Here is a 115,343-nt window from a genome sequence, read left to right on the forward strand (position 1 = left end):
GCTTATTGCTTATTGCTTATTGCTTATTGCTTATTGCTTATTGCTTATTGCTTATTGCTTATTGCTTATTGCTTATTGCTTATTGCTTATTGCTTATTGCTTATTGCTTATTGCTTATGCAAAGTTAAAATAAAAAAAACTAATGCAATAATGTTGCGTTAATATTTTTTTTTTACATTAAATTCAAATATATTAATATTCTTTCTTTACTCCTCCAATCTAAATATTGCTTTTATTGGATCAGGTGCAAAAGTTGGGGGGGAGCATAAACGTACATCAATGCAGCTTCTCTTTGACGCAAAGTTCTATTTTTATTATGCTTGATTTTAAGTGAGCCAAGAATGAATCGATTAGAAATCGATTTTGATGAAGCTAACTTTTTATATCGCTTATTCAGCGACAAAGCCGCCTTTCTTTGCTTTTCTTAAAAATAGAGCATCCGAATGATTATTCCTTTGCGTGAAATAAAAGGTTATTTCCATCCTATTTTCAAGTCAAATATAAAAATTACATATTTTATACATAGATTTTTGAATGTCATCCAAACAAGAAGTTTTAGATTTAACCCAATTTGCTTAGTCCCAAAGTTTATAACCTGATCCATTTTATTACATCAACTGCTTATACCAGAGGGAATGAAAAAATCCCGAAGAAGTCTCCGGGATTTAACAGCTAAATGTATAGTGTCAGTTTATTATTTTTGTTTTGATTTTAATTCTTCTTTATCCTTGTCTGATGGATTCCAAACTTTCACTTCTGAATCTTTTGTAATATTGGATCCAGGAAGAACCTGAACGTTAATTCCGTCACTTGCTCCAAGTTTTAAGTAGGTCTTTTTAAACTTTCCGTCTTTTTGCTTTACTTCTACAAAAGGAACATCTTTCCCTTGTTTCTTTTCATACTGAACTAAAGATTCGTCCAATAGCAAAGCGTTTTTCTGAGAGCTTAATACAATTTCTCCGTTAGCAGAGAAACCGGCTCTGATGTATTCATTATTAGGATTTGTTACATCTCCTTCTACCGGAAATTTAATAGTTCCTGCATTATCTTTTCCTTTGGGAGCAATCATGGTCAGCTTTCCTGGAAATGTTTTATTCTGTAATGCACCGATTACGATATTCATATCCATTCCTTCTTTTAGTTTTCCTGCCTGAGCTTCGTCAATTTCCCCTTTAAAGATCAGAGAGTTCAAATCTGCTACAGAACAGATAGTTGTTCCTGCATTAAAGTTATTGGCTTCAATTACCTGGCTTCCTACTTTTACAGGAACCTCAAGAACAGTTCCTGAAGTTTTGGAACGGATCTGCGTCGTAGCCAATCCTTGTCCCTGAAGTTCAGGGGTAGCACCCGTTTTGGCAATCTGCAGTCTTTTTTGAGCGGTATTAAGCTGTTGTTGAGCATTTTTAAGAGACTGCTGCTGAGAAAACAACTGCTGCTGGGAATTAAGATATTCCTGCTTGGAAGCGACTCCTTGTTTATACAGTTTCTCCTGCATATCAAATTGCTTCTGCATATTACTTACATTCAGCTGAGAGTTACCGATCTGAAGCTGTGCATTCTGAACTTCCTGCTGTGCTGCATTCACTTCAGAAATACTAGGAACAATTCTCACGGTAGCAATTAACTGCCCTGCTTCTACTTTATCTCCTTCTTTCACTAAAATTTTATCGATAATCCCGGCAATATTGGGCTTAATTTCAACTTCTTCTTTTGGAGTAATTTTTCCGGTAGCCATCACTTTATCATCCATATTCTGGACAGAAGGTTTACGGGTCAGAAAGGCCTCACTCTCTTTAGAGTTTGATTTTACAAGATAGCCAATCCCAGAGAACAATGCCACTGCAAATAAAAGCCCTAACACAATATAAATGGCTTTTTTCCAAGTGAATTTCTTTTTCATATGTATAGTTTATTTTTTACTTTAAAATTGAATGATTTAGAAATTAAAAGATGGATCCTGTATGCTTATGGTCGGATTACTGCAATTTCAAATCTTCAAATTATTTATTTTTCTAATTATTTTATTATTCTGATCGTAATGCTTCAATTGGTCTTATCTTTACCGCTCTCTGTGCCGGTATCATTCCGATAATCAATCCTAAAATTACCATGACTGCCATGGCTGCAAATACATTTCCGTAATTTACCGTTGGGTTATAGAAAGGAAAAGAATCCTGTCCTTGTGTAACCGCATTTAAAATCATCAGCACAAAGATCCCAAACATAAAACCTAGAAGCCCGGACGAGAGTGTAATCACAACACTTTCCAGCAAAATCTGATTCCTTACTTCAGCGGGCTTTGCTCCTAACGCTCTTCTGATCCCTATCTCTTTTGTTCTTTCTTTTACCGTGATCAGCAGGATATTTGAAATGGCAATTACCCCGGCAAGAATCGTCAATGTTCCCACGATAATTGTTAAAAGCTGCATTCCTGTAAGAAAGCCTGTTAGTTTTTTAAATTCCTTTCCTAAGTTGAAACTTCCAAAAGCATTGGTATCTTCAGGAGAAACTTTATTCTTGGATTTTAAAACCTGCTTTGCATGTTCCTCCACGTCATTTACGTTTGCATTGGGCTTACTGACAATAGCGAACATATCAATCTGTTCTCCGGCATTATACATTTTGGTATAAGTAGAAAGTGGAATAAAAGCCGTTTGATCATTTTCAAAACCTCCTCCTTTTTTCACTCTGAAAACACCTATTACATTAAAGAATATTCCTTTTATATTAATGGATTTTCCAATCGGGTTTTCTTTCTTCTTAGCCTCAAAAAAATTTTTATAGATTTCTTCTCCGATAACCACTACATTTTTATTTCCTGAAACGTCTGCATCATTGATATATCTTCCGAAAATAAGCTTCTTCTCTGAAATTTTATTCCCTACAGAATAATCTCCGGTAAGAGAGTACGTACTGCTTTTACCATTTCTCGACATCGACTCTCCGGGCGTTCCGGTAAAGCTCCCTCGGGAATTCTGAGGTGATATATAATCAATCTCTGTGAGTTTTCTTTTCAGCATATCCATATCGGATAAATTGAGATGTACCTCTCTTCCCTTAGGAAATCCCTCATAAGGAATAGACGTTTTCTGCGCCCACAGAAAAATAGAGTTGGTAGCAAACCCTGAAAATAATTTATCAAAACCATTCTCCATTCCTTTGGCTGCTCCAAGAAGACTTACATACAAAAACATCCCCCATCCTACTCCAATCATGGTAAGAAATGTCCGAAGCTTATTATTCCTCAATGAATAATAGATCTCCTGCCAAGTGTCTTTTTTAAATATGATATTCACTTCTTCTTAGTTATAAATTATTACTATTTGTAAAAGGGTAAAAGGTACAACCGTTCATCATTACCCTATTTCAAATTGCTGTTATTCTGTTCTTAATGCTTCTATCGGTTTAATCCTTGAAGCTCTGTATGCAGGAACAAATCCGGCAATCAATCCGGAAAAGACCAATGCTACAAATGCCATTACTATCGTTCCCCATCCTACACTCGGACTTTTGATAAAGAACTCTTCAAGGCTGTCTCCAAGCAGGTTTAACGTCAAAACACCTACTGCCACTCCTACAAAACCTGAAACCACTGTAATAACAACGCTTTCCTGTACAATCAACCCGACAATACCTCCAGGCTTGGCACCAATGGCTTTCCGCACGCCTATTTCTTTAGTTCTCTCTTTTACGATGTACACCATGATATTACTGATCCCGATAATTCCCGCCAGTAAGGTTCCCATCCCGATAAATCCTACAATAGCCGTAAGAACCGCCATAAATGTGAATGTATCATTCATATTCTTGGCATTATTCCAGATACGGACTCCGTTTTCATCATCAGGAGAGACATTTTTTCTCGATTTTAATTTATCTTTCAGTTCATCTCCATATTTAATAGCCTGCTCGGGAGTGAGCTTATCACTATAGGTAATAAAGGCTGTATTTACAGTATCAGAACCTTTTTTCATTTGTTGCAGGGTTGTTATTGGCACAGTGATGTGTCTTTCATCCCGGTCTCCTCCATCATCGGAAAAAACACCCACTACTTTAAACATGGTTCCATTAATATCCAGCTCTTTTCCTACTGAGCTTCCATTTTTAATTAAATCTCTTTGAACCATTCTTCCAATGACTGCTACATTCTGTTTTCTTTGAAGGTCAAAGGAATTAATATAGCGACCATCGATAATCTTTCTGTTTTCAATAATCTGTTCTCCGGGTTCTGCCCCATGTATCTGATAAAGTCCGCTTTCCTTCCCATATTTTACCATTAAATTGGCTGCATATCTGGCTGTGGAAGCACCTACTTTTTCCTTATCTGTATTGATTAGAAAATCATAGTCGTCATTATTCATGGTAACGTTCCTGTCCGACTGTAATCCCTTATAGGCTAAAGTGGTTTTTCCTGTATAAATCGTAATCAGGTTTTTGGCATCTCCTGCAAACCCTTCAGAGAAAGCGTTTTGAAGTCCTTTCCCGATTCCAAACAATACAATGAAAATAAATAACCCCAAGGCCACAGTAAATCCGGAAAGTACCGTCCGAAGTACGTTACTGCGGATAGAACTGAATATTTCCTGCCAACGATCTAGATCAAACATTTTTTATTAGTATTAAAAGATTGAAAATTTATGATTTTTAAACTTTCAAATTATCTCATTTTCAAATTCTCAAATTAACTTATCTACAGTACAAGCTGCTTAATAAATTCATCACTTTCAATAATACCATCCTTCAGTATTACGTTTCGTTTCGTTTGGGCAGCCACATCAGGTTCATGGGTCACCACAATGATTGTCTTTCCTTCATTGTTAATATCCTGAAGAAGCTTCATAATATCATGAGTAGTCTTTGAATCCAATGCTCCCGTAGGTTCATCCGCCAATACTACTTTGGGATTTGTAATAAGGGCTCTGGCAATAGCAACTCTCTGTTTCTGTCCTCCTGAAAGTTCATTGGGAAGGTGATTGGCCCACTGCGCCAACCCTACTTTCTCCAAATACTCCATTGCTTTCTGATTACGCTCTTTTCTGGGTACATTCTGATAATACAAAGGAAGAGCTACATTCTCCAAAGCAGTCTTATAACTGATCAAATTGAAGGACTGGAAAACAAAACCCAAGAATTTACTTCTGTATTCGGCCGCTTTTATTTCAGATAAATGCTCAATGGGTACTCCATCAAGATCATATATTCCTGAATCCTTTTCATCCAGAATACCAATAATATTAAGAAGTGTAGATTTTCCGGAACCGGAACTTCCCATAATAGATACAAACTCACCTTCTGAAATATTCAGATTGATCCCTTTAAGGACATGAAGCTTGCTTTTTCCTGTATCGTATGACTTATGTAAATCCTGAATTACTAACATTAAGTGATGTATGTTTTATATCCAATAAGTAGATGATAATTTCAAATTGTTACAAGAATAAAAATTTATTCAAATATTTTTTTGTTTAACAAAATACACCTTTATTAAAAGCACTTTACAACAAATTGTTTAATCGTAACTTTAGTTTTCCATCCATTTATCCTCAATATTGCTGCTTAGCCTATTATCCGTGCTGGTTTCATGTAAATGTGGAAAACTTTTACAGCTAAAAGTCAGTCAATTAGTATTTACCCCTTTCAAAATCAGTTCTTTTTTTCGAACTTTGTAGTTAGATTCTGATCAGAAACACAAACATAGTTTGTGAATAAGTTTAATTCACAAACAACACATAAACAAAAAGTTAAATGTTTTCTGAACGTTATCCACATACATCTGAATTATTTAATTATAAAGATATTTAATATGGGAATTTTTGATAAAAGAGTAAGTTATAAGCCATTTGAATACCCTGAGGTTCTTCAATTTGTAGAAGCTATCAACAAATCGTTCTGGGTACATTCGGAAGTGGATTTTACTGCAGATGTTCAGGATTTTCATTCGCAGTTGGAACCCAATGAAAAGCATGCTGTAAAAAATGCGCTTTTAGCCATTGCACAGATCGAGGTGTCTGTAAAGACATTCTGGGGAAACCTATACAACCACATGCCAAAACCGGAACTGAATGGTTTGGGAGCTACTTTTGCAGAATGCGAATTTCGCCATTCCGAAGCATATTCCCGTTTATTGGAGGTGTTAGGATATAATGAAGAATTTTCAACGGTAATAGAAATTCCTGCCGTGAAAAAGAGAATTGATTTCTTATCAAATGTTCTTAAGCATGCCAATTCTACAACACCAAAAGAATATGTTTCTTCTCTTTTATTATTCAGTATTTTAATTGAAAATGTATCCCTTTTTTCTCAGTTTGCCATCATCCTTTCTTTCACAAGGTTCAAAGGGTACATGAAAAATGTATCTAATATCATTGCCTGGACTTCAGTAGATGAGCAGATTCATGCCAATGCAGGAATTTATCTGATCAATAAGATCCGTGAGGAACAACCTAATCTATTGACTGATTCTGACATTGAAGACATCTACACCCTGGTAGACCAATCCATAGAACTGGAAGGTGAAATCCTGGACTGGATCTTTGAATTAGGAGAGCTGACAGTTTTCTCAAGAGAAGACCTTCTGAACTTTATGAAATATCGTGTTGATGACAGTTTAAAGAAAATCAATATGGAAACCCGTTATAATATTTCTCCAGAGCAATACCGCCCTATGAAATGGTTTGAAGAAGAGGTTTTTGCTAACTCTATGGATGATTTCTTTGCCAAGAGGCCTGTAGATTATACAAAACACGATAAGAGTATTACAGCAAACGATTTGTTTTAAATGATATAAAGCGCGAGCGAAGCGAGCGCCAAAGCAGATCCTATTAGAATAAATTATTTATTTCAATTACAGCCAATTAATTCAACAAGCACAAATATAAAAGATGATTAACGTAATAGTAAGTTACACGGTAAAATCTGAATTTGTTCCTACAAATAAAGCTAATATTCAAAAGTTTTTGAATGATTTTAAAAATCTGGATCAGTCAACCTTTGAATATAAGGTATTTGTAAAAGAAGACGGTGTTACTTTTTTACATTATTCAAACTACATCAATGAGGAAGTACAGCATGAAGTTTTGAATATACCTTCTTTTAAAGAGTTTCAGAAATTAAGAGATGAGAGCGGGCTGAATGGTTCCCACAAAGTAGAAATTTTACAATCAATAATATAAATACAACAAAATTCCGGAGTGATTACCACACTTCGGAATTCGAAAATATAACATCTATGGAAGAACAAAATTCAAATATATGGTGGCTCAATGAAGAGTCTGAGCAAATGCTGAACAGAGGATATCTGTTGAAAGGAGAAACAGTAGATGGAGCCATCGACAGAATCACCACTGCTGCTGCAAAAAAATTATATAAGCCGGAACTACAGCCTGCTTTTAAGGAAATGATCACCAAAGGATGGATCAGCTTCTCTTCCCCGGTATGGGCTAATATGGGAACACAGAGAGGTCTTCCTATCTCATGTTTCAATGTTCATATCCCGGATAGTATTGAAGGGATTACTCACAAAATGGGTGAGGTCATTATGCAGACAAAAATTGGAGGTGGAACTTCCGGATATTTTGGAGAACTTCGTAACAGAGGTACTGCAGTAACAGATAATGGAAAGTCTTCAGGAGCCGTTTCTTTCATGAAATTGTTTGATACCGCAATGGATGTTGTTTCTCAGGGAGGCGTAAGAAGAGGTGCTTTTGCAGCTTATCTGGACATCGACCATGGAGATATTGAAGAATTTTTATCCATTAAAGATATCGGAAGCCCTATTCAGAATTTATTTACCGGAGTTTGTGTACCTGACTACTGGATGCAGGATATGATTGACGGTGATATGGAAAAACGTAAAGTTTGGGCAAGAGTATTAGAAAGCCGCCAGCAGAAAGGTCTTCCTTATATTTTCTTTACAGATAACGTAAACAGAAACAAACCTCAGGTTTACAAAGATCAGGGAATGACCGTTAATGCAAGTAATCTTTGTTCGGAAATTATGCTTCCATCTACAAGAGAAGAATCATTCATCTGCTGTTTATCATCAATGAATCTGGAGCTGTATGATGAATGGAAAGATACTGATGCTGTAAAGCTGGCTGTCTATTTCCTTGATGCTGTTTTATCAGAATTCATCGAAAAAACTGAAGGAAATTATTACCTGCAGGGAGCAAGAAACTTCGCATTGCGTCATAGAGCACTTGGATTAGGGGTATTAGGATACCACTCTTATTTACAGAAAAACATGATTCCGTTTGAAAGTTTTGAGGCCACTCAATTCAATGCAAGAGCTTTCAAACATATCAAAGAACAGGCTGAGCAGGCTTCAAGAGAACTGGCCAATATTTATGGTGAACCGGAATTATTGAAAGGATACGGACTGAGAAATACCACTACAATGGCCATTGCTCCTACCACTTCAAGTTCGGCCATCTTAGGACAAACATCTCCGGGAATTGAGCCTTTTGCTTCTAACTATTATAAAGCAGGTCTGGCTAAAGGAAACTTTATGCGTAAGAACAAATATCTTGCTAAATTATTGGAAGAAAAAGGACTGGACAATGAAGAAACCTGGAGAACAATCATGCTGAACCATGGTTCTGTACAGCATTTATCTGAATTAACTGACGAAGAAAAAGCTGTATTCAAAACATTCAAGGAAATTTCTCCTATGGAAATTATTTCTCAGGCTGCACAGAGACAACAATATATCGACCAGGCACAATCATTGAATCTTCAGATTCCTTCCACAATGCCTGTAAAAGACGTTAACTATCTGTATATAGAAGCATGGAAGAAAGGAGTGAAAACACTTTACTACCAAAGAAGTTCTTCTGTTTCAAAAGAAATGATGGTTAATTTCGTAACGTGCTCTGCTTGTGAAGCATAAATCCAAATAATAAACACGTCATATCAACGAAAGCACGCCAAAGGGCGTGCTTTTATATTTTCTGGCATCACAGTATTTATAAGTGATTTTTATATTGCATAAGTCACGATGATTAATTTCAACAGAAAAAAAGCGTAGGGATTCTAAAAAAATATTGGATATTGCTATAAAAAAAACCATGAAAAATAATGTATACCTCAATGCTATAAAAAATTATGTTTTAATCCTTTTGTGTATATATTGTATTTCCTGCCAAGGCCAGGAATATGATAAGGATATTCTGAACTTAAAAAAGATTGACCTGGGATTAAATGCTGAGCGTTTTTATAAGAACTCCATGAAGAGAGAAAATATTAAGCTTTTAAGCGGAAAACAATATGTTGAAAAAGATACCATTACCGAATATGACAACACATGGAATGGGGACCGGAATAAAATTTTTGCGATACAATATCGCGTAGTGGGGTATTCTCCTGAAGATGTTGTTGCCCAATTTGACAACATCCATTTTTCAAGACTAGAATCACTTGTTGATGATAAAGGAAATCTCATGCTCATCAATGCCGTTACGCAGGCTTCCAAAGATGACATCCTTAAATTCATTGCTGCCCTGAAAAAAGAATATCAGGATCCCGAACTAACAGAAGACTCATCCGGATATACCCATAGTCAGGTTTTTACCTGGAGAGATAAAGACAGAATCATTAAATTATCAACCAATAGCCGTTTAGATTTTTCCAATCCTCACCATATCGTAAGTGAAGCTGACAAAAAAGAAATTGAAGAAATAGAAAAGAGCAGACTTTCAGAATCTACACTTTTTATCTGCAATTCAACTTATGAGAAAAAGCTTTTAGGGAATCTTCATTCCGGAAACTGGATGAATTTTAAATAGATCCGACAGGCATAGATATTTTTCTATACAAAAGAATAATATCATATTTATTTTTTAAATTTATTAAAATTGTTAATAAAATCACATCTAAAAAATCAAATTTAGCATATAAATAATAAAAACACATTAAAAAATACTAATAATCAATCTATTGAAAAAGGGCTATTTTAGCAGCCACATGAATGGATAGTCATAAAATCTAATACCATTAAAAACTCAATTATGAAAAAAATATTATTTACTTTATTAGTAAGCTGTTTTTCTGTGGCTTACACTCAGACACTCAACTTTTCTGATGTAAAATTCAAAGCCCTTCTTCTAAGTGCTAATTCTACCAATCAGATAGCAAAAGATTTCAATGGAAACGCTATCGCAGTAGACCAAAATGGAGATGGGGAAATTCAGCTTTCGGAAGCCCAGCGGGTAAAAATCCTGGATATAAAAGTAGATGCTGAGCAGATGTATATTGATCCTGCCGGAGACCGATATGATCCTAACAATATAAACTCTGCCTATTACAACAGCCATCTTCCTGACGGTATTTCAGATGCCTTACTTTTCTCCAATCTTGAAGAACTTTACTTTTGGAATACCAAAACCGCCGATATCAGCTTTATCAATAACACCAAAATAAAAAAAGTACAGGGAAGACCTTTCTACTATGACCTCTCCCAATCCGGACAATATACAGCTGCTCCCATTAATCTTTCATTCGACAGCTGCCCGGGCATCAACAATATTACAGATGTCATTGCCTACCAGGCTACAGGTAATCCGTGGTATTCTCCTGAAAACAGTTTAACCCTAAAAAACTGTCAACAGATCAACAGCAATGCGATTATTGATTCTGCCGAGCTTATGGAACTTCATATTCAGAACTCAAGTATTACCAGCTTAACTTTTAATTCGTGTAAGTTTTTATCAAAAATTTCGGTTCCTAATCTAAATACTCTAACAAAGATATCTGTATTGGGTGATAACGGAACATTTTCCTCCGGTAACAGTCAGGATATCGAACTGATTGCCAACAACTGTACTAATTTGCAGGAAATCATAGCAGACACCGATCATTATTCTTCAACCGGAGCCTATTTTTCTGCAGTAAACCTGAATGGCAGTACTTCGTTAAAAAAAATAAAAGGACTGAATGCTCCCACTATTAATTTTAGTACAGCAGGGCTTGTTAATCTGGAAGAATTAGATTGCTCTTTCTACAACAGATACGGATACAATACTACATCTGGTATTTATTTTGGGAATGTAAATGCATTGAACCTTGCAGGTCTTCCAAAACTTAAAATACTAAAGGCTTTTAATCAGAAAATATCCAATAATGTCAACTTCAGTGCTGCACAAGCTTTGGAAAATATTGACATCACCAACTCATGTGGCTATATGAATACCGTGAATGTTAGTAATCTTGCAAATCTTACCACTTTAAAAACCGGCAGAACCGAGACAGTAAATACTCAAGGTAACGATGATCTACAAAAAATTACTGCTAAAAATTGTACCTCATTAGCCAATTTCATTTTTAATGGCAACAGTCATTTAAAAGAATTGGATATACAGAACTGTACTGCTATACAAAAAATAGCGATCGGTTATTACGTAATAGAAAGAGATGGTGTTTTTCCTGAATTAAATTCAATTAATTTATTACAGTGTACTGGTATTAAAGAAATTACTATTCACAATACACAAATAAATACCTTCAATACATCACAATGCTCTGCTTTAAAAACATTAGAGCTTAAAGAAGACAACTTACTATCTTCTATTGATATTTCTAACAATTTTAACTTGGAATCCATTACTTTACAGTCATTAGCTTTAATTTCACAAGTGAATACTTTAAATAATATTAAGCTAAAAACTGCATTTATCAGCAATAGCCCTCAAATAACACAACTGAATTTTTCTACTGCAACAAATTTCGAAGGACTTTCACTTTGGAATATGCCAAACCTCACTTATGTTAATATAAGAAATGGATCTATAGAGGAATTTCATGATTACAATGGCTATAACATTAATCTCCAGATGTGTGTCGACGATGCCCAATTAAGCGATCTGCAGTCAATGTATCCTGATATTACGTTTACAGCAAACTGTGGAAGCTTTCTTCAAAACAGAAATGTAAAAACTAATATAAAATCTTTCAAAGTTTTCCCAAATCCTGTAAAAGATATCCTGCAGGTTAATTCTGACTCTGTTATAAAAAATATAAAAATAATTGATACTCAGTCAAGGATTATCTTCAACCAGGATTTTAATCAGAAACTTATAAAAATTGATCTTTCAAGCTATCCTAGCTCTGTTTATATCATGAAAATAACTACTGATAAAGGGCAAGTAACGGAGAAGATTATAAAAAGATAATCTTCTTCAAAACACATATTCTTTACCAAAAATCATAGAACGTTCTATGATTTTTTTGATTTATATTTGTGTATATTGTTTAATACCATAAAACGAGATATATGAAATTCGGACAAGTAGAAGACCCTTCAAAAATAGATTTTACCCTTCCCAAAGATCATTCTAAAACTAAAGAAATTTTAAATCTTAATAAAAAAGGGTTTGAAAACCTATCTATTGGATGCGCCAAATGGAATAAGACCGACCTTAAAGGGTTTTATCCTAAAGGAACAAAGGATGAGCTGACCTATTATGCCACTCAATTTAATTCTATTGAACTGAATGCTACATTTTACGGAATGCCTACTCCGGATCAGGTGAAAACATGGAAAGAAAAAACACCTGAAAATTTTAAGTTCTTTCCTAAAATCACCAATACAGTTTCCCACTTCCGAAGACTTATCGACGTGACGGATCCTGTAACTCATTTCGCTTCTGCCGTCATGAATTTTGATGAAAAATTAGGAATGGCTTTTCTTCAGCTTCATGATAATTTTAAACCTAAAGATTATGACAGGCTGGAAAAATTTGTAAAAGAATGGCCAAAAGAAGTTCCTCTGGCTATAGAGCTTAGAAATACGGAATGGTTTACTGACGAAGAGATCCTCAATACTACCTGTGAGCTCTTTGAAGCCCATAACATCACCAACATCATTGTAGACACTGCGGGAAGAAGAGATATGCTCCATATGCGCCTTACTACTCCCAATGCATTTATCCGTTATGTAGGAGCCAACGCAGAGAGTGATTATGAAAGATTGGACGATTGGTTACAGCATCTGACAAAATGGAAAAAAGAAGGCTTACAAAATCTTTATTTCTTTGTACATCAAAATATAGAAAAAGCTTCTCCCCTGCTGTCTGCTTACTTCATTAAAAAAATCAATGAAGAATGGAAAACTGATATTCATATTCCTCAGATGGCCACTGAAAATACGGGAACATTATTTTAATCCGAACAGATTACTGTCAAATAATAATATACTCATTCACAAAAGCTTATACAGAACAATTCCAATTTATCACTTAAAATTCAATTCCTGGTGATAAAAGTCTTTTCGTATCATAAATTTTTATACTTTAGTGAACTAATATATTTCACACAATAGTGTAAACTTAAAAAAACGAGATAATGGAAAAGGAAATCTGTAGAATCAACATCACTACCAACTGGTTGGGTGATGAATATATTTTTTATGAAAATGGTACCATAAAAAGAATATATGATAACCATAGCATGAGCTCAAATGTTACCGAATGGCTGGAGCCCGGACAAATAAGCAAGCTGAGCAAAGATAGATTAGTCAAAAGCTGCCCCGAAGAACTCAAAGAGCAGGTGATGCATATTCTGGATTATCCTTAATATAAAGTATAAAAAATGAGTAATAACCGGCTATTACTCATTTTTTTATTTAGTGTGATTTATTTTTTCTCAGGAGCAATACCAGGTTAAGGAATAAAAGCAGAAAATCTAATGAGATCCAGATTCCCAGTTTGGTATTTTCATAGTTGTAGGCATCCACCTGCTTTTTTGCAGCTTCGGAAAGCTTTACACTTTGATTGATATAATTTTGTACCTCTACAATCTGATCAATATTCTTATTGGGAACGGAATGCTGAGAAAAGTAAACCAAGTTCTTTTTTCCCAAATATCCTACAATCCAATATTCATCAGATTTATCCATTTTAAGATATTCTATCCTGTAGTATTCCGGGCGGATTTTTCCAATGTGCTTGGGTTCCAGCAGTATGTTTGACTGTTCCTTACTGACATTGATCAGGTAAAAATCCAGGGCCTGGGGAAGCTTATTAACAACCTGAAGTCCCACTGAATTGTCTACAAATGCCACAGCACTTTTTTTGATAAACCAATAGGCAAAAAAAGAAATTGAAAAAACAACGGTGAGAATACGGAACAGCTTTGCCCATTTTGCCACCTTTCCTGATTTTACTTTATAAAAAACCAAAGAAAGCACACAAGCCCAAAAGATAACAAAAATGATAAATTCCATACTGCAAAGATACTGATTTCATAATTTTCAGGAGAATCTTAATCTACATTCCATTCTTTATAGAACTGGTCAAGGAAGTTCAGCATATAACTATGCCTTTCTTCAGCCAGTTTTTTCCCGGTCTCCGTATTCATCAACTCTTTCAGAAGCAATAATTTTTCATAAAAATGATTAATGGTTGTACCATTTGATTTTTTATACTCTTCTTTGGACATATGTAAGCTAGGCTTAATCTCAGGATCATACATCAGATTATTTTTGAACCCGCCGAAGTTAAATGTTCTGGCAATCCCAATAGCTCCAATAGCATCGATACGGTCTGCATCCTGAACTATTTTAAGCTCTATGGAAGGATCTACAGGGGCATTACCCTTATTTTTAAATGATATATGCTCAATAACAAAAAGAACCTTTCCTATCGTCTCCTCAGAAACATTTTGCCCTGTAAGAAATTCTCTGGATATTTTAGGAGCTATCGTCTCATCTCCATTATGAAATTTGGGATCTGCAATATCATGAAGAAGTGCCGAAAGCTCTACCACTTCCTGATCACAGGTTTCTGTTTCTGCAATCTTTCTGGACAGCTTCCAAACTCTTTCAATATGGAACCAGTCGTGTCCGGCTTCTGCCCCGATTAATTTTTCTTTTACAAATTCTACGGTCTTGTCAATTGTACTTTTCATTTATCTATCAGTTCATTTAAAATAATATCCCAAAGTTTTTTATTATAATTTCTAAAAAAATTAACATGCCCTATTTCTTTTTTATCAGATTCGGAAGTTTTTACAAGTCTATAGGTGGGTGTAAGGTTAGGATAAGTATCATTTAATAAACTTAATACTCCTTTCTCGGTTAACCATATATCATCTTCCGCCCTGACTACGAATACTTTCTGTTTTAAATTTTTAGAATAGTCATCAATTTTTTCCAACAGCTTGTTGGTTGATTTCTTGTTTAAAATTAAGGTTCTCCAGTCATATGCACAATCTTTTGGCAGACTTTCTCCAAGCCCAAACCAATGTGCCGGAAAATACCCTAACACTGAGGTGGTTAAGGGCTGAACAATTCCAAAGCCAAGATAAGCTTCAATTTTTGTTCTTTTTTTAAGGTTTCCCACAAAAGCATTTTGAGTTCCCACAAAAATAAATTCTTCAAAAATCTCAGAATCTTTATTCATCCCCAGAATTAATGCCCCTACAGAATGTCCCAGACAGTATTTTCTGTATTCAGAGAATTTCACCTTGATATAACGGGTGAGCTCTTGGTAGTCCTTTGAGCCCCAAAGCCTCATAGAGCCATGAAAACCTCTCATATTCTCCGGTTTGGAAAGCCCTATCCCCCTGTAATCATAAGTGATAACCGTGAATCCCTGCTCGGAAAAATATTGGGCAAATGAAAAGTATACCTGTTGTTTAACCCCTGTTGCAGAATTAATAAGCAGTAATTTTCCATTGCTTTTTTCAGGTTTAAAAAGGTGTGCCGTTAAAGAAACATGATCCTCTGTGGTAAGTATTAGTTTTTCCATAGTATAAAAGAAAAAATCCACTATAAAAGTGGACATTTTCATTATATTTTTATGTTAAGTTTTTAAGTTTTGATATGCCTTAAATAATTTTAAGAAAAGAATTCCGACATCTTAGGTAATCCTGTCTGTGAACCTTTACCCCCTGAGACTCTTGCTGAAACCTCATTTCCAAATTTCACGCAGTCTTCAATAGTATTCCCGTGGCACAATGCTATCGCAAACCCTGAAGTAAATGCATCTCCCATTCCCATCTTATAAACAGTCTTATCTTTATCATTCCTGAAATATTTCATCTCCGTACCGTCGAAATAAATAGTAGAATTCGTATCATCTCTTACAAATACTTTATTGAAGTATTTTTTAAGGACTTCTTCCCTTTTCTCTTCGCCAAAAATAATATAAAGTTCATTGCTTTTTGCTACAATAAAGTCGACATTTTCAATAATCGCTTCATTTACAGGCATAGCAGGAGAAGCATAAAGCCCTACTTTTTTGCCATATTTTTTCGCTTTTTTTACTGTGTACTCTACAACTTCTATAGAAACTTCAAGCTGCACAAGAACAAGATCAGCACTGTGGAAATACCGGTCTGCTTCATCAATATGGGCTTTATTAAGATATTTATTGGCTGCCGGAACCACTACAATAGCAGCATTTCCGTTACAGGTTGTTACATAAGCTGTCCCTGTGGATTCTTTGTCTGTCTCATGAACAAAACCTACATTCACATTTTCACTCACAAGGTTTCTCATGATTTGCTGACCCAGTGGATCCATTCCTACACAACCTATAAAATAAACACTTGCTCCAAGCCTCGCTGTTCCTACTGCCTGGTTGGCTCCTTTCCCTCCAAAATAGCTGTCTGAATTAACGGCTAAAACGGTTTCATTAGGTAAAGGAAGCTTTTCGGTTTCTAAAACCAAATCTATTGATGAGCTGCCTACAACAATAATTCTGGGTTGTTCTGAGGAGAATTTCATTGTGCTTTATATTAGTTTTAACATTTATATCTGGTGAAAATCAGTGATCCAAAAGTAACTATTTTTATTAACTTATTTCAATAAATTCAGTAATTATCTTTACGGGCTGCTGATCTTTATCATAAGCAATATAACTGGCATAAAAACCTTCACCATATCCGGTTTCAAAGGCAAATATAGTTCCAGGATGTTCATCGGACGGCTTTAAGAAAGCATACTGGTCTATCGCGCCGTTCTCATCAAAGAAATAATCATGGAAAAATTCTTCATAGATTCCCATAAAGTCTCCACCTTTCTTCTGATATAGCTTTTGTTCCAAATCATTAAGACTTGCCTGGGTATCCACATCCATCAGACAACCCATTCCACTTTCTACAGGATATCCAAAAACCTCTCCTTCTGCAAGATCCTTGATATTCTGTCCTGCTGTAGTAGCCAGTTTCCAATCTGCAATAGCAGAATTACTGAATATGATTTCAGCATACGCTACACAATTACTCTCTCTTTCTTTGTGCAACATCACTGAGAAATTTCCTTTGGGAAATTCTGTGGTAAAAGGAAGCATATCATTTGTGATTAGGGGATCACAAGCTATCAGTTTTCCACTGGAAAGGTAAATTTTTCCAACTTCAAAACTTTCCAACAAAGGACTTTCTACAAAGTCTTTTGAGAATAGTTTCTGTATGTTTTCTATATGTTTCATGTTATTTATTACTTGTTTTCAATGTGTAGCTGAGTGAAACCGAAAATAATTCATTCAACTGATCCAATGGTCATTGGTAATGCTTCTTTTTCTTTCTACTCTAGCCTTCCATTTGCTTTTAAGGGCAACTGCCTGATTTCTATCATTAATACATAAAAGAAGACGAGATTAACTGGTCTTCTTTTATCGGTATAGCTTTCAGGGAATTTCCTTGATTACTTACAAACTTTTCAGTTTCTCTTCCAAAATGGCAATTTTATCCTGAGCGTCTTTTTGTTTTTTACGCTCAACTTCTACCACTTCCGGTTTGGCATTAGCTACAAACTTTTCATTGGAAAGTTTCTTTTCAACTGAAATTAAAAACCCTTTTAAATATTTTACTTCTTCTTCGGTTTTAGCTTTTTCTTCTCCCAGATCTAAGTTTTCACTTAAAGGAATAGACACTTCTGTCGCTCCTACCAGGAAGGTAAAACTTGGCTTATCTGTTTTCAACCCAAAATGGATCTCCGAAATATTAGCTAATTTTTTTACCACATTATCATTTACAAATTCAGAAGCATTTGTAAATATTTCAACTTCTTCTCTTGGAGAAATCCCTTTAGTCTGACGATAATTTCTAACTCCTGAAATCAGTTCTTTTGCAATTTCAAAGTTTCTGATTATTTCTTCATTAAAGATATCTGCATTTTTCTGCTGAGCAATAACAAGAGCTTCTTCCATACTTCTTTCCGAAATCAACTGCCAGATTTCTTCTGACTGGAAAGGCATGAACGGATGAAGCAACTTCATTAATTCTTCAAAGAAAACAATTGTTCTGTCATATACTTCTTTAGAAATCCCTTCTCCATAGTTAGGCTTAATAGCTTCAAGATACCATCCGCAAAAATCATCCCAAATTAATTTATAGATCAAATGCAGGGCATCAGAGATCCTGAATTTATCAAACTGATCATTAATTTCAACAATTGTTTTGTTTAATTTGTTTTCAAACCATTCAATAGCCTGGTGATCTGTAGCTATTGCTGGCTTATCTTCATGCTTCCATCCCTGAATCAAACGGAAGGCACTCCATATTTTTGTCATGAAATTTCTTCCCTGAAGCATTAAATCTTCGTCGAAAAGAAGGTCATTTCCTGCTGCTGAGCTCAATAGGATTCCTACACGAACACCATCAGCACCATATTTATCCATGAGTTCAAGTGGATCCGGAGAGTTTCCTAAAGATTTTGACATCTTTCTTCTCTGCTTATCTCTTACAATTCCTGTGAAATAAACATTTTTAAAAGGAACTTCTTTTCTGTACTCCAACCCAGCCATGATCATTCTTGCCACCCAGAAGAAAATAATATCCGGACCGGTAACCAGATCAGATGTCGGGTAATAATAATTAATATCTTTATTGTCAGGATCAATCAATCCATCGAATACAGATATCGGCCACAGCCATGATGAGAACCAGGTATCTAATGCATCATCATCCTGCTTAAGGCTTTCTGCGGTCAGCTCCTGATTTCCTGTTTTTTGTTTTGCCAGTTCTAAGGCTTCTTCTTTAGTTTCAGCGACTACAAAATCTTCATCTCCTGTACCATAATAATAAGCAGGGATCTGCTGTCCCCACCAAAGCTGACGGGAGATGTTCCAGTCACGGATGTTTTCCATCCAGTGTTTATAGGTGTTTTTAAACTTTTCAGGATAAAATTTCACCTCATCATCCATTACTACATCCAAAGCAGGTTTAGCGATGTCAGACATTTTAAGGAACCACTGTACTGAAATTTTAGGCTCAATAACAGCCCCTGTTCTTTCTGATGTTCCTACTTTATTCACATAATCTTCTGCTTTTAACAAAAGATCCTTTTCTTCTAATTCCTTGGCGATCTGCTTTCTTACTTCAAATCTGTTTTTCCCCGCATAATGAAGACCGTGCTCATTAAGATTTCCGTCATCATCCAGAGCATCAATCATTTTCAGCTGATGTTTCTGACCGATCTCATAGTCATTGGTATCGTGTGCAGGCGTAATTTTTAATGCTCCCGTACCGAATTCAATATCTACATATTCATCTTCAATAATCGGAACGACGCGATTTACAATCGGAACAATTACATTTTTACCTTTCAGATGAGCGTATCTCTCATCATTAGGGTTAATACATACAGCAGTATCTCCGAAAATAGTTTCAGGACGGGTGGTAGCTACTGAAAGAAATTCTTCAGAGCCTTCGATTTTATATTTAAGGAAATAAAGCTTCCCGTTCTGTTCTTTAAATATGACCTCTTCATCTGAAATATTGGTTTTTGCTTCCGGATCCCAGTTTACCATTCTGTAGCCTCTGTAGATTAATCCTTTATTATAAAGATCTACAAAGCTTTTAATCACCTGTTGTGAAAGTTTGTCTTCCAGGGTAAAACGGGTTCTGTCCCAATCGCATGAACATCCTAATTTTTTTAGCTGCTCAAGGATGGTTCCTCCATATTTATTCGTCCATTCCCAGGCATGCTCCAGGAATTGTTCACGGGTAATATCTGACTTACTGATTCCTTCAGACTTCAGTTTAGCAACAACTTTAGCTTCGGTAGCAATGGAAGCGTGGTCTGTTCCCGGAATCCAACAAGCATTAAATCCACGCATTCTTGCACGACGGACCAGAACATCTTGAATGGTATTGTTCAGCATATGTCCCATGTGTAATATCCCCGTAACGTTTGGCGGAGGTATTACCACAGTATATGGAGGTTTCTCATTAGGTTCTGAGTGGAAATACTTATTTTCCAACCAGTAATTGTACCATTTTTGTTCTGTTTCCTGTGGATTGTACTTTTCTGAAATCTGCATAAATTCTATTTCTTTGGCTTGCAATTTGCAAAAATAGTCTAAAGAAAAAAATTTTTAAGCATGAATTAAAATAATTTTTAACTTTGTTTCACAAAATTTATCTAACAAACATATTAACATTCAAGAATATGAAGAAATTAATTGCAGGAATTGCTTTATTCGGAACATTTGCTCTGGCATCTGCACAAACTATTACATTTGATAAAACTACTTTCGACTACGGTACTATTAAGCCTAATGCTGATGGGACAAGGTTTTTTACAGTAACAAACACTGGGGATAAGCCTTTGATCATTTCAAATGTAAAACCTTCTTGCGGGTGTACAACTCCGGAATTCAGCCAGGATCCTATCATGCCAGGAAAATCTGCTAAGATCAAAGTTGGATACAACACAGCTCTTAACGGAGGATTCAACAAAATGATTGAAGTTTTCTCTAATGACCCTGCCAACAGCAGAAGTGTAATTTACATTAAAGGTAATGTAGATGCTAACGCCCCTGAAGCAAAAGTATTAACTCCTGCTGAGCAGAAAGAAGCTGCAAAAGCTGAGAAAAAAGCTGCAAAACTAGCTAAGAAAGCTGCAGTGAAGTAAATTCTACTTAAAAAATAAAAGAACCGTCTCCCTGGAGGCGGTTTTTTTATTACATTTATATTTAATGGCTGATGGCTGATGGCTGATGGCTGATGGCTGATGGCTGATGGCTAGCAAAGATCTTTTAATCTTTTAATCTTTTAATCTTTTAATCTTTTAATCTTTTAATCTTTTAATCTTTTAATCTTTTAATCTTTTAATCTTTTAATCTTTTAATCTTTTAATCTTTTAATCTTTATAATATATGGACACCAATTTCTCAGATGACTTTCAGGTAAAGGGCACATTCTCAATAAAAAAAACACCAACATCTTATAAGGGAAAACTTACCAAAGAAGAAGGGGCGCAATTGTTAATTAAAGAAAAAGAAAAGCTTCGCGAACTGCAGGAAAAGCTATATGCAGATGGCAGCCAGTCTCTGCTTGTTGTATTGCAGGCAATGGATGCTGCCGGGAAAGACAGTATGATAGAACATGTTTTTGGAGGCGTAAACCCGCAAGGCTGTAATGTAACCAGTTTTAAAACGCCAAGTTCCCGGGAATATTCCCATGATTTTTTATGGAGGCATTATCTGGCTCTACCTCAGAAAGGAATGATTGGAATTTTCAACCGTTCACATTATGAAAGTGTCCTGGTATGTAAAGTACATCCTGAATATAACCTAAGTGAGAAAACCTGGTCTTCGGTAAAAGATTTTGATACTAAGTTCTGGGAAAACCGATATGAAAGCATCAGAAATTTCGAAAAGCATCTTTCGCAAAACGGAACAACCATTATTAAGATCTTTCTGAATGTGTCTAAAGATGAGCAGAAGAAAAGGTTACTGGACAGAATTAATGAACAGGAAAAAAACTGGAAATTTTCTGCCGGAGACCTTCCGGAAAGAGTGCTATTTGATCAGTATATGGAAGCTTACGAGACAGCCATCAATGAAACTTCTAAGGATCACGCTCCATGGTATGTACTTCCTGCCGACAATAAATGGTTTGCCAGAGTGGCCGCTATACAGATCATCATTGATACTCTTGAAAAGATGAATTTGAAATATCCGGAACTTTCTGAAAAAAACAAGCAGAGTCTTATAGATTCTAAAAACATTCTTGAGAACGAATAATTATTTAATAAAATCAATTATTTTATTAAATAATTTTAATATAAATACATAATAATGTGAATAATTTTCTATTTATATTATTTTTTTATATTCATTATTATAATTTTGCACCTATATCATTAAAACTTAACTATGAAAAAACAGTTCTTGCCATCAGCCTTCCTAAAATAAGTCGGTTTTCTGTCAACTTATTTTAGGAAGGGACAAAACTAAAAAAATAAGCGGAGAAAAATCTCCGCTTATTTTTTTATACTATAAGTATCTTCAATATAAGAAAAATACGAGAAAATCTATAAGCCGGATTTTGTGCTTCCGAAGAAGTGCCTGTTATTTATCTACGTCTTACATTACTGCAAGACTTGAGCTGATTACCCCTCGGCTTTCAGGACGAGCCGCCCCTATTTCCATTACTGAAAAGAACCGATATACTTACCATTGCACCGCAAAGAGTTTACCTGGTTTCACTACAGCCGAACTGTACCTGCTTTCTGTTGCACTTGTCCTACCCTCACGGGTGACGGATGTTATCCGCTTTGCTGCTCTATGGTGTCCGGACTTTCCTACCCTTGCCGAAACAAGAATCAACAAGCCGATTTTCTCGCGGATGCAAAGATACATAAATTTAAGGAAGGCTGAAAAACTGAATAGATAAATAAGTTAATCGCCTTTTTTAAGTATTTGCTCAATATAATTCTTCATCTATTAACACATTATTATTATCTTCGTGGCATTATACATCTATGAATTCCAGGGAAAAAGAATTTGCGCAGCTTATTAAAGATAATCAGGGTCTGATTATTAAGGTATCTCGCTTATACACCAATTCTCTTGAAGATGAAGAAGATCTTTTCCAGGAAATCGTCTTACAGCTTTGGAGAAGTTATGATTCTTTTAAAGGAAATTCCAAAATTTCGACTTGGATGTATCGTGTAGCGCTTAATACAGCCATTACTCTTTTCAGAAAAAAAAGCAAAAGCCTTCCAACCAATGAACTGGACATCAACCACAGGGACTTTGTGGAAGATGATGATGAAAAGCAACAACAGATTTCGCTTTTGTATACTGTAATCAAGACTCTTCCTAATATAGAAAGAGCCATTGTCATGATGTATCTTGACGATCTGCCTTACAAGGATATTGCAGAAAACCTCGGGATTACCGAAGTCAATGCACGTGTGAAAATGAACAGATTAAAGAAAACCCTTAAAGAACAGATGGAAAAATATGCCTGAATTTGATTTAGATAGCTTTAAGAAAACATGGCAGGAACAGCCTGTGCAGCCAAAATATGACAACACTGAAATCCTTCAGATGTTGAATAGAAAATCACGCAATTATATAAAGTATATTTTCTGGATCAGTGTTGTAGAATTCCTGTTTTTCTCTGTCTTAGGTCTGTTTTATTTCTTTCAGGAAGAAGAATCAGACAGCTTCCGTAATGTATTGGAAAGACTGGGCGCACAGGGAGCACCTGAAGTAGAAGATAATTTTGGCCACGTTTATTTAGCTATAAAGATTTTAAGCCTGCTCATCACTGCATATTTTGTATTGAAATTCTATCAGAACTACCGTAAAATAAAGATTGAAGAAAATCTTAAAGGACTTATTACGAAAATTATTAAATTCAAGAAAACTGTGAATGCATTTATTCTTATCAGTATTGTTCTTCTGGTAGCTTTTACCTTTGTATTAATTGCTTTTATATTTTATACTTTAAACTCTCAGAATATACAGCCTACCAATTCTAATCTCACCATCATTATCGTTGGAATTGTAGTGAGTACACTTCTTGCCGTATCAATGATCTGGTTTTATTACAAATTGGTGTATGGAAGTATCATTAAAAAGCTAGACAAAAATCTGGACCAGCTGAAAAGAATAGATTCCGAGGAAAATTAATACGGCCAGCCCATAGTTAAAGATATATTTGTTAAATTTATTTAACCAAATCTTATACTATGCCATTATCTTATGTCTACGGAGCTTCTGAAATTCCGTTATTAGGACAAACTATCGGAGGAAATCTTAAAAATACAGTTGAAAAATACCCCAATCAGGAAGCATTAGTCTGTGTTCATCAGAATTACAGAGCCACTTATCAGGAATTTTATAATCAGACAACCGCCATTGCAAAAGCCCTATTATTTTTAGGAGCAAAATCCGGAGACCGGATCGGGATATGGTCTGCTAATAGATATGAATGGGTACTTTTACAATATGCTACTGCCAGGATAGGAACCATTTTAGTCAACATCAACCCTGCCTATAGAACCCATGAACTTACCTATGTTCTCAACCAGTCTGAGGTTCGCTTTATTTTTTCTTCATTAAGCTTTAAGTCCAGTAATTATAAGGAAATGGTAGAGTATGCAAAAGAAGTATGCCCCAGCCTTGAACATGAAATTTTCTTTGACGAAAACTGGGATGATTTTGTGAATAACGGACAGGATATTTCAGATGAGGTCCTTCACAGCTTTGAGGAACATGTACAGTTTGACGATCCTGCTAATATTCAGTATACCTCAGGTACTACGGGATTTCCGAAAGGAGTGACGTTATCCCACCATAATATTTTAAATAATGGATACTTTATTGGAATAAGGTTGAGATACACAGAAAAAGACCGGGTCTGTATTCCCGTTCCTTTCTATCACTGTTTTGGAATGGTTATCGGAAACATATGCTGTACTGTCCACGGAGCCTGTATGGTTATTCCTAATGACAGTTTTGATCCCGATAAGACCTTAAAAACGGTTTCTGATGAAAAATGTACCTCATTATATGGTGTCCCTACTATGTTTATTGCAGAACTGGCTGTTAAAGATTTTGATACTTATGATTTTTCAAGTTTAAGAACGGGTGTTATGGCAGGATCTGTCTGTCCGCCGGAAATCATGAAAAAAGTTGAAAACCTTATGAACATCAAAGAAATGAGCATTTGTTACGGAATGACGGAAACTTCTCCTGTTTCCACCCAGACGCTGATAGGAACTCCTTTGGAAAAGCAGGTCAGCACAGTAGGAACAGTGCAGGATCATTTGGAAATAAAAATCGTTGATGAAAATGGAAGAATACTAAAACGGGGAGAGCATGGTGAGCTATGTACCAGAGGTTATTCTGTCATGTTGAAATACTGGAATGACCCTGAAAATACAAAAAAGGTACTGGATAACGCCCGATGGATGCACACCGGAGATATGGCCGTAATGGATAAGGACGGATACATTACGATTTCAGGAAGAATCAAAGATCTTATTATCAGGGGTGGAGAAAATATTTCACCAAAGGAAATTGAAGATTTCCTATATACCTACACTCATATTCTTGATGTTCAAATCATTGGAGTACCCAGTGAAAAATTTGGGGAAGAAATAATGGCATGGGTCAAGGTGAGAAAAGGTTTTACAATCACAGAAGAAGAGCTATTGGATTATTGTAAAGGAAAAATTGCTCATTATAAAGTCCCGAAGTACTGGAAATTTGTAGATGAATTCCCAATGACCATTTCCGGAAAGGTAAGAAAAGTAGAAATGAGAGAGATTTCTATGAAGGAATTAGGTATGGAAAATTCAAGAAATTCGTAAAAAATCTGGAATCACCCACTGTAAAGGAAAAAAAGGAAAAAAAAGCGTTCCTTTTTTTTATGAAAAAATTTATAAAAAAGCGGAATGGGTTCATCATTTAATTGGTGAACTTTATTTTTTTTGAAAAAATTTTTCATTCATCAGGTTTTTATATAAAAAGTTAGAATTATTTAAGACACTTTTTAGTGAAAAGCTCTTAAACAAGGGATTTACAGCCACTATAAAACTTATTAAATATTCAATGTCTGTTTTTGATATTTAATATGAATATATTATCTATTTTAAGGAAAATACATACATATGATAAACAAAATTTGTTTTTTTCTCCTTTCAAAGTGAGTAGTGTAGAATAAAATCCTATATTTAGACCAGACAAAAAAACTAATAATGAAGATCGGACTGGCAATTTGTGCTTTACTGCTTACTATAAGTATATGTGCACAAAAAATTTCAGGAACTGTCAAAAATGAAAACAAGGAAGTTATTTCTTACTGTTCAATAAGCTTTGGGAATGAAAATATAAGTACTATTACTGATAATAATGGTAACTATTCTTTAGAAATTCCTCAAAGTGCCAATAAAAATGACGAGATCATTTTTGAATCCAATGGCTATGAAAGTAAAAACCTGAGCATAAACGAAATAACTCAAAACTCCAATATTATATTAAACAAGAGAGTATATGCTATCCAGGAAATTAATGTAAGCGGAAAAAAGACCAAAAGAGAAACCATAGGTGCAGAAAAAAGACCTATGCTTACCTTCTCTAAAATGTTTGATAAAAACAAACCTACCGTTGAACAGGGGCAGATATTTGATATCTATAACTGGACAAAGCTTAACAGCTATAACTTTTATATTATTCCAAGCTCCAGGTTCAAAGAAATAACTTTAAAGCTCAACATATATAGTGTTAAAGATGGATTGCCTTATCAAAGTCTCCTTAATGAAAATATTATATATAAGACCGGCACAACAGGTTGGCAGAATATCGATCTGCAACAATACAGACTGATTTATACAGATTCAGATAAATTGGCTATTACCCTGCAGCTTGTAGATTATATACAGGATGATACTATTGATTTCGTCTTTGGAATCTCTGCTAAAAAAACCTTATCCAATAATCTGCTTTATCGTTATCAGAGCCAGGGAAAATGGGAGGCCAGTAAAGGAAGTTTTATTTCAAATATCGATATTAATTATAATAAAGATCAACGCGAGAAGATCAGTACGGCGAAGAATCAGAATAAAGCGGTCTCTAAAAGTACTGAATAAAGAACTCTTCTAACTTTATACGGATAATTACTGTAATGTAATGCACGATGTTCTTTTGGAGCAGTATATCGTTATATTTTTAAACCAATGAGCTGATCTTTCAGTTAAACATTGATAAACAAGGTATTATATAATAAATACATATAAAAAAGCGGAAACCGAAAAGCTAACGAGTAGGTAAATTATTTAAATTTTTTTAACCATGAGCAAAAAGCTTACAAAAAAGTTAACTCTTAAAAAAGAGAAGTTATCTCAATTAAACTCTGACGAAATGAAATCAGTAAAAGCTGGAAAAGAGGCAGTATTATCTATTTTCGATTGTACACACTGGACGTGTACAGCTGGAAGCAGCAGATCTACAAACCTTTGCGTTTGTACTGAAATCTAATACTTCACAAAAGTACTAAAGCTACTCCTCCGGGAGTAGCTACTTTTTAATAACTAGTTATGGCAAATAAATTAAAAATAGGGCTTTTGGAATTTGGTATACGAGAGAATTCTCTTAATAATTCTAAAAAATCATTGTACGATATCATTGAATATGCAACCCGAGCAGACGAGCTTGGTTTTTCGAGGTTCTGGGTTACTGAAAATTATTTTTCAAAAGCACATGACATGGCCTGGTCTACTCCTGAAATGCTTCTACCCATACTATTGGGATTAACGGATAAGATAAAGATAGGGATTGCTGGGGTTATTATGCCATTACAAAGTCCATTCAGAGTAGCTCATAATTATAAACTATTATCCAGTCTATATCCTAAGAGGCTAGATCTTGGTTTTGTAAAAGGGCTGGTAGGAGAATATGATCTTCAATACTTTAACGTAGACGTTGATAAAGACAGTTATTTTTCCTCATTTCTTCCGAAGCTGGAATCTACATTACGGTTTCTGAGAGAAGAAAATGAACTGTTGAAAGAAAATTTAATTATCCCGCCTTACAAGGGAAATATTCCTGACGTATGGTATATGGGATCTTCACATTCGGGGTTGAAAGTAGCACTGCAACATGACCTTAATTTTGCAAGATCTATATTTCATGGAGAATCCAACAAGGATTATCTTAAAGAAGAGCTGCAAAATTTCAGAACCGAATACAAAGCAAAACATGGCAAAGATCCGGCTATGGTATTAACGTTTTCCGGATGCTGCCATAAAACCAAACAAAAAGCATTAAAAGTAGCAAAAAGCAGTACTAATGGTGCCATAGACAATATAAGCCTTATTGGTGACGGAAGCTTTTTTCAGGAAAAATTGCTGGAATTTAAAGAACTGTACGGATACAATGAATTTATGTTCAATAATGTTTCCAGAACACACAAAGATTCTCTAACAGCTATCGAAATATTAAGCCAATATGTATAAAGATAAAATTGATTTTTTTTTAAGCGAGATTTCAAAAAAATGTATTGAAGATAAAGGAGACAATATCACGTTCAGTCTGGGGAGCAATTACTACTCCTTATTCTATAATAATGATATAGAAATTGAAAAAATTGAAAGTCTGATAGATCTGGCTTCTGAAGATACTTATTATTCTTTTGCCAGCGGGAGTTTAGCGGTGATCTATTTTATGAGGCTCCTGCATACTTCCAATATCATTACAGATGAGGATATTGATGCCATAGAAGAAGATTCTATAGAATTCTTTTTAGAATTGATTCCCATCTATGCAGGCAAAAAAGAGTATGATTTATTTACAGGACTGATCGGATTGGGTCTTTACTTTCTGGAAATCCAGAAATTCGATACAGTTGCAAAAATAGTGTCTTATATTGACCATTTAAAACATGAACAAAACAAATCCATTTTCTGGGTTGACAATATAACAAAAGAAGAAAACATCTGCGATCTGGGCCTTGCCCATGGTCTTCCTTCTATCATATCCTTTTTAGCGGAATGCTATCATAAAGGCTGTGAAAAAGAAACCTGTAAAAGACTGATTCAGGGAGCGGTTAATTTTCTTACTGAACTGTATGAGGAGAATAAAGATTCTCAGCATATTTTCCCTTCAAAAATTAATGTCGTTACCCGCAAAAAACAGCTGTCAAACAGGCTGGCGTGGTGCTATGGTGATTTAGGTATTGCGATAGGTATATGGAAAGCTTATACTGTTTTACAGGATGAAGACCTGAGAGCAATGAGTCTTTCTATTATTTTAAATTCATCAAAAATCAGACTGGATAACGCCGGGGTTTTTTACAGTCACAAAAATGATTGTATAGACACGGGAATCTGTCACGGATCATCGGGAATTTCGCATATTTTCAATAAGTTTTACAGAATATGTAAGCGGGAAGAGCTTAAAGAAGCACATGACTACTGGATGGCTATTACTCTTCAGCAACTGGGCAAAGGAACCAAGTTTCCTTATGATCTGAAAAATGATGAGTGGGTAGAGCATACCGGGTTACTGGAAGGAATTTCAGGAGTGGGAATGGTATTACTGGATTATCAGTATCCTGAGAAAGCTAAGGATTGGGATAAAATTTATTTAATGAACATAGAATGAAATACAACGACATAGAAAAGCTGAACTTTTACCTATTGAGGACTCCTCTTTTTCCACAAAAAAGTATTGATACATGGGAAGAAGACATCAATAGTGAAAACTTTCGTAAGGCGATTTATTTATCTTCACCGGATCTCTATGAGCAGCTTATCAATTGGGATGAAAAAAAACTTTCGAAAGAAAAAGCAGATAAAATAAAAAAATCTTTGCTGAAATACTGGCTTAGGATACATTTCAGAACCATTCCCTTTGGGACCAATGCAGGAGTAAGCATGGGACAATGGGATAATGATACTCTTATCACACTGGATAAAAGTCAGGATAAGATTTATGCACGATTGGATATGCAGCTGATGCATGATATCATTACAGAACTGGAACAAAAAATGTTTGTAAGACAGATCTGTAAGTTCTACACCAATAATACCATATACAATACCAAAAACAAATACCGCTATATTGAGTCTTCCGCCAATAGCGGAGGATTGAAATATGAAGTTATTTCCACAGAGAAAAATAAGTACCTGAATTCTATTATAAAAGCCTGTACTAACGGGTTGGAGTTATCATCGATCATAGAAATACTGATAAAGCAGGATATTTCTTATGAAGACAGTTTTGATTATATCAATGAACTAATAGATTCCAAAATTCTTGTCAGTGAACTTTCACCAAAAGTTACTGACAAGAATTTCCAGGATTTTATCTATCAGTTTTTAAAAGAACTGAAAATTCCTGCAACTGAAGAAAATAATGCTGATATAGCTTTTATTCACCACATCATTAGCATATTTGAAATTGTTCAAAAAATAAATATAACCAATGACATTGATGATGCTGTTGAGAAGATCACTCAAATTTTAACTGAAGCAGGCATTAAAAGCTATAAAAAAAATATTCTTCAGACAGACCTTCTAAAAGGTAAGGCATCCAACACACTGAACAATACTATTTTTAAAGATTTCAAAAAAGTACTTTCCACAGTTTTTAAAATTGGGGGACCAGATACGATTGATGCCCTGGAAAGTTTCAAAAATGTATTTCTTGAAAGATATGATCAGCAGGAAATTCCTTTATTGTTAGCACTTGATCCATTGTCAGGGATCAATTATCCTATACATTCGGATAATGATGTTTCGGATTTGATTGGGGGAATCCAGTTCAAGTCTCAAAATAACTCCAATATTATTCAGGGATCTGTAAAATGGAATCAGTTTTTGGGTGAAAAATTAATTAATGCCATCAAGAACAACGAAGATAAAATTATAATCACTCAAGATGAGGTAGCACCATTTTCAGAAGAGAATAAAAATATTCCTTTTTCAATGTCTTCTCTTGTACAGGTATATCAGGACCAGGAAGGACAGCCTATTATTTTCCATAAATTTAGTGACGGGCCTTCATCCTCTACTTATCTGGGACGTTTCTGTCATTTGGATAATGAGCTGGAAGAATCGGTAAAACAGGCTTTGCAACAGGAGGAAAACTTCTTTGAAAATCAGATTATTGCTGAAGTTGTGCATAATCCACAACCAAGGGTAGGTAATATTCTACTCAGACCTCATTTGAGAAACTATGAAATTCCGATCCTTAATCTCCAGCATTCAGACAGTGAGCCTATCTATCTGAATGACCTTATGATTTCTATCAAGAACAACAGGGTTGTCCTTCGTTCCAAAAAGTACAATAAAGAGGTCATTCCAAGTCTTTCATCTGCCCACAATTATAGTTTACATAAAGTACCGTTGTATCATTTCTTATGTGATCTTCAGTATCAGAATATCACCCCGTCTTATAACTGGAATTGGGGAATGTTCAGCAATTATGACTATTTACCACGAATAATGGTTAATAACGTTATCTTGTCAAGAACATCATGGCAACTGTCATATGAGAAAATATTCAATGGAAAACAGGCTTCAGTGAATATGCTCCGAGACCATCTGAAAGAAAGGAATATTCCAGAAATCTTCACCTTCTCAGAGAGGGATATGGAACTTCCTGTTTTCATGAACAATACACTTTCTCTGGAAATTTTACTGGATCATCTTATGAAGGAGAAGAAAATAAGGGTTTTCGAAAACCTTGCCAATCAATATGAAAGTGTAGCCAAAGATATGGAAGGAAACATCCATAGCAATGAGATTGTCATTCCATGGCATAACCTGAGCAGTAAGAAAAACAAAGAGCTTTCTCTTTTTTCTGTTAAAAATACAATTACCAGAAATTTTATTCCGGGAAGCGAATGGCTTTTCTATAAAATCTATAGCAGCCCCAAAGTTTCGGATCAGATCATCAAAGATTCCATCTATAAATTTGCCAGTGGGCTCATTAAAAAAGGGATTATAAAAAAATGGTTTTTCATCCGTTACAGCGATCCGGACCATCATATCAGAATAAGATTTCTGACAACATCATCGGATCATAATATTTCCAATCAGATCTATCAATTGCTTGATAAATATCTGACACAAGAGATGATTATCCATAAAATTGTTCTGGACACCTACAATAGAGAGATTGAACGATATGGAGAGTCTACCATAGACCATATGGAAAGTATATTTTATTTTGACAGTGAGTGTGTTTGCCAACTATTAAAAGAGGCTGAATTGGCAGAAACCGCTATTTGGAAAGCTGCTATTGTGGGAGTAAACAGAATCCTGAATGATTTTGGTTATGAACAAGCTGAGAAAAGAGATATTATGAATCATTTGGCTAATGGATATGGTATGAGGCTGGATGAAAACTCTAAGGCAGCTTTAAAAGATAAATATAGAAACCATAGAAGTGAAATTTTGGATCTCCTGACGGAAGGGGATGATTTTACTATGATATTAAATAGCAGAACCAGGAAAACGAAAAATTATATCACTGAAGTTAAGGATCTGCAATCCAAACAGATGGTTAAATCATTAGTGATAAGCTATATTCATATGTTTATTAACCGGATGTTTGCTTCGAAACCGAATCTTTATGAGTCCATTCTTTATTATTTCTTACACAAAAGTTATGACTCATTGCTCAATATTAAAAAACTGACGTAGGATGACCAAAATCGCATTAATAAATTGTTATTTCGGAAAAAGCTGGCCTTCTTATTTCAGCCATTTTTTGTTCAGCTGCAAATATAATCCGGATGTTGATTTTATATTATTTACTAATTTAGAAGCTCCTTTTCATGTCCCAAATGTTCATTTTGTGCACATTAAAGATCTTGCTGAATTCAGTACAATAGCGAGTGAAAAACTCAATCTGAATATCAATATTCTGGATGGCTATAAGCTATGTGATTTTAAACCTACTTATGGACTAATTTTTCAGGAATATCTGAAAAATTATGACTTCTGGGGATATTGTGATATCGACATAGTTTTCGGTAATATCCGGTATTTTATGACTGAAAAAATATTGCAGAAATACGATGTTATTTCCCCTCATAAGAACTATCCGGCAGGCTTTTTCACTTTATTGAAGAATAACGAGCAGTGCATTAACCTCTTCAAACAGAGTAAGGATTATGTCCGCATTTTAGAAAATAGCCGCCATTTCTGTTTTGATGAATGTAATTTTGAATTCAGTAAGGTCCATACCACAGATATTACCCAGATTAAGACGGAAATTGAAAGTTTCACTCTTGTGTTAAGGAGACTGGAGCTCCAAAAGGAAATTAAGTATTACCATAAACCCATTGTACAGGAATTTACCTATACCAATGTTGTTCACCATTGGGTAGAGGGCAATATTTTCAATAGCATTACTGAGAAGCAGTATTTATTGATTCATCTTATCAATGTAAAGGACAATCAATTTTTCTTTATAGATCCATTTGAAAGCAAAACTAAATTTTCGATCTGTCCAAAGGGCATCCATTACAAGTTTAGTCCGTATTCGCATGCTGTAAAAAAAATAAAAAGCAGGATAAAGGAAAACATCAGACAAACCCATTACAGGTTTCTGCTGCTAAAATCAAAATTGCGTTCCTATACTCAAAAAGAGCATATGAATTTTCTGGAAGAACAATCATACAAAATAGGAAAAACACATATTACCTTTTATCCACAAGATAAAAATAAGCTGGTCATTATCAATGAAGCAGACTATACGCTGCACTACAATCAGTTTGTTCTCTATAAAATTAAGGATAACAAATGGATAGGACTCAGTAAAAAAACGATCAGTACAATCGACTTTCATTATAAAAGTGAAGAAAATATTCCTTATAAAATAAATATACACAATATTAAGAAGCGCATTAACGAAAATGCCTATTATATCTATTAAAAATTTCCAGCATCTATGATTGAAAAAGACAGCCACGTAACCTCTTTTAATTTTTTGTTGAAAAAATTTATACAACAAAATATGAAGGCTGGAACAATAAAAAATTATGATATCCCTGTGGATGATTATAATTTTTTGAGTTTCCATACTATATTAAAAGATGATTTTGATATTGAAACCATGGTGGTAAGACTGGAGCTTGAAGATCTTGAAGACCTTCCCTTCCCTGCCATTGCATTTCTGAAGATCAACAGCGGTACTTTTGCGTTAATCAATGATTATAAAGATGGAAAAGTATATTGGGAAAATAAAGAATTTGGAAAACAGATCAATACATTCAGTCTTTTTAAAAGAATAAGTGATACTGTATTTCTGATCTCTTAATTTATACAATAAGCCTGTTTAACTAAATAAAAATTTAGTCACAAAAGCTGAGTGAAACACTATAAACACTTTAGTTTATTTTAAGTTTAAACGGATTGTAAATAAAAAGTACACTTAAGCAAAAAATCTTTGATGTTTTTTAAACTTACGTGAGCGTTAGTGAGCTTATTTTCACAACTTTATTAAACTTAAGTATCCAAGAAACTTTGTAACCTTTGACTACGTCAAATCTCCGATTTGTGGCTAAAATAAAAAATGTAAACAAATTCAATAAAAAAGGTGAACGCCAACGTTCACCTTTTTATATATGTAAAGTATAGTATCTAAAACTATAGCTCTTTTCTTAATCTTGCTACAGGAATATTCAGCTGCTCACGGTATTTTGCAATCGTTCTTCTGGCAATATTATAGCCCTGTTCTTTTAAGATCACTACCAAAGCATCATCAGTAAGCGGTTTTCTCTTATTCTCTTTGCTGATCACTTCCTGAAGATGGGTTTTAATCTCTTTTGTAGAAACTTCCTCCCCGTCATCATTAGTTAAACTATCCGAGAACAGATCTTTAAGGTATACAATACCATTAGGCGTATCAGCATATTTACTTTTTACTACCCTTGAAATGGTAGAAATATCAAATCCTGTAATATCTGCTATATCTTTTAGAATCATCGGTTTCAGCGACTTTTCATCGCCTGTGATAAAGTAATCCTTCTGGAACTTTACAATGGCCGTAATGGTCTGTAAAAGGGTATTCTGACGCTGATTAATGGCATCAATATACCATTTGGCAGCATCAAGTTTTTGTTTAATGAATAAGGCAGCCTGTTTATGCTCAGATGAATTTTTATCATGAGAATACGTGGTAAGAATATCTTTATATTCTTCTGAAACCCTTAACGTAGGCGCATTTTTGCTGTTAAGCATGGGAATTACCAATCCATCTTTCACCTGGATTACAAAATCAGGGATAATTTCCTGATTGATGGTGATGGTCTGGGTATCAAAGTTCCCTCCCACTTTAGGTGATAATTTTGATATTTCATCCAAAGCATCTTTCAGATCCTCCTCTTCAATATCATATTTCTGAATAATCTTGTTGTAGTGCTTATTCGTCAATGCATCAAACTGATGCCTCAAAATGCTCGCGGCCAGAGAAACTGCTTTATCCGAGCTTACTTTCTTTTCGATCTGAAGTAATAAACATTCCTGAAGTCCTCTTGCCCCTACTCCTGATGGATCCAGCTTCTGAACATAATTTTCCAGGATATCTTCCACTTTTTCCTTAGTAGTATAGATTCCCTGTGAAAAAGCCAGATCATCAACGATAGACTTGATTTCCCTTCTTAAATACCCATCTGTATCCAGATTTCCAATAAGATATTCTGCAACTTTTAAATCTTCATTATTGATACTCGCCAAATGAATCTGTTCCATCAGATAATCATATAATGACTGCCCTTCAGTTAAAAGACTTTCATTATCAAATTCTTCGTCGTCCGGAGAATAGTTGCTGGATGCAGTTTTATAGTTGGGTTCGTCGTCATAAATATATTCATTGACATCAAAATCTGTTTCAATGCTATCGGTACCCTCATCCTGATAGGCTTCTTCCAAAGAAGCATAATCATCTTCCTTAGATTCTTCCTTAGCAATTTCTAATGCAGGGTTCTCTTCCAGCTCTCTCTCCAACTCCTCTTCAAATTCAAGAGTATGAAGCTGAATAAGCTTCATCAACTGGATCTGCTGAGGGGCCAGCTTCTGTCCTAATTTGAGTTGTAAGTGTTGTTTAAGCATAGTAATATTGGCGTTTTAACATAACATATTCTACGAATTTAATAAATTTATTTGATAATAAACACATTTAGCACGATTTTTGCATGATAGTTAATATCATAATAAACTACTAAAAAATAAAAAAAGCCTTAAATTTCATTAAGGCTTTTTTTTATTATTCTAGAACTCAGCACTTTTCGGTGTCCTAGGGAAAGGAATTACATCTCTGATATTCGTCATCCCAGTCACAAAAAGAACCAATCTTTCTAATCCTAAACCAAATCCTGCATGGGGAACAGAACCAAACTTACGGGTATCCAGATACCACCAAAGCTCATGCTCATCTACATGCATATCAGTCATTTTCTGTTTTAGTACATCTAATCTTGCTTCTCTTTCAGAACCACCGATGATTTCTCCGATTCCTGGGAAAAGAACATCCATTGCCGCAACAGTTTTGTTGTCGTCATTCAGTTTCATATAGAAAGCTTTGATCTCCTTTGGATAATCAAATAATACTACCGGGCTTTCAAAATGTTTTTCAACAAGATATCTCTCATGTTCAGATTGAAGATCTGTTCCCCATTTTTCAACGGGATACGCGAATTTGCCTTTTTTATTTTCTTTTGAGTTTAATAAAATCTCAATAGCTTCTGTATAGCTTACACGCTTGAAACGCTTAGCAATCACATTCTGAAGTTTTTCAATAAGACCTTCTTTTGCTCTTTCCTTCTCAGGTTTTGTTTTCTGTTCTTCTTCAAAACGCTTATCCAGGAACTCCAGATCATCTTTACAGTTATCCAGCACATACTGAATCACATATTTTAAGAAATCTTCAGCAAGGTCAATGTTATCTTCCAGGTTATTGAAGGCCACTTCCGGCTCAATCATCCAGAATTCAGCAAGGTGTCTTGTTGTATTAGAGTTTTCAGCACGGAAAGTAGGTCCGAATGTATAAATTCTTCCTAATCCCATGGCTGCAGTTTCTCCTTCAAGCTGTCCTGAAACCGTAAGATTCGTTTTTTTACCAAAGAAATCCTGTGAGAAATCAATATCACCTTCTTCTGTTCTTGGCATATTTTCCAGATCAAAGTTGGTAACTCCAAACATTTCTCCGGCTCCTTCTGCATCTGCACCGGTAATTACAGGTGTATTGATGTAGAAGAACTGATTCTGATTAAAAAACGAGTGAACGGCAAAGCTCACTGCATGACGCACTCTGAAAACAGCCCCGAATAAATTGGTCCTGAATCTTAAGTGAGCCTGCTCACGAAGCTTTTCTAAACTGTGTTTTTTAGGTTGAAGAATCGTACTTTGAAGCTCTTCAGTAAAGTTATCTCCTAAAACGATGATCTTTTTAGCAATAATCTCAACGCTTTGGCCAGCACCCTGGCTCTCTACTACTTCACCTACCACTTTAAGGGAAGAAGCAGTACTGATTTTCTTGATAACCTCTTCATCAAAATTTTCGAAATCAACAACTATCTGCAAATTATTAATAGTAGATCCATCATTAAGTGCAATAAAGCGATTAGCACGGAAGGTTCTTACCCATCCGTAAACTGTAATGTCATGATGTAATACTTTCTTGTAATCCTTCAGGATTTCTTTGATCGTCTGCTTTTTCATTTGTTGATGATAAATTTTTGTATAAAAATTAATGTTTGCAAAGTTACAAAAAAACAGCGCAACTTAATGGTTACGCTGTCTTTAAAAATCATTTATCAGGTAATTAAACTTTCTGTTCAGTAAAATTATCTTTTTCACTCTTCTGCATTCGTTTCTAAAGTATAATTTTAATATCTTGAACTTCATAAAATTTGTCCTGACTTGAACCTGGTACACTCACATCATATCACTTTTTAGAGGAATAAGCTGACTTATTCTTGTTTTTTCATAAGAACAGGGCTCTTATGTATGGAAAATAGTTATTAGTTTTTAGTTTTTAAATGATAATTCTGATTCCTCAAGTTCATCATTAGCTCTGTCTTATTCACTTAGAATTCATTCCCTGACATCGTTAATGGTTTCAAACAAACTTTGTTTACTTACAACATAATAAATTACTTTTGGTGATCACTACTCTAACTTTTTAATTCATTCATTAACTCACGTAGGATTTTAATATTTACATTTTTGTACTGTACACATACAAAAATATAAATGCTGTGTTTTTACCTTGAAGCAAAGATGCATAAACCGATGTGATGATCCAAGTGAATACTCTATAGATTCATAAATTTATATACCTAAATTCATGAATTAAAAAATAACAAATAACTAGAAACCAATGCTTTAATATCAATTCACATTTATCTCACTATTTTATTTCCACTTCATAAAAAATAGCAGTTCTATTCTTTTTTCTAACAGTTCAACTTATCATTTATCAATTTTCTTCGCTTTATTTTTATATAATATTCTATAATGTGGGATATTTTATATTCAAAATTCTCAAGTATTAATAATCTGTTAACCGCAGAATAAATTTAGAAATTTGAAGCAGATATAATCATCATCCACGATTTAGATACATCATTCCCCGATTTGGATACATTTTCCTTTTCGCAAGTTTCCATCTTTGTATCATCATTTAAACAAAGAAATTATTTAAAAATGGAAACAAAAAAAGTATGGTTCGTAACAGGAGCTTCAAAAGGTTTAGGATTTGAGTTGGTAAAAAAATTACTATCCGAAGGATTTCAGGTTGCTGCCACCAGCCGAACCGTTGAATCCCTTTTCTCAACCATTGGAGAAACTTCAGAAAATTTCCTTCCATTGAGCGTCAACATCACAGACAACAACGACATAAAATCTGCCATTGAAAAAACAGTTGATCATTTTGGACGAATCGATGTGGTTGTCAACAATGCAGGCTACGGACAAATCGGAACCCTTGAAGAGCTTACTGATGAAGAGTCAAGAGAAAATTATGCCGTGAATGTTTTCGGAACATTGAATGTGATCAGAAATGCCATGCCTTATCTCCGTAAACAAAGATCAGGAAATATCTTCAATATATCTTCGGTAGGCGGATATTCCGCCAATTTTCCGGGCTGGGGAATCTATTGTTCTACAAAATTTGCTGTTGCCGGATTTACAGAGGCATTGGCTGAAGAAGTGAAAGACTTCGGAGTTCACGCTACCGTTGTTTATCCTGGATATTTCCGTACAGATTTTTTAACTAAAGACTCTGCAAAAACGCCTTCTAATCCTATTCAAGCTTATGAAGCGGCAAGAAATTCAGAACAGGCTCATCTTAATGAAATCAATGGAAACCAGCCTAATGATCCTGAAAAAGCAGCTGACGTCCTGATCCAGATCAGTAAAGAGAAAAATCCTCCGGTACATTTATTATTAGGTGTAGGAACGGTGGAGTTTCTGAATAATAAAATTGATATTTTAAAGAAAGATGCTGAAAAATGGGAACATCTGACAGTTTCAACAGCGATTTAACCTTGTAATAATGACCTTCAGCTCCGTTCAGATGTCCTACAAAAGTTGGTCAGATTGGAGCTAAAGGTTTTCTAAAACCATTGATTATACTTTTTACAAAAAACAATTAACTTCGCTATTATGAAACAGCCTGTCCGCTTTAACTCTATTTCAGATTTTCATGCTTTCTGTAGTCTGTCGAATCCTGAACATCCGCTGATCAGTTTAATAGATTACAGCAAAGTGCGTTATGCTGTAGATTATGAAGAACTGAAATGGATTCAGAATTTTTATTCAATTGGTTTGAAAAAGAATGTCAGTCCAAAATTCAATTATGGACAACAGCAATATGATTTCGATTCCGGAGTGCTGTGTTTTGTTTCACCACAGCAGTTTTTAAGCCTTGAAATCAATCCCGATGTTAAAGTGGAGCCTACCGGATTTTTATTGCTTATTCATCCTGATTTTCTGTGGAATACTTCATTAACCAAAAAAATAAAAACTTATGACTTCTTTAGTTATCAGGTGAAGGAGGCTCTTTTCCTTTCTGATAAAGAAGAGGAAATCCTTGTTAATATTCTTAAAAATATTGAAAGAGAATATCAGTCAAACACCGACAGATTTACGCAGGAGCTTATCATTGCTCAGATTGAATTATTACTGATTTATTCTGAACGTTTTTATGAACGGCAATTTTTTACCAGAAAAAAGTCAAGTCACGAATTGTTATTTAAATTTGAAGATATTCTTTCTCAATATTTTGAAGGCGGAAATCTCCTCGAAAATGGCATTCCCTCTGTGAAATGTATTGCCGAACAGATGAATATCTCCCCCAATTATCTTGGGACATTGCTTCGTCTTCATACTCAGCAAAACACACAGCAGCATATTCAGAATAAATTAATTGATTCTGCTAAAGAACGTTTGAGTACTACAAGTTTATCTGTGAGTGAAATTGCTTATGAACTGGGATTTGAACATCCACAGTCTTTCAGCAAACTCTTCAAACAGAAGACGAATCAGTCTCCGGGAGAATTCAGAAAGTTATTTAACTAGATTTTTCATAGATCACCAGAAATGTCCCTGTAGCAAGAGCCTATAATACGTCATACACCCATCCCCAGACTGATAAAATTGTACAGAAATATTTACTCCCGGCAATTGGGAATTAGTTATATTTTAAGCTTTTGAAGTCATGGTTCCGCATCGGAGCACAGCATTGATCATATACATAAAACTATTGTTTCTGGTCCTATACAAAAAAGTTCAGGGAAATATTTCTTAGTAAGTAAACAGGAAAGAGAATAAGTTCAGATATAATTTCTGAAAACAGATTATTCATCTTTTTTTGACGGAACAAGGAAAACGTCCATCAGGCCTTCCGGCAATTGCATTTTAATAAATCTCTCTTCTCTGTTTACCTCCAGGATCCAGTCTTTGATAAGAGGGATCACAATTTCACGGCCTTCAAATCCAAGAATGAAATAATTTTGGGCAGTCTGATCGTTTACAGATCGTATTACTCCACAGTCGTTATCATTTTCATCAAGGATATTGTACCCTATTATTTCGTGATAATAGAATTGTTTTCCTGAAAGTGGAGGAAGGGTAGCAAGCGGAAGGTAAACACTTTTACCTAAAACCTGATCTACCAGAGATTCTGAGGAGCCTTTAAAAGCAAGATTTAAAGCATCTAATTTGCTCCAGGAGGATTTTTCAATAAAAAATGGAACCAATAATCCGTTGATTTCAACGAATATTGATTCCAATTTATTGTAAAGCTTGGGCTGATCGGTATCCAATTTAAGGATAACGTTACCCGCAAGTCCATGTCTGCGTGTGATTTTACCTAAAAAATAGCAATCTTCTTTACGCATAACAGGATTTGTTTATTAAGCTTCAGTGTTTTCTTCAGTTTCAGCAGCAGGAGCTTCTCCTTCTGTAGCTTCAGTAACAACTTCTTCAGCAGGTGCGTTAGCAGCTTCCTCAGCAGCTTTAGCATCAGCATCAGCTTGTGCAACAGCAGCAATTCTAGCTTCGTTTACTTTAACTTCAGCATCTAAAGCAGCTTTCTTAGCGTCAGCCTGAGCTTTAGATAAACCTTCTACTTTACCTTGTACTTTAGCATCTTTAGCGTCTACCCAAGCAGCAAATCTTTTTTCAGCTTCAGCTTCGTCAAAAGCACCTTTAGCTACACCACCTTGTAAGTGTTTTTTGTAAAGGGCACCTTTGTAAGAAAGGATAGCTCTGGCAGTATCAGTAGGCTGAGCACCATTGTTTAACCACTGTACAGCAGAATCAACGTTTAATTCAATAGTTGCAGGGTTAGTAATTGGGTTGTAAGTTCCTAGTTTTTCGATGAATCTACCATCTCTTCTTGCTCTAGAATCTGCAACCACGATGTGGAAAAAAGGCTTACCTTTTTTACCGTGTCTTTGTAATCTGATTTTTACTGACATAATGTTTGAATTTTACGGGAACTCGTCCCAGTTAAATATTTAAGAGTGCAAAGATAAAACAAATTTTTCAATTTGGTAATTTGAAAATGGGATAATTTGATATTTTTTTCACTCATTCATTATCACCTCATCAAAAATGATTCATTAATCCACTTTTCCCATATAGAAAAGCCCTAAACACTTTTGGTTTTCCTCTATGGTTAAAGATTCCTTCAGAAGGTCAACAATTGTTGGAGAGCTCCAGTAGCATCCTATATTATGGGCCGTACAGGTAAGATACATATTCTGAACAGCCATTGAGGTAGCTGCAACCTCTTCCCATTCCGGAACCATTCCGCTGAAATTAACAACAATGGAAACTACCACATCAGCTTTGTTGATTTTAAAACCGATATCATTATATTTTTTCTCTAAGAAAAGCTGTTCGGGCTGCGTAGTTTTATAGATAGCCTGCATTTCTGAAGCCAGATTTGCCTTTTCTTCCCCTTTAAATATTTTGAAACGCCAAGGTTTTGTACGTTTGTGATTGGGTGCAAATGTTGCCGAACTTAGAATTTCATCAATAACCTCCTGGGAAATTTCTGCGTCTGTATAATCTTTTGGAAAAGTACTTCTCCTCTGTTCTATGATTTCTTTTACTATTTCTGCTTTGTTCATAACTGCAAATTTACAATATGAGATCCAATCTCCGGCATTTAAAAGATCAGGTTTTTAATGCCAACCTATGATTTTTGTATGCTTTGTAATTGCTTATAATGAAGGTCAGCAAAATCGCTGCGGCAAACACTTTAACCAGCCATTTTTCATATACAGCTCCGTATAACGGATCCAGCATATACAGCACAATAAAGCTGAAAGCATATATCATTCCTGCAATAATCCAGATAGGGCCGGGATCAGGATATTCCTTAACGATACCCGATTTGTTGTAATTAAAAATTGGAAGCAATTTATGCCCGTCCCATATCAATAAAATAGAAACAGCAAGCATCATTAAAGAAGTGATTATCCAGGTTCCGGAGAATGAAAGACTAAGTGTAATCACCCAGATATTAGTTAATATTGCGAAAAATACTAAGACCCCAAGAGTCGCATAACGCTGGGTCATCAGTAAAACTCCTGTGATCACTTGTGCCCATCCTAAAAAGTTCCAGTAGAAACCGGATTGGTACAATGCTTCAAAAAAGTAACCTATTGGATTTTCTGTTGAAATACGGGTGAACCTATTCCCTATTAATTTGGTTAATCCTGATGGCAAAAAAGCGAAGCCCACCAGATAACGCAAATGGATAATGATCCATTGATTGATTCTGTTTGTTCTTAAATTACCGAATTTCATGGGTATTGTGGATAGTTATGGTTTCATCATTAAGGTCCCTTCTTAGAGTACTTCCACTATTTTTTGATGAATTTTATTTAGTACAAATTCATCTCCGGCCCTCATCCCCATTATCTTTTTTGCCATTGGACTTTCGGGTGAAATGGCGTAGAAACGGTCTCCTTCAAAAAAGAATTCACCTAATGAAACTGAAATATAAAAACGGGCTTTATTGGTAATCACCAATGATCCCAGCTGTGCTCTTTCTGTACTTGTGTTAAGAACTTTTGCCATATTTCTTTTAAGATCATTCAAAGCTCCCAATTGTCGCTGCATCTGGTAAATTTCCTCCTGCATTTCTTCTCTCATGCTGTCATATTTCGGAGTTTTTTTGATGTCACGGCTTGCTTCCAGAGTAAACTCAATAAATTTTTTAAGTTTTTCAATTTTCTCTGTAATGGTAGTTTTTACGAAGTCTCTGATATCACTTTTTTCAAATACAATCTTCTCCATAAATCGAATCTTTATATAAAGATAATATTTTTCTCATAATAATTTATATTTTCATTTCTTCATAAAAAAACAAATGTCCCCTATCCCAACATCGTAGGTACCAATCTCTAATGCAATAAAAAAGCCCTGTAAGATTTACAAGGCTTATGTTTTATTTTTCTGATATCTGTTTCAGGCCATCAAGTCCCTGTCCAAACATTTTATTCATATTATTATCCATCATAGGCTTCATAATCTTCATCATTGTATTGAGTTCATTATCAATCATCCAGGTTACTTTTGTTCCATTACCCTCAGGTGTTAGTATAAAGGTACTTTTGGCATTTCCTTCAAAAGGCTGGATAAAGTGAAGTTTGGTGACCATTTTTTCATTAGGTACCATTTCAGTAATCGCCTGTTCTCCCTCGCCCACATTTTTATCTCCTTTCCAGTGATAGGAATCTCCTATTTTATCACCATCGCCTGAATACGTAATCACTATATTTTTATCTGCTTTGGAAAAAGGATCCCATACATTATATTCTTTTAAAGAACCTACATGTGACCATACTTTTTCTTTTGGAGCTTTAATAACAACAGATTTTTCAAAATGATAGTCTTTGCTGAAAGCCAGCATTGCGATAACAGCGTATACAACAATCAACAGAATGATGATTCCGATAATTTTTAAGAGTGTTTTCATAGTTTATATATTTGGGTTATTTATTTCCTGACAATGTTTAAATCTGTCTTCAAAATTAAATATTCTACCATCACCCCCACTTTCCATATGACAAGATTATTTAAAGATAAGTATTTTTGTCATAACTTGTTATTCAGGCATTATTTTTGAGCTTTTGAGCTGTGATTCCTGATGAATTACTACATTTAACTTTAATTAAAATCAAAAAATGAATATTTTAACTGAGAAATTTAACACTCCATATCATTCTGCACCGTTTACTTCGATTAAAAATGAAGATTATCTTCCTGCTTTTAAAGAATTAATCCAAAAATCTGAGGAGGAGATCAATGCAATTGTTAATAATCCTGAGGCACCTACTTTTGAAAATGTAATTGAAGCTTTAGCGTATTCTGGCGAGCAGCTGGATGTTGTTTCCAATATATTTTTCAATTTAAATTCCGCAGAAACAAGTGATGAAATCCAGCAGATTGCTCAGGAAGTTTCTCCTATTTTAACGGAATATTCTTCAAAGATTTCTCAGAACGAAGCTCTTTTCAGTAAAATTAAAAAAGTATACGACGAAAAGGAAAAATATAACCTCAATGAAGAACAAAAAATGCTTTTGAATGAAACCTATAAAGGTTTTGTAAGAAGTGGTGCTTTATTGAATGAAGAGGACAAGGAAAAATTAAAAAAGATCAGCATGGATCTTTCTCTAAAATCCCTGCAGTTCGGACAAAATGTATTAGCTTCTACCAATGCTTATTTCAAGCACATTACCCATAAAGAAGATTTGGCAGGTATCCCTGAAGCTATTATTGATCAATATGCAGAGGAAGCCAAAGAGAGAAATCTGGAAGGCTGGGTTGTTACGCTGCAATATCCAAGCTATATCCCGTTCATGACTTATGCGGAAAACCGTGAACTGAGAAAGGAACTGGCATTGGCCAATGGCAAAAAATCTTTTGATGGTGGTGAGTTTGATAACCAAAATATGATCAAAGAACTTTTAACTTTAAAACAGCAAAAAGCTGAGCTTCTAGGGTATAAGGATTATGCTGATTTTGTTCTTGAAGAAAGAATGGCCAAATCACCGGTGAAGGTTTTTGATTTCTTAAATGAACTTTTAACCAAAGCAAAACCTTACGCTGATAAAGAAATCGAAGAATTAAAACTATTGGCTAAAGCTGATGGTATTGAGGATATGCAAGGTTATGACCATGCTTTTTACGCTGAAAAACTTCGTAAACAGAAATTTGACCTGAATGACGAAGAACTGAAGCCTTATTTCCCTTTAAATCAGGTACAGGATGCTGTTTTTGGATTGGCTGGAAAACTTTTCGGATTAACATTTGAGGAAAGAAATGATATTCCGAAATACCATGAAGAAGTAAAGGTATATGAAGTAAAAGAAAATGGCACTTATAAATCTCTGCTTTACGTTGACTATTTCCCAAGAAAGGGTAAAAGAGCAGGTGCATGGATGACAAGCTACAAAAATCAATATCAACAGAACGGGGAAAATTCACGTCCGCATATTTCTATTGTCTGCAATTTCAGTAAACCAACAAAGGACACTCCTAGTCTATTAACATTCCAGGAGGTGACTACTTTATTCCATGAATTTGGACATGCTCTTCACGGAATGATGGCCAATACGCAATATCCTTCTCTTTCGGGGACTTCTGTAAAATGGGACTTCGTGGAGCTTCCATCCCAATTCCTGGAAAATTTCTGCTATGAACCTGAGTTCTTAAAAACTTTTGCGAAGCATTACAAAACGGGTGAAGTTCTTCCTGATGAAAAAATTGAAAAGATTGAACAGTCTAAAAACTTTATGGAAGGATATCAAACCCTGAGACAGATTGGGTTCGGGCTTCTGGATATGAATTACCATACTAAAGTTGGAGAATTAGCACATGAGACGGTAAAGGAGTTTGAAGATAAATATACCCAGGCAACTACACTTTACCCTACGAATTCTGAAACAGCAATGAGCCCAAGTTTCTCCCATATTTTTCAGGGTGGATATTCTGCGGGATATTATTCTTACAAATGGGCAGAAGTACTGGATGCTGATGCTTTCCAGTATTTTAAAGAAAACGGAATTTTCAATCCGGAGATTGCAGCTCAGTACAAAGTCCTTCTTTCCTCCGGCGGAACGAAAGATCCCATGGAACTGTATAAAGATTTCAGAGGTAGTGAACCAAAAGTAGAGAGCTTATTGAAAAGAGCTTTCGGATAATCTCTATTTCTTGAATATGATACAAGAACTTAATCAATTTGAAGCTGTTTTTAAGGATGCCTTAAAAACAGCTTTCATTCATGTAAATACTGAATACATTGATGATCTTCTGGATAAAAGAGATCTTCCTGAATTTTCGGATGTATGGATGAAAGCCTATCAAACGATTGACGAAAAAATAACTGACGAAGAAACAGAAGATCAGGTAAGCAATATCCGAAAGGAAATTTTCATATCAACATTCAGAATGATAGGACCATCAGACTTACCGGCTTATATTTCTGATGATTTCGGACTGATCAGTGCTTATTATATTCACCATATTGAAAATAAATGGGTGACCAATTTATTTTTTACTTATCTTAATCATCAAATTCCTCAGGGGAAACTGATGAAAACAAATAAAATGTTAGAAGAATTGATTTAAAGATATATTGCCTTTATTCCCTTCAGAGAAAAGAATTTCGAGTAAGTAAAAAACTAATAATCATAATGGATAAAGAAACAAAAGACTTTCTCTCAACAATATTAGTGTTTGTCGTAATGTGTATACTAATTGTTGTTGGAGTATATGCTTGTAATTTAGCTGGCAATGGAATTTCAAAAGATCCTGAAAAATGGGGACAATTTGGAGATTATTTTGGAGGAGTTTTAAATCCAATCTTAACTATTTTCAATTTAGTATTAGTAGGTTATTTAACTTTAAAAATTTCTAGTATTGAAGATAATAGAAGCAAAAACATTATGTATGAGAATGTTAGGCCTTTAGGTTTATTCTCTTTTGAATTATCTAAAAACTCTTTGAAAATCCATCTTCATAATGTGGGGGTAGGACCTTTAATCATTAATGAATTTAAAACATATAATGAAATTGAAAAAAAGGAAGTTGCTGATTTTTATGAGTTAATTAATAGCCTTTCTCTTCCTGCTGTATATGCATATTCAGGAAGAAAAAGTAGTGATCAAAATATTATTTCAAAAGATGGTTTTATGAAAATTTTAGAAATCTCCATAACAGAAGACTCTAAGGGATTTGATTATATTGAAAAACTAAAAATATTTAATGAAATTAGGGAGAAAATTGGAGGATATAAGCTTAAAGCTACTTATACAGACTTATATGGTAAATTGATTGAAACCAAAGAAGAAGATCTTAATCAAATAAACATAGAATTTCGTTAAAAAGTGATAAATATATTAAAATCATGATGCTGAATGTAAAACAACTTTACAACACCTTAGACGCTCGCCTTCGTCCCGAAGATGTTGCGGAAATGATCGTTGAGTTGATGAAAAACCATTTAGCAGTTCATCAGCTTACCACTTTAAATAAGGCAGCCAGTCGTTCCCTAAAGAACAGTGTTCATGGCTATACTTCAATGCTGCAAACATTTAGCACTGCGATAGGAGCAGAAAAGCAAATCAAAAAAGCTATTGAGATCTTTAAAGTTAATGAAAAAGAAAATTCAGGTTACAACACAACAGACAAAATTGAAACGTTTCTGAATGAAGCTTCACCATTGATCCACAAAATAGTGGGTCAGAATGATTTCAAAAGTGACCGTCTGAATAAAGATTTGCGAAAACTAGCAGGATTGGATATTTCCAAAAGAAATTACAATAAGAAATGGAGGCTTCTAAAACGTATTGAAATAAGACTTCATAAATTCATTCATGAATCGAAAAAAATAGAGCTTCAAAAAATTGCCAAACATGGTCTTTCCCATACCATCAGTTTTGAGGATTTTAGCAGTGATTTAAATGCAGCCTGCTTTATTGCTTATTTTAATGCCCGCAGTAATCTAAGAAATGTATTTACCAATCATAGCCAGGACAGACCGTTCGACGAAATATGCGAAATGCTGTTCAATAGATGTAAAATATATTCTGAAGAAACAAATTGGTTGGCTATTTCCTATATTTATTCAGACAAAGAAGTTTTGCTGCATCTGACCGATGAGCAAAAAGGTAAACTCTTAGGAAAATGGACGGTTATTCTTGAGGACATCTCAACATTTCTTGAAGAACTCTGGAATGAAAATGATATTAACAGAAAAACAATGGCTGTAAAGAAAGGTAACGATTCTACGACCTGGAACAATACAGTCGGTGCCTGGAATAAAGCCAGAGACAACTGGATGAATCTCATTTATGCATTAGGTATGGATTCTATTCTTGACGACATCTGCTTTGGAAAGGTAATGCGTCTGATGGCTGCCGATGTTATTGCATGGCATCTCTCTACCGGTGGAAAGATTGATCCTAATACGGAAGTATGGAATATAGTACCTTTACCCTGGGAAGTTTTTCAGGAAAGAATTTTTTGCAATAAGGAAATGATTGTGAATGCGTGTAAAGAAGCAGGTATTGATCCGGAGAACTCAGGCTGGATCGCTCCACGACTTCAGGAAGTCAGTCAGTTTAAGCCAACACCGGAACTGGTACATGGGGTAATGGTTACCAATCCTTTTTTGTCCAAAATTTTGAGACAGAATAAATATTTTTCAGGAAAACTCTGAAAAGAAAAAATAAAAGGATAGGTTAGCTCAGTGGTAGAGCACCCGGCTCTTCACCCGGGATGACGCAGGTTCGAGCCCTGTACCTATCCTGATTTTTTAAAATAGTTCAGGATTCAATCAAAAATGTATCTCGTTTAATTCTTTTTAACAAAAGTACTAATCAACTTCTTCTCACCCACAAAACCCTAAAAGATTTATTTTAAGAAAGCTAAATTTGTAGATTACAACATAAGTATTCATTCTGTAATTTTAAATAATGAGCAATATAACATCAAGATTAGAAAATGTAAAAAAACTCCAGGCTAAAAGATGGGAGAATGAAGACCATTGGGATACTTTAAATGATTTATTAATCAAAGAACTGGATGAAATTTTACTTATTGAGCCAGAAAACACATCCGCTTTAATCAATATTGGAGCTATTTATTCTGATATGGGAGAAAATGAAACGGCTTTGCACTATTTAAAGAAGGCATTAGATTTAGGTTCAAACGACAAAAATTTATATGTGAATCTTGCCGTTGTACTTATTTATATGGAAAAACATCAGGAAGAATATTTAGAATATCTTGAAGAAGTGGAAGATAAGATTGAAGATCCACTTACTTTTAAAGCCTATTTTGATCCTCAGTCTCATTAGAAATTTATTATTAATTAAAACCTTACACCATGTTACTAGCCATTTTACTTCCCTTCTTATCCTTTATGGTTCGTGGAAAAATCATCACCGGAATTATCTGCCTGATTTTACAGATTACCTTAATCGGCTGGCTTCCCGCTGCTATATGGGCGGTTGTTTCTTTAAATAATGCCAGAGCAGATAAGAGAACAGACAGGCTCATTAAAGCCATGCGCAACACTCAAAAGTAAAGTCATTTCATATAATTTTTTAAATAATTACTGTAATTTGACTTCAGGCATCTGCTCACAATAAACCCAATTCTATCCTTATGAAAGAAAATAAATACGACAACCCGGCTTTTTTTGACCAGTATGAACAGATGCTACGGTCACAATTAGGCTTAGAAGGAGCAGGAGAATGGCATGCTCTGAAAAATATGCTACCAGATTGTAAAGAAAAAAAGGTCCTCGATCTGGGTTGTGGATTCGGATGGCACTGCCGCTATGCTATGGAAAATGGGGCAAAATCTGTTATTGGGATTGACCTTTCGGAGAAAATGCTTGCTAAAGCTAAAGAGATCAACAACCTGGAAGGTATTCACTATGAAAGAAAAGCATTGGAAGATGTGGAATATCCTGCTGAAAAATTTGACCTTATTTTAAGTTCGCTGACCCTTCATTATGTGGAATCATTTGAGGCTCTTGCTCAAAATATTTATCATTGGCTGGTTTCAGGAGGCCGTTTTGTGTTTTCAGTAGAACATCCTGTTTTTACTGCTGAAGGAGGCCAGGATTGGGTATACGATAAAGATGGGGAAAAAGTCTGCTGGCCCGTTGACCGGTATTTTATCGAAGGGAAAAGAAACACCACCTTTTTAGGAGAAAATGTCATCAAATACCACAGGACTTTAACCTCTTATCTCAATACTTTATTAAAGCACGGTTTTAAGATCAGAGAAATTATTGAACCTGAGCCTAGTCACACCATGCTGAAGGAAATTCCGGAAATGAAAGAGGAACTTCGCAGACCAATGATGCTATTAATATCTGTAGAAAAATAAATCCTCTCTTCAATACCTTTGAAAATCATTATCTTATTTTAAATCATTAAAAAACACAAATTACTATTTTGTATAACATGGTAATAAAAATAATTTATATCTTTGTATAGCATAATACAAATCAATATGATTATCAAAAAACTTATAACCGCTCTTATACTACTTGTATTCTTTAGCAGTCAGATGGGTGCTCAAGCCCTTGAAAAAAAGGTTGAAAAGAAAATTGACAGCCTGATTCAAACTGAATTTGGAAATAAAAATGAGCCGGGAGGTGTATTTATGATCACCCAACATGGAAAGTCCCTTTATCGGAAAGCTTTTGGAAAAGCCAATCTGGAGCTTAATGTCAATATGTCCCCGGACCAGGTTTTTCAAATCGGATCAATGACCAAGCAGTTTACAGCAGTAGCCATTCTGATGCTGGAACAGCAGGGGAAACTTTCTGTAGATGATCCTGTTTCAAAATATCTCAAAGATTATCCTGGGGGAGACCAAATAAGTATCCATCATCTTCTGACCCATACTTCAGGAATTAAGGATTTTACAAAGATGAAATCTCTTTCCGGCATTGCCCAGAAAGAAATGAAACCTTCAGAAATGGTAGATTTTTTCAAAAATGAACCTGTTGATTTTACTCCGGGAGAAAAATTTGAATACAATAACTCCGGTTATGTGATTTTAGGATATATTATAGAACTTATTTCAGGAGATACTTATGAAAATTTCATCAAGAAAAATATTTTTGACAAGACAGGAATGTCGAATTCCTATTATGCTTCTGATAGAAAACTTATTCCCAAAAGGGCTTATGGATATCATAAGAAAGAATCTGGATTTGTCAACAAAACAATAATCAGCTTTAGTGTTCCTTTTTCTTCAGGCTCATTAATGTCCACTGTGGATGATATGCTGAAATGGCAGCAGGCTTTAAACCAGAATATTCTGTTAAACAGTAAAGAAACCCAAAAGGCATTTCAAAAGTACAAACTCAATTCCGGTGAAGAATTTACTTATGGATATGGATGGCATCTGAAAGATACTAATGGCATTCCGGACCGGGAGCACGGCGGAAGCATTTTTGGATTCAAAAGTATGGGTATTTACATTCCGGGTAAAGATATGTATGTGATCGGTTTCAGCAACTGTGACTGCCATTCACCGACTGAAATCACCCGAAATATGGCTAAAATTGCTTCAGACCATTCAAAATAGTGCTTAATGATTCTTTATCATCTTATTTTTCGGGAGGATATGCTCAGGAAGCATAAAAATAGAGGCTGCCACAAAAACCAGACATACAATATTGATGACAATAGCCATTAAAAAAGCATCATGATAATCCTGCTGTGACGGCTGCTCTCCCAGAAAATAATAAAAAACACCGCCCACTGCAATAATTCCGATGATCGCTGCCACCTGCTGAAAAGTATTATACACCCCGGATGCATTCCCCACAAGGGTTTCAGAAATTCCTGACAATGCCATATTGGCAAGGGAAGGAATAACAGATCCTACTCCTACTCCATGTAAAAACAACAGGAGATAAAAAAGATAAAAAGGTGTTTGTGTATTGAATAAAAAAGTCTGTACAATAAGAATACTGATGATCAGCCCCAAGCCCCCAAGTAATATATTCTTTCCGTATTTTAAAACCAGTTTTGCAGAAAAAAGAGAAGCCAAAATAAAACCTAACCCTTGAAAAACAATAATCTCACCGGCATTCAGCGGACTGATTCCTAATCCATCCTGAAAAAAAAGGGAGACAATATAAAAATAGGAATCAAGCATGATAAAAAAAAAGACCACCGCCCAGATTCCCAGGCTGAAATTCTTATATCTGAACAGTTGAAAATCAATTAGGTAAGGACGTTCTTTTTTCATTTTTCCTTTCTGATTTTTAATAAAATAAGTAAGAATACAGCCTGAGATAAGAAGAAGGACCATACTTCTGACAGTAACTCCCTCGTGTTCAGACATCGTTAAAGCGTATGTAGAACAAAAAAGGCCGGCAGAAAGAGCTGTAACACCCCAAATATCAAAGGTATTTTTTACCGGGGTTTTAGATTCATCCAATATTTTTATGCTTAAAAAAACAGATAAAATGCAGATGGGCACATTCATCAGAAAGATCAGCCTCCAGGGCTCCTGCATAAAGGATAATGATGAAAAATAGCCTCCGAAAAACTGTCCTGCAATCGTTCCGATACCAATGGTTATTCCGTACCATCCCATCGCTTCTGTTCTTTCTTCATGACCCGGGAACAGGATCTGTATCATAGACAGAACCTGAGGAGCCATCAAAGCAGCGCTTACTCCCTGTATAAAACGGGCGGTGATGAGTTGTCCGGAACTGCCTGAAATCCCACAGCCTACAGAGCTCAGCATAAAAAACATCAACCCTAATATGAAGACCTTTTTCCTGCCATACAGATCCCCCATTCTTCCTCCTGTAATAAGAAAAGAAGCAAACCCAATAAGATAAGAGGAGATCATCAGCTGCATTTCTCCATTGGAGGCATGAATATCCCGCTGGATAGAAGGAATGGATACATTAATAATAAAAATATCCATAATGGTTAGTAATTGCCCCGAAAGTACAATCAACAATTTCAAGTATTTAGAATTCATAATTATATAGATATATCTATTTTTTAAATGCCAAAAAAATTAGTCAAGAATTCCCTGAATAATTTTTTTAGCATGATCGAAAGAGTCCGTATTTTTATGGATGGTTGAGGTAACAACAGCGCCCTCAATAAGTAGAAAAATAGTTTCTGCCACAAGATCAGTATCCGGTAGCTCACTTTGTTCCACCAATGTTCTAATAAGCTCTTTTTGTTTTTCTTTGTGTTTCTTTACAAAATCGGACACAATGGGATTAGTGTCGCCTATTTCGGAGATAATTTTAATAAAATGACATCCGGAAAACCTGGAAGATTTTTGAAGCTTTATCCTGTAATCTATTAAAGCCTCTATTTTTTCTTTAGGATGGGAAATTCCTTCAACACATTTTTCAACACCTTCAAACCAGGTCAGCTCTTCTTTAATAAGATAGGCATGTAAGAGCTCTTTCTTGGATGAAAAATGATTATACAGAGAACCAATTGCAATATCAGCATCTGCAATAATCTGATTAATCCCGGTCGAATTATAACCTTGTTTATAGAAAAGATCCGAAGCTACCCTGATGATCCTGTCTCTAACTTTTTCTTTTTTCATCCTGAAAATTTTTACAAAGTTAATTAAAAAATAGATAGGTCTATCTATTTTTTTTAAACTTTTCTTTTTCTATCAGTAAAAATGTCTGGTCAATGTACTGGTAAAACTGTTGTATTCACTGGGATTGACTAAAAACAGGATTTTACTCTACAGAATTTGAAAACTCCGAAGGAAACAGAATAGCATTATATCAGACGATTGATTAATACAATTTAATACATATTATTTTTTCATTGAAATATCTGCATATTTTGTATCTTTAATTACCAAATTCATAAAAATGTTGGGTAAAAAAATATGGCAGAACAACTTCATTTTATAAAAACCAACCCTAATATTGCTAAAATTAATTTATACAATAAGCTCTGTCAGGAAGAAGAGAGCATTATGAATTTCCTGCAAACAACCGATACTGCCCAGCTTGAAACGATTAAAGAAAAGATAAAAGAATCCGTAGATGAGCTTACCCGGGAAGAAATGATGAACATCTTTTCATGGTTCAGTCATAAGTATCCTTCAGATCCAGAAGAAACTAAAACACAGCTTTTTATCCATGGTATAGATCTTTTTTACGAAATACCATCTAATGATAAAGTACAAAGTTTTCAGCAGATTCTTTCAGATTATGAAAAATACGCTCAGCAGCCTATGGGTTATATTGTTAACTCTCAGAATTTTAATAAGTTTTTGATTTACGGAATATTTGTTACCGCATTACTTCATAAAGATCAGGAAAATATTCTTTCTGATTATTTAAAAACTGACCATCAGGATTTATATGTTTTGGCCGAAAACCAATTATATTTAAAAGAACCTGACATCCAAAATAGCACTAATCTTCAGCTTTATTTCAATGACCTGTATGATATGACAAAATTTTATAAAGGGTCTATTATCCAGCTTTAAAATGATGGTCATAAAAGAGGTTTCAGACCTCTTTTACTATTTGGGGATTTTCCATCAGGTAAATTAATGCGTCTTTTACAGCTTGTTCTGGTTTTTTGGGATTAAATCCTAATTCATTTCTTGCTTTGGAAATATCAAAATCCTGCTGTAATCCTGAAAACATGGCAATATCTTTTCTAGTCAGTACCGGAGCCTTTCCACCCAGCCAGGCTGTAAACTCCATGATGGCAGCGATACCCAACAAAATCCCTTTTGGGGCCGAACCCGGTATTTTAAGTTCAAGTTCAGGATAAAGCCTGTTTGCTAAAATAGTGGTGTCTGTAATACTCATGCATTTTTCATTAGCAAGAATATAACGTTCCCCGGGTTTTCCCTTTTTGGCAGCAAGATAGCATCCTTCTGCAACGTCCTTTACATCCACCCAGTTTAAGGTTATTTTAGTATCTACAGGGATTTTTTTATTCAGAATAAGTTTCAAAACTCCATATGAAACATTCAATGGTGAAAATGCCTCACTCCCTATCATAGCGGCAGGCATCACAGAAACAAGCTCTATTCCCAGCTTGGCAGCCAGTTCAAAAGCAAGTTTTTCACCATCATTTTTAGAATTATAGTACATATCCCTTCTGTCCGGATTGTAGCCATTGCTTTCTTTAGCTGGGAGTTTTGTATAATTCAATGCGGCAATAGAGCTTACATAGATTATTCTTTTTACCCCTGCTTCTGCAGCTGCTTCAATGGTATTTCGTGTTCCGTTGATATTGACATCATAGATTTCTTTTTGGGGATCCCGGGCCCATAATTTAAATGAAGCACCTACAGCATAAAATGTCTCTACACCCTGTAATGCTTTTACAAATGATGCTTTATCAGTTATATCCGCATGAACTACCTCACAATCCAGTCCTTCAAAGGGCTTTTTATTTCTTATATTCCGTACTGTCGCCCGTACCGGAATTCCCTGCTGCAATAAAAAACGCACCAAATTATTTCCCAAGTGCCCGTTTGCTCCTGAAACCAGGCTTAAAGTATTCTCTGTCATTACATTAATTTTAATGCTACAAAGTTCACCTTCCTGCTTCCGGAACCACTTGACTTTTGTTAGTTAATTATTTTTCTCCTGATCCTGCTGAGGCTTTCCGGTTTCATCCCTAAAAATGAAGCAATATGCTGAATGGGAACATGCCGGATGATATCCGGGAATTCCTTCAGAAGCTTAAGGTACCGCTGCTCTGCACTCAAAGCAGATAATTCTCTGGATCGGTTTTCATTGTAGGCAATAGACTGTTGGAAAACAGAAATACTGAAGTCTTTCATCATCCGGCTATGAGCAACCATATGATCCAGATTTTCTTTGGAAATCCTTAAAAGTTCACAATCTGTAATACATTCTACACAATCATCAGACTTTGTTTGGTTGATAAAATGAGTATAAGAAGTAAAAAAACCGGGTGGACAATTGATATGAGTGGTTACCTGATTTCCATTATGATCCATATAAAATAGCCTGAGGTATCCTGAAATAATATAATAAAGATAGCCTGGTATTTTACCTTCCTCTTCTATCACAGTATTTCTGGAAAATAGCACCGGTTCAAAACAGGTTTTTACAGCCTCCGTTTCTTCGGGAGTTATCTCATGTCCTGAACGTATATATTGCAAAAGTTTATCATGCATTGAGGGTGAATATTGATGAATCTGCCACAAAAATAGCCAAAAGAAAACTTCAGTCCCTCTTTCGGTTAAAAAAGATTTTTCCCAAACCCAGATACAGCCTTTCTCATAGAAGAAAACAGTCACTCTGATGCCGGGGATAATCTATATTTTAAGCTTAAAAAATAATAAGCCGTTCCGCCGGCAGCATATGCCAATGCATCAAAAATATCTCCGGTAAACCGATGTGATATTCCCGGACAAAGTACTTCAAATAAAAAAGATAAATACAGCACTGAGGTGAGAACAAATTTTAAATCCGGTTTCCAGTGGAAGCCCAATAAGCTGTTCATTATATATTCTATCAGGCAACAATACATAGGAACGCTAATACAGTCAGTAAAATAGTCATTGATCACTGGAATATACATTCCTTTTTTCCTCAATACAATGATGAGTATCCAGACTGCCAACCCCACGAAAAACCAATACGAAATTCTTTTTCCCATCACATATGGAGTATGGCCATTATTAAACCAATGATTATCTGCAGGACTTTCGCCATAGTATCCTGAATATCAATTCCGTTTTTATTTTCTTTTTTTCCGGCTTCTTCGTAATCAAATATTTTTTTCCCTTCCATACTGATTGGATTTTCTTTACAAATATACCTCAAAATTAGAACAAATGTTCTAATTTTAAAAATAGTATTAAGGAAAATCTTATATTCTTATATTTGTTACAAGATGAAAACCAAAGAAAAAATTTTATTGAAAGCCTTAGAACTCTTTAATGAGAAAGGTTATACTACTATTACAACAAGGCATATCGCAGCGGATCTCAATATCAGTCCGGGAAATTTGCATTATCATTTCAAACATTCGGAAGATATCATTAAACTGCTTTTTCAGGAACTGGTTTTGAAAATGGATGAACTTTTGGACAGGATGAAAAAGATGGAGGATAATACTTTGGAAAATCTTTATCAGTTTACTTTTTCAACCTGTGAAATTTTTTATTCTTTCCGGTTTATTTTCGTGAATTTTGTAGATATCCTAAAAGAAATTCCTGAAATAAGATCACAGTATGAAGAAATCCATACCAGTAGAAAGGAAGAATTTCAGATGATATTTTCAGGCTTGCAAAAGAATAATATTTTTAAAAAAGATGTTCCTTTATTTATGATGGACAGTCTTATCCAGCAGATTTTCATTATTGCAGATAATTGGCTTACCCACAACAGGTTAATTTTAAAATTGGACCGGGAGGCCGCTATATCCCATTATACCTTGCTGCAAATGAATCTCTTTTATCCTTTTCTGAATAAAGAACAGCAGAAATTATATGAAAAACAATATATCATTCCTAAAGTATGATCATCAGAAAAGGAAATACAGGTGATCTTACTGATATGAAGCTGCTTTTTGCAGAAACCATTACTTATGTGTGTAAAGATGACTATACTAACGAGCAGCTGGAAGTTTGGAAATCAGGTGTTGAAAATGAGGAAAGATGGCAAAAAGTAATGGAAGAACAGCTTATTTTAGTTGCTCTACATGGAGATAAAACAGTTGGTTTCTGTACTCTGAATCAGGGAAATTATATTGATTTGCTCTTTGTACATAAGGATTATCAGCATCGGGGAATTGCACAGGCATTGTATACTCAGATAGAGCAGGAAGCAATACAACAGGAGGAGTCAAAACTGAGTGCTGATGTCAGCAAAACAGCAAAACCTTTTTTTGAAAAAATGGGGTTTAAGGTGAATGCTGAACAGACCGTTACTGTAAAAGGAATTGACCTCATCAACTATAAGATGAGTAAAAGTCTGATCAAATAAAAAATTATGCAGAAACAGCAACCTGAATATCATGAATTGAGAATTCCTGTTCCCCAGGAATTTGAAAATGTATTCACTCATTTTTATTTTGCTGAAAATACTTCTGCTGACGCTGTGGCTAAGACTTTGCTCCCTACTTATCAAACCCTGTTATTGTTCTGCTTTGGGAGACAGGCATCGATGTCTACGCGTGAAAAAACAATCATTGGTGTTGATAAATGTATTGTTTTCGGGCCTGTAAGACAAGCTTTAGAGTATACGCTTCCGGCAGGATCTTCCATTCTCGTGGCCAATTTTAAAGATGATGCATTCTTCAGATTTTTTGGAAAACTTTCTTTTGTACATAAGACAGCCCAACATCCTGATCAACTTCTGGATGAAAATTGCTTCACCAATTTATGGTATGAGCTTTCCTATCTTCAGTCTGCTATAGAACAGGTGAACCATATTTTAGAATTCTGTATTCCGTATTTACAGGATCAGGATCATACCAGCAGGCTTTTGAGTAGTATTGAAAATGATTATTTAAATCCTATAAAAATTGTTGCTGAACAGACTCATCAGACCGAAAGAAATATTCAGCGCAAGCAGAAGGAACAATTTGGATATTCTATCAAGGAAATTAACCGTTACACCCGCTTTTTAAAGGCCATAAAAACCATCGAAAAACAGACTGTAAAACAGGAAAAAGTTCAGTGGTTTCATATCATCGATGAATGCGGCTATTATGATCAAAGCCAGCTTATTCATGATTTCAAACATTTCCTGAATATTTCGCCTGCCCAATATTTAAAATTTCAACAGGACATCTGCAATCCTAAATTCTGATCATCAGATTTCGTTTTCTTACAATTTTTACCACAGCTGCTCCTCTACATTTGTCTTATTAATTTTAAAAGCAGCACAATGAAACACTTACTAATTTATGCACACCCCAACGAAAACAGTTTAAATCATAATCTTTTACAGCAAGTCATAGCAACTCTTCAATCCGGGCATCACGAAATTAGAATCAGGGATCTTTATCAGATGAACTTTGACCCGGTTTTATCTTTAACAGACATGCAGGAACAGCGTGCCGGAAAAGTATCTGAGGATATATTACTGGAGCAGGACTTTATTTCATGGGCAGATCAAATTACTTTTATTTATCCTATCTGGTGGACGGGACTGCCTGCCATCATGAAGGGATATATAGACCGTGTTTTCAGTTATGGCTTTGCCTATCGGTATGACCAGGGAGTACAAAAAGGACTTTTAAAAGGAAAAAAAGCCTTGATTATCAATACTCATGGAAAGTCTCATGAGGAATATGCAAAAACAGGGATGAATACGGCCCTTTCTCTTACTTCTGATCAGGGAATTTTTGCCTATTGCGGTTTTGAAATCATTCAACATTTATTTTTTGACAAAGCTGACCGGACATCTGCGGAAGATCTTGAAATATGGAAAAAGCAGATCACAGCAGCTTATTCTCAACCTGTTTTTAATCACTGAAAAAAAATTTACTATGGCATGGTATTCGCTTAAGAATTGACAAGTAAAATTGTTTTGAACCATTATTTTAAACCATTAAGATTAGTAATTAGTTAATTTTTAACATCACTATATTTCTTAATGGTTTAAATATTGGTCTTCAATTGAAAAGTTTCTATATTTGTATTTCATGAAACACTTAAACAGCATATTGCGTCTTCCTTTTTTCAGTGAGTATTACTCCCGATCTATTGTTCGGGAAGACTTTCTATAGCTATTATTCAGTAAAATAATCTACACTTATATAGAGCCCGGACAGTATCTGTCCGGGCTTTTTAATTTTAAAATTATTCATTATGATCAGTACATTACAAGAAAATGTGGCCATTACCCTGCCTGAAAACGGGTTGGAGGAAAAATTGAAACTCGCCAAAGGGGAAAACAGAAAATTAACTGTAAAATTAGGTTTTGACCCAACAGCCCCTGATTTACATTTGGGTCATGCGGTGGTGCTAAAAAAACTGAAACAGTTCCAGGACCTGGGGCATCAGATTGTGGTTGTTGTAGGAAGTTTTACAGCAAGAATTGGTGACCCTACGGGGAAAAATAAGGCAAGAAAACCTTTAAGTTCTGAGGAAGTAGAACATAACGCGCAAACCTATATCAATCAGCTATCCAAAGTTATTGACGTTGAAAAAACAAAAATTGTCTTCAATTCTGACTGGCTGGACGCCCTTGATTTTCCAGAGGTTATTCAGCTGATGTCAAAAGTAACGGTAGCCCAGCTCATGCACAGAAACGATTTCAGTAAAAGATTCACAGAAAACACCCCTATTGCTATGCATGAACTGGTATATCCCATTCTTCAGGGCTTTGATTCTGTAAAAATTGAATGTGACATTGAAATGGGAGGAACGGATCAGCTTTTCAACTGTACTATGGGAAGGCAGCTCCAGGAAGTTCATCAGCTACCTGCACAAATTGTCATGTGTATGCCCCTGCTAAAAGGTCTTGATGGAAAAGAAAAAATGAGTAAATCTCTGAATAATACGATTGGTCTTACAGATGATCCCAATGAAATGTTTGGGAAAACCATGTCTATTCCGGATTCTTTGATTAATGAATTTATTAAACTCACCACAGATTTCTCACCGGAAGAAAAAGCTGTATTAACATCAAAGATAGAAAACGGAGAAAATCCAATGAATATAAAAAAGCTGATTGCCAAGAACATCATCAGTCAATACCACAATAAAGCTTCTGCCGAAAATGCAGAACTGTTCTTTAATCAGCAATTTCAGAATAAGAATTTTGAGGAGAAAAATTTTGAGCCTATTTCCACTTCTCTTGTGTTGAATCATCTCCAAAATAAGACGACGATCCTTGAGCTCTGTCATCATTTAAAAAACAATCTGAGTAAATCTGCTGTGCGAAGGCTCATCCAAAGTGGAGGGGTTCAGATCAATTCCGTTAAAATCATAGCACCGGATCAGGAGATTGAGCTTTCAGAGGGACTTAAGATAAAAATAGCAAGAGAAGCTTTTTTGAACTTGTATAAGAATGGAAGCCGGAGACTGGAAGAGCAAAGCCATTATAAAATTTAAAAATAACTCAAATCCTTTGTAAAAACAAATAACAGCATTACTTATTCCAGTCTTTTTCTTTCTCATCTTCAGTGTTAAATATATTTTTTGTGTTTCAGCTTCAGGTTTATTCAATATCTTAGTTCCATTAAAAGCAAGCATCAAACCTCGTCGAATGAAATTTCCTCCACAAAACAGAATACATTCATAATCCTGTAAACTAAGGGAAAGATTCATTATGTATGAAAAAAAGAAACGGGGTTGAAATAAGTTTTACTATTATAAGCTGATACATGGAAAGACATACTGCAATTTACCTATTTAATAAGGCAAAAGCGGCCACAAATCTTTATGAAGATCTTCAGAGGTTATACCATACCCAAACATTCGAAGAATATATTGAAGACAGAAAAAAAGAACTGAATGATGATAAGATCAGCTATGACAGGATCCTGAAAACCGTAAGAAATGACATGAACAGCATTATGCCCCATGAGCTGCTTGAAATCATCCTGTTCCTAAATCATCAAATATATCCTATGTTCTCCAATGATCCTTCGGAAGCAAGAGATGAATATTTTAAAACTTTATATCATCATTTGGGAATTACCCGCCTTTATCAGCTTCCTGGTACAAAAGCATCTGCAGCCTATGTATATCAGTATGAAAACTATACTGATTTTTTTCCAATCGATAAGCTGGGGAATGGAAATTGGGGTGCAAATATCCGGTCTGAAGATTTTCTGCGTTTCAATGATTATCTGATTCTGACAGCAAAAAGAATTATTGAAAGTAGGCTGTGTGATGAGGACATAACCAGAGAAGAGGAAATAATCATCAACACAATTAAAACTGAAAACCAGGACAATGCTCTCCTATTTGAGATCATCGGGCAGGAACTGGAATTTCTTACAAAAGTATTTTATCCCAATGACAAAAGTCCTTATACCCAGACAGTATACCATGCTTATGCTTTCTTAAAGCAATCTATAGAAATGAGATCAAAAATCAACATACAAAAAAATCCAAGAATTATCATTTCAGATTCTTATTATTAACACTGGAAGAGGAAGACCTGGAAACATTATCCGGCCGTTCACTTCTCAGTCATTTGTTTGAAATAAAATAAGACAGCCAAACTTTAGGCTCCATAAAATTAATCCGGTTCAACATTAGAATTCACAAACTATGAATACTCCATTTACTTATCAAAAAGCTACGGAAAATGATCTTGATTATCTGCTTGACCTTAGAATAAAAACAATGGTTCCCCATTATGCAGATTCGGGTCTTCCCACAGACCGGGAATCTGCTCTTAAAAGGATTCTTTATGAGTTTGATAAAGCTTATATCATTTTCCTGGATCAACATCCCGTTGGGCTCTTAAAAATCAACAGAGCAGCTGAGAAAACAGAAGTTCTCCAGCTTCAGATCGATCCCGAATTGCAAGGCCGTGGATTGGGAAGAAGAATTTTAAAAAATATTCTTAATGAAGCTTCGGAAGCAGGAAAAACGGTCTCATTAAGTGTTTTAAAGACCAATAAGGCTCAGCATCTTTATTCCAGTTTAGGCTTTAAAACAGTAGGAGAAGATGAGCATTCCTATTTCATGGAAGTTGGAAATTAAGAGATGAAATTACCGGAAGCAATCAAAACAAAAAAACTTTAACGTAGGCATGGGAAATCGTGTATGATTCTATTGTATTGAGATTGCTGCATTTTGTTTGCATTACTGGTTGGCCATCGTTACATACATCAACCGTCCCCCTTCATCAGCAGACAACAGTATTTTTTTTCCATCCGTAAGTTCCACCATAGAACCCGGCGGAATCTCTTTCTGTTCTGTGATATCTTTCATACCGGGTAAACTTTGATTCACCAATACCCATTTCCCCTGATGGAAAGTAAAATATCCTGCAGGCATTTTATCCTGCATGGTAAGGTTTTCATTTCGGATAACCTTTCTGGAAACATGCCATTTGAATAAGTACTGGTTGTGATAAACCATCAGTCTGTGGTTTTCAGGTTTCCAAACCTCATCATCAAACTTAAAATACAAATCTAAAACAGGCAGGCTTCCCTGATGAGGGGTTCCACAGAATGGGCACCTGGGAACACTCGTATTATCAAAGACATACCATTTTTCTGTACAGACAGGATTATGACAGGGCTGTATTAAATCTACTGTTTTCAGTAAAGCTGTTTCCCATTCGTTAGCTGTAGGACGTCTGATAGGATCGTGTAATCCATCCACAAATGCTTTTTTAAACAGATCGGAGAGATAAGGCCCAACAATGGTATAAGGTATATTTTCAGGATCTCCCCAGAAAGCCTCCCATTTTCTCAGCTGACCGGTTTTCACATAATTGGTAGAATCTTCTGGATGTTCCACAAACATTGCTTTTTCACCCATCGACAGTATTTCATCTTTTTCGGAATCCAGATCCCATATTTTCCCTCCCCGCAACGGATGTCTTCTTAAAAGGTACATATAAATCAGGGTTGCAAGAGCATGAAGGTCCGTTTTCTGGTTGGGTAAATACCTATTCGGATCTTTAAGGTCCAGATGTTGCGTTTTTAAAACTTCAGGGGCAATAAAATCTGCTGTCCCGATAACTTCAGGTGGAAATAACTTAGGAACTACAAGACCATCTATATCAATAATACAGGCTGATTTTGTAACCGGGTCCACCAAAATATTATTGTATGAAAGATCGGAATGGGCCAGCCCCATCTGATGCAGCTTTTTAACACCGCGGCTGATATTGATAGCAATCTGAAAGTAGCTCAGCCAATCTCCAAGTTCAGACTGGTCAAGCCTTAACGGATATTGATGGTTACGGAACATAGGTGCCGTAAACCATTTTCCTACTTTATCCTGACCCAGGATATTATCTGAACCTACATATCCTTTAGCAAAGAAGAATTTCTTATTATAAACCGGGACAATAATCCCCGTCAGTTTATTTTTTTCAACAATATCATACGGCCATCTGAATATTTCGTTCAGAAAGTATTCCGCAGCATTTCCGTTCTGTATATTCTTCAAATACGTAGAAACAATTCTTATGATCCTTTCTTTCTGTCCTTCATCCAACGGACTCCGGTAAAAAGCCACCACATATTCCTTGTCAGGAGAGAAGTAGACATCTTTCACTCCACCCCGGATGGGGCTTTCGTCAATATATTCATAAGTTTTGGCTGTGTCTAAAACAGAAACAACCTTAATTGTTTTTTTCATACTTTATTAATAGATTATGGCCAAAGTGCGGTCATCATGGTTTCCTCTGCTCCAGAAATCCGTCCAGGTCAAAAGCTGTTTATCAATCTCTTCATCATTGATAAAATCTACCTTTGCCTGGTCATCATTGTTTCCATTCAGATCATTAAAGAATGCTTTCCAGCTTTTGATATCTTCCAGTTTATGTTCTGTGACAAATTTAGGATCATAGATACCGTCCGTCATCAGAGTAAGAAAGGAAAAATCTTCCACACAGGTGATTGTAAAGCGTGATGCCATCTGATCATTAAAAATTTCTTTCATCGTGATAAAGCGGGTACCCCCACTGAACTCACCCACATCCATTGAATTCAGAAGCTTTACTTCTGAAAAATCTTTACTGATAATGTTAATCGGGCAGTCTCCTACTCCAAAACTTAGAATTACATAGCCAAATTCAAATTTTTTGGCCAGCGTAAAAATCAATGTGGTATGAAGATCATTGACTGACAGACTATTTGCTATAGCCGTTTTTTCTAAAGTCTGATAAACCTCCACTACACTTTCATATAAATATCTTACTATATTTTGTCTGGCCTCATCTTTCCTCTCCTGGGAATATCCAGCTTCATAGATTATCCTGACATTTTTTTCAATCTCACAGATTATTTCCTGTGTGCTGAAAAATATATTCACCGAACTAACCGCTAATCTGGATCCTTCCCTGGCAGCTTTTGCTGAACCCGCCCCATCTGCAACAGATACAATATTCCAGGATGAAGGAAGTTCATTTACGGCAAAATCATCATCCCTGAATTTCCCTTCATGGGCATGGGAGCGGCCTCGTTTAGAAACCACAACAATTTTTTTGTCTAAAAAGTTATCTTTACAGGAAGTCTCATCCGGTTTAGGAAAATCAGCATCTTGAGCACTGGGAATATTTTTCCACAAATCTTTGGGATCAGCATTCACAAGCAACTGTATTTGTTTTGTCTCTATACTGTTTCCATCATGGATATGAGAAAACTGGATCTCTAAATGATATACATTACCGGTTTCCGGGGTTCCTGATAGGATATTGTTTTCAAAAACAAGTCCCGTTCCTTCAAGGTTTCCTATATTTTTAATCTTAATATTCGGAAAATCTGTCAGATCAAAGATAAATTCATAAAACTGTTTTGAAATAGCATTTTTCAGTCCCCAATGAGCCTCTTTAAATTCCTCTTTTTCTTGATCAATGATCGTTTTTTCCATGGCTTTTTTGGGGGTTCCAAAATAAATTTTAGGTATTTTCATGCGTTCTGTATCCAGCAATTATTACTATAATTTTATCCTTTGTTTTCTAAGCCGAGTAATGGATCATTTTTCATCTCAGTCTCGCTACCCCAGTGTTCTGTTAATATCGAAACCTTCACTGGAAAACCCATAATAATCCGATGTTCCACACCATGGGCATTTATTATATCCTTCTCCCGGCAGACAGTGGATACCACCACAGGAACACGTGGCCAGCGCAATAGGATTAGCACAATGAGGACATGAAGTTCCTCCCTGTAATTCTTCTATGGAAATCTTCAGCCTATTTTTCTGAGAAGAAGAAAGCCTGAAATACGCTTTTTCATCAATTTTATAGGCTCCGTCCAATTTGTAATATCTCGTGGACATTCCGGGTATTCCTGATGCTGCAAATGTTTTTTTAAACTTCATCAGATACAGCTTTTCTGTTTCTGAGCATTTACCGTTCAGCACCACAAAATTATTATCAGGAAACTTTTGTTCCATTTCGGGATCTACCTTTTCTAAAATAACAGAATCTATCTTGGAAAGATTAATTCCTTCTTTCTTAGCTTCAGTAACACTCTGGCTGGTTGTTTTAATGGAATCTGTCACCCATTTGAAAAACTCTTTATAAGAGTTTTCATCTGTATTATTAAACAATAAGACGTTCTCTGCTAAGGAACCCAGCAGTTTGTAGTTGGTATTCTCGCCTATAGAAACAGCAATGGTATTAGCTTTTCCACTGTATTTGATATTCCATCTTTCAATGGCTTTAGTGGCATCATCAGTCGGTACTCCGTCTGTGAATAAAAAAACAATAGGCTTCCAGTCTCCTTTCCTGTCATACGTTGTTTTCACAATATCCCGGTCTATACAATCCATTATTTTAATAAGGCCCTGGGATAAGGATGTCCCGCTTCCGATGGGTATTTTTGGAGGATAAAAACTGATGATATCCTGAAGGGGTGTAATCACCTCAGCTTCACCGGCAAAACCTACCACTGAAATATAAACAGTTTCCAGCGAGTAAGGATCTTTTTTCAATTCTCTGACAATATTGGCGATACCTTCCTGTACCTGCTCAATAGGCTCTCCTACCATAGATTCGGAGATATCTACTAAAAAATAAATAGGCAGTCTTCTCATGATCGTAAAGCCAGTTTTTAAATAATAATATTAAGTTCAGACGGTGGCGGTGGAAGTGTTATATTTTCTCCTGTACTTTGTGAGTGCCCACCCTGTGTAATGGACGAGCTTACCCATTTGAAAAAAGAGGAAAGTGTAATGGCATCTGTAGCATCCAGCTTTACCACATGATCGGTAAGTTCTTTAAGATACTGTTCGTCTGCTTTTGGGCCTGCCGCGCAGCCTACAATAGCCCCAAAATCAAGACCTTTGATCACCGGGATCATCTGCCTGTATTTCTGGATATCTGAAGGTTTCCCATCGGTAAATATGAAAAGCAGAGGCTGCCAATCCCCTTTCTCCTCAGAAGTTGCTTTTATCAGATCTCTCTGAACGAGCTCCGAAACCATTTCCAAGGCAGCTCCTGTATGGGTTGGCCCGCTATCCGGACAGGTAATTTCCATAGGATAGAAGCTGGCAAGGTCCACCAGTGGAACATTATTTTTAACTTCTCTATCAAAAGTAATAACACTAAGATGAAGGCTCTCCATCGCTTGCGGATCTGCACGGAGCATACTGATAAGCCCATTGAATCCGTTATTCAGGGCCTGAATTGGCTCTCCGTTCATAGAACCTGAGGTATCCAGTAAAAAATAGGCTAATAGTCTTCTGGTCATTATAAGACAAGTATTAATTGGTATGCCGGCTTGGAAGTCTCCGACTTCCAAGCCGGCATTCATCGTTATGGTTAATAGAAATAAAGTCTAGTTTGGGTAGGCGTACTGCTGTCTCAGGATATCAATAAAATTATCCGTCTGGTGTGGTTCTCCCACTGCCCGGAATTTCCAGTCGCCATTATGACGGTATGCTTCTGCAAAAACCATAGCACACATTCCGTTCATGCTTGAATCTCCAGATAAACTATATTTTGTAATCTCTTTCCCTGAAGCATCTACAGCACGGATAAATGCATTGTCAATCATCCCGAAATGCTGGTTATTGCTTCTCCCCTGATAGATGGTAACTACAAAAACAATTTTCTGATAACTTTGATCCAGCTGATCCAGTTTAACGATGATCTGCTCATCATCCCCATCCCCGGCGCCTGTTCTGTTGTCTCCGGTTAGCCATACATTTCCACTTGGATGCTGCATGGAATTAAAGAAGACCACATCTCCCTGATAAAGCCCCATCTGTCTTCCGTCATTGGTTTGGACTGTTCTTCCAAGGTTGGCTACTTTTCCGTTTCCGTCTAAAAGGAAGGCTACTGCATCAAGATCATATTCAGTTTCTTTATTAAATAGTTTTCCAAAGAAGCCTCCTTGTTTTCTTACATCCCATCCTAACCCGATCGTAACTTTCGAAAGGTCATAAATACTTTCTCCGCGGTCATTTTTTCTTAAATCAATGGTCTGACCTTTCTGTAAATTAATTGCCATAGTTATCGTTTTGTATATTTGATCGTTTATTTAATGATTTGTCCTTTATAATATTTTTCCAGAAAGAAACCTAAATCTGCTCTGTAGCCTATTCCGGACGCTTCAAATTTCCAGCTACCATTTCTTTTATACAGTCTTCCGAACTCAACCCCTGTTTCAATAGAGAAATCTTCATCCAGTTCATATTTTGCAATTTCCTGGCTGTTATTATTATCTACCACTCTGATATATGAATTTCTTACCTGTCCGAAATTCTGCTTTCTTCTTTCAAAATCCTCTATCGTTACTACAAAAAGGATTTCTTCCACTCTTGAATCTACCTTTTCAAGATCTATAACAATGGCTTCGTCATCGTCTCCATCGCTGTTTTTACCGTTTGGATCATCACCGGTATGCAGTAAAGCCCCATCCGGGGACTGTAGATTATTATAAAAAACAAAATATTCTTCGCTTACTAATTTTCTGTCGGAATCAATCATAATGGCAGAAGCATCCAGGTCAAAGTCATAGCCTGTTCCTTCATTCGGGTCCCATCCTAATCCTATTGTCATTTTGGTCAGTCCCAGTTCAATCTTTTGTCCTTTCTGTAAATTAATTGCCATAATGTATTATGTTATAAATTATTTTTGCCTTAAGTTAAATTTGATTTATGACCTGACCAAATTTATTTATAAAAAATAATCTGTACACTACACCTTCGTGTAGTAGAATTCCACAAAAAAAGTCCAATTTTTCAATTGAACTTTATATGGTGTATTATGTAAAATTTATTTTTACATTTTTTTATCCGAAACAGCGGCATTTCTTGCCTTGGCTAACATAGGAATAGATATCAATCCCATTACCAGCATAATGACAATCTGAAGCGGCAGGGAAATGAATGAGTAGGTAAGCCCCATTTCTCCTCCCAGATCAGCACTTTTCCCTATGGAAATAAAGAGTGCCATAAATCCGTATTTCATCGCCAGGTTATAGGCTCCGATTCCTCCACTTGCAGGAATGATCATTCCCAATGTTCCTACCACAATAATAAAGAAACCATCCGCCATTGTAAATGCTGAGGTTTCAGGAAGTGCAAAACATACCAGGTACGCCGCAAAATAATAGGAAATCCAGATCCCTAAGGTATACAGGATAAACTTCCCTTTCTCTTTTAATTTAAAAATGGTGGTTAGCCCCTGAAAAATACCATCTATAAAATTGACTATTTTTCCTAGAAAAGGAACTCCTGCAAGCTTTTTTTTAAATACAAAAAACAACATTGTTCCTCCTGCCAATATGAGAAGAACAAGCAAAATTTTATTAGGATTGATACTTACTCCCGAATTTTCGTAAAAAGAAAGAATTGCTTCATATTTAAAGAGTAACGTCAATCCAAGAAAACCAAGCATACATATAAGGTCTACTACCCTTTCCAGAATGATCGTTCCAAAAGATTTATCTACCGGCACTTTTTCCACTCCATATAGAGCTGTTGCCCTTGCCAATTCTCCACTTCTGGGAATAGTAAGGTTCATAAGATATCCGAATGATATAGACCAAAGTGCATTGGAATTGGAAATCTTATGTCCCATTGGTTCCAGCATCAGATTCCAGCGAATCGCTCTGAACCAGTACGCAAGAAGGCCAAATACAGACGCAAATAATACCCAAAGGTAATTGGCCTTAGCTAACGATTTTTGAATCACTTTAAAATCAAGCCCCTTTAAGGCAAGCCATAAAAAAAAGCCTGCAAAAGCAAGCGATATTACTATTGTAAGTATTGATTTTAAAGGATTTTTTGATGTTTTCTCCATGAATTAGGTAAGAAGATTTGTTTTTTCATCTGGGAAAACTATTTTCGGCTGGAAGTCTTTTGCCTCTTCAGGGGTCATTTGTGCATAAGCAATGATAATAATGATATCATCTCTCTGTACTTTTCTTGCAGCAGGACCATTCAGGCATACTTCTCCGGATTTTCTCTTCCCTTTGATAACATAAGTATCAAAACGTTCTCCGTTGTTCACATTGACAATATAGACCCTTTCTCCCACTACCAAACCGGCAGCTTCTATAAGGTCTTCGTCTATTGTTATACTCCCTATATAATTAAGGTCTGAGGCCGTAACTCTCACCCTATGAATCTTGGACTTAAAAACTTCTATTAACATGATGCAAATTTATTAATAAAAATTAATAAATCAGGTGTGTACTATCATTTTAAAACTCCCACAAACACAGCCATTTATTTTTATAAAATATAAAAATTTTGAATTTTATTTACAGATTTAATAAACATATGCTCAAAAACATTAAAAGTTTATACGCAATTTAGGATTTAATAAATACAGTAAATAATATTAATTTTTTGCTAAAGTCAATACACATAAGCATTTGGCATGATTTTAGTAACCCGTAACGTAGATTTTTCGTGGAAACCCGAATTATCATATTTTAACCATTTTCACATAAAAGTAAAAAAATTATGCAAGTTTTAATAAAAAAATTGCACAATTAGAAAATAGTATTATATTTGCTATAATTACGAACTAACTTTAATATTAAAAATTATGAACAAGTCTGAATTAATCGACGCAATCGCAAAAGATGCAGGGATCACTAAAGTTGCAGCTAAAGCTGCTTTAGAATCTTTTATTTCTAATGTAACTACTACTTTAAAGAAAAAAGAAGGAAAAGTTTCTTTAGTAGGATTTGGTACTTTCTCAGTAGCTGAGAGAGCTGCTAGACAAGGTATTAACCCTGCAACTAAAAAACCAATTAAAATTGCTGCTAAAAAAGTTGCTAAATTTAAAGCTGGAGCTGATTTATCTAACGCAGTTTCTGGTGTTAAGAAAAAATAATCATTCAGATTACAAAAATTCAAGGCTGTTTCTTAGGAACAGCCTTTTTTATGTGTAAATGCTTGCATTCCAGAATAATGAAAAAATACAGAATATCTATAGTCCATGATTATCTATGATCGAAAAGCATTGTTACTATTTCCAACAGCGTCTTTGCCATCCATAGGAATCCAGATTATGTCCTGAATATAACAGCAGAGATTTCTGCGGACTACAAATAAACGTTGGATTGTATCGACATCAGTATACAGCAACGTAACGATATAATAGTAGGCGTAAAGCAACCTTATTTAAAAGGGGAAGGATAATAAATAAGCGCTGAATCATTTTCAACGCTTACATTTTAAATTTCTATTCAAAAAACTATGGTGCCAGTCTGGAAATTTTCCAATCCAGGTCTTCAAGCTGATAAATAATTCTATCGTGGAGGCGGTTTGGTCTTCCCTGCCAGAATTCAATTTCATATGGTTTTGCCATATAACCACCCCAATTATCCGGTCTTGGAACTTCCGTATTTTCATATTCTTTTTCCAAATCTTTAAGCTTTTCTTCTAAAAATTCTCTGTTTGGAATAACCTGGCTCTGTGGAGAAACAGCTGCTCCCAGCTGACTTCCTTTAGGTCTTGAATGAAAATAACCATCACTTAGATTATCCGCTATCTTTTCCAGATTAGCTTTAATAATAATTTGCCTTTCCAGATTGGGCCAGAAGAAATGAAGGCAGGCTTTATGATTATGGGCTATTGCTTTTCCTTTTCGGCTGTCGTAGTTGGTATAAAAAATAAATCCTTCATAGGTATATGCTTTAAGCAATACCATTCTTGTTCTTGGGCAACCATCTTCTTCTAGTGTAGAAACCGCCATAGCATTGGCTTCGGAGATCATTTCGCTCTCATTTGCCTCCAAAAACCAGTCTCTGAACTGCTCAAGAGGATTTTGTTTTATCTCACTTTCAATAAGTTGGGATTTATCATACACTTTTCTTTTGTCGTGCAGGTTTTCCATAAATATTTTTTATTAAATTTGAGTATGAATCACTCATACAAAGGTAAAATATTAATCTCGACCCCTGACATTTCCGGTGATATTTTTTCACGATCGGTAGTGTTGGTTATTGAACATAATGAAAGTGGAGCATTTGGTTTGATATTAAATAAAAAAAACAGCCAGATGAGTACTAAATTCAAAGATTTCTTTGATTTCAAAATTGAAGTTTACGACGGTGGACCTGTAGAAAACGATAAAGTTTTTTTTATTGTAAGAGGAAAGAAAGTAACAGAAATTTTCACTGATATCACTGATGAATTCTATCTCACAGAGGATATTGAACGGATTATCAATGCTGTATTAAATAAGGAGCTTGATATTCATGATATAAAGATCTTTTCCGGGTACTCAGGATGGTCTCCGAACCAGCTGGACACTGAAGTTCAAAGAAAAGTGTGGACGGTAGTGGATGTATATAACCTGGATTATACTCTTCCGAATGATCAGACACTCTGGAAGTCCATTATGCAGAATCTTGGGGGAGAATTTTTACTGTGGGCAAATTCTCCTGAGGACATTTCATTGAATTAATAATTTATACATCAATACCTTAAAAATAATTAACAAATTTTAAGATTATGTTAACTAATTTTTAAAAAAGTTTTTCCGTTATTTGAAAAACCAAAATCAATAAAAAATGAAAGGTATAAGATTACTTGCTTTATCCATCTTTTGTATAGCATTTTTATCATTTACCCCTATTAATAAGAAATACATTATCATAGACGCCGGCCATGGCGGCAATGATCTTGGTTCGGTATATGGGCATTTTTCTGAGAAAGATATTTCATTGAATATTGCTAAAGAGATTCAAAAGATTAATGAAGGTTTACACAAGTATGAGATCGTTTTAACAAGAAGCGATGACAGCTATCCCAGCCTTTCTGAAAGAACAGCCCAGATTAACAGTTTAAGCCCTGAACTGGTTATTTCCCTCCACGTCAACAGATCTCCTCAAGAAGAAACTGTACAACAGGGAACTGAAATTTATGTTCAGGATTCAGAAAACTCTAAAAAGCTGGCTGAAAAAATTTCCAAAAAATTTGATGCACGCAAAATTGAAGGGCGCAACCTTCATATGCTAAGAGAAACCAAAGCTCCTGCAGTATTGGTAGAACTTGGATTTATCAATAATTCCAAAGACCGGAAATATATGACCAGTGAAAAGGGTCAACAAGAAATCGCAAAAAAATTCGTTGACGTTTTCAACGAATATTAAGAATAAGAAACAATTTCTGATTTACTCAGAATAAAACCCGGTAAAGGACTTTGTTGTTGTTTACCGGGTTTGTCAATTTTTATTGAAAACTCTTTTTCCAGCTTTCCACCAGTTCCGTAAAACGGCTGTTTTCAAAGGTTTTATTTCTTATTTTACCTACAGAAAATATACCTTTTTCATCCGAAATCATTAAAATCTCTTCGGCTTTCTGGGATTCAAATGCTATGATTTCATGTTCCTGAACATCCATAAGATTATTTTTATGCAGATAGGTCACAAAATTTTCCATTAAAGGAGAAATGTAAGCTCCCTCCGACTGTTTTGGAACTTTAATAACATCCCCTGCCAAAAATAAAAGATTTCCTGAAGTAGAACGTGCAATTCTTTTATTGGGATTCAAAAGGATCACCTCATCAAGGTCATTTTCCTGTGCATAAATTCCGGCATAAATATTTTCCGGGCAATGAACCCTGATATTGCTTAACAGGTTATTATTAACGTTAATTTCTTTAATCAGATCCATGTCTAAAGATCTTCCATGAACAGCCAGTACATCATCCATTTCCACTACTTCATAGAAATAGGAAACTGAAGATTTTGCTAACGTTACCTCATCAGCATTTCTAAAAACCTGGAAATTGATAATTCCGTTTTTAATTCCTTTTCCTTCAATAATATCCTGTTGAAAAATATTCTGAAAAAATTCCAACGTATACGTAAGAGGGATATTCATTCTCATCTTTCGCATGGATGCCATCAGGAAAAAGTAGCACTCTTCATCCATGATCAATCCTGCATTTTTTATAAAGAAAGAAACTTTCACAGTATCGCCCAAAAGAAAGGCTCTATTCTTTACCTGTACTATATCTGAAGTAAAATATTGATTTTCCAATTTTTGCTGTGATTTATTTATAAAAAAATAATGAACGATAAATCGTTCATCAGTTTTATCATTTTAATACAGTACAACATTATGCTGCACCTAACTTTATCCTAAGATTTTCAATAAGGTTTTCCCAATACATTGCGTTTTCTTCTTCGTCTCCTTCTTCACAGAAATCTGTAATGTTAAGAGCTAAATCTTCTGTAATATCATCTATTGTGATAGTCATTTCAAAGAAATTTTTAGTTCCTTCATCCTCTTCCCATCTGAAACGAACGAAACCTTCAGGCTTATATCTGATTAAAGTAGCTTTTTCTGCAGGTCCTCCTCCCCAGCTAAAAAAGAAATCATCGCCTTTCTCTGTCACCTCATCCGCAAACCATTCAGACAACCCCTCTGCAGTTGCCAGATATTCATATAAAATCTCTGATAAACAGTGCATTGGAAATTCGTAATGGACTTTATGTTTCGCCATATAATCTTTGTTTTTATCGTTCCGCAATATATAAATTAATTTTTTTATTACACAAAAAAGCAATTATTTTTTTAAAGAATCTGCATGATATTTATCAGAGGTATTAAATCTACATTATGTTAAATACCAGCACATAAACTTACCATGTAAAGCATAAAAAAATCTCTCCGATTTGAAGAGATTTTAATCTTTAATTTTCATTCAATATATCAAGTATAATGTGACATCCCTGTCTGATCTCATCCAGGGAGAGTGTTAATGGTGGAGAAATTCTGAGGTATTCATTTCTGTACAGCTGCCAGAAAACAATAAGTCCTTTTTCCATGCATTTTTTGGCAACCTCCAGTGTATATTCCGGAGTACCAAGGTTTACAGCCAGCATTAAGCCTTTACCATTGATATTTTTAATTTTGGGATGTACCAGAAGTTCTCTGAATAATTTTTCTTTTTCTGCCACCTCATTCATCAGGCCACTGTCCAGTACTTCTTTCAAAGTAGCATAGCTTGCTGCTGCAATCAGTGGGTTTCCTCCAAAGGTAGTAATATGCCCAAGCTTTGGAGAATGGGATAATGTTTCCATAATTTCCCGGGAGCTCATAAAAGCTCCAACAGGAACTCCTCCGCCCATCCCTTTTCCCATAACCAGGATGTCAGGAACAATTCCAAAATGCTCAAAAGAAAATAGTCTTCCGGTTCTTCCAAATCCGGGCTGAATTTCATCAAGAATCAAAAGTGCTCCCACATCTTCACATCTTTTCTTCAGTCTGATCAGATAATTCTCATTGGGAACTAAAAAACCTGCAGCCCCCTGAATAGTTTCTAGAATAACACAAGCTGTTTTGTCTGTAATTTTTTCAAGATCTTCTTCACTATTGAACTCAATAAAAGAGATCATAGGTAATAAGGGACGAAATTCTCTTTTATGATTTTCATTTCCTGAAACACTTAAAGCCCCATGTGTATTTCCATGATAGGAATTTTTGAAAGAAATGATCTCTTCTCTTCCCGTATATCTTTTTGCTAATTTTAAACTTCCATCAATAGCTTCTGCTCCACTGTTTACCAAATAGGTAACTTCTAGCGGTTCCGGTGTGGCTTCTGCCAGTAATTGGCATAATGCTATCGGTTTTTCCTGTGCGTATTCACCATAAACCATTACATGAAGATATTTATCTGCCTGTTCTTTGATAGCATTGACAATTTTAGGATGGGAGTGCCCCAATGTATTGGCAGAAACTCCGGCTACAAAATCCAGATATTTTTTACCGTCAGTTCCATAAATATAGCTTCCTACAGCTTTTTCAACCTCAAAACCTGCAGCAAATTTTGTTGTCTGTGCCTGATATATAAAAAAGTCTTTGTGCATTTCCATCGTCTCAAAAAATTTCAGCAAAGCTATAAAAGATTCGCCAAATGCCGAAATTATAAACTCTGAATAAAAAAATACCCTTAAATAAATTTAGGGGCATTTCATTTTGGCAGCCTACTTTCAAAATTTTATTGCATTTTTTCTATTGTAACAAAAGTATTAGGAGTTACTGTAAAAGTTTGTGCACCACCCACTTCAGAAATAGTATCCATTGTAAAATATTCCCCTTGCTTTAAATATAACACGGTATCTAAATTTACAAGTTTAGTAGTTGCATTAAAATCAGTAGCAGTTTCCAATAATCTGGTTCTTTCAACACCATTAACAAATAGGGCGATACCCAGTCGTTTATTGAAAGCTCCACTTTCTGTAGAGTTTAATGTCAAACTGACATTAATCCTGTAAGTTCCATTTTGTCTGATATAGAGTTTTGGGAGCTCCGTGGATGATGTTGTTGACACATTAGTTTTTGCTTTCAGGGGATCATTCAGGTATGTCCCGCTTGCAGAACTAAATGGCAAAGTAACCTGCCCGTTAGTTGTAGAAACAGCATTGTTAAGTTGAAAGCGGGTAACATTACTTCCTAAGCCTATAACATTAAATGCCTTACTCCAGACCAAGCCATCAAAAACCATTGTTTCTCCGGTACTATTCACAAATAGTAACAAACCTCTTAGTGCCTCAATTTTATTGGAAGGTGAAGGCGCATTGGATCCGGTATAAGGTAAATCTGTTATGGTATTGACCGTTGGGAGACCAAATCCTTTTATATTACTTGCTTCACTTGCGTTGTTAATATATACCATTATCTGATCAGCGGTATTTACATCAGCACCCGTTCCATTGGTGAAATTTACCTGTGAATTGTATGTATGCAGTAAAAAAAACATACATATGCAAAATATCTTTTTATTCATGATTTAGTATTTTTTAATTTGTCTGACAACTGCATAGGAATATACAGGATCTTCATTTGTAGAATAATTGGCAAGACCTCCTCCGGAAGCAATAATTCTTTTCATATTAACAATAGATCTTATCCTTGCACCAGCAGGTAAAGATAGAGTTGTTGTAAAACTGGTAGTTTTTGTAGCATTTAGATCTACAATAAACATAAGAGAATAATTTGACTTTTCTGCTATATCTACATAGGTGGCTCCGTTATCATAGCTTACCTGTAATCCTAAGCGATATTCAACTAAACCGATACCAGCAGAAAGACCTCCACCGCTCACTCCTAATGAAAGCCCAACCTCGTATAATCCATTCTGAGCTATTAGAATGCCATTTGCAGCATTTTTTATTCCCAAATAGCCGGTATCTACTAATAACTGATCCTTATTATCCGCAACTCCTCCCCCATATGTCAGGTTATACCCTGAATTAACGCAGGCATTTACTCCTGAAAAATCGCCACAAAAATTACTAAAAGGTGTAGCCAGCCCCAACCTCGATACATTCGTATTGAATCTTCCCTGAAGCTGTCTTGCAGGATTCCAGGAAAAGCCATCATATTTATAGTATTGGTCATCGTTTTTATTATAGATAAGAGAACCTTCCAGATTAGAATGGTCGTTAAACAAATCGGGAGCGGCAGCATTATATCTTGGAAAAAGAGTATAATTATCAGAGCTTGTAAGCAAAACTCCTCTAGTTCCGTCTTTCACTTTTAATATATTTTTGTTACTTGCTATATCACTATTAATAACAACCTGTGCATGAAACCAGGATGCCAATAGTAAGAATAATAAATTTTTCATAAGATTTATTTTTATTACATGGTAAGTTTTTCAATAATAACCTCGGGTAGCTGATAACCTGTTCCGTCCAATTGAAAATTCATTGCTCCTCCGGTACACCCGCCAACAGCAATATTCTGATTTCCAAAGAATGTAAATTTGACAATATCAGCAGTATTAAAAGTACCTATATAAGTACTTGAAATAGAATGGTTGATTTTAGGGCCAAGAATGCCTAAAATTTGAAGCGGATCCGTTGCACTATTTAATGTATATGGAGAAACGGTACTATTAATAGGTACAAAAGCTCCTGATCCATTAGCCTGGAGGGATAAATTCATTCTTGCATAGATAGTTTGTGCAATTCCAAGGCAAACCGGCGCACTAGATGTCACACGGCTGCTAAAAGAAATCCTGTATAATCCGGATGTTTTAAATCTTATTTGAGGGGTACTTGCTGCAACCAGCTCAACATCAGCGGCTATATCATTAAAAGCATTGTTGCCTGTAGCAGTTAGTGGCACATCAATAGGTGTACATTGTCTGTTTTCCAGTCCGCAGAGTACGCAAGTACCACAAGGGGATGTTAAGGTGCCTCCTGATTTTACAAACCTGGCTAATTTCCCATTTTTTAAATTCACTAAAATAGGATCTGAAATAACTTTCCATTGCGTTCCATCGTTTTGTGCAATATTGGCAGCTTGCTTATTATAAAGTATTGACCCCTGTGTTCCGTTTCCTGTGGTTCCTGCAGCCGAAACCGGCAAAATACTTGTCGTATTACTCCTCGGCAATCTTACAGCTTCATTGTTCTGCTGTACGTGCAATTCTGTTCTGATATCAGGCTGAAAAGCGGGAGCTTTAGAAATCCCAACCTGTGCATTTATTCCCATAGAGATAAGAGAGAACATGATAATAGACTTTAATTTCATATTATTATTTTTTTCAATTTGACATAATAAATCTAACAAATATTATAATAATATTTATCAGATTTTTATTTAAAAAAATAATTTCAAAAAATAAAGTAGCTATATCAAAAAAACGATGATTAAATATGAATTTTACATATAAAATAGAGAAAAATATAAAAAAAATAATTCATATCACCAATTAGCGAGTTAAACAGTGTATTTACACTTTATAACGGATAATTTGGTCCTATTTTCGGAAGCTTCCCTTAGGAATCTCTGGCTGCAATAATAGTAAACCAATGTCATTTGGAAAAATCATTAGGTAACGTATACCATTGGCAGCTGTTATATAACATACAGTAATGTATTTTAAATCAACATGAAGAATATTTTCTTTTCTGCTCTTTCAAGTTATTGTTTTATTTATATTTTGTCATTGGCTTTCTGCTAAACCGGTTGGGAAATCCTATTTTTTCAAATATCCAACCTCAGAAAGCCTATAACAAAATTTTCTATTAAGATGTAAACAGGCTCTAAAATTAAGGATGAGCCTTAACTGAAATATTTGGATCCGTTAATCTATAATACTTTTTCTACTGTCACATAGCTGTTATTAGTCACATTATACGTTGTAGTTCCACTCACCTCGGAAATGGATTCCAAAGTAATATACTGACCTTGAACAGCATAAACAGAAAAGTCTAAATTGATTTTACGGTTAGTTCCATCAAAATTGACTGTTTCTTCCAGCAGCTGAAATCTCTTAACATTATTTACATATAAACTGGCTCCTAATCTGTTACTAAAAGAACCTGCAGCACCTGTGAAATTCAAATTCACATTAATCCTGTATAATCCCGTTTGCCGAACATATAATCTGTTAAGGTCAACACCTGTTGTAGGTACATTGGTTTTAAGCTTTAATGGATCTGCAAGGAAATTAGGTTTATCAATAAGGGAGTTTATGGACAACAAAGCAGTGCCTGTAGTAGTGGAAACAGCATTGAGCTGAAACCTTGAGATATTATCAGATTCTATTTCAAAGGCTTTACTCCACACTAACCCATCAAAAACCATTACCTGACCGGTACTTTTAACAAACAAAAGCAGTCCCCTCAATACCTCAATTCTTGATCCCGGAGCATTTACTCCTGTATAAGGAAGGTCTACTTCTGCATTTACTGCTGGAAGTCCAAAACCTTTTACTCCTGCTGCTTCGCTCGTATTGGTAATATACATCATGACCTGATCGTTTCCATTGGCATTAGAGTCAGGACTAGGAATATTTGTAAAATTCACCTGTGCGCTGTAAATATTCATTATGAATAAAGACAGTCCGAATATATATTTTTTCATCTTAAAAAGCTTTAATTAAACGTGCTGCAATATAAGAATTGATCGAATTGGCATCTGTACCATAGGCTGCTAATGATCCTCCTGATCCACCAATTGTTCTGATGGAAGGAATAACCCTCAATTCAGCTCCGACGGGTAAAGTAATAGTCTGGGCAAAACTGCAAGTCTTGTTTCCCTGTGTATCCACAATAAATATGAGTGAATAGTTTGACTTGGTAACAATAGTCTCCCATGCTCCTCCGGATGTATATCTAGCCTGTAATGTCAGTTTAAATTCCGTAACCCCTATCTGGGCACCAAGAGAACCACCGGTAAATCCTAAAGCAGCTGCTACATCATAAATCCCAGCCTGCTTTATGGTTACTGTGCTTGCATTCTTCAATCCAAGGTTATCAACAAGAACTTCACTTTTGTCATCCGGAGCTAAATAGACCGCTGAGCCGGTTGAAAGACATAGCCCTAAACCGAATGCAATACAAGGAATTGAAATTCCCGAAGAAATCCCCAATCTTGATCCTTTAGGCTGATATATCCCCTGTATCTGTCTTGCCGGATTCCAGGCGTAGCCATCATACTTGTAATACTGATCGTCACTCTTATTGTAGATAAGGCCACCCACAAGATTAGGGTAATCATTATACAGATCCGTTACGGCAGCATTATATTTTGGAAAAGTGGTAAAGGTATTGGAATAAGGTAATATGATCCCTTTGGTTCCATCCTGAACTTTAACAATGTTTTTAGAGCTGTATATATCTCCTCCAATACCTACTTGTGCCTGCAAAAAGTATTGAAAAAAAACCGCTATAATTAATATTATCTTTTTCATCTTATTGCATATTTATTTTTTCAACAATAATTTCTGAGATAGAATTTCCTGTGGAATTCATAGCAAAGTACATATTAGTTCCCAAGCAGCCTCCAACAGTCATGGTCTGGTTGCCAAAGAATCTAAGTCTTGCTCTGTCATTTGCGTTAAAAACCCCCACATAAGTAAATGCCAATGACTGGCCTACATCTACGGATCCTATGGGTATTGAACCCAGTGCAAACAATCCTCCTGTAGTATTGCTTACCGTATTATTAATAGGTCTCCATGTTGCTCCGTTATCAGAACTAACTTCCAGATTCAATCTGGAATACAGATTAGTGGTTGCCCCTATACAGAGTGCCTCCCCTACATCTAACGGTCCGCTTTTAAACGAAAGCTTATATAAACCTCTTGTTTTAAAGTTGATCATATTGCTTGTGGTACTTACCAATGCTATATCATTTGAGATTTCATTCAAGGCAGGGCTGCTTGACGTAAAAGGAACATCTGTTGCAGCACATGTCCTGTCGGACCCGATAAAACAGGTGGGAGGAATAAGAGTACAGGGCTGGCAAGTAGTGGTAGTGGTACCACTTCTTATAAAGCGGGCCATTTTATTATTTTTCATCACCGTAACAATTGGATCTGAGATCTTCCAGCTTGTACCATCGTTCTGAACAATACTTCCTGTTTCTCTGTTGAATATTACAGAACCCTGCGTTCCATCTCCAATAGTACCCGTTAATGAAGTAGGAAGAACTCCTGCGGTGTTGGCTCTTGGCATTCGGGCTGCAAAATTATCCTGCTTTACATGCAGCTGCGTTCTGGTATCCGGATCAAACGTGAGATTTTTTGAAATCCCAACCTGAGCACTCATCCCAATAGGAATGAGGGAGAACATGATAATAGATTTTAATTTCATATTATTATTTTTTTTCAATTTGACTTAATAAATTTAATAAAATTTATTATAATATTTATTAAATTTCTATTAAAAATATAATAATATTAAAAAATAAAATAATTATATCAAAAAAAATCGCAACTAAAATGTGAATATTGCTTATAAATCAAGGAAAAAAATCAAAAAAAACAAAGAATATCACTAATTAGTGAATTTATATAAATATTGAAATTTATTTTTCTGTAATGAAATTAAAAAAAATCCGTTTCACAAATTGTGAAACGGACTTAAATCTTTTATTTTCGGACTCTTTTCGGCTTCTTTGCCTCTTCTTTAGCTCTTTCTTTTTCTATAGCATTTTGAGCTTCATCATAGAGCTCACTGTCTCCAGTATATTTTATTTCTTCGTTATTAGGGGTATCTACAAGAATATCCTGCCATTTCCTGATCCTGTCTTTAGTATTCCAATTAAAGTCAGGGAACTTTCTTTTTGCCGGTTCTATTTTACTCATAGGGTAAGTATCTGAAGTAGCTCCGATACTGCAGGAAATAATCTGCAGTCCTTTCTCTTCAAACAAAGCGCCAATAATACCGCAGGCTGAGAGCGTGATTCCTATTCTCTCCGGTTTTTTAGTCTCCTGATCTGTATCATCTACATACGCAATAGACTGTGCATTCCCCACAACCCTTGCTTCTTTAATGTCATTATTCTCATAGTAGACGGTCATAAATTTTCCTTTCACCTGATTGAACTCGTCTTTTAGGTTTAATGAATCTACTTTACTGATCGCCAGAGCATTTCCAATAACCTTCAGTGAGTCTATATTTTCATTTTTGGTATTAAAATAGGCTTCTACTTTATCTCCTGTTACCTGTTTTTCTCCACTCCAAAGAATAGGTTTCGTATACATATGCATGACTCCGTCTGTTTCATTGAAAGCAATAGAATCTGCTCTTCCCTGGGCATTTGATTTGTAAATACGGGCCTTTTTATAAGCTCGCAGAAAGCTTTTCTTTACGTTGATATCTAAGGAATCGGGTCTTTGGTAGGAAAGGATTTTTTCTGCTGCAAAATAAATTGAATCTTTTTCCATTACTTTTACAGCATAAGGGCTTTTGGTCATCATGGCAGAATCTTTTTTCTCAAAAATCTCACCATAGCCTCCTTTGATATACCTTTTTTCCTTAGGATCATCAAGCGTTACATTCCCTGTTGCTTTACCGAAACCGGTAAGCTGGTTGAAATACATGTCATCACCGGTAAGGATTTTGTCATTGTAAAAGATCCTGGAATTTTTATTCAGGAAAGCTTCCTTCGTTTCCATTCTGTAGGTACCTCTTTCCGTATATATCCTGTTTTTAGGATTAGCTCTGTTTGTAATGGTGGTAGGACCAAAAAACTCAGCCACTTTAGTATTCTGATTCTGCTTGATATTGACACCTTCGATAATATATTGTGCATTGTCTATTTTAACATTGCCTACAAAGTCGATCATTTTGGTGTTCAGAAAATAGGTGGCAGACTTTGTATACATTACATTACCCTGGCTGTCATTAATTGTTCCGCCGGTATTAAAGTAAGCCTGGTTGGAAAGCCTGTCATAATAAAGAATATCCGTTTTTATAGTCTGTTTGGGATCTGTAAGGACAACGTTTTTCCGGGCAACTCCCTTCTGGGTGTTACCGTCATATTCCATTTCTCCTGCTGTAATTACTGATCCGTCTGTGTTTTGAAGTCTTGTATTGCCTATGGCTTTTACAAAATTTTCTTCATTATACAGCACCACTTCGTCTGCAGTAAGGACAGATCCCTGATGTTCGATCTGAACATTGCCGGTAAAGTATTGGTTACCTTCGTATTTTGCAGGGTCTTTTATAATTTTATCCGCATGGATAATTTTTATTTTATCTTCGGGTCTCTGCGGTTGTGGTTTTGCCGTTGAAGGAGTCTGCAGGTACGGATCTCTTTTCACGGGAGTTTTATCCTGCGCAAAGACAAGCGTAGAAATACAGAGTAACAGAAAAAGGATTATTCTCATTAATTAATCATTCTTAGTGCCATAGAAATATAGCGAATGAGAATCAATTTTTACGCCAAATGCTTCTTCAATGGCTTCTTTGATTCCTTGAATTCTCGGGTCACAGAATTCAATAATTTCTTCAATTTCTTTATCAGAGTCTTTTTTATAGATCACAAGGTGATCATGCTGCTTATCAAAATAAGACTTCTCATAAGATGAAGAGGTTAACGTTTTTTCTCCAAACTGATGCTTACGAATAAGGCCTGCATCCAGGAAAATCTCAATAGTATTGTAAATAGTCGCTTTGGAAACATGATATTTTTTCTGCATCATCAGAAGATACAGATCATCAACGTTAAAGTGATGATCCATATTATAAATCTCTTCCAATATCGTGTATCTCTCAGGTGTGTTTCTAAACCCTTTTTCTAATAAGTAGTTTCTTAAAACATCCTTGATCAAAGCTATATTCTTTTCTTTTTGTACTGTATCCATTAAAAAAATTATCTACAAATTTATCGATTTTTATTTAAATAGATAGTATGGTTGTATACCCTTACGTTTAAGAATTGTGACGGAAGTACCCGGATTGCTCAATTTTATTGTCGTAAACGGTAAGTTCTGTAATCGGTGCAGATTCTACTTCAACGTTATGAGAAGACACTCCCCAAGCCTTAAAGTCATCACTTCCTATATACTTCACAAAGTTGTAAATATTAAGAACAATCTTCTGTTTAACAGTTAAAAGAATATCGTTAATATATGTATTATCTATAATTACATACTTCAAATCCGGCGGTATATCATGAGCTCTCAGAGAAGGGTGACTGCTTCTTGAAGGGATGGTACCATCTGCCATTAAGTCTTTCAGTACCATATTGAAATAATCATTAATTCTTCGGTCTACTTTAAACCCTAAAAGGAAATTAACTTTATAAACCGTCCCCGGAAGAATTTCGTCTACCGTATATTTGAATGTATATGGATCTTCCTGATTGACAATACTTAGAATAAAATAATGATCAGCTCTTTTCGGCTGTTTTTTAATGATAGAATAGATAATTTTTGATTCTACCTCATCATTTCTTTTTGCTCTGCTCAGATAAGCAAGATTGGTTGCATATTTTGGAATAGTCTCATCCAGTTTCATATCTTTAATGATAGATACATATTTATCTATTCTCACAAACTGGATAAATCTTGTTTTTATTAATCTTCCATTATACCATGCGTACATGGATATTCCTATAGAACCAGCCAGTACAACTGTAATCCAGCCACCTTCCATAAATTTAATAATATTGGCACTGAAGAAACCTAATTCAATAGCCATATATACTAAAGCAAAAACAAGTATCAGAACTTTGCTTACTCTGTGTTTTAGTAACCAGAAAACCAGCAGAACTGTTGTCATCAGCATCGTTACTGTAATAGAAAGACCATAGGCCGCTTCCATTTTTCCTGATTCTCTAAAATGGAGAACTACAATGATACAAAGAATTAAAAGTCCCCAATTGATTCTTGGGATATACATTTGTCCTTTAACTCCGGAAGGATAATCAATTTTCTGATTAGGCCATAAATTAAGAGACATTGCTTCTGAGAAAATGGTGAAAGAACCTGTAATTAATGCCTGGCTCGCAATAATTGCAGCAGCAGTGGCTAAAATTACTCCCGGTATAATCATCCATTCTTCCATAATTCCAAAGAATGGGTTTACTACAGAAAATCCAGGTTTATTATAATTGGTTAAAAGCCATGCTCCCTGTCCAAGATAGTTTAAAATAAGCATAACCTTAACAAATGCCCAGCTTACTCTTATATTTTTAGCACCACAGTGGCCCAAATCTGAGTAAAGAGCTTCTGCCCCGGTTGTACAAAGGAAAACAGCACCAAGAATAATAATTGCACTGGGTGAATTTGCGATAAGCTTATATGCATAATAAGGGTTGAAAGATCTTAAAATTTCAAAATTTTCACTCAAATGCATTACTCCTAAACCACCTAGCACCAGAAACCAGACAACCATTACAGGGCCGAAAAACTTCCCTATAAAGCTGGTTCCAAATTGCTGCACCACAAAAATAACAATCAAGATTCCAATCGTAATGGGAACAACAGGGGTGTGAGGATTGTATATTTCAAGACCTTCAATTGCTGACATTACAGTAAGTGACGGTGTAATCACTCCATCTGCAATAAGTGCCGCTGCTCCTACGATTGCAATAAGATAGAGCCATCCTTTTTTAAGGTTTCTAACTAATGAGAACAAAGCCAAAATACCTCCTTCTCCTTTGTTATCCGCTCTTAAAGCAATGATTACATATTTGATGGTAGTCTGAAGCGTCAACGTCCAGATGATACAGGACAACGCTCCTTCTATGTATTCGTTGAAAGGCATATTACTACCTCCTGCCCGTGCATTCACAATTGCTTTCATCACGTAAAGCGGTGATGTACCGATATCTCCGAAAACAATTCCTAAAGAGACTAAAACTCCAATAAAGGAAAGTTTTTTTATATCAAAATGATAACCATCTTCTGTAACGTCTGCCATGTCAGCTTATTTATTTTTAAACGGGCAAATTTATATTAATTTTATGACTCAACGAACTTTTATTCATGAATATAATAAATGAAAAAACTTCCTTTCGGAAGTTTTTCTCTATTATTACTTAACGTACATTGCTTTTTTAATTTCCTCTTTTACTTTTTCAAGCTTAGGGAACCATTCTGCAAACAGGGCTGCAGAATAAGGTGCAGGTGCATCAGGAGTGGTAATTCTCTTGATTGGAGCATCTAAATAATCGAATGCTTTTTGCTGTACCATGTATGTAATTTCTGAAGATATTGAACCAAATGGCCAAGCCTCTTCTAAGATAACTAATCTATTTGTTTTCTTTACAGATTCTAAAACGGTATCAAAATCAAGAGGACGAACTGTTCTAAGGTCAATAACTTCTACAGAAATTCCTTCTTTAGCCATATCTTCAGCCGCCTGAATAGCTAACTTCATGATTTTACCGAAAGAAACCAAAGTAACATCTGTACCTTCTCTTTTGATATCTGCCTTTCCTATTGGTAAATAGTATTCTTCTTCAGGAATTTCCATTTTATCTCCATACATCTGCTCAGATTCCATGAAGATCACCGGATCGTTATCCTGAATGGCTGTTTTCAATAATCCTTTTGCATCATATGGGTTAGAAGGTACTACCACCTTAAGTCCGGGACAGTTGGCAAACCAACCTTCAAAAGCCTGAGAGTGGGTAGCTCCCAGCTGTCCTGCCGAAGCAGTAGGACCACGGAAAACGATTGGGCAGTTCCACTGTCCACCACTCATCTGACGGATCTTTGCCGCATTATTGATAATCTGATCAATTCCTACCAGAGAGAAATTGAATGTCATAAATTCTACGATTGGTCTGTTACCATTCATTGCAGCTCCCACAGAGATTCCTGTAAATCCAAGTTCTGCAATCGGTGTATCGATTACTCTTTTTGGACCAAATTCATCCAGCATTCCTTTTGAAGCTTTATATGCACCATTATATTCTGCAACTTCCTCCCCCATCAAATAGATGGATTCGTCTTTACGCATTTCCTCGCTCATTGCCTGTGCAATTACCTCACGAAAAGTATATTCTGCCATATTTTCTTGAAAAATTTAGACTACAAAAATAGTGTTTTTTTATTATACACATCATAAAAAAGGTATCTCATTTGAACGAGATACGTTAATATTAATTTTATTTAAATTGCTTTTTCTTCCTGATAGCCGAGTTCTTTATAGTTTTTTCTAAGATCCTGAAGAATTTTCCCGTAGGTTCTTTTATATACTATATACAAAATGTAAAAGGTGATCATCAGGATAATTCCAAAAATAACATAGTTTCCAAGCACCGGCATTATTGTTTCAGAATCGGCAGGTAATACTTTAGTACCGCCGCCACTATTCCAGCCGTCTTTTAAACCTGCCATAAAATCCCTGGTATTATGATCAAAGTGAATGATATTATCTGTAACAGCTAAGAGTAATGAAATAAATGCATATCCAAAAATAAGCCTCCTTAAGTTTAAAATACTTTTCATCAATGTCATACTATCCTGCCCGCTTTTCATTCTGCGGAAGACGAAAACAATTAATCCTGTAAAAATCAGAAACATCATTATTCTTACATAAGGAAATTCTTTGTTCAGATATCCATATGCAGTCCACAGTATCATTTCAACCAGTCCTACAAACAACAATATTTTGGTTATAGAAACAGATTTAAGTTTTATCATTTTATAAATTTCATTTTCCGAATATTCCTTAAATTCTTCCGATTTTTTATTCCAGTCTTTTTTTAGCAATTCCAGTTCTTCCATATTATTGTATGCTTATTTTGGTTTTTAAATTATTCTTTGCTCTGTTCATTTTTACTCTTGCATTTCCTTCTGTTACTCCGAGGATCTCACCTATTTCTTTATAAGGCCGATCTTCCAGATACAACATAATTAAGGCTTTTTCCACATCAGAAAGTTTATAAATTGCTTCGTACATTTTTTTCAATTGATGTTCATCATCTTCATAATTCTGATATTCAATTGTAAGAGATGAGACATCCACTTCTACGGTTTTCATTTTTCTGTTTCCGGGGCTCCTGAATAAAGTAATTGCAGTATTAAGCGCCACACGGTACATCCAGGTAGAAAATTTAGATTCCCCTTTAAATCCAGGAAATGATTTCCACAGCTGTATGGTGATTTCCTGGAAAAGGTCTTCATGATCTTCAGTATTATCGGTGTATATTTTACATATCTTGTGGATTAATTTTTGATTGGGTTTAAAAAAATCCACAAATAATTTCTCCTGTTTTGCACTCATACCCTATAAGTGGGGAAATTTCATTTTCGTTACAGTTTTTTTACAAAAAAAAACGACATTCCATTTCTGAAATGCCGTCTTAAAATTCTATTTAAACTTAAATTAATTAGCTTTCTCCCAAACCTGGGTTCTTCCTAATAAAGATAATCCTAAGTAACCTCTTACATTTAATTTATCTCCACTTTTTGTAATGGTACATTTGTAGGTTTTTCCTGTTTTAGGATCCGTAATACTTCCTCCTGTAAATTCATCACCTTCTTTTTTCAATCCTCTGATGATTTCTAATCCCAGAATTGGTTTACCTTTTCTGTCATCCTTGCAAGAAGTACAGTTCGGATCAGCTGGTTTTACAAGTAACTGAGAAACCTTCCCATAATATTTTCCATCTGATTTTTTAAATATTTCTACAATAGATTTAGCTTGCTTGGTTTCATCATCTATTGTTTTCCATTTGCCTTCTATCTGTGCGAATGAAAGCACACTGAATAGTGAAAGCGCGAATGTTAATAACAGTTTTTTCATATTTCTTATCGTTTTAATTCTGATACCGTAGTCTTTCCTACGTATTGATAAAAATATAAATTAATTTTCAACAAACAAAAACTTTTGTTATACAAAGCATAAAACGTAAGAAACTTTCTTTATTTTCATTAGTGTCCTACCTTGCTGTCTTTTTAGGCTCACTCAGTTTTCTGTTGATCACTCTATTCATATAATCCTGATACCAGGCTTTTGCCGTTTGTTTTCCTTTTTCTATTTCAGGAGTTTTAAGCTTACCTATCAAATTATTTTCAAGTCCCAGATCACTTTTATCATACACTCCTATGATCTCTTTACCATCAAAACGATAGATATAGTTCCCAATAATAAACTGCTCTGAAGTTCCGTCGGAATTAACTACAATAGAGGGATACTTTTTTTCACTTACTAAGCTTCTTCCCCAGCTTCTTAAAGGTTTATTATAGCCGATAAGGTCTGCTAAAGTGGGATAAATATCGATCTGCTGAGCCGTCTCTGGATTTTCTCCCTTAAGCTGGTATTCAGGGTTGGGAGAATAAAAAATCAGCGGAACAGCAAAACGGTTCATGGCTTTTTCATATTCCGGATAGTACACCTGATTGGTATGATCTCCTGTAAAAACAAAAATTGTATTATTGAACCAAGGTTGTTTTTTAGCTGTTTCAAAATATTTTTTTATAGCATAATCCGTATACTGAATAGGTTCATGCATTTCTATTTTTCCTTTTTTAAATTTCCCCTGATATTTTTCCGGAATTTTAAAAGGGTGGTGAGATGAAGCCGTAAACACGGTAGTCATAAAAGGTTGTGTTTTTCCTACATTTTTAGCAAAATACTGAAGGAATGGCTCGTCCCATATAGCCCACATACCGTCAAAATCTTCATCATGGTTGTACTCTGTCTTTCCAAAGTAATGTTTAAATCCTAAAATATTTCCAAATCCGAGAAATCCCATTGAACCGTTGGGTGCACCATGATAAAAAGAAGTATCATAGCCTAATTCATTACACACCGAGACAATAGACTGAATTTTCTGATTGGAATAGGGTGATCCTGTAAAAGCATCCGTAAGACTCGGGATACCGGCCAATACGCTGCTCATCCCATGGATAGACTGTCTTCCATTCGCAAATGCATTAGGAACAATAAGACTCTGTGTTGCTAAGCTATCTATAAACGGAGTGTAGGAAACATAGTCTTTGATATTTTTATCTTTATTAAAAGCCCCGGAATACTCGCGCCCGAAGGATTCTACAATAAAGATAACAATATTGGGGCGGTGTTCTACTTTCCTGTCGTACACTTTATAAGGCTGCACATTTTCCTCAATATATTTCTCATCTACAAAATGAACTTCTTTAAAACTATTGGTACCCAATGTTCTGAAAAAGGAGAAAGTACTGTTCAAAACTACATTTCCCTGAAGTGGATTGGTTACAAAACGGTTGGCATCTACCATATTGATAGGTCTTGTACTGTGCTTAAAGTCACCACGGATTCCTCCTACTACCAAAACGGCCGTAATACATAAAATGACGATGGAGGAAAGGAAATAAGGCAATAGTTTTGCCGGTTTCTGCTCCTCAATTTTCAGTTTTTTATATAGAAATACCCATAATCCCATCAAAACAACAAACCATATCAGCACAAAAGGATGCTCACCTACAGAGATCATGAATGTTTTCGAAAGATTAGACTCGTGCTCTGCTACCTGCAATGCTGCTGAAGTAAGCCTCGACTGTGAAAATTTGTAGTAAATAAAATCACCAAAATTCATTGAATAAGCAATCCCATTGGTCACAAAATAGATCCAGAATAGAATTTTCTGAAACACTTTTTTGGTATTAATCACCAATGGCAGCAGACTTAAAAGTATAAACAATGAATTGACATATAAAATTGCAGTCGTATCAAAAGCTATCCCGTGATACGCCAGTTTTATATAATCCGAAACCGAGTCAATTTTTATCAGATCTTTATTAAAATACCAGAATAAAAATCTGGAAATCTGATAAAAAAAATATGTTAAAAAGATCCTGTACCCTAACACCAGAATCTCTTGTTTTCTAAATCCCTTTTTCATTACCTGCAAAGGAAATTAAAATTATTTACATACAAATAAAAAAATATTCAAATAATAAATTTATCGTGAATTATCCAATATAAAATTAATCTATTTCTGTTTTAAATTTAAAATTATAGAAACAGATACCAATAAAGGCAACAATAGCTGTAATAAAAGAAAATAATAGGGCCGTAGAAACAGAAGTTTCAGCATTAAAGGTAAAGTACTGCGCCGCCTTCATAAAGAGCCACTCTCTTACTCCCAACCCCGAAAAAGAAATGATACTGAGTACCGCACTGATAAGAAAGACTATAAAATAGATCCAGACCCCTTCGATCTGGGTGAATGACTTCAAAATAAAATAGATGGTAACAAGCTGGAGAATCTGCACTCCCAGTGAATACAGCAGTGCCCGGGAAAATATTCTTTTGAACCCGGGAAAGTATTTTGTACAAAAAAGATGGGCTGCAACAATCGTAAGACTAACCGCAGGAATTATTAACAACTTCAATGCACCATCCAGAATTAAGAATGTCAGCATCTCGATTAAAAGGATGATTGCCAATAACCCCGAAAGCCTGTCAATAAATACAGAGCCGGTTAATTTCTTCACACTCCATCCGAATTTTTTATTAAGGATATATACTTTATAGGCATCTCCCCCTATTCCTCCGGGAATACAGAAATTATAAAACATCCCCACAAGGTATAGTTTCAGGTTATCTATCTTATTGATAAGAAAATTTTCTGCATGAAAGTATAATAAAAGTCTTTGGGATGAAATGAGTTGAGAGACGGTAAAAGTGATAAGGGCAGGCACTAAAAAAAGGAAGTTACTGGCTGTAATATGGTCCCAGGCATCAGAGAATGAGATTTTCCTGAAAACAAGATACAAAAGAAGCAGGCTGACGCCAATCTTCAGGAGTGTAATGACTATTTTCTTCAGCTTTTTCAAAAGACAGATATTTTACGGATATTAAACGGTCTCTTTTTTTGAGATTCATAATAGGTCTTCATAAGAAGGTCTATAATAATACCTGTAGTAAAAAGCTGGATTCCTACAAAGACCAGCAGAATTCCTAGAATCAATAACGGCCTTCCTCCAATTGAATATCCCATACACTTTTCAATAAGCAGATAGATATTGATCAGCATTCCGGATATAAAAGTAGCAAGTCCTATATTCCCGAATAGATAGATCGGTTTCTGGAGATACTTTTGGTTAAATAATAACAAAATCAGATCATTGATAACCTTTGTAGTTCTTCCTATTCCATATTTTGAAACCCCAAACTGTCTGGCATGATGCTTTATGGGTACTTCTGTAATTCTTGCTCCGTTAAGATGGGCATGAAGTGTAATAAACCTGTGGGACTCTCCATAAAGATCAAGATTTTTGGCTGTTTCGCTATTGAAAACTTTCAATGCACATCCATGATCCGTTACATTGAGTTTCGTGGTTCTCCTGATGATAAAATTAGCTATTTTGGAAGGAAAGGTTCTTACCAGATTATCCTGTCTTTTTTGACGCTTTCCAATCACAAGATCATATTCATTTTCATTAATCTTTTTTATCATCATCGGAATATCGGAAGGATCATTCTGCATATCCCCATCCATTGTTATAATATAATCTCCTGAAGCATAATCTATCCCAGCCATCAGTGCAGAACTTTGCCCATAATTTTTTGTCAGTTCTATTAAAACTACGTCAGAAGTAGCCATATTTTTAATAGCCATCGCCGTCCTGTCTGTTGAAAAATCATCAACCAGGATAAGTTCATAGCGGTACTCTTTCATGATATCCTTAACGGCATTAATGAGCAGCGGAACATTTTCTTCTTCATTATAAAGAGGAACCACAATAGAATAAAACTTATCTGGATTCATCATAAGGCCATGATTTTATAAACATAATGGATTTTTCTATCTGTATAATTTTTAGAATGAGGTCCTTCTTCATTGTCATCAAATACCCCGATATAAACAGGTTTCCAGCCTAAATCTTCCAATGTTTTTAAAGATTCAGGTTTATTGGAGTTCATGGCAATATAAAATTCCTTATCAGCCGGATATGTTTTCGGATTTCCAGGCTGTATTTCTGGCATAAGCTTCTGATATTTAAACCAAACCTCAGGTGAGTATTCCGAATAGGTGTATAGTCTTAGATTTTCATGATGAAGCTTAGCTTTAATAGTGGTAAGGCTTTTAAATTCTTTATTATTACTCAGCATTTTATCCAAGACAGGAAGTCCAAAAATCCCTGTATAGATCATTAACACTATAACACTGCAGAAAGCATACTGAAAATTCTGCTTTATATATATGAAGTAGACTAGGCTTACACAGGTAACGAAAGCTGCTGCAGAAAATAAAACAGTGTTGATCTCAACCGTTAGGGGCAGGAAATATATACCTACTGAAATAGCCAGTGAAACAATGGCAAGTGCCGTAAATATGGCCTTATTCAGATGAAGTTCCCATTTTTTCAAGTCTAAACTATGAAAGAGATAATGGAGGTAATATCCTGTAGTGGCAGCGAGAGGTACCATCATAGGAAAGAGATAACGTTCTTTTTTTGAAGGAATAAGTGAAAGTAAGATTAATGAAAACAGAGTCCAGTAAAAGAAAAGCATATAAATTTCAGGTTGCTTCACTCTTTTTTTTACCATTGGAAAAGCAAGTCCTACCACAGAGTAAAAAATCCAGACTCCGGTTTGTACAGGAAAGCTTAAATATCTTGTAAACGGTTTTGCATCCCGGTTTTCTCTGGCTAAGGCTTCTTTTTTCATAATGGCCAGGAAGGTGTCAGAATCCGCAAGATAGATATAAAGGTACCATGAAAACCCAATCATGACCGCAATGACAGAACATAAGGCAATTCCTTTAATGTCCACCCATTTAGGCATTCCAAAAGTAATGACATACCCCATAATAAGAGGAATAAGTAATACATAAGGGCCTGTAGGACCCTTACTTAATATAGAAAGTCCAAAAAACACTCCCGCAAAAAGATAATTAGGAATAGATTTTATCTTTTTCAAGGCTAAAAGAAAATAATAAATCCCAATCACCATAAAGCTGTAGCTATAAATATCCCAGTTGGCTCTTCTTCCTACATAAATTACCAGAAAATTGGTAACTAAGACAAGGGATGATATAAGCGCAATATGGGTATTCCTTGAAAGAAGATCGACAATTTTATAAAAATATATGATCAGCAGCATACAGGATAATGCGGCCGGAAATCTTAAAGCAGTGATATTATCAAAACCAAAAATTTGTCCCATCCAGGCACTCAACCAGGTAGGAAGTGGTGGTTTTTCATATCTTGGAATACCATTCATGGTGGTGAAGATCCAATGTCCTTCTTCGGCCATTTCCCGTGCAGAAACAAAATTCCTGGCTTCCATAATATCTACGTATAATTTTCCCAAATGGGCAAAAAGCAGGATAGCAACAGCAACAAGCAGTAAATAAAATAATTGTTTCTGACTTTTCATATACTAAAGCATTTATTGATGTACATCCATTTGTTCATAGTTAAAGGACATTCCTTTATAGTTTGTGTTTTTTATTTTCAATGATTCTCTTTAGAAAAAATTTCTTTTGTATTAAGTGGATTATAGACGATAAGAAACATAGTCAGCGCAAAAGCAAATTCCCAGACTTCCCATTTTCTGGAATGATTAATCAGTAACAGAATAATTGCTGTAACAATGATAAAAAATAGGAGGTGAATGGGTCTGGCTATCGAAATTCCAAATTTGTCTATAAGCTTTTTTATTTTGGGGACCCTGTGCCATACTATAGGAAGAACAAGAAAATAAATCCCGAAACCGATAGACAGCATATTCGAAAACACCAATTTATTAAGCTTTACATGGCCTATCACCAAATTATGAAGATTGGTCTCCTGCTGTGCATTATTTAGCTTGAAAAAATCTGAAGATTGAATTTGGAAAATGCGCTGTCCCCATGAAATTTCTTCTCCTCCACCGAAAAAAAAAGCCACAATCATTAAAACAATACTTATTTTCCATGACAGCGTATAATGTCCCTGATATTTGAAAAATTTTATCAACAGTATAAAACTGGTGAAAAACAGAAAAATAGAGGTGAGATCTTCGTAAAACCCATCTTCTTCTACAAGATGATCAAAGTATAAAGAATCTGTAAAAAATACATACACCGCGTAAGCAATTGCAATCAAAAGCAAGACGAGAATTACTTTTTCAAAAAAACTCAGCTGTTTTCTATTATCATTTACTTTTTCCCCAATAGAAGATTCTGTAGAACTCTTTTCAGTAATGCTATTTTTTTCCATAGGTTATTTGTTATTTTAATAATTGGCATCCTATAATTCATCCCACTGATCTAATAAATTGCCGTTCTGAAAGCAAAATTATACATGAATATCCTGTCGGTTATTGTTTGAATTTCCCTTTTTATGGTTTTAAGCTCTCCATATTGGGAATTAGCATTATCATCTATATAATTGTAATGCATAACAGGTGTTTCATGAAATTAATATGAAACATTCTAAGTTTTAATTTCTTATTTTTGCAGCTATGAATTTTATAAAAAATAATCTGGCCAACGCCTTAACCCTGGCTAATTTACTTGCAGGCTGTATAGGTGCAATACATCTTATTTTAGGAGATTATCAGACAACGGCAATTTGCCTTATCTTGTCTTCGATCTTCGATTTTTTTGACGGTTTTGTAGCCAGAGCTTTAAAATCAAATTCCAATCTCGGTCTTCAGCTTGATTCCCTTGCTGATATGGTAAGCTTTGGACTGATTCCCGGGCTTACGATGTATAAAGCACTGGAGCCTTTTGGAACCGAACTCTTCGGGCTTCATTTACCCTTTGAAATCAAATATATAGGATTACTGGTTACCCTTTTCTCCTGCTTACGGTTGGCGATCTTTAACCTTGACGAAGAACAGAAGTATTATTTCAAAGGATTGAACACGCCTACCAATACAGTGCTTTTATTCGGATTATATTATGCGTTTAAAGAAACCCACTCTTTCAGCTTTTTATTTGAAAATGAACTCTTTTTGGTTTTATTAACCATTGTTACATCATGGCTTTTAATCAGCCCGATTAAGATGATGGCCATGAAATTTAAATCCACACAACTAAAAGATAACTATCCAAAAATCGTATTATTAGCGGGAGGTGTTGCTATTCTGGCCATATTCCGGATTGTAGGAATCCCAATACTTGTCATTTATTACATGTTGGTATCCCTTATTTTCCAGAGACAACTGAAATAAAAAATAAAGCCAGACGGCATCAATACATATTATCACTTATTCAAATTATCACTATCAACATGAATTTAAAACTCCATAAACCGCTTTGTATTTTTGATCTTGAAACAACAGGAACGAATATCGGAAAAGACAGAATTGTTGAAATCTGTATTCTCAAAGTAAACCCTGATGCTTCCAGAGAAAGCAAAACATGGCGTGTAAACCCGGGAATGCCTATTCCTAAAGAATCCAGTGAAATTCACGGAATTTATGACGAAGATGTAAAAGAGGCTCCTGCTTTCAGAGAAATTGCCCCTAAAATAATGGAAATGCTTACCGGAAGTGACCTGGGAGGCTTTAATTCCAACAGATTCGACGTTCCTTTATTGGCTGAAGAACTTCTGAGGGTAGAAATTGATTTTGATCTCAGCAAATTCAGACTGGTGGATGCACAGACAATTTTCCATAAAAAAGAACCTAGAAACTTAGGTGCCGCCTACCAGTTTTACTGTGGGAAAACATTAGAAAATGCCCATTCTGCAGAGGCTGATGTAATGGCAACTTTTGAGGTACTTGATGCACAGATAGGAAAATATGATGATATTCCGAATGAAATAGCTCCTTTAAGTGAGTTTACTTTTCATAATAAAAATGCAGATCTTGCAGGTTTTATAGGATATAATGAAAAAAAGGAAGAAGTTTTCAACTTTGGAAAATATAAAGGCCAGGGAGTAAAAGCTATATTCCAAAAGGATCTTGGCTACTACGGATGGCTTCAGAATGCCGATTTTCCATTGTATACCAAGAAAGTTTTTACAAAGATTCAACTGACAGGAAAATTTTAAAAAATGGCTAACCTGATTCTTCTACGATTTCATGATAATGCCCTTGAAGCCAATAGGGATAAGCAGATATTGGCTGAAAATGGGATTAACAGCTTCATTGCCAATGAACAGCTCATCCAGTCGGACTGGCTGCTTTCTCAGGCTGTAGGAGGAATTCAGCTTCAGGTCTTTGAAAATGATTTGGAAAAGGCGAAACAGATTCTTCAGGATTATAAAGATAACGAAGAATATTCGCTGGAGGTAGACCATACTATTGAAAACCCGGAATTCAGTTTTGTCTGTCCGAAATGTGGTTCCAATCATATTTATCAGGATGAAAAACCCGGTGGTATTTTCGGGATCAGCTGGTTGATTATTGGAATTCCGATAAAAATCCCTAAAAACCAATACCATTGTTACTATTGTGGTAGTGAGTTTACCCATTAAAAATAAAAGTTATGAAAATAATCTGTATAGGAAGAAACTATAGCGAGCATGCGAAAGAATTAGGGAATGAAATCCCTGATAATCCTGTCATTTTTATGAAACCCGATACAGCGGTTTTAAAAGGGAATGATTTTTATATTCCTGAATTCTCAAATGATATCCACTACGAGCTTGAAGTAGTGGTAAAAATTTCAAAAGGAGGAAAATACATTCAGAAAGAAATTGCTCACAAGCACTATGAAGAAATTAGCTTAGGAATAGATTTTACGGCCAGAGACCTTCAGAGTGAACTGAAATCGAAGGGCCTTCCTTGGGAACTTGCCAAAGGATTTGATGGTTCTGCGGTGGTAGGGAATTTCTTTAAGAGAGAGAATTATACTCTTAATAAATTGTCATTTTCCCTTCTTAAAAACAAAGAGAAGGTTCAGGATGGTAATACCCGGGATATGATTTTCAGCATTGATGATATCATCGCCTTTGCCTCTCAATATTTTACTTTAAGAGTGGGCGACCTTATTTTTACAGGAACTCCAAAAGGGGTTGGAAAAGTAGAGGAAAACGATATTCTGGAAGCCTATCTTGAGGATGAAAAAATCCTTGATATCCGAATATTATAAAGTAAAACTATCGATTTTTCGACAAAAACAATACGTTTTATCTGTCATCAGAAAAATCTTAAAATCTCAGCCTCATCCGTTCAGGATGGGGCTGAATCTGTTTTGGTGTTCTTCAATAATCTTAATCTTTATAAAAATTAGATTAGGATTCACTTGCAACCATACTTTAAATCTCTCATAATAGAATTAAAGTATTTATCTTACATTTTTTTGTAATTTAGTTTAAAGTATATGTATTTTAATTTAAAGCTGAATTAAAGGCACTTTATGTAAAATACTATTACTTCAGGATCAGCAAAACTGAAAATACAACTCATGAATTTAACAGATTTAAATAATTTACAACAAGAGGCCGTTACCAGTGACAGCCAACGTCTTTTGGTTCTTGCAGGTGCGGGCTCAGGCAAAACGAAAACCCTTTTACAGAAGCTCATCTATTTAATTGAAGAAAAAGGGATAAGCCCTTCAAGCATACTAGCAATTACTTTCACGAAAAATGCAACCAATGAAATGATTGACCGACTTATCATTTCAGCTGATAAAAGTGGTAAATATGAAAAACAGCTGTCAGACAAAGAAAAAAACAATATCGATAAAAATAAAGAACGATATATTCAACAGAAAAAATATAAGTGGATAGACGGGTTAACAATAAAAACATTTCACGGCTTTTGCTATAACATCCTGCGCAATTACGGGGTCAATGAATTTGATAACAAATTCAAAATTATCGGAGATGAAAGACCTGACGAAGACGATGAGTTAACAAAAAATACAGCTCCGGAAGCAACTTTTGATGTAATGCATAAAATTTTAATAGAACAATGTGAAGACGTTGATTATCTTTTAAAACTTAAACGATATCTTCTTGACTACATTATTGATAAAATCCATTTAAGAGAATTCAGTTCTAAGTATATAGCAAAAGATGGAAAATATTTTACAACCCTTAACGGAACGAGAGTTTCTTCTAAATCTGAACAGTTCATTGCCGATTGGTTTTATCGTCATGGTATCCAATTTGAATATGAGCCAAGGCTCAATATAAAAGATTTTTATTTCAATCCTGATTTCTATATTCCTGATGCCAATTTATATATTGAACATGTCAGCGACAAAAGCTATTCCATGAAAAACAAAGAAGAACAGTTTAAAAAAGGAAACTTGCTGTTTGTTAAAACTTTCGATGGCATGACGAAAGATTCTGCGCAGATTAATTATACTCTTGATAAAATTATCAAAAACCGTTTACCTGCAAATCTTCACAAAACAACTTCCATAAACTTCAAAGAAGAATTTAATGGCTACCATGAAAATATAAAGGATTTTATCCGGCTGATCATTCGTGTAACAGATATGATTAAAGTAGAAAACATCAATATCGATACTGTTTTAGAAAATGCAGGACAGGATCAACACGAACGGGTCCGAAATTTTTATGAATTGGCTATCCCTATTGTAAAGGGATATAACTGTTATTGTACAAACAAATCTTATCTTGATTTTAATGATCTGATCTCACGAAGTATCTCTTTGTTTCAAAATCAAGATGATATTGCAAACAAATACAAAAACAAATTTCAGTATATTTTAGTGGATGAATTCCAGGATGTAAATAACCTACAAGTTGAGCTTATCAAGCTGTTGCTTACCAAGAATACGCAACTTTTTTGCGTGGGTGATGACTGGCAAAGTATTTATGGATTTAGAGGCTCAAATGTTAGTTATATTGTTGAGTTTGAAAATCACTTTAAAGATGCCAGGACGATAAAGCTTAACTTAAATTATCGGAGTACGCAGAATATCGTCGGTGCAAGTAATGAGGTTATAAGGCATAACAAATTTAAAATTGATAAGGATGTTCAGGCGGCAAAAAAGTCAGAGCATAAAATTGTTGTGTATTCAGGCAATACTGAAGAAGACAATATACAATTCTGTATTGACAAGGTTAAAGAGCTGTTAGATGAAGGAATAAACAATGATGAAATTTTATTTCTCTATAGAAGAAATAAAATGTTCTCACCATATACATACAAATTTAAAAATAAGAACATCCCTATCCAAGGCAAGACAATTCATGCTTCCAAAGGACTTGAAGCGAAAGTTGTTTTCATTATCGGTTTAACAGAAGGAAGTGGAGGTTTTCCTGATATCTGGCTTGAAGACAGAATATTTCAGGTTATAAAAAAAGCCAATCATGATCTTCTAATGGAAGAAGAAAGAAGATTATTTTATGTCGCTATTACAAGAGCTAAAGACAAGCTTTTCCTAATTACTGAAAAGGGGAATGAATCAAGTTTTCTGAAAGAAATTCCGGAAACTTTTACAGTTAGAACAACAACTGCAATCAAATCTGTCATTGATAAAGTAATCATTTGTACAAATTGTTACAGCCAATTGGAAAAACTTCATCAGTATTGCCCATACTGTGGGCAAAAAGTAGAAGAACAAACTTTATAAAGGTTAATATTATAAGTAATTTAACGTCAACTCTAACAATTTTTTCTTATCTTTAGGTAACAAAATTAAAGGCTTATGATAAATATTGTATTACCCGTAGATTTTGGGGATAAGACAGAACAGCTGGTAGAAGGTGCCATCAAATTTGCCAAACAGCTTAATGGTAGAATTTATCTGATTCATGTAGCTCCATCTGATATCGGATTTGCGATCGGAGATATGGGATTTCAATATTTTCCGGAAGTGGAAGCGAATGAGATCAGAGAAGAACTTGTTCAGCTTAATAAAATTGAGCAGAGAATTATTGCCCATGATATTGATTGTGAACATCTTCTGAAACAAGGACTTGCTAAAGATATAATCATTGAATATGCAAAGGATAAAAATGCTGATTATATTGTTATGGGATCACATGGAAGAAGCGGCATTTATGACGTATTTGTAGGCAGCCTTACAAAAGGACTTACGAAAAATTCGCCTGTTCCGGTTTTAGTCCTTCCTATCCATGACTAAAAAAAATTAAATTTTAATCGTTAGTAATAAAAAAACCGATCAAATAATTTCATTTGATCGGTTTTTTACTATATAACCAATTAATTAACCTTCTTTTTTATAGATTTTTGGATCGTAGTAAGGATTCTTACCTTCCGTAGGAGAATAATAGTCTTTATCTTTATTACCGCCTAATGTAGCTACCAGCACATAACACCAATACGTAAACATCACACAGCAAACAATAAATAAAATCCAGTTTAAAACATTACCAAAGGTCTCAAAGAACCCAAAAGACCATTTGAAAACTTTGCTTAAGAATAGAAAGAAAGACGTCATTATTTTCCTTTTTTAAATTAACTTTGTACAAATTTATAAAAAATGTTTAAATTACTTTCAAAAGAAAGCAATATTTTTTCAATTCCTGTTTATATTGGTTTTCTTCTTTTAGTAGTAATAATATTTAACATACTGAATCTCAATACATATGAGGCTATTGTTGCAGGGATAACTTTTCTGGGAATTGCTTTGGGATATTTTTGTTTTCACAGTATTGCTCTTAATTATCAAACTCATTTGCCGTTATTTCTGTATACGGTTTTTATTTTTGGGCTCTATCCGGGAAATTTAGATATTGGAATTGCAGTTTCCCTGCTTACCAATTCTTTTCTTCTCCTTCTTCTGACCAGTGCGGATGAAGACATCAGAAAAAAGTCATATGTATTGGTGGGCGCTATTGTGGCATTGAATTTTATATTCCTTCCCACTACCTGGCCTATGGCTGTTTTTGTAATCATCCACGTGGTGGCTACATCTGCAAAAATAGGATTAAACCTTTTCAGGTTTCTGTTAGGAATGGTACTGATTGTATTCAGTTATTTTTCGGTGATGTATTTTGTTCAGTTTACTTCATGGAACATAGATTATTTTCCATTTGGAAGAATGAGACCTGTAACGGATTATACAGAGCTATTACCATTGACCCCTATTGTTCTTATGCTCATTTATGCAGTATATGACCATTTTAAAAATTATAATAAGAAAAGCCCGATAAGCAGATATAAGTATACATTCTTACTGGTTTTTTCCGTTGCTCAGCTTGTAACGATTATTCTATATATGAATACAAATTATGAATATCTGTTGCTTTTAGCGTTCCCTTCAAGTATTATTCTGAGCAGAATGATGAGATTTTTACCAAAATATTGGATGCGGGAAGCTGGCTTATGGCTTATTATTATCAGTTTACTTGGCTTTAAAGCAGGTACAGTTTTTGATTTATTTTAAAAAATTATGATTCAGATAGACGATAAATTGATTTCCGAGGATATTTTTTCCGAAGAATTTGTTTGCAACCTTAGCAAGTGTAAGGGTGCATGTTGTGTGGAAGGAGATGTAGGAGCTCCGTTGGATAAAGACGAGCTTGAGATTTTAGACCGTATTTTTGATAAAGTAAAGCCCTATCTTACTCAGGAAGGAGTGAAAGCCCTTGAAGAACAGGGAACATGGACTACTGATCCACACGACGGAATGTATGTTACTCCCATGGTGGAGGACCGTGAATGTGCTTATGTAACTTTTGATGATAAAGGAATTACCAAATGTGGGATTGAAAAAGCCTATGAAGATGGTGCTGTAGACTGGCAGAAGCCTATCTCCTGTCACCTCTATCCTATCAGGATTACAGAATACTCTACCTTCACTGCTTTAAACTATCATGAATGGAATGTATGCAGTGATGCCTGCGCCCTTGGAAAAGAACTTCAGGTTCCTGTTTATAAATTCCTGAAAACACCATTGACCAGAAAATATGGTGAAGATTTTTATAATGTTCTAAGTGAAGCCGCTGAAGAATGGAAAAAAGAATATGGTTCTTAAATTATTTTTACAAAACAAAAGCCGGAATATCCGGCTTTTGTTTTGTAAAAATTCTTATTTGAAATCAGCGTCCGTTACTCCGGAATTGATCACCAATTTTGTTGTTTTGATATTCACTTTCTGGCCTCTTCCTTCAGCATCTACCTCAGCAGGGAATTGAATTCCGTCAACAGTCATATAGCTCTTTACGGTTACATTTCCTTCACCGGAAAGAGTCTTATACAAAAGTCCTGTAGTGGTATCAAAGTAAAATTTACCTTTGTCTGAAGACAGTACATTATAATTTTTACCATCCAAATTCTCCACGGTTACAGACTGGAAATTAGCAGCATCAAAAGCTAAGGCATCTACAGGCCTTCCTTTTTTTAAATCAGCAATCTTATCTGCAGGAATATCTGTTTTCTTTCCCATCTGATCAAAATACCCTTTCTCGCCATCGAAAAGCTGAACCATCTGCTGTCCCATTAAAGACTGAACAGATTTAAATTTATTCCCTAGCTTCTTAGTTGACATGGTAATTTCCATCCCCTGTACACTCAGTGTATTATCTGTAATAGTAGATTTTACAGCCTCTAATTTATCTTTACCACCCAATGCCTTAAAATAATTATCTATTACTTCTTTAGCGGTCAGTTTAGATGTTGTGGCTTCTGTTTTAACAGAAGCTGCCTCTTTCTTCTGAGCAGCAGCCGGAACTGAGAACAGCACAGCGCAGAAAAAAGGAATGATAATCTTTTTCATATATGTAATAATAAGTTTAGAGGGTAAATATATGAATATTGGCCGACATACGCCGAGAGCACCACTAAATAAAAAAACCGCCAGAAACTGACGGTTTTAAAATATTATATTGGATATAATTATTTTTTAAGTTCTTCTAAAAATTCGTCGTGAGAAATTTTAGTTTCTTTTTTTGTTGCTTTTTCAAGAATAACATCTTTCAATTTAGCCATAGCTACTTCAGAAGAGATCTGTCTTACTTGTTCCTGATCTTTTAGCATCTCAACAGCATATTTCTGGATTTCCTCATCCCCAAGGTGGTGGATTCCGTAGATCGCCAATTGATTTTTTACTAACTGCTCAGCTTGTGCCAATACATCAGCATAATCTAACTGAATTTCGTTTTCAGTCATCAATTTACCTTCGATGATCTGATATCTTAATTGGTTTTTCTCAGCTTCTAAGATTTCTTTGGCCTGCTGCTCAGACTGAATGTTTTGGTTAGAGAATAGTAACCATTTTACAAGGAACGTCTCAGGAAGTTTTACTTCTTCTTTTTCTGTTACCTGCTCCAATACTTTATTCACAAAGTGAACATCAGCATTCTGTTGGAAATACTCATCTAATTCAGTTTTTACTTTTTCCTTAAGTTCCTCCTCAGACTTGATTGTTCCTTCGCCGTATACTTTGTTGAATAAGTCTTCGTTAAGCTCAGCTAGGTTTAATGAATAGAAGTCTTTTACTTTTACTTCTACCTCATTGTGGTGTAAATGCTCTACTTCTTCCTTGCTGAATCCTAATCCTTTAGCTAATTCTTCATCACCAGCAAGAGTTTCTTTAGAAACTTTTACAGACTCATCCATTTTCAAAGCTTTTACTAATTTGAAAGCTTCTTTGTTTTCAGCAGTCACTGTAACATTCTTTGGGTGGTGGTGGTGCTCTCCTTCAGCATCTTCTTCCACAACCTGAGAAACCTCTAAAGCGATATAAGAATCTTTAGTGATTTTATCTTGAGGAACCTGCTCAGCAAAACGCTTCTGCATGTTTTCAATACTCTTGTTGATTTCTTTTTCAGAAGCTTCTACTTTGTAGTGAGGAGCTTCATATTTAGCTAAATCTATAGTAAACTCAGGCTCATACCCTACTTCAAAAGCAACCTCAATCTTATCAGCGTTGTAATCTAATTCATTAACGGGCTGAGGAACTGGCTGACCAACTAATCTTAATTTGTTTTCATTAACATAGCTGTTCAAAGCATCAGAAACTTGCTTGTTGATTTCTTCAAATGCAATCCCTGCTTCATATTGTTTTTTAACCATACTTAAAGGCACTTTCCCTTTTCTGAATCCAGGAACTTGCGCATTTTTAGCATAATTAATCAACTGCTTTTCTACTTTTTCTTTGTAGTCAGATTTCTCCAATGTTACAGTAAGCAATGAACTTACGTCATCATGGTTTTGTGCGGTAACCTTCATTATTGATTAAAATTTTAGGTTGCAAAAATATGAATTTTTTATGAGAATAACTCATTTCAAATAAATTCTTAGCCTTCAAATATTTATAAAGTAGAAAACCACTGAATGATCAGTGGTTTTACGAAATATGATATTTAAAATTTGTATTCTCTTAAGGTCTGTTTAGTTGATAATCCCATAAGTAGCCTGAGCATCTGTTTCACCTCCGGTCTGCTGTCCGTATACCACTCCGTTGCCACTTACTGCAGAAGCTTCAGAAACCGTTTGAGGTTCATGATAAAGCGTTAAAATCAACTGGCTTTGTACTGATGCGTTCTTAATGGCTTTAGTAACCACCCATTTTGTTTTCAAACCTACATGATTATGGTCTGCTCTTGTGGAGCTCGCATCATCAGTACGGGTAAGAGTCAAGTCAGAATTAGGAAAGTTGAATACTAAAAAGTGCTCATCTTTTGCATCTTTGATCTCCTGAGTAGAATCTTCATCTCCATTTTTAAACTGTACTTCCACTTCATATGTTTTCCCATCTACCAGACTTATCGGCTGTGCTCCACCTGCTCCAACACTATAATTATAAGTTGTTGTTGTTTGTGCTGCCACATCCTTAACCAGTAAAATAATATTGGTAAGATCTTCTTGCGGAAGGTCGTCCTCTTCTGATGCATTATCTCTCTGACAAGACATTACAGAGAAAGTAATGAATAAAACGGTTAATAATCTGGTGATATTTTTAGTATTGAATAAATTGTTCATTTTTTTGATTTAAGATTAAAATTTTTGTTTTTAAGATTGAATATTAGAAACGGTATCTAAAATTCAGAATGAAGTTTCTTCCTGCTTCGTCTGCAAAAAAGCGCATACGGTTAAGATAATTTCTGTATGAAACATTAAAAATGTTGTTTACAATAAGCCCTGCAGAAAGATTTTTGCTAAGATTAATTCCAGTCCCTATATTCCAAAGGGAAAACCCTGCTGGCGGTGTACTTAGATCCACCGTTTTTTCAACCTCCACACCGTTTTCATAAATGATAACTGAAGCATTGTGAACAGGAAATCTACTTTGCTTTAAAAAGGTCTGATTTTCAAGATTGAAATAAAAATTGTTCCAGTTCTCTTTTTTAAACTGTAATCCATTGGAGAAATTAGGAGGCATCATGAGAATCAGCGGTTCATTGTGGGTATCATCCTGCCCATACAGATAGCTTCCTTTACCTGTATAAGTAAGGTTATCTGTAAGCTTCCAGTTAATATCCAGGTCTACACCATACATTTTTGCATCAATCTGTTGGTATGACCACACCGGAAATACTCCCCTTATTGTATTCTGTACTCCCGTTGGTATTTCATTAATAAAGTTTTTGGTAATGAAAAAGTAAGGGTTTACAGAAACATTCAATCCTTTAAGTACATTGAATTTTACATCTGCAGTAAGGTTAAACTGATGTCCGTCTTCATTTTTCAATCCCATATCCCCTATTTCTATTACCGCTGCGGAATGGTGTAATCCATCAGAAAATAACTCTGCAATATTGGGTGTTCGCCCTACTTTTGCATAGTTAAATTTCAAATTAAAATAAGCATTCGGATGATATTCCAGGCCTGCATTAAATGATACATTCTGATAATTAATTTTTGGACGTGTCAGCACTCTGTTTTTATCCGTTTTAATGTAGAACTCATTATACGAATCAGCGTATCTGTTGTTCCAGTCACTTTTATCATACCATTTCGTTACATCATAACGGGTAAAATCATATCTTACGCCAGCCTCAGCATTCAATTCCGGTGAAATTTTATATTTAAAGACAGAATATATTCCCGCTGCATATTTGTCATAATTAGGAATCAGACGTCTTGCTTTGGTGGCCGGATCCGAATAATTATTCTGAAAACTTGCGTCAATTCCTGTTTCAAGAGACCATTTTTCTCTTTCCAATAAATCATTAAGGTTAAATTGGTGGGTCATCAAGGCAAGATCCAGAGAAGGAATGTCTTTAAGATCACCTCTTCTTACATCATATTCCTGTCTATGGTTATACTGAAAACTGTAAGTCGCAGAAACTTTTCCAATATTTTCAAACCTTTTGAAAGCAGAAACTTTTGCAATATGATGCTCTATAACCTGTCGCGGATTATCAATATCATAGCTAAAGTCACCTGTATAAACCGGAATTTTTAAGGTCATCGCATTATAGAAATCATTATTGTTTCCTACATGAGAGCCTCTGTAAATTCCTATATTCTGATTGGTAAGATAATAGTCAAAAGAAATTCCTTTGTCATATTCATTTTTCTGCACGGTAAAATTAAAGGATGAAAAATCCATTCCTGTATTCATCAGGTTATAATCAGGAGTATGCTGATCACCCAGCTTTCTAATACTTCCTCCTGATTTTACCGCCCAGCCGTTTTTCCATATTTTGGCAACATCTACATCCAGACCCAAGCCTCTTCCGTTTGAAATCCCTGAAAGATTCACTGATCCTTTTACGGTATCTTTTTTAGGGAAAATCTCCGGCTCCATTACGACAACACCACCTATGGCATCACTCCCGTACTTCAAAGCAGAAGCTCCTTTGATCACATCAATATGCTGAAAATTGTTGATATCTACATTGGGAGCATGCTCCACACCCCATTCCTGCTCAGCAAGCTTTACCCCATTATTGAGAATGGAAATACGGCTCCCATATAAACCATGGATAATAGGTTTTGCAATATTATTTCCCGTCTTTAAGGTGGCTACTCCCGATATTTTAGAAAGTAGATTCCCCAGGTTATCTGTGGCATTTCGTTCTATTTCTTTTTTATCAATAGTCTTCACAATTAAAGATCCGTTGGATTTATGATTTCCGTGTATGGTAACGGTTTCAATATCATTACTATGATGTTCCAGAGTGATAACCAAGTGAATATCCTGATCAACTTTTATATTTTCAGTATAATCATGACAATCAGGATGCTGTGCCGTAAGTGAATATTCTCCGGCAGGGATTTTATCAAAAGAAAATTTACCTTTCTTATCTGTTTTTACTGTAGAACCTCCCATTTTCACCACTGCATTTTCCAGCATTGTTTTATCATGAAAATCCTGAACGGTTCCTTGTACAGTGTACATTTTCTGTGCACTCGTAAATACTGATCCGCAAAAGATCAGTAACAGGCAATATATCAATTTCATTATAAATAGATTGATTGCGTACCCTTTAACAGGTACATTTTTCGTTAAAATTTGTTGAATGGGCTTATCCTATTTGTACATGTATAATGTATAATGTAAAAAGTACAATGTATTAATGATGAAAGAAGGAGGGGATTAGAAATACAGGCTGGAAACCGATAATCGAAAAAATAATACAACTATCAATAAGCAACTATTGTATAACACCTCAAACTTTGGGTATTAACCATTGAACTTTAAAGCACGAAACTTTAAACCCAATATGAATGTATTGATTATGAAATTGCGGGAGGTCCCCGAAGCTGAAATGTAAACTTGGTCTGTGACCAGATTTTCTCCTGAACGGCGATGATTTGTTTTACTTCATGAGTATAGTGCTCAAAAGTAAAACTGAATTCTTCAGGAGCTAAGGTATGTCCGGTAACCAAAAAGTGGCAGGCCAGACAATCGCCAGCTTTCTCTTTAGTAATAGCTTTTGTAATCGTATTCTCTGTTTTTTTAAGGTTAAACCCTTTAAAATAATCCACAGAATCATGATGGTGAAAGCTTTGAGAAAGCAGGGCGAGGAAATATACTCCAAACAATAGCTTGGAGATAAAACTCTTCAGATTTCTGCTTTCTTTTAAAATCATTCTTCAAAATTATGAAAATAATTTAACTCTGGGACTACCCTTTTATTAAATTACTTTTATGCTTACTGACAATAGGTAGAAATGAATGGTCCTATGTTACAAAAAAAGCTTCATAAATTAAAATTATGAAGCTTCTATATTTTCGTTTAGTTAACCTGAGTTCCCAGATACTCCCATTCTTGCAACGCGGAATCTAATTCTTCTTTAGTTTTATTGTATTTCTCCAACGTTTCATCAGAAGGATTTTCTTTGGCAAAAGAAGCTTCCATTTCTTCTACCTTAATTTCAAGTTCGGAAATTTTTTCTTCTACCTTTTTAATTTTATTCTGTATATTTTTCTGTTCCTTGCTTACAATCGTTGACTGATTGCCTGCTACAGGTTTTGCTTCCGCTTTCTTCGCCTCTGCTTTTGGTTCTTCATTGTGAAGCTTAGCTTTTTCTGCAGAAATCTCTCTGATGGTTTCTTTTTGTCTGTATTCCAGATATTCATTGATATCACCAAGGAATTCTTTCATTTTTCCATCACGGAATTCATAGATTTTATCACAAAGCCCCTGAAGGAATTCTCTATCGTGAGAGATGACAATCAGTGTTCCTTCAAAGTTCTGTAAGGCCAGCTTTATAATCTCCTTAGACTGGATATCCAGGTGGTTGGTAGGTTCATCCATAATCAACGTATTGAAAGGACGAAGTAATAGTTTACAAAGTGCCAGACGGTTTCTCTCTCCTCCGGAAAGTACTTTTGTTTTTTTAGAAACGGCCTCTCCCTGAAACAGGAAAGATCCTAATAAATCTCTTACTCTAGGTCTTGTTTCTTCCGTAGCAGCATCTTCTGCTTCTTCCAATACTGTTTTATTGGGTGTTAAAACCTCTTCCTGATTTTGAGCAAAATAACCTATGTTTACATTATGTCCAAGATTCCAGGAACCTGAATAGTCTTTAATATCTCCGGCCAGAATTTTAGCTAAAGTAGTTTTCCCTTGTCCGTTCTGTCCTAGAAGTGCAATTCTGTCTCCTCTCTGAACGATGAAATCTACATCATCAAAAATTTGTTTTTTTCCGTATGCTTTTCCTAAATGCTCTGCTTCAAAAATAACTTTTCCGGGAACCATAGACTGTACGAAACGGATATTGAATTTTGAAACGTCTTCATTATCAACTTCGATACGCTCAATTTTATCTAACTTTTTAATAAGGGACTGAGCAAAAGAGGCCTTAGTAGCACTGGCTCTGAACTTATTAATATTGTCTTCCATCTGCTTGATTTCCGCATCCTGATTCTTTTTAGCCTGAATCAGTTTCTCACGGCGGTCTTCACGCATGATCAGATATTTTGTATAATTGGCTTTGTAATCGTCTACTTTTCTGTTGTTGATATCAAAAGTTCGGTTACAAACAGCCGTCATGAACTGCTTATCGTGACTTACCAGAACGATTGCTCCCGGATAGTCTTTCAGGAAGTTTTCCAGCCAGATGATGGATTCCATATCCAGGTGGTTAGTAGGCTCATCGAGAAGCATAATGTCATTCTTTTGAAGAAGCAATTTTGCCAGTTCGATTCTCATTCTCCATCCTCCTGAAAATTCATCGGTAATCTTTTGGAAGTCATCCGCTTTAAAACCTAAACCAAACAGTACCTTTTCCATATCCCCTTCAAGATTGTAGGCATCATGGTTCATTAAAAGGTCATTCAGCTCGGTCATTTTATTAATCAGATCTGTGTAAGAATCGCTTTCATAGTCGGTTCTTGTTGCCATCTGGTGATTCACCTCTTCAAGCTCATTTTTCCAGGCATTGATTTGCTCAAAAGCCTGCATGGTTTCGTTCCAAACGGTTCTTCCTTTTACAAAGTCAAGATCCTGTTTCAGGAAACCTATTGTTGCGCTTCCTTCAGCTACAACATCTCCTTCGAAGAAGTTAATTTCCCCTGAAAGCATTTTCAATAAAGTGGATTTCCCTGCTCCATTTTTACCGACTAAACCAATTTTATCGTCTTTTTTAATCGTGAAATTTACATTTTGAAACAAATAATTTCCCGAATGATGTAATCCTAAACCTTGAACCGAAAGCATTTTTTAAAGTAATAATTAATAATGAATAATGAATTTTCGAGGGCAAAAATACGGAAAAAGAAATGAAATAGTCCAGAAATAAAAAAACTGCCCTTTTCGGACAGTTTTTAATCCAGATTCAAAACTTACTTTATCGTTTTAAAACATAGATTTCTGCATTTACATCTGAAACTTCCAGGACTTGTAACGTTTCAAAAGTTCTATCCCGGAGTAAGCGGCGGTGTTTTCTGTCCCGCTTCTACCATGGCAATCATTTCTTCAAGACTTTCTGCAGCCTCTTTATACTTTACCTGTCTGATCCCGTGGTGAGACCCTATTTCATTTTGCAATTCGTTCAAAGTAGTCGCCTCGGACATTGTAATCGGTTTGCTGCCGTTTTTAATACTGATCTCGTAATTACAAGTGTCTAAAAGTTTATTTGCTTTTTTAAGCCATGCTGAAACTGTCATAATATGTTGTTTTTTGGGGTTAAAAAATATTGGACTAAATATGCTGAAGGTTTATAGAGCTAAGCCCATTTGATGGTATATAGTTCTGCTATATTTTTAGGTCTTGTTTCCAAACCATCGGCCTCAACATCTGTTTTTGAAGTACTTTTTGTATCGATTATACTCATAGGAGCCGGCCCGTTTCCAGGAGGAATCATTGCTGTTGTAGAAAACCTTAAGCCATGATCATGTTTTTTAAAAATATCATTTTCAAAAGTACTGACATGGTCTCCTGTAATGGTTCCTGTTCCGGGCGCTTTTCTTTCTGTAGCATTCATGTCTACTGTAGCCTGATTATTCCATGCCCGGCTGAAATATCCGCGCATATCCAATAACAAAGAAAATCCGTTGGGTCCTTTTCCGAACCTATAATTAAGTATTGAATTTAATCTTGTGTAATTGGCATCCAGTTCAACAGGAGCATTACACAATGAAAATTCTCCTTCTGGGGCAAATTCCGTAGCGATATACTGTCTGCGTTCTCCTATCACGCCCCGAATGATACAGGGAAGGTTTTTAAGAGCAAGCAAGCCTAAATTGGTACAGCATCGTGAAATTCTTATTTCGGCATTTGGAATTTTTGATAAAACACTAAGGATAAGCTTTGTTGCTGAAGGATTGATTAGATGTAGCAGATTTAATTCGTGATCTCCTGTTTGGGATACGGTAACCGAACTGGAATCTATGCCATCTGATAATTGTACCGTTACTTCTCCGCTCACTTTTAAATTTAAAATAACCTGAGCAGAAACGGTTTCTCCCGGCAGCATCTGTTTCCATCTTGGAAATTCATGAAGAGCCTGGCTGAAAGACATTTCATCGTAAGTTTGACTTTTTAGAATAACCAACTGATTAGCATTTGAATCAAAAGAAATTTTTCCATTGGCTCCGCTATCACTATATAGCCATCCATCAGGAATACCATAAATGATGGCCCCATTCCTTGATATCTGATTGCTGAAATACCGGAAATCATCATTATACACTAAATTATTTTGTCCTAATGCGTATAGATAATCTTCTGTTGTGTAATTTATTTTTCCCATGACTATTTATTTTTTTTGAGGAAGTTTTCCCATTTTGAATACATTAGTAGCTGAATCAAAATACACATCTGTATCCTCCTGAAAATCAATAGTGAGATATTTATTCATTGTAATATTTTTCGTTTTACTATCAGAATAAACTAGATCAGAAGGTACTAAAAGAGAGGAAGAAATGGCCATATTGGAGGAGATTCCACTTGCCGTGAAGAGCCACAGCTCGTCACTATAGTCAAAATAAATAATAGTATTTACAGAAGCAGAATCTGCATTGCAAACTCCAAAAGTCCCGTTTATTTTCTGGGAAATGCCAGGAAATAAAATAGAACCTGAAGTGTTATCTATTCCCAACATTTCTGCAGGGCAATCGTCAGGAACACCATAAAAACCTATATTTGAGACTGAGTACCTTTTCCCGTACTGTGCATCTGTTGACACATTTTCTTTATAAACAGACATCGTTTGAGGCTCAATCCTGCTTGCCAATGCTTTCCAGCAATCTGAGAAAGTACATGGATTGTTATTAATAAAAGGAGCGAAAGCAAGACATATATACTTCAAATCTGCTGTCCCGGGATAAGACCTTATGATACCTACCATCTGATTGGTATTGGTCAAATAATTTATTCCGTTTTTATCGAAATATATGTTTAATGTAATATCCATAATAAAATCCCGAAGGAACCAGATCCTTCGGGAAGATTTATTTTTTTTAGAAAATATTTAATAGCTGCGTCAATGATTCTCCTGAAGATACAGGATTCACAGGTGCTCCTCCAGGTACACTTTCAATACCGTAAGTTCCTGCGATCATCTGCAGATCATATTGTATATTCTGAGCACTAAATATAAAATTACATCCGGGTGCTGTAGCATTACCGGTAACAGATCCTGAAGTCATATTAGTTTGCGCTGCAAATAAAACTACTTTTTCGTTAGGCTCCATACTCACAGAACCCTGCGGTGTACATGTAAATGCACAGAAAGGCTGAAATACGCCATTTACCTTTGCAGCAAGTCCTATCGTGATATTCGATGTTCCTGCTCCTCTGTCATTTTTCACAGTAATTACTCCTGCCGGAGCTCCTGAAGTAGTAGAAAAAGAACCATCCTGGTGGAAAGTTACAGCAGTTCCCAAAGGAATTTCGCTGGACAGTGCCTGCATCTGGATGGTTGTATTGGTACCAATATTGGACTTATTGTAAATATATACTTTGTACCTTGGCTCGTAATCAATTTCTACTTCGCCAAACATCTCCTGATAGCCTATAGCAAACCAGGCCGGTACTCCTGTAGAAACCTGATTAGGTCCTGAAGCACCTTTATATCCCATTAATTTGTAATTATTTTCTTGTAGATACTGTAAAATTGTTTTTTGCTCATTTGATGTAAAATCGAAATCAATTGAGAATACAGTAGTGGCTGCTTTTTGAACGAGTGTCTTTTCCATTGGTTTAATTTTTGATGTTCTTACTCTTTTTGATATTGGGCTTTTCAGAATACGCCCTTTGTTCATATTTTTATTTTGAAGCTTCGTTAAATGAACAATTCAAAGTAACGAGAATTAAAAACCAAAAACTACAGTATAAAATACCAAATTCAAGATTCAGTAATTATACCCAATTGATAATAAGTATTTTATAAATAAAAGAGAACATCCAAAGAATGTTCCCTAACCTAAATTTAAAACTGAAAAGTATTGAGATTAATTGTTAAATTCATTCAACCTGATTATTGCTGGAGCTTTTACAACTGAACGAATCCAGATATCGTTATTAGGAACATTGGTCCCGTACAGAAAGTCGGCTACGAAGCTGTCTTCGGGAAGATGAAGTTCAATAGAAAGTCTTTTCTTGCTTTCTTTATCTACCAAGGTACTGCTGGAGACATTCAAACCATTGTTGATCAGTTCCGTATTAATTTCAGATTCTGACCTATTCAGCAACGCATTGCTGTATAATCCAAAATTAGCCGAAATATGGATATAGTCTGCCAGCTCATTATAATTATAAGCCGGCTTTATATCAGTGGAGGTAAATTTCACATGTTCTGTAAGCTGTGTATAAAAATTATTGAGGAAAGGATGTTTCCCGGAATCTGTTTCAAAATATAATGCTGCAAGATCAGCATCGAAAACCACCGCATTTTTATTGGTCTCTTCCAGCATAAGTCTTCCGTATATTTTTGAGAGATGGTTATATACTTTATCCCGGCAGACAAAAGCCTGAGAAAACTGGCCTTCTTTCTCCACCTGATAACCGGAAAATAAGTGTTCCCAAATCCGGTTTCCTCCGGCATCAGTTTTTGCGCTTCTTATATCTGAAACATAATCATTCAGGTCAGTATCATTTACAAAATCTGTAGAG

At 35.3% G+C, this 115,343-nt stretch carries 114 protein-coding genes, 1 tRNA gene and 1 other RNA gene (1 of these 116 running past the window's edge); 49 read left to right on the forward strand and 67 right to left on the reverse strand.

The features are described from left to right. Positions 1–694: 694 nt before the first annotated feature. The 4 genes from MP477_RS13020 to MP477_RS13035 form a co-directional block, all read right to left on the reverse strand. On the reverse strand, positions 695–1,900 hold the full coding sequence (locus MP477_RS13020; RefSeq protein WP_257190771.1) for an efflux RND transporter periplasmic adaptor subunit: 1,206 nt from the start codon (positions 1,898–1,900) through the stop codon (positions 695–697). Between the two features lie 124 nt (positions 1,901–2,024). After that, entirely contained in the window at positions 2,025–3,296 is a 1,272-nt protein-coding gene (locus MP477_RS13025; protein WP_230040448.1) for an ABC transporter permease, read from the reverse strand. Positions 3,297–3,377: 81 nt separating this feature from the next. Continuing rightward, positions 3,378–4,607, reverse strand: coding sequence for an ABC transporter permease (locus tag MP477_RS13030; RefSeq protein ID WP_230040450.1), 1,230 nt, complete (start codon positions 4,605–4,607; stop codon positions 3,378–3,380). A gap of 83 nt (positions 4,608–4,690) precedes the next feature. Further along, positions 4,691–5,380, reverse strand: coding sequence for an ABC transporter ATP-binding protein (locus tag MP477_RS13035; protein ID WP_230040452.1), 690 nt, complete (start codon positions 5,378–5,380; stop codon positions 4,691–4,693). A 423-nt stretch (positions 5,381–5,803) separates the two neighbouring features. On the opposite strand from MP477_RS13035, the gene MP477_RS13040 reads away from it, so the two are divergent. The 7 genes from MP477_RS13040 to MP477_RS13070 all read left to right on the forward strand — a co-directional run bounded on the left by MP477_RS13040 (position 5,804) and on the right by MP477_RS13070 (position 13,566). Further along, positions 5,804–6,778, forward strand: coding sequence for a ribonucleotide-diphosphate reductase subunit beta (locus MP477_RS13040; protein ID WP_257190772.1), 975 nt, complete (start codon positions 5,804–5,806; stop codon positions 6,776–6,778). 103 nt (positions 6,779–6,881) lie between these two features. Beyond that, complete coding sequence (locus MP477_RS13045; RefSeq protein ID WP_230040456.1) at positions 6,882–7,172, forward strand: hypothetical protein; 291 nt, start codon at positions 6,882–6,884, stop codon at positions 7,170–7,172. Between the two features lie 47 nt (positions 7,173–7,219). After that, positions 7,220–8,887, forward strand: a complete 1,668-nt coding sequence (locus MP477_RS13050; protein ID WP_257190949.1) for a ribonucleoside-diphosphate reductase subunit alpha — start codon at positions 7,220–7,222, stop codon at positions 8,885–8,887. Between the two features lie 178 nt (positions 8,888–9,065). Next, a complete protein-coding gene (locus MP477_RS13055; protein ID WP_257190773.1) occupies positions 9,066–9,782 on the forward strand; it encodes a hypothetical protein in 717 nt (238 codons plus the stop codon). A gap of 222 nt (positions 9,783–10,004) precedes the next feature. Continuing rightward, positions 10,005–12,164 (forward strand): T9SS type A sorting domain-containing protein, encoded by a 2,160-nt coding sequence (locus MP477_RS13060; protein ID WP_257190774.1) that lies wholly within the window; start codon positions 10,005–10,007, stop codon positions 12,162–12,164. A 101-nt stretch (positions 12,165–12,265) separates the two neighbouring features. Next, positions 12,266–13,156 carry a DUF72 domain-containing protein gene (locus MP477_RS13065; RefSeq protein WP_230040464.1) on the forward strand — a complete coding sequence of 297 codons (891 nt, stop codon included), beginning with the start codon at positions 12,266–12,268 and terminating at the stop codon, positions 13,154–13,156. 179 nt (positions 13,157–13,335) lie between these two features. Further along, on the forward strand, positions 13,336–13,566 hold the full coding sequence (locus MP477_RS13070) for a hypothetical protein (protein WP_230040466.1): 231 nt from the start codon (positions 13,336–13,338) through the stop codon (positions 13,564–13,566). 49 nt (positions 13,567–13,615) lie between these two features. Here the strand turns inward: MP477_RS13070 and MP477_RS13075 are convergent, their stop codons facing one another. From MP477_RS13075 to MP477_RS13100, 6 genes are all read right to left on the reverse strand, one after another. Then, entirely contained in the window at positions 13,616–14,215 is a 600-nt protein-coding gene (locus tag MP477_RS13075; protein ID WP_257190775.1) for a hypothetical protein, read from the reverse strand. Between the two features lie 38 nt (positions 14,216–14,253). Beyond that, entirely contained in the window at positions 14,254–14,898 is a 645-nt protein-coding gene (locus tag MP477_RS13080; RefSeq protein WP_257190776.1) for an HD domain-containing protein, read from the reverse strand. Next, complete coding sequence (locus tag MP477_RS13085) at positions 14,895–15,740, reverse strand: serine aminopeptidase domain-containing protein (RefSeq protein WP_257190777.1); 846 nt, start codon at positions 15,738–15,740, stop codon at positions 14,895–14,897. The genes MP477_RS13080 and MP477_RS13085 overlap by 4 nt, the downstream gene beginning before the upstream one ends. An 89-nt stretch (positions 15,741–15,829) precedes the next feature. Continuing rightward, the gene (locus MP477_RS13090; RefSeq protein WP_047488274.1) at positions 15,830–16,720 is read right to left on the reverse strand and encodes a ribokinase; all 891 of its coding nucleotides are present in this window, start codon (positions 16,718–16,720) and stop codon (positions 15,830–15,832) included. 67 nt (positions 16,721–16,787) lie between these two features. Beyond that, a complete protein-coding gene (locus tag MP477_RS13095) occupies positions 16,788–17,423 on the reverse strand; it encodes a DUF4241 domain-containing protein (RefSeq protein WP_230040474.1) in 636 nt (211 codons plus the stop codon). A gap of 219 nt (positions 17,424–17,642) precedes the next feature. Further along, positions 17,643–20,258 carry a valine--tRNA ligase gene (locus MP477_RS13100; protein ID WP_257190778.1) on the reverse strand — a complete coding sequence of 872 codons (2,616 nt, stop codon included), beginning with the start codon at positions 20,256–20,258 and terminating at the stop codon, positions 17,643–17,645. A gap of 128 nt (positions 20,259–20,386) precedes the next feature. On the opposite strand from MP477_RS13100, the gene MP477_RS13105 reads away from it, so the two are divergent. Further along, a complete protein-coding gene (locus MP477_RS13105; RefSeq protein WP_047488266.1) occupies positions 20,387–20,851 on the forward strand; it encodes a DUF1573 domain-containing protein in 465 nt (154 codons plus the stop codon). Positions 20,852–21,095: 244 nt separating this feature from the next. After that, positions 21,096–21,965, forward strand: a complete 870-nt coding sequence (locus MP477_RS13110) for a polyphosphate kinase 2 family protein (protein WP_230040486.1) — start codon at positions 21,096–21,098, stop codon at positions 21,963–21,965. A gap of 277 nt (positions 21,966–22,242) precedes the next feature. Here the strand turns inward: MP477_RS13110 and rnpB are convergent. Further along, an RNA gene (rnpB, locus tag MP477_RS13115) (RNase P RNA component class A) lies at positions 22,243–22,566 on the reverse strand. Positions 22,567–22,705: 139 nt separating this feature from the next. Here rnpB and MP477_RS13120 point away from each other — a divergent pair. The 10 genes from MP477_RS13120 (at position 22,706) to MP477_RS13160 (ending at position 34,007) form a co-directional block, all read left to right on the forward strand. Beyond that, on the forward strand, positions 22,706–23,197 hold the full coding sequence (locus MP477_RS13120; protein WP_115970156.1) for an RNA polymerase sigma factor: 492 nt from the start codon (positions 22,706–22,708) through the stop codon (positions 23,195–23,197). After that, positions 23,190–23,864, forward strand: coding sequence for a beta-carotene 15,15'-monooxygenase (locus MP477_RS13125; RefSeq protein WP_230040488.1), 675 nt, complete (start codon positions 23,190–23,192; stop codon positions 23,862–23,864). The genes MP477_RS13120 and MP477_RS13125 overlap by 8 nt, the downstream gene beginning before the upstream one ends. Before the next feature lie 59 nt (positions 23,865–23,923). Next, positions 23,924–25,549 carry an AMP-binding protein gene (locus tag MP477_RS13130; RefSeq protein ID WP_257190779.1) on the forward strand — a complete coding sequence of 542 codons (1,626 nt, stop codon included), beginning with the start codon at positions 23,924–23,926 and terminating at the stop codon, positions 25,547–25,549. A 387-nt stretch (positions 25,550–25,936) separates the two neighbouring features. Further along, entirely contained in the window at positions 25,937–26,827 is an 891-nt protein-coding gene (locus MP477_RS13135; protein WP_257190780.1) for a carboxypeptidase-like regulatory domain-containing protein, read from the forward strand. 202 nt (positions 26,828–27,029) lie between these two features. Next, positions 27,030–27,215: a class I lanthipeptide gene (locus tag MP477_RS22840; protein WP_354961270.1), complete on the forward strand. Its 186-nt coding sequence runs from the start codon at positions 27,030–27,032 to the stop codon at positions 27,213–27,215. 59 nt (positions 27,216–27,274) lie between these two features. Further along, positions 27,275–28,192, forward strand: a complete 918-nt coding sequence (locus tag MP477_RS13140) for an LLM class flavin-dependent oxidoreductase (protein ID WP_230040494.1) — start codon at positions 27,275–27,277, stop codon at positions 28,190–28,192. After that, complete coding sequence (locus MP477_RS13145) at positions 28,185–29,339, forward strand: lanthionine synthetase LanC family protein (protein ID WP_257190781.1); 1,155 nt, start codon at positions 28,185–28,187, stop codon at positions 29,337–29,339. Before MP477_RS13140 ends, MP477_RS13145 begins: the two co-directional genes overlap by 8 nt. Further along, the gene (locus tag MP477_RS13150) at positions 29,336–32,386 is read left to right on the forward strand and encodes a lantibiotic dehydratase (protein WP_257190782.1); all 3,051 of its coding nucleotides are present in this window, start codon (positions 29,336–29,338) and stop codon (positions 32,384–32,386) included. Before MP477_RS13145 ends, MP477_RS13150 begins: the two co-directional genes overlap by 4 nt. A gap of 1 nt (position 32,387) precedes the next feature. After that, on the forward strand, positions 32,388–33,623 hold the full coding sequence (locus MP477_RS13155) for a DUF6625 family protein (RefSeq protein WP_306552760.1): 1,236 nt from the start codon (positions 32,388–32,390) through the stop codon (positions 33,621–33,623). A 15-nt stretch (positions 33,624–33,638) separates the two neighbouring features. Then, positions 33,639–34,007 carry a cysteine peptidase family C39 domain-containing protein gene (locus MP477_RS13160; RefSeq protein ID WP_257190784.1) on the forward strand — a complete coding sequence of 123 codons (369 nt, stop codon included), beginning with the start codon at positions 33,639–33,641 and terminating at the stop codon, positions 34,005–34,007. A gap of 329 nt (positions 34,008–34,336) precedes the next feature. Here the strand turns inward: MP477_RS13160 and rpoN are convergent, their stop codons facing one another. Next, positions 34,337–35,800 carry an RNA polymerase factor sigma-54 gene (gene rpoN / locus MP477_RS13165; RefSeq protein WP_230040504.1) on the reverse strand — a complete coding sequence of 488 codons (1,464 nt, stop codon included), beginning with the start codon at positions 35,798–35,800 and terminating at the stop codon, positions 34,337–34,339. 159 nt (positions 35,801–35,959) lie between these two features. Further along, positions 35,960–37,408 carry an asparagine--tRNA ligase gene (gene asnS, locus MP477_RS13170; RefSeq protein WP_230040506.1) on the reverse strand — a complete coding sequence of 483 codons (1,449 nt, stop codon included), beginning with the start codon at positions 37,406–37,408 and terminating at the stop codon, positions 35,960–35,962. Positions 37,409–38,395: 987 nt separating this feature from the next. Here asnS and MP477_RS13175 point away from each other — a divergent pair. Further along, positions 38,396–39,235, forward strand: a complete 840-nt coding sequence (locus MP477_RS13175) for an SDR family NAD(P)-dependent oxidoreductase (RefSeq protein ID WP_257190785.1) — start codon at positions 38,396–38,398, stop codon at positions 39,233–39,235. Positions 39,236–39,355: 120 nt separating this feature from the next. After that, positions 39,356–40,270 (forward strand): AraC family transcriptional regulator, encoded by a 915-nt coding sequence (locus MP477_RS13180; RefSeq protein ID WP_257190786.1) that lies wholly within the window; start codon positions 39,356–39,358, stop codon positions 40,268–40,270. A gap of 278 nt (positions 40,271–40,548) precedes the next feature. Here MP477_RS13180 and rimM read toward each other — a convergent pair whose 3' ends face one another. From rimM to MP477_RS13210, 6 genes are all read right to left on the reverse strand, one after another. Further along, positions 40,549–41,091 (reverse strand): ribosome maturation factor RimM, encoded by a 543-nt coding sequence (rimM, locus tag MP477_RS13185; protein ID WP_230040513.1) that lies wholly within the window; start codon positions 41,089–41,091, stop codon positions 40,549–40,551. A gap of 15 nt (positions 41,092–41,106) precedes the next feature. Next, positions 41,107–41,673, reverse strand: a complete 567-nt coding sequence (locus tag MP477_RS13190; RefSeq protein WP_257190787.1) for a 30S ribosomal protein S16 — start codon at positions 41,671–41,673, stop codon at positions 41,107–41,109. A gap of 144 nt (positions 41,674–41,817) precedes the next feature. Then, positions 41,818–42,330: a nitroreductase gene (locus MP477_RS13195; RefSeq protein ID WP_257190788.1), complete on the reverse strand. Its 513-nt coding sequence runs from the start codon at positions 42,328–42,330 to the stop codon at positions 41,818–41,820. Positions 42,331–42,376: 46 nt separating this feature from the next. Then, positions 42,377–43,012 carry a DoxX family protein gene (locus MP477_RS13200; protein WP_257190789.1) on the reverse strand — a complete coding sequence of 212 codons (636 nt, stop codon included), beginning with the start codon at positions 43,010–43,012 and terminating at the stop codon, positions 42,377–42,379. Positions 43,013–43,054: 42 nt separating this feature from the next. Continuing rightward, entirely contained in the window at positions 43,055–43,504 is a 450-nt protein-coding gene (locus MP477_RS13205) for a GreA/GreB family elongation factor (RefSeq protein WP_230040521.1), read from the reverse strand. 151 nt (positions 43,505–43,655) lie between these two features. Beyond that, on the reverse strand, positions 43,656–44,186 hold the full coding sequence (locus MP477_RS13210) for an SRPBCC family protein (RefSeq protein ID WP_257190790.1): 531 nt from the start codon (positions 44,184–44,186) through the stop codon (positions 43,656–43,658). A gap of 208 nt (positions 44,187–44,394) precedes the next feature. Between MP477_RS13210 and MP477_RS13215 the strand changes: the two genes are divergently transcribed. The 9 genes from MP477_RS13215 to MP477_RS13255 all read left to right on the forward strand — a co-directional run bounded on the left by MP477_RS13215 (position 44,395) and on the right by MP477_RS13255 (position 51,826). Then, a complete protein-coding gene (locus tag MP477_RS13215) occupies positions 44,395–46,413 on the forward strand; it encodes a M3 family metallopeptidase (RefSeq protein ID WP_257190791.1) in 2,019 nt (672 codons plus the stop codon). Between the two features lie 16 nt (positions 46,414–46,429). Further along, positions 46,430–46,840 carry a hypothetical protein gene (locus MP477_RS13220; RefSeq protein ID WP_257190792.1) on the forward strand — a complete coding sequence of 137 codons (411 nt, stop codon included), beginning with the start codon at positions 46,430–46,432 and terminating at the stop codon, positions 46,838–46,840. 65 nt (positions 46,841–46,905) lie between these two features. Continuing rightward, positions 46,906–47,595 (forward strand): hypothetical protein, encoded by a 690-nt coding sequence (locus MP477_RS13225; protein WP_257190793.1) that lies wholly within the window; start codon positions 46,906–46,908, stop codon positions 47,593–47,595. 23 nt (positions 47,596–47,618) lie between these two features. Continuing rightward, entirely contained in the window at positions 47,619–48,932 is a 1,314-nt protein-coding gene (locus tag MP477_RS13230; protein WP_257190794.1) for a hypothetical protein, read from the forward strand. Positions 48,933–48,947: 15 nt separating this feature from the next. Beyond that, positions 48,948–49,022, forward strand: a tRNA-Lys gene (locus MP477_RS13235). Positions 49,023–49,188: 166 nt separating this feature from the next. Continuing rightward, positions 49,189–49,572, forward strand: coding sequence for a tetratricopeptide repeat protein (locus tag MP477_RS13240; RefSeq protein ID WP_230040533.1), 384 nt, complete (start codon positions 49,189–49,191; stop codon positions 49,570–49,572). A 29-nt stretch (positions 49,573–49,601) separates the two neighbouring features. After that, positions 49,602–49,802 carry a YqaE/Pmp3 family membrane protein gene (locus tag MP477_RS13245; protein ID WP_257190795.1) on the forward strand — a complete coding sequence of 67 codons (201 nt, stop codon included), beginning with the start codon at positions 49,602–49,604 and terminating at the stop codon, positions 49,800–49,802. Between the two features lie 80 nt (positions 49,803–49,882). After that, the gene (locus tag MP477_RS13250) at positions 49,883–50,614 is read left to right on the forward strand and encodes a class I SAM-dependent methyltransferase (RefSeq protein WP_230040536.1); all 732 of its coding nucleotides are present in this window, start codon (positions 49,883–49,885) and stop codon (positions 50,612–50,614) included. Between the two features lie 126 nt (positions 50,615–50,740). Continuing rightward, positions 50,741–51,826, forward strand: a complete 1,086-nt coding sequence (locus MP477_RS13255; RefSeq protein ID WP_257190796.1) for a serine hydrolase — start codon at positions 50,741–50,743, stop codon at positions 51,824–51,826. Positions 51,827–51,829: 3 nt separating this feature from the next. Here the strand turns inward: MP477_RS13255 and MP477_RS13260 are convergent, their stop codons facing one another. Next, positions 51,830–53,242, reverse strand: coding sequence for an MFS transporter (locus MP477_RS13260; RefSeq protein WP_257190797.1), 1,413 nt, complete (start codon positions 53,240–53,242; stop codon positions 51,830–51,832). A gap of 39 nt (positions 53,243–53,281) precedes the next feature. Beyond that, complete coding sequence (locus MP477_RS13265; protein WP_257190798.1) at positions 53,282–53,833, reverse strand: TetR/AcrR family transcriptional regulator; 552 nt, start codon at positions 53,831–53,833, stop codon at positions 53,282–53,284. A gap of 297 nt (positions 53,834–54,130) precedes the next feature. Here MP477_RS13265 and MP477_RS13270 point away from each other — a divergent pair, with 297 nt between their 5' ends. After that, positions 54,131–54,739 carry a hypothetical protein gene (locus tag MP477_RS13270; protein ID WP_257190799.1) on the forward strand — a complete coding sequence of 203 codons (609 nt, stop codon included), beginning with the start codon at positions 54,131–54,133 and terminating at the stop codon, positions 54,737–54,739. Positions 54,740–54,761: 22 nt separating this feature from the next. Here MP477_RS13270 and MP477_RS13275 read toward each other — a convergent pair whose 3' ends face one another. The 4 genes from MP477_RS13275 to MP477_RS13290 all read right to left on the reverse strand — a co-directional run bounded on the left by MP477_RS13275 (position 54,762) and on the right by MP477_RS13290 (position 57,035). Then, entirely contained in the window at positions 54,762–55,781 is a 1,020-nt protein-coding gene (locus MP477_RS13275) for an NAD-dependent epimerase/dehydratase family protein (protein WP_257190800.1), read from the reverse strand. A gap of 59 nt (positions 55,782–55,840) precedes the next feature. After that, positions 55,841–56,416 (reverse strand): Crp/Fnr family transcriptional regulator, encoded by a 576-nt coding sequence (locus MP477_RS13280; RefSeq protein ID WP_257190801.1) that lies wholly within the window; start codon positions 56,414–56,416, stop codon positions 55,841–55,843. Between the two features lie 119 nt (positions 56,417–56,535). Beyond that, on the reverse strand, positions 56,536–56,901 hold the full coding sequence (locus tag MP477_RS13285) for a hypothetical protein (RefSeq protein WP_257190802.1): 366 nt from the start codon (positions 56,899–56,901) through the stop codon (positions 56,536–56,538). Further along, the gene (locus MP477_RS13290; protein ID WP_257190803.1) at positions 56,901–57,035 is read right to left on the reverse strand and encodes a hypothetical protein; all 135 of its coding nucleotides are present in this window, start codon (positions 57,033–57,035) and stop codon (positions 56,901–56,903) included. Before MP477_RS13290 ends, MP477_RS13285 begins: the two co-directional genes overlap by 1 nt. A 103-nt stretch (positions 57,036–57,138) precedes the next feature. Here MP477_RS13290 and MP477_RS13295 point away from each other — a divergent pair, with 103 nt between their 5' ends. The 7 genes from MP477_RS13295 (at position 57,139) to MP477_RS13325 (ending at position 62,917) form a co-directional block, all read left to right on the forward strand. After that, positions 57,139–57,768, forward strand: a complete 630-nt coding sequence (locus MP477_RS13295; RefSeq protein WP_230040552.1) for a TetR/AcrR family transcriptional regulator — start codon at positions 57,139–57,141, stop codon at positions 57,766–57,768. Then, the gene (locus MP477_RS13300; RefSeq protein WP_230040554.1) at positions 57,765–58,232 is read left to right on the forward strand and encodes a GNAT family N-acetyltransferase; all 468 of its coding nucleotides are present in this window, start codon (positions 57,765–57,767) and stop codon (positions 58,230–58,232) included. The genes MP477_RS13295 and MP477_RS13300 overlap by 4 nt, the downstream gene beginning before the upstream one ends. 6 nt (positions 58,233–58,238) lie before the next feature. After that, complete coding sequence (locus MP477_RS13305) at positions 58,239–59,060, forward strand: helix-turn-helix domain-containing protein (protein ID WP_257190804.1); 822 nt, start codon at positions 58,239–58,241, stop codon at positions 59,058–59,060. Positions 59,061–59,138: 78 nt separating this feature from the next. Next, on the forward strand, positions 59,139–59,729 hold the full coding sequence (locus MP477_RS13310) for an NAD(P)H-dependent oxidoreductase (protein ID WP_230040557.1): 591 nt from the start codon (positions 59,139–59,141) through the stop codon (positions 59,727–59,729). 335 nt (positions 59,730–60,064) lie between these two features. Then, complete coding sequence (tyrS, locus tag MP477_RS13315; protein WP_257190805.1) at positions 60,065–61,312, forward strand: tyrosine--tRNA ligase; 1,248 nt, start codon at positions 60,065–60,067, stop codon at positions 61,310–61,312. A 272-nt stretch (positions 61,313–61,584) separates the two neighbouring features. Next, on the forward strand, positions 61,585–62,349 hold the full coding sequence (locus MP477_RS13320; RefSeq protein ID WP_257190806.1) for a hypothetical protein: 765 nt from the start codon (positions 61,585–61,587) through the stop codon (positions 62,347–62,349). 130 nt (positions 62,350–62,479) lie between these two features. Beyond that, complete coding sequence (locus tag MP477_RS13325; RefSeq protein ID WP_257190807.1) at positions 62,480–62,917, forward strand: GNAT family N-acetyltransferase; 438 nt, start codon at positions 62,480–62,482, stop codon at positions 62,915–62,917. Positions 62,918–63,019: 102 nt separating this feature from the next. Here the strand turns inward: MP477_RS13325 and MP477_RS13330 are convergent, their stop codons facing one another. The 8 genes from MP477_RS13330 to panD form a co-directional block, all read right to left on the reverse strand. Further along, complete coding sequence (locus tag MP477_RS13330; protein ID WP_257190808.1) at positions 63,020–64,531, reverse strand: helix-hairpin-helix domain-containing protein; 1,512 nt, start codon at positions 64,529–64,531, stop codon at positions 63,020–63,022. A gap of 6 nt (positions 64,532–64,537) precedes the next feature. Then, positions 64,538–65,806, reverse strand: coding sequence for a PP2C family serine/threonine-protein phosphatase (locus tag MP477_RS13335; RefSeq protein ID WP_257190809.1), 1,269 nt, complete (start codon positions 65,804–65,806; stop codon positions 64,538–64,540). Positions 65,807–65,890: 84 nt separating this feature from the next. Beyond that, positions 65,891–66,934 carry a TerY-C metal binding domain-containing protein gene (locus tag MP477_RS13340; protein WP_230040569.1) on the reverse strand — a complete coding sequence of 348 codons (1,044 nt, stop codon included), beginning with the start codon at positions 66,932–66,934 and terminating at the stop codon, positions 65,891–65,893. Positions 66,935–66,951: 17 nt separating this feature from the next. Next, the gene (locus tag MP477_RS13345; protein ID WP_230040572.1) at positions 66,952–67,590 is read right to left on the reverse strand and encodes a VWA domain-containing protein; all 639 of its coding nucleotides are present in this window, start codon (positions 67,588–67,590) and stop codon (positions 66,952–66,954) included. An 87-nt stretch (positions 67,591–67,677) separates the two neighbouring features. Further along, positions 67,678–68,352, reverse strand: coding sequence for a TerD family protein (locus tag MP477_RS13350; RefSeq protein ID WP_257190810.1), 675 nt, complete (start codon positions 68,350–68,352; stop codon positions 67,678–67,680). Between the two features lie 26 nt (positions 68,353–68,378). Beyond that, positions 68,379–68,954 carry a TerD family protein gene (locus MP477_RS13355; protein ID WP_230040576.1) on the reverse strand — a complete coding sequence of 192 codons (576 nt, stop codon included), beginning with the start codon at positions 68,952–68,954 and terminating at the stop codon, positions 68,379–68,381. A 171-nt stretch (positions 68,955–69,125) separates the two neighbouring features. Continuing rightward, complete coding sequence (locus MP477_RS13360; protein ID WP_257190811.1) at positions 69,126–70,148, reverse strand: lysylphosphatidylglycerol synthase transmembrane domain-containing protein; 1,023 nt, start codon at positions 70,146–70,148, stop codon at positions 69,126–69,128. Positions 70,149–70,151: 3 nt separating this feature from the next. Then, positions 70,152–70,502, reverse strand: coding sequence for an aspartate 1-decarboxylase (gene panD, locus MP477_RS13365; protein ID WP_029294648.1), 351 nt, complete (start codon positions 70,500–70,502; stop codon positions 70,152–70,154). A 399-nt stretch (positions 70,503–70,901) separates the two neighbouring features. Between panD and MP477_RS13370 the strand changes: the two genes are divergently transcribed. Beyond that, entirely contained in the window at positions 70,902–71,192 is a 291-nt protein-coding gene (locus MP477_RS13370) for an HU family DNA-binding protein (RefSeq protein ID WP_230040580.1), read from the forward strand. A 363-nt stretch (positions 71,193–71,555) separates the two neighbouring features. Here MP477_RS13370 and pdxH read toward each other — a convergent pair whose 3' ends face one another. Further along, entirely contained in the window at positions 71,556–72,197 is a 642-nt protein-coding gene (gene pdxH, locus MP477_RS13375) for a pyridoxamine 5'-phosphate oxidase (protein WP_230040584.1), read from the reverse strand. Between the two features lie 24 nt (positions 72,198–72,221). Between pdxH and MP477_RS13380 the strand changes: the two genes are divergently transcribed. Both MP477_RS13380 and MP477_RS13385 read left to right on the forward strand, forming a co-directional pair. Further along, the gene (locus tag MP477_RS13380) at positions 72,222–72,770 is read left to right on the forward strand and encodes a YqgE/AlgH family protein (protein WP_230040585.1); all 549 of its coding nucleotides are present in this window, start codon (positions 72,222–72,224) and stop codon (positions 72,768–72,770) included. 106 nt (positions 72,771–72,876) lie between these two features. Continuing rightward, entirely contained in the window at positions 72,877–73,458 is a 582-nt protein-coding gene (locus MP477_RS13385; protein ID WP_230040587.1) for an N-acetylmuramoyl-L-alanine amidase, read from the forward strand. Between the two features lie 79 nt (positions 73,459–73,537). Here the strand turns inward: MP477_RS13385 and MP477_RS13390 are convergent, their stop codons facing one another. The 21 genes from MP477_RS13390 to MP477_RS13490 all read right to left on the reverse strand — a co-directional run bounded on the left by MP477_RS13390 (position 73,538) and on the right by MP477_RS13490 (position 95,711). Then, the gene (locus MP477_RS13390) at positions 73,538–74,350 is read right to left on the reverse strand and encodes an aminotransferase class IV (protein ID WP_230040589.1); all 813 of its coding nucleotides are present in this window, start codon (positions 74,348–74,350) and stop codon (positions 73,538–73,540) included. Positions 74,351–74,429: 79 nt separating this feature from the next. Beyond that, entirely contained in the window at positions 74,430–74,816 is a 387-nt protein-coding gene (locus tag MP477_RS13395) for an START-like domain-containing protein (RefSeq protein WP_034696870.1), read from the reverse strand. A gap of 190 nt (positions 74,817–75,006) precedes the next feature. Next, positions 75,007–76,182 carry an aspartate aminotransferase family protein gene (locus MP477_RS13400; protein ID WP_257190950.1) on the reverse strand — a complete coding sequence of 392 codons (1,176 nt, stop codon included), beginning with the start codon at positions 76,180–76,182 and terminating at the stop codon, positions 75,007–75,009. Positions 76,183–76,313: 131 nt separating this feature from the next. Then, on the reverse strand, positions 76,314–77,102 hold the full coding sequence (locus MP477_RS13405) for a hypothetical protein (protein WP_257190812.1): 789 nt from the start codon (positions 77,100–77,102) through the stop codon (positions 76,314–76,316). Positions 77,103–77,105: 3 nt separating this feature from the next. Then, a complete protein-coding gene (locus MP477_RS13410) occupies positions 77,106–77,945 on the reverse strand; it encodes a hypothetical protein (protein WP_257190813.1) in 840 nt (279 codons plus the stop codon). A gap of 14 nt (positions 77,946–77,959) precedes the next feature. Continuing rightward, a complete protein-coding gene (locus MP477_RS13415) occupies positions 77,960–78,856 on the reverse strand; it encodes a hypothetical protein (RefSeq protein ID WP_257190814.1) in 897 nt (298 codons plus the stop codon). A gap of 561 nt (positions 78,857–79,417) precedes the next feature. Beyond that, positions 79,418–80,194, reverse strand: coding sequence for a hypothetical protein (locus tag MP477_RS13420; RefSeq protein WP_230040597.1), 777 nt, complete (start codon positions 80,192–80,194; stop codon positions 79,418–79,420). A 1-nt stretch (position 80,195) separates the two neighbouring features. Then, positions 80,196–81,023: a hypothetical protein gene (locus MP477_RS13425; protein ID WP_230040599.1), complete on the reverse strand. Its 828-nt coding sequence runs from the start codon at positions 81,021–81,023 to the stop codon at positions 80,196–80,198. A 1-nt stretch (position 81,024) separates the two neighbouring features. Beyond that, on the reverse strand, positions 81,025–81,927 hold the full coding sequence (locus tag MP477_RS13430) for a hypothetical protein (RefSeq protein ID WP_257190815.1): 903 nt from the start codon (positions 81,925–81,927) through the stop codon (positions 81,025–81,027). 278 nt (positions 81,928–82,205) lie between these two features. Then, positions 82,206–83,948 carry an OstA-like protein gene (locus MP477_RS13435; protein WP_257190816.1) on the reverse strand — a complete coding sequence of 581 codons (1,743 nt, stop codon included), beginning with the start codon at positions 83,946–83,948 and terminating at the stop codon, positions 82,206–82,208. 3 nt (positions 83,949–83,951) lie between these two features. After that, the gene (locus tag MP477_RS13440; protein ID WP_027374694.1) at positions 83,952–84,425 is read right to left on the reverse strand and encodes a Fur family transcriptional regulator; all 474 of its coding nucleotides are present in this window, start codon (positions 84,423–84,425) and stop codon (positions 83,952–83,954) included. A 67-nt stretch (positions 84,426–84,492) separates the two neighbouring features. Next, positions 84,493–86,487, reverse strand: coding sequence for a KUP/HAK/KT family potassium transporter (locus MP477_RS13445; RefSeq protein ID WP_230040611.1), 1,995 nt, complete (start codon positions 86,485–86,487; stop codon positions 84,493–84,495). A 114-nt stretch (positions 86,488–86,601) separates the two neighbouring features. Beyond that, a complete protein-coding gene (locus MP477_RS13450; RefSeq protein WP_047488092.1) occupies positions 86,602–87,582 on the reverse strand; it encodes a pyruvate dehydrogenase complex E1 component subunit beta in 981 nt (326 codons plus the stop codon). Between the two features lie 101 nt (positions 87,583–87,683). Then, entirely contained in the window at positions 87,684–88,301 is a 618-nt protein-coding gene (locus tag MP477_RS13455; protein WP_257190817.1) for a hypothetical protein, read from the reverse strand. A gap of 1 nt (position 88,302) precedes the next feature. Further along, positions 88,303–88,800: an RNA polymerase sigma factor gene (locus MP477_RS13460; protein WP_257190818.1), complete on the reverse strand. Its 498-nt coding sequence runs from the start codon at positions 88,798–88,800 to the stop codon at positions 88,303–88,305. 102 nt (positions 88,801–88,902) lie between these two features. Further along, complete coding sequence (locus MP477_RS13465) at positions 88,903–89,322, reverse strand: DUF2147 domain-containing protein (RefSeq protein WP_257190819.1); 420 nt, start codon at positions 89,320–89,322, stop codon at positions 88,903–88,905. A 136-nt stretch (positions 89,323–89,458) separates the two neighbouring features. Beyond that, positions 89,459–91,402, reverse strand: coding sequence for an LTA synthase family protein (locus tag MP477_RS13470; RefSeq protein ID WP_257190820.1), 1,944 nt, complete (start codon positions 91,400–91,402; stop codon positions 89,459–89,461). An 85-nt stretch (positions 91,403–91,487) separates the two neighbouring features. Then, positions 91,488–92,339, reverse strand: a complete 852-nt coding sequence (locus tag MP477_RS13475; protein WP_257190821.1) for a lysylphosphatidylglycerol synthase transmembrane domain-containing protein — start codon at positions 92,337–92,339, stop codon at positions 91,488–91,490. Continuing rightward, on the reverse strand, positions 92,336–93,277 hold the full coding sequence (locus MP477_RS13480; RefSeq protein ID WP_306552761.1) for a glycosyltransferase family 2 protein: 942 nt from the start codon (positions 93,275–93,277) through the stop codon (positions 92,336–92,338). Before MP477_RS13480 ends, MP477_RS13475 begins: the two co-directional genes overlap by 4 nt. Continuing rightward, positions 93,274–94,887 (reverse strand): glycosyltransferase family 39 protein, encoded by a 1,614-nt coding sequence (locus MP477_RS13485; protein ID WP_257190822.1) that lies wholly within the window; start codon positions 94,885–94,887, stop codon positions 93,274–93,276. The genes MP477_RS13480 and MP477_RS13485 overlap by 4 nt, the downstream gene beginning before the upstream one ends. 77 nt (positions 94,888–94,964) lie before the next feature. Next, the gene (locus MP477_RS13490; protein WP_257190823.1) at positions 94,965–95,711 is read right to left on the reverse strand and encodes a hypothetical protein; all 747 of its coding nucleotides are present in this window, start codon (positions 95,709–95,711) and stop codon (positions 94,965–94,967) included. Between the two features lie 244 nt (positions 95,712–95,955). Here MP477_RS13490 and MP477_RS13495 point away from each other — a divergent pair, with 244 nt between their 5' ends. The 6 genes from MP477_RS13495 to MP477_RS13520 all read left to right on the forward strand — a co-directional run bounded on the left by MP477_RS13495 (position 95,956) and on the right by MP477_RS13520 (position 101,509). After that, complete coding sequence (locus MP477_RS13495; protein WP_257190824.1) at positions 95,956–96,669, forward strand: phosphatidylcholine/phosphatidylserine synthase; 714 nt, start codon at positions 95,956–95,958, stop codon at positions 96,667–96,669. A 59-nt stretch (positions 96,670–96,728) separates the two neighbouring features. Further along, positions 96,729–97,493 (forward strand): 3'-5' exonuclease, encoded by a 765-nt coding sequence (locus MP477_RS13500; protein WP_257190825.1) that lies wholly within the window; start codon positions 96,729–96,731, stop codon positions 97,491–97,493. Between the two features lie 3 nt (positions 97,494–97,496). Next, entirely contained in the window at positions 97,497–97,919 is a 423-nt protein-coding gene (locus MP477_RS13505; RefSeq protein ID WP_230040635.1) for a DUF2007 domain-containing protein, read from the forward strand. An 11-nt stretch (positions 97,920–97,930) separates the two neighbouring features. Continuing rightward, entirely contained in the window at positions 97,931–98,536 is a 606-nt protein-coding gene (locus MP477_RS13510; RefSeq protein ID WP_230040636.1) for a fumarylacetoacetate hydrolase family protein, read from the forward strand. 315 nt (positions 98,537–98,851) lie between these two features. Further along, complete coding sequence (locus tag MP477_RS13515) at positions 98,852–100,996, forward strand: ATP-dependent helicase (protein WP_257190826.1); 2,145 nt, start codon at positions 98,852–98,854, stop codon at positions 100,994–100,996. A gap of 75 nt (positions 100,997–101,071) precedes the next feature. Continuing rightward, the gene (locus tag MP477_RS13520; RefSeq protein ID WP_230040638.1) at positions 101,072–101,509 is read left to right on the forward strand and encodes a universal stress protein; all 438 of its coding nucleotides are present in this window, start codon (positions 101,072–101,074) and stop codon (positions 101,507–101,509) included. An 84-nt stretch (positions 101,510–101,593) separates the two neighbouring features. Here the strand turns inward: MP477_RS13520 and MP477_RS13525 are convergent, their stop codons facing one another. Then, positions 101,594–101,827 carry a hypothetical protein gene (locus MP477_RS13525; protein WP_230040640.1) on the reverse strand — a complete coding sequence of 78 codons (234 nt, stop codon included), beginning with the start codon at positions 101,825–101,827 and terminating at the stop codon, positions 101,594–101,596. 42 nt (positions 101,828–101,869) lie between these two features. On the opposite strand from MP477_RS13525, the gene MP477_RS13530 reads away from it, so the two are divergent. Together MP477_RS13530 and MP477_RS13535 are read left to right on the forward strand one after the other, a co-directional pair. Continuing rightward, on the forward strand, positions 101,870–102,775 hold the full coding sequence (locus MP477_RS13530; RefSeq protein WP_257190827.1) for a DUF6427 family protein: 906 nt from the start codon (positions 101,870–101,872) through the stop codon (positions 102,773–102,775). 6 nt (positions 102,776–102,781) lie between these two features. Further along, positions 102,782–103,366 carry a DUF3109 family protein gene (locus MP477_RS13535; protein WP_257190828.1) on the forward strand — a complete coding sequence of 195 codons (585 nt, stop codon included), beginning with the start codon at positions 102,782–102,784 and terminating at the stop codon, positions 103,364–103,366. 54 nt (positions 103,367–103,420) lie between these two features. On the opposite strand, the gene MP477_RS13540 is transcribed toward MP477_RS13535, so the two are convergent. The 11 genes from MP477_RS13540 to MP477_RS13590 form a co-directional block, all read right to left on the reverse strand. Continuing rightward, on the reverse strand, positions 103,421–104,107 hold the full coding sequence (locus MP477_RS13540; protein WP_257190829.1) for a hypothetical protein: 687 nt from the start codon (positions 104,105–104,107) through the stop codon (positions 103,421–103,423). 119 nt (positions 104,108–104,226) lie between these two features. Further along, a complete protein-coding gene (locus MP477_RS13545; RefSeq protein WP_230040653.1) occupies positions 104,227–105,561 on the reverse strand; it encodes a trigger factor in 1,335 nt (444 codons plus the stop codon). A 162-nt stretch (positions 105,562–105,723) separates the two neighbouring features. Beyond that, positions 105,724–106,314, reverse strand: coding sequence for a hypothetical protein (locus MP477_RS13550; protein WP_257190830.1), 591 nt, complete (start codon positions 106,312–106,314; stop codon positions 105,724–105,726). Positions 106,315–106,357: 43 nt separating this feature from the next. Beyond that, positions 106,358–108,679 carry a TonB-dependent receptor gene (locus tag MP477_RS13555; protein WP_257190831.1) on the reverse strand — a complete coding sequence of 774 codons (2,322 nt, stop codon included), beginning with the start codon at positions 108,677–108,679 and terminating at the stop codon, positions 106,358–106,360. A gap of 338 nt (positions 108,680–109,017) precedes the next feature. Continuing rightward, positions 109,018–109,374 carry a hypothetical protein gene (locus tag MP477_RS13560; protein WP_257190832.1) on the reverse strand — a complete coding sequence of 119 codons (357 nt, stop codon included), beginning with the start codon at positions 109,372–109,374 and terminating at the stop codon, positions 109,018–109,020. Positions 109,375–109,520: 146 nt separating this feature from the next. Beyond that, positions 109,521–111,446, reverse strand: a complete 1,926-nt coding sequence (locus tag MP477_RS13565; RefSeq protein ID WP_230040659.1) for an ABC-F family ATP-binding cassette domain-containing protein — start codon at positions 111,444–111,446, stop codon at positions 109,521–109,523. A 200-nt stretch (positions 111,447–111,646) separates the two neighbouring features. After that, entirely contained in the window at positions 111,647–111,895 is a 249-nt protein-coding gene (locus MP477_RS13570; protein WP_230040661.1) for a hypothetical protein, read from the reverse strand. A 59-nt stretch (positions 111,896–111,954) separates the two neighbouring features. Further along, positions 111,955–112,980, reverse strand: coding sequence for a hypothetical protein (locus MP477_RS13575; RefSeq protein WP_257190833.1), 1,026 nt, complete (start codon positions 112,978–112,980; stop codon positions 111,955–111,957). A 6-nt stretch (positions 112,981–112,986) separates the two neighbouring features. Then, the gene (locus tag MP477_RS13580) at positions 112,987–113,643 is read right to left on the reverse strand and encodes a hypothetical protein (protein WP_230040664.1); all 657 of its coding nucleotides are present in this window, start codon (positions 113,641–113,643) and stop codon (positions 112,987–112,989) included. Between the two features lie 46 nt (positions 113,644–113,689). Then, the gene (locus tag MP477_RS13585) at positions 113,690–114,427 is read right to left on the reverse strand and encodes a hypothetical protein (protein ID WP_230040666.1); all 738 of its coding nucleotides are present in this window, start codon (positions 114,425–114,427) and stop codon (positions 113,690–113,692) included. A gap of 255 nt (positions 114,428–114,682) precedes the next feature. Then, on the reverse strand, positions 114,683–115,343 hold the final stretch of the coding sequence (locus MP477_RS13590) for a DUF2235 domain-containing protein (RefSeq protein WP_230040668.1). 695 nt of this gene lie beyond the right edge of the window; 661 of the gene's 1,356 nt are visible here — the last part of the coding sequence; the start codon falls outside the window, past its right edge; its stop codon occupies positions 114,683–114,685.

Source organism: Chryseobacterium sp. WG23 (assembly GCF_024586575.1).
Classification (GTDB): Bacteria; Bacteroidota; Bacteroidia; order Flavobacteriales; family Weeksellaceae; genus Chryseobacterium.

Coding starts and splice junctions, on each gene's coding strand:
- MP477_RS13020 (WP_257190771.1), bottom strand. CDS start 1,900: ATGAAAAAGAAATTCACTTGGAAAAAAGCCATTTATATTGTGTTAGGG.
- MP477_RS13030 (WP_230040450.1), bottom strand. CDS start 4,607: ATGTTTGATCTAGATCGTTGGCAGGAAATATTCAGTTCTATCCGCAGT.
- MP477_RS13035 (WP_230040452.1), bottom strand. CDS start 5,380: ATGTTAGTAATTCAGGATTTACATAAGTCATACGATACAGGAAAAAGC.
- MP477_RS13040 (WP_257190772.1), top strand. CDS start 5,804: ATGGGAATTTTTGATAAAAGAGTAAGTTATAAGCCATTTGAATACCCT.
- MP477_RS13045 (WP_230040456.1), top strand. CDS start 6,882: ATGATTAACGTAATAGTAAGTTACACGGTAAAATCTGAATTTGTTCCT.
- MP477_RS13055 (WP_257190773.1), top strand. CDS start 9,066: ATGAAAAATAATGTATACCTCAATGCTATAAAAAATTATGTTTTAATC.
- MP477_RS13060 (WP_257190774.1), top strand. CDS start 10,005: ATGAAAAAAATATTATTTACTTTATTAGTAAGCTGTTTTTCTGTGGCT.
- MP477_RS13065 (WP_230040464.1), top strand. CDS start 12,266: ATGAAATTCGGACAAGTAGAAGACCCTTCAAAAATAGATTTTACCCTT.
- MP477_RS13070 (WP_230040466.1), top strand. CDS start 13,336: ATGGAAAAGGAAATCTGTAGAATCAACATCACTACCAACTGGTTGGGT.
- MP477_RS13075 (WP_257190775.1), bottom strand. CDS start 14,215: ATGGAATTTATCATTTTTGTTATCTTTTGGGCTTGTGTGCTTTCTTTG.
- MP477_RS13080 (WP_257190776.1), bottom strand. CDS start 14,898: ATGAAAAGTACAATTGACAAGACCGTAGAATTTGTAAAAGAAAAATTA.
- MP477_RS13085 (WP_257190777.1), bottom strand. CDS start 15,740: ATGGAAAAACTAATACTTACCACAGAGGATCATGTTTCTTTAACGGCA.
- MP477_RS13090 (WP_047488274.1), bottom strand. CDS start 16,720: ATGAAATTCTCCTCAGAACAACCCAGAATTATTGTTGTAGGCAGCTCA.
- MP477_RS13095 (WP_230040474.1), bottom strand. CDS start 17,423: ATGAAACATATAGAAAACATACAGAAACTATTCTCAAAAGACTTTGTA.
- MP477_RS13100 (WP_257190778.1), bottom strand. CDS start 20,258: ATGCAGATTTCAGAAAAGTACAATCCACAGGAAACAGAACAAAAATGG.
- MP477_RS13105 (WP_047488266.1), top strand. CDS start 20,387: ATGAAGAAATTAATTGCAGGAATTGCTTTATTCGGAACATTTGCTCTG.
- MP477_RS13110 (WP_230040486.1), top strand. CDS start 21,096: ATGGACACCAATTTCTCAGATGACTTTCAGGTAAAGGGCACATTCTCA.
- MP477_RS13120 (WP_115970156.1), top strand. CDS start 22,706: ATGAATTCCAGGGAAAAAGAATTTGCGCAGCTTATTAAAGATAATCAG.
- MP477_RS13125 (WP_230040488.1), top strand. CDS start 23,190: ATGCCTGAATTTGATTTAGATAGCTTTAAGAAAACATGGCAGGAACAG.
- MP477_RS13130 (WP_257190779.1), top strand. CDS start 23,924: ATGCCATTATCTTATGTCTACGGAGCTTCTGAAATTCCGTTATTAGGA.
- MP477_RS13135 (WP_257190780.1), top strand. CDS start 25,937: ATGAAGATCGGACTGGCAATTTGTGCTTTACTGCTTACTATAAGTATA.
- MP477_RS22840 (WP_354961270.1), top strand. CDS start 27,030: ATGAGCAAAAAGCTTACAAAAAAGTTAACTCTTAAAAAAGAGAAGTTA.
- MP477_RS13140 (WP_230040494.1), top strand. CDS start 27,275: ATGGCAAATAAATTAAAAATAGGGCTTTTGGAATTTGGTATACGAGAG.
- MP477_RS13145 (WP_257190781.1), top strand. CDS start 28,185: ATGTATAAAGATAAAATTGATTTTTTTTTAAGCGAGATTTCAAAAAAA.
- MP477_RS13150 (WP_257190782.1), top strand. CDS start 29,336: ATGAAATACAACGACATAGAAAAGCTGAACTTTTACCTATTGAGGACT.
- MP477_RS13155 (WP_306552760.1), top strand. CDS start 32,388: ATGACCAAAATCGCATTAATAAATTGTTATTTCGGAAAAAGCTGGCCT.
- MP477_RS13160 (WP_257190784.1), top strand. CDS start 33,639: ATGATTGAAAAAGACAGCCACGTAACCTCTTTTAATTTTTTGTTGAAA.
- rpoN (WP_230040504.1), bottom strand. CDS start 35,800: ATGCTTAAACAACACTTACAACTCAAATTAGGACAGAAGCTGGCCCCT.
- asnS (WP_230040506.1), bottom strand. CDS start 37,408: ATGAAAAAGCAGACGATCAAAGAAATCCTGAAGGATTACAAGAAAGTA.
- MP477_RS13175 (WP_257190785.1), top strand. CDS start 38,396: ATGGAAACAAAAAAAGTATGGTTCGTAACAGGAGCTTCAAAAGGTTTA.
- MP477_RS13180 (WP_257190786.1), top strand. CDS start 39,356: ATGAAACAGCCTGTCCGCTTTAACTCTATTTCAGATTTTCATGCTTTC.
- rimM (WP_230040513.1), bottom strand. CDS start 41,091: ATGCGTAAAGAAGATTGCTATTTTTTAGGTAAAATCACACGCAGACAT.
- MP477_RS13190 (WP_257190787.1), bottom strand. CDS start 41,673: ATGTCAGTAAAAATCAGATTACAAAGACACGGTAAAAAAGGTAAGCCT.
- MP477_RS13195 (WP_257190788.1), bottom strand. CDS start 42,330: ATGAACAAAGCAGAAATAGTAAAAGAAATCATAGAACAGAGGAGAAGT.
- MP477_RS13200 (WP_257190789.1), bottom strand. CDS start 43,012: ATGAAATTCGGTAATTTAAGAACAAACAGAATCAATCAATGGATCATT.
- MP477_RS13205 (WP_230040521.1), bottom strand. CDS start 43,504: ATGGAGAAGATTGTATTTGAAAAAAGTGATATCAGAGACTTCGTAAAA.
- MP477_RS13210 (WP_257190790.1), bottom strand. CDS start 44,186: ATGAAAACACTCTTAAAAATTATCGGAATCATCATTCTGTTGATTGTT.
- MP477_RS13215 (WP_257190791.1), top strand. CDS start 44,395: ATGAATATTTTAACTGAGAAATTTAACACTCCATATCATTCTGCACCG.
- MP477_RS13220 (WP_257190792.1), top strand. CDS start 46,430: ATGATACAAGAACTTAATCAATTTGAAGCTGTTTTTAAGGATGCCTTA.
- MP477_RS13225 (WP_257190793.1), top strand. CDS start 46,906: ATGGATAAAGAAACAAAAGACTTTCTCTCAACAATATTAGTGTTTGTC.
- MP477_RS13230 (WP_257190794.1), top strand. CDS start 47,619: ATGATGCTGAATGTAAAACAACTTTACAACACCTTAGACGCTCGCCTT.
- MP477_RS13240 (WP_230040533.1), top strand. CDS start 49,189: ATGAGCAATATAACATCAAGATTAGAAAATGTAAAAAAACTCCAGGCT.
- MP477_RS13245 (WP_257190795.1), top strand. CDS start 49,602: ATGTTACTAGCCATTTTACTTCCCTTCTTATCCTTTATGGTTCGTGGA.
- MP477_RS13250 (WP_230040536.1), top strand. CDS start 49,883: ATGAAAGAAAATAAATACGACAACCCGGCTTTTTTTGACCAGTATGAA.
- MP477_RS13255 (WP_257190796.1), top strand. CDS start 50,741: ATGATTATCAAAAAACTTATAACCGCTCTTATACTACTTGTATTCTTT.
- MP477_RS13260 (WP_257190797.1), bottom strand. CDS start 53,242: ATGAATTCTAAATACTTGAAATTGTTGATTGTACTTTCGGGGCAATTA.
- MP477_RS13265 (WP_257190798.1), bottom strand. CDS start 53,833: ATGAAAAAAGAAAAAGTTAGAGACAGGATCATCAGGGTAGCTTCGGAT.
- MP477_RS13270 (WP_257190799.1), top strand. CDS start 54,131: ATGGCAGAACAACTTCATTTTATAAAAACCAACCCTAATATTGCTAAA.
- MP477_RS13275 (WP_257190800.1), bottom strand. CDS start 55,781: ATGACAGAGAATACTTTAAGCCTGGTTTCAGGAGCAAACGGGCACTTG.
- MP477_RS13280 (WP_257190801.1), bottom strand. CDS start 56,416: ATGCATGATAAACTTTTGCAATATATACGTTCAGGACATGAGATAACT.
- MP477_RS13285 (WP_257190802.1), bottom strand. CDS start 56,901: ATGGGAAAAAGAATTTCGTATTGGTTTTTCGTGGGGTTGGCAGTCTGG.
- MP477_RS13290 (WP_257190803.1), bottom strand. CDS start 57,035: ATGGAAGGGAAAAAAATATTTGATTACGAAGAAGCCGGAAAAAAAGAA.
- MP477_RS13295 (WP_230040552.1), top strand. CDS start 57,139: ATGAAAACCAAAGAAAAAATTTTATTGAAAGCCTTAGAACTCTTTAAT.
- MP477_RS13300 (WP_230040554.1), top strand. CDS start 57,765: ATGATCATCAGAAAAGGAAATACAGGTGATCTTACTGATATGAAGCTG.
- MP477_RS13305 (WP_257190804.1), top strand. CDS start 58,239: ATGCAGAAACAGCAACCTGAATATCATGAATTGAGAATTCCTGTTCCC.
- MP477_RS13310 (WP_230040557.1), top strand. CDS start 59,139: ATGAAACACTTACTAATTTATGCACACCCCAACGAAAACAGTTTAAAT.
- tyrS (WP_257190805.1), top strand. CDS start 60,065: ATGATCAGTACATTACAAGAAAATGTGGCCATTACCCTGCCTGAAAAC.
- MP477_RS13320 (WP_257190806.1), top strand. CDS start 61,585: ATGGAAAGACATACTGCAATTTACCTATTTAATAAGGCAAAAGCGGCC.
- MP477_RS13325 (WP_257190807.1), top strand. CDS start 62,480: ATGAATACTCCATTTACTTATCAAAAAGCTACGGAAAATGATCTTGAT.
- MP477_RS13330 (WP_257190808.1), bottom strand. CDS start 64,531: ATGAAAAAAACAATTAAGGTTGTTTCTGTTTTAGACACAGCCAAAACT.
- MP477_RS13335 (WP_257190809.1), bottom strand. CDS start 65,806: ATGAAAATACCTAAAATTTATTTTGGAACCCCCAAAAAAGCCATGGAA.
- MP477_RS13340 (WP_230040569.1), bottom strand. CDS start 66,934: ATGAGAAGACTGCCTATTTATTTTTTAGTAGATATCTCCGAATCTATG.
- MP477_RS13345 (WP_230040572.1), bottom strand. CDS start 67,590: ATGACCAGAAGACTATTAGCCTATTTTTTACTGGATACCTCAGGTTCT.
- MP477_RS13350 (WP_257190810.1), bottom strand. CDS start 68,352: ATGGCAATTAATTTACAGAAAGGTCAGACCATTGATTTAAGAAAAAAT.
- MP477_RS13355 (WP_230040576.1), bottom strand. CDS start 68,954: ATGGCAATTAATTTACAGAAAGGACAAAAGATTGAACTGGGACTGACC.
- MP477_RS13360 (WP_257190811.1), bottom strand. CDS start 70,148: ATGGAGAAAACATCAAAAAATCCTTTAAAATCAATACTTACAATAGTA.
- panD (WP_029294648.1), bottom strand. CDS start 70,502: ATGTTAATAGAAGTTTTTAAGTCCAAGATTCATAGGGTGAGAGTTACG.
- MP477_RS13370 (WP_230040580.1), top strand. CDS start 70,902: ATGAACAAGTCTGAATTAATCGACGCAATCGCAAAAGATGCAGGGATC.
- pdxH (WP_230040584.1), bottom strand. CDS start 72,197: ATGGAAAACCTGCACGACAAAAGAAAAGTGTATGATAAATCCCAACTT.
- MP477_RS13380 (WP_230040585.1), top strand. CDS start 72,222: ATGAATCACTCATACAAAGGTAAAATATTAATCTCGACCCCTGACATT.
- MP477_RS13385 (WP_230040587.1), top strand. CDS start 72,877: ATGAAAGGTATAAGATTACTTGCTTTATCCATCTTTTGTATAGCATTT.
- MP477_RS13395 (WP_034696870.1), bottom strand. CDS start 74,816: ATGGCGAAACATAAAGTCCATTACGAATTTCCAATGCACTGTTTATCA.
- MP477_RS13400 (WP_257190950.1), bottom strand. CDS start 76,182: ATGCACAAAGACTTTTTTATATATCAGGCACAGACAACAAAATTTGCT.
- MP477_RS13405 (WP_257190812.1), bottom strand. CDS start 77,102: ATGAATAAAAAGATATTTTGCATATGTATGTTTTTTTTACTGCATACA.
- MP477_RS13410 (WP_257190813.1), bottom strand. CDS start 77,945: ATGAAAAATTTATTATTCTTACTATTGGCATCCTGGTTTCATGCACAG.
- MP477_RS13415 (WP_257190814.1), bottom strand. CDS start 78,856: ATGAAATTAAAGTCTATTATCATGTTCTCTCTTATCTCTATGGGAATA.
- MP477_RS13420 (WP_230040597.1), bottom strand. CDS start 80,194: ATGAAAAAATATATATTCGGACTGTCTTTATTCATAATGAATATTTAC.
- MP477_RS13425 (WP_230040599.1), bottom strand. CDS start 81,023: ATGAAAAAGATAATATTAATTATAGCGGTTTTTTTTCAATACTTTTTG.
- MP477_RS13430 (WP_257190815.1), bottom strand. CDS start 81,927: ATGAAATTAAAATCTATTATCATGTTCTCCCTCATTCCTATTGGGATG.
- MP477_RS13435 (WP_257190816.1), bottom strand. CDS start 83,948: ATGAGAATAATCCTTTTTCTGTTACTCTGTATTTCTACGCTTGTCTTT.
- MP477_RS13440 (WP_027374694.1), bottom strand. CDS start 84,425: ATGGATACAGTACAAAAAGAAAAGAATATAGCTTTGATCAAGGATGTT.
- MP477_RS13445 (WP_230040611.1), bottom strand. CDS start 86,487: ATGGCAGACGTTACAGAAGATGGTTATCATTTTGATATAAAAAAACTT.
- MP477_RS13450 (WP_047488092.1), bottom strand. CDS start 87,582: ATGGCAGAATATACTTTTCGTGAGGTAATTGCACAGGCAATGAGCGAG.
- MP477_RS13455 (WP_257190817.1), bottom strand. CDS start 88,301: ATGGAAGAACTGGAATTGCTAAAAAAAGACTGGAATAAAAAATCGGAA.
- MP477_RS13460 (WP_257190818.1), bottom strand. CDS start 88,800: ATGAGTGCAAAACAGGAGAAATTATTTGTGGATTTTTTTAAACCCAAT.
- MP477_RS13465 (WP_257190819.1), bottom strand. CDS start 89,322: ATGAAAAAACTGTTATTAACATTCGCGCTTTCACTATTCAGTGTGCTT.
- MP477_RS13470 (WP_257190820.1), bottom strand. CDS start 91,402: ATGAAAAAGGGATTTAGAAAACAAGAGATTCTGGTGTTAGGGTACAGG.
- MP477_RS13480 (WP_306552761.1), bottom strand. CDS start 93,277: ATGATGAATCCAGATAAGTTTTATTCTATTGTGGTTCCTCTTTATAAT.
- MP477_RS13485 (WP_257190822.1), bottom strand. CDS start 94,887: ATGAAAAGTCAGAAACAATTATTTTATTTACTGCTTGTTGCTGTTGCT.
- MP477_RS13490 (WP_257190823.1), bottom strand. CDS start 95,711: ATGGAAAAAAATAGCATTACTGAAAAGAGTTCTACAGAATCTTCTATT.
- MP477_RS13495 (WP_257190824.1), top strand. CDS start 95,956: ATGAATTTTATAAAAAATAATCTGGCCAACGCCTTAACCCTGGCTAAT.
- MP477_RS13500 (WP_257190825.1), top strand. CDS start 96,729: ATGAATTTAAAACTCCATAAACCGCTTTGTATTTTTGATCTTGAAACA.
- MP477_RS13505 (WP_230040635.1), top strand. CDS start 97,497: ATGGCTAACCTGATTCTTCTACGATTTCATGATAATGCCCTTGAAGCC.
- MP477_RS13510 (WP_230040636.1), top strand. CDS start 97,931: ATGAAAATAATCTGTATAGGAAGAAACTATAGCGAGCATGCGAAAGAA.
- MP477_RS13515 (WP_257190826.1), top strand. CDS start 98,852: ATGAATTTAACAGATTTAAATAATTTACAACAAGAGGCCGTTACCAGT.
- MP477_RS13520 (WP_230040638.1), top strand. CDS start 101,072: ATGATAAATATTGTATTACCCGTAGATTTTGGGGATAAGACAGAACAG.
- MP477_RS13525 (WP_230040640.1), bottom strand. CDS start 101,827: ATGACGTCTTTCTTTCTATTCTTAAGCAAAGTTTTCAAATGGTCTTTT.
- MP477_RS13530 (WP_257190827.1), top strand. CDS start 101,870: ATGTTTAAATTACTTTCAAAAGAAAGCAATATTTTTTCAATTCCTGTT.
- MP477_RS13535 (WP_257190828.1), top strand. CDS start 102,782: ATGATTCAGATAGACGATAAATTGATTTCCGAGGATATTTTTTCCGAA.
- MP477_RS13540 (WP_257190829.1), bottom strand. CDS start 104,107: ATGAAAAAGATTATCATTCCTTTTTTCTGCGCTGTGCTGTTCTCAGTT.
- MP477_RS13545 (WP_230040653.1), bottom strand. CDS start 105,561: ATGAAGGTTACCGCACAAAACCATGATGACGTAAGTTCATTGCTTACT.
- MP477_RS13550 (WP_257190830.1), bottom strand. CDS start 106,314: ATGAACAATTTATTCAATACTAAAAATATCACCAGATTATTAACCGTT.
- MP477_RS13555 (WP_257190831.1), bottom strand. CDS start 108,679: ATGTACACTGTACAAGGAACCGTTCAGGATTTTCATGATAAAACAATG.
- MP477_RS13560 (WP_257190832.1), bottom strand. CDS start 109,374: ATGATTTTAAAAGAAAGCAGAAATCTGAAGAGTTTTATCTCCAAGCTA.
- MP477_RS13565 (WP_230040659.1), bottom strand. CDS start 111,446: ATGCTTTCGGTTCAAGGTTTAGGATTACATCATTCGGGAAATTATTTG.
- MP477_RS13570 (WP_230040661.1), bottom strand. CDS start 111,895: ATGACAGTTTCAGCATGGCTTAAAAAAGCAAATAAACTTTTAGACACT.
- MP477_RS13575 (WP_257190833.1), bottom strand. CDS start 112,980: ATGGGAAAAATAAATTACACAACAGAAGATTATCTATACGCATTAGGA.
- MP477_RS13580 (WP_230040664.1), bottom strand. CDS start 113,643: ATGGATATTACATTAAACATATATTTCGATAAAAACGGAATAAATTAT.
- MP477_RS13585 (WP_230040666.1), bottom strand. CDS start 114,427: ATGGAAAAGACACTCGTTCAAAAAGCAGCCACTACTGTATTCTCAATT.